The following is a 109715-nucleotide window of genomic DNA, read 5'->3' on the forward strand; positions in this document are numbered from 1 at the left end:
CCGCAATCTCGTCGAACGGGTTCATCGACATCTTGACGTTCGCCAGATCGACGCCCGTCCCATCCGCCTTCACGCGCGGCTTCACATTATAGTCAATCACCCGCTTCACGGGCACAAGGATCTTCATGGTTCCACCGTTGTTTTTGATGACAGCTATTGATGCGATCAGATGTGGATGGCGTGTCCCGCAACCTTGAGCGATGCCTCATGAAAAGCCTCGCCAAGGGTTGGATGCGCATGCACGATGCCAGCTATATCTTCGACTACCGCCCCCATTTCGATAGCTGTGGCGAAGGTCGAGGCCAGTTCGGAAATATGCGCTCCGACAGCTTGGACTCCCACGATGCGGTGATCAGACGTGCGCGCCACCACGCGGACGAAGCCCCCCTGATCACCGGCATCCATCGTCAATGACCGCCCATTGGCGGAAAAGGGGAATGTCGCGCTGACCGTATCGGGCGCGTCCGGCCCCACCCCCACGCTCACGATTTCGGGCGACGTGAAGCACACCGCAGGGATCGCAACGGGGTCGAACCGCCGTCTGGCACCGGCGATGACTTCAGCTACCAGTTCACCCTGCGCCGAAGCCTTATGCGCGAGCATCGGCTCACCCACGAGATCACCGATCGCCCACACATTGGCTGTGGAACTAGCGCAGTGATCATCCACCTTCACGAAGGGACCGGCCATTTCCAGCCCCATCTCCTCCAGACCCCAACCTTCGGTAAGTGGCTTACGCCCCACTGTCACCAATATCCGATCCGCCTCGATCAATTGTTCGCCGTCATCCACGGTCACGATCAGTCCTTCGTCGACCTCCGCCTTGGCGGCGGTGCCGAGCAGAAGGCCGATGCCCAGCTTCTCCAGCGACCGCCGGACCGGCTCGGACAGCTTGGCGTCATATTGCGGCAAGATGCGATTGGCCGCCTCGACCACAGACACGGATACGCCCAGTTTCGCAAAGGCAATGCCCAATTCAAGGCCGATATAGCCCGCACCCACTATCGCGAAACGGCGTGGCAGTTCGTCGAGCGAGAGCGCCCCGGTCGAGCTGATGACCTTGCCGCCGAAGGGCAGGAAAGGCAGCTCGACAGGCAAGGATCCGGTCGCAAGCACCACATGCTCGGCACGGATGACGGTTTCCCCTTCCTCAGTCTCCACCGTGCAGCTTTTCGCATCGGTGAAGCGAGCCCAGCCCTGCACCACTTTTACGCCCGCCCGCTTGAGCAGGGCCGCGACACCACCGTTCAGCTGATCGACGATGGAGTCCTTCCAGCCGACCATCGCCGCGAAATCGAGCGAGGGGGAGGCCGCAAGGCTGATTCCATAGCGCGACTGCTGCGCTGCGGCAGTCATCGCTGCAAACTCATCCGCCGCGTGGATAAGCGCCTTGGACGGAATGCAGCCACGCACAAGACAGGTGCCGCCCAGACGCTCGCCCTCGACCAGCACCGTATCCAGGCCTAGCTGGCCACAGCGGATCGCCGCCACATAGCCCCCCGGCCCGCCGCCGACCACGAGCACCTTGGGATTGAGAATTTCGGGCATGTTTCAGTCCATAAACAACAGAGCGGGACGTTCCAGCAGGCGCTTGAGCCGCTGCACGAACAGGGCGGCGTCATAGCCGTCGACGATGCGGTGATCGAAAGAGGAAGAGATGTTCATCATCTTGCGGATCGTGACCGCTCCGCCCTGCACCACCGCCCGCTCCACCAGCTTGTTCGGGGCGATGATCGCGACCTCCGGCTGATTGATGATCGGTGTGGTGACGATGCCCGCCAGCGGCCCCAACGATGTCAGCGTGATGGTCGATCCCGACAATTCATCCCGCTTCGCCGTGCCGTCCCGTGCAGCCGCGCTCAGGCGACCGATCTCACTGGCGCAGTTCCAAATATCTCGCGCTTCGGCATGGCGGATGACAGGCACCATCAACCCGGCGGGCGTCTGCGTCGCCATGCCGACGTGGACGGCGGCAAATTCCTTGAGAACCCCCTTTTCATCGTCGAAATGCGCGTTGATATGGGGAAAATCGGGCAAAGCCTTCGCCAGCGCCGCGATGAAGAAGGGCAGCAAGGTCAGCTTAGGCTGTCCCGGTTGGCGATGGGCATTGAGGTCGATTCGCAGCACGTCGAGTTCGGTGAGGTCACATTCCTCGACATAAGCGATGTGGGGAACGCGGCGCTTGGTGTACTGCAATTTCTGCGCGATTTTGCGGCGCAGGCCGATGATCTGGCGTTCCGCGACGCCTTCCCTGGGCGCCCTGCCCGCCGCCGGTGGTGCGGCGGCGATCGGGTTGGCGATATACACATCCAAATCGTCCGGCGTGATCCGGCCGCCCGGTCCGGTTCCGGGGACGAACTGGAGGGGAATCCCCAGCTCGTAAGCGCGACGCCGTGTGGCAGGCGCGGCAAGCGGCGCATCGCCGATCGCACGGCTGGTGAAGCCGGGCTGCTGTGCGCGCTGCGGCTGGCTCGATACTGCCGACTCGGCCCTCGCAACAGGTGCAGGCGCCGCCGCGTCAGAGGTGGCTCTGGGCTCGTAGACTAGCGCAGGAGCCGAAACGGCGCCCGCCTTTTCCGTGACGTTGCTCGCGCCTTCAACCTCGATTTCGACCAGCACCGAGCCGACAGGCTTCATCTCGCCCACCTGGCCGTGAATAGCCAGCACGACGCCATCGACGGGCGAGGTCATGTCGACTGTCGCCTTGTCCGTCATCACATCGACCAGGCTCTGGTCTTCCTTGACCTGGTCGCCTGGCTTGACATGCCAGACGACGACCTCCGCCTCGGCAACGCCTTCTCCCACATCGGGCAGATGAAAGTGATAAAGCCCCATTTTCAGTCCTCCAGGACGCGCTTGAGCGCGGCTGCCAGCCGCGCCGGGCCGGGGAAATAATCCCATTCGAACGCATGTGGATATGGCGTATCCCATCCTGCCACACGCGCGATCGGGCTTTTCAGATGATGAAAACAGCGTTCCTGGATCAGCGCCGACAATTCGCCGCCAAAGCCGCCGAAACGCGATGCTTCGTGCAGAATGACGCACCGCCCGGTCTTCTTCACGGACGCGACGATCGTTTCCACATCCAGCGGCACGATCGAGCGCAGGTCAATCAGTTCGGCATCGACGCCGCTATCCTCAATTCCCGCCTTGCCGACATGAACCATCGTACCATAGGCAAGCACGGTCGCCGCGACGCCTTCCCGCACGACGGCGGCCTTGCCCAGCGGCACGGTGTAATAGCCTTCGGGCACCTGAGCGCTCGACTCGTCGGCCCAGGTCTTGAGCGCTTGGTCATGCCGGCCGTCAAACGGCCCGTTGTAGATACGCTTGGGTTCAAGGAAGATGACGGGATCGTCATCCTCGATCGACGCCAGAAGCAGCCCCTTGGCATCATAGGGATTGGAAGGAATAACGGTCTTCAATCCGGTGATGTGGGCGAAGATCGCCTCGGGCGACTGGCTGTGCGTTTGGCCACCGAAGATGCCGCCGCCATATGGAGAGCGGACAGTGATCGGTGCCCAGAACTCGCCGTTCGACCGATAGCGTAGGCGCGCCGCTTCGCTCACCAACTGATCGAAGGCCGGCAGGATATAGTCAGCGAACTGGATTTCAGGGATGGGCCGGAGCCCATAGGCACCCATGCCAATGGCGGTCGCGATGATCCCGCCTTCGGATATGGGCGCATCAAAGCAACGGGTCAGACCGTGCTTGGCCTGCAATCCTTCCGTCACCCGAAACACGCCGCCAAAAAAACCGACATCCTCGCCGAAGACCAAGGTGTCGGGATCATTGGCGAGCGCTACGTCCAGCGCCGAATTGAGCGCCTGGATCATGGTCATCACGGCCATGTATCAAATCCCCAATTCGCGGCGCTGCTCAATGACGCGCCAGTCGGGCTGCTTGAAAACGCCCTCGAACATTTCTTTGACGCTGGGCTTGGACTTGCCGAGCGTTCCGACCGCCTCTGCCGCTTTCACCGCGCCCTTGACCTCCTGCTCCAGTTCCGCCGCCAGGGCTTCGTGGCGGGCCTCATCCCAGTCGCCGATCGCAATCAGATGCTGCTTCAGCCGGTCGACGGGGTCGCCTAGCGGCCAGTGCACCGGCTCATCGGAGGGGCGGTATTTGGTGGGATCATCACTGGTGGAATGACCCGATGCGCGATAGGTGAACAATTCGATCAACGTCGCCCCCTTGTTCGACCGCGCTCGTTCCGCAGCCCATTGCGTAGCTGCCCAGACGGCCAGGAAGTCATTGCCATCGACGCGAAGGCCTGGCAGGCCATAAGCGAGCGCCTTGGCTGCAAAGGTCGTCTCCTGCGCACCTGCAATGCCCGCAAAGCTCGATATGGCCCATTGGTTGTTGGTAACGCACAGGATGACCGGCGCATGATAGACGCTGGCGAACGTCAGCGCTTCGTGGAAATCGCCCTCGGCTGTCGTGCCTTCCCCGATATAGGCGAGCGCGATCTTGTCGTCGCCCTTGTAGGCGGACGCCATCGCCCAGCCGACCGCATGGCCGAACCGGCTGCCAACATTGCCCGAGAGAGAGTAGAAGCCATATTCCCGCGCCGAATAAAGGATGGGAAGCTGCCGCCCCTTAAGCGGATCCTCTGCATTGGAGAAGATCTGGTTGGTCAATTGCGTCAGGGGATAGTCGCGCGCCATCAGCCAGGACAGCACGCGATAGGTGGGAAAGCACATGTCCCCCGCGTCAAGCATCATCGACTGAGCAGCGCCGATCGCCTCCTCCCCCGTCGACTTCATATAGAAGCTGGTCTTGCCCTGCCGATGCGCACGGAAGAGTCGATCATCGAAGGCGCGTGTCAGCATCATGGCGCGTAGCCCCCGGATCAACACCGAAGGCGTGAGCCGCGGATTCCATGGCCCCTGTGCTTCGCCCTCATCGTCCAGCACGCGAATAAGCTCATAGGGCAAGTCGCGCATCAGATGCTCGGCCTCTCCGCTGTCGGGCCGCCGTACTGCGCCGGGCGCCGAAAGGACGAGGTTGCTGAAATCCGGTTGGTCCCCGGGACGTGACAGGGGTTCGGGAACATGCAGCCGAAGACCCTGGGAATTTTTCATGGACGCCGGTCAACCTTCAACATGGGGTTAATCTCCGGATGATGCTCCAGCAGGATCGAAATTAAAATTTCTCTCTTCGCCCGTTTCGCGATAAATAGTGCAATTTTATCCTATATATCTGAGATTTTTTAGGAGACTTTACCGTGGATCGGCTTGATCGAAAAATCCTTTCGGCTCTTCAGCAGTTCCCTGAGATGTCGGTCGTGGACATCGCTTCGCACGTCGGCCTGTCTCACACGCCGTGCTGGCGACGGATCAAGAAGCTGGAGGAAATGGGTGCGATCAGGGGCAAGGTCGTTCTTCTCGACGCGCAACTGCTTGGCCTGACGGTTGACGTCTTTGCCCAGCTAAAGTTGAAGCAGCATGACGAGGAAACTCTGAACCGCTTCGAGACGGCGGTCCGGGACCGAAGCGAGATCGTCGAATGTTTCTCGATGAGCGGTGACAGCGATTATCTGATCCGGATCGTCATCGACAGCATAGCCTCTTACGAGACATTTTTGAAAAAGGTGCTTCTGCATCTTCCCGGCGTGGGATCGATCAATTCCAATTTCGCCCTCGGATGCGTCAAGATGACGACAAACCTGCCGATCACCTCTTGACGGGGGTCGGAGAGGACTGGCCCGTCAGGACCAACGTATAAAGTTGGCTGAGTTCTTCGCGGCGCCGGGCTGCTTCACGTACTTCCATCGCATAATAGCCGACCTGATGGTAATAAGTGACCCGGGCTCTTACCAACGCTTCATCTTCGGCAAAGCCGAAGTCCTTGAACAGCTTCTGCAAGGCCTCCACGCGCCGGTTGTCCACCTCATGCACCGCCTGCTGAACCTTCACATCGGTGCGCGCCCAGTTGCGGATCGCCGTGTCGTAATCCGGGCTATATTCCTGCTCGTCAATCCACAGGCGCACCAACCGCTCGAACCGCTCGGCAGGTGATCCAGGTCCCTTCAGCGCCTCAAGGATAGGGGCGCTATTCGTGTTCTTCCAATCCTCCAGCAGGGCGTCGAGCAAGTCGCTCCGGCTCTTGAAACGCCAGTAGAAGCCGCCACGGGTTACACCGCACTCGCGGGCGAGGCGATCGATCTTGACCGAATTCACCCCTTCCTTGAGGAGCATCGCCCGCGCCACATCGATCCAGTCCTGGGTCGACAGTCCTCTTCCCTCGTCATTGGTCGTTTCGACCGGGAGCTTGCTCACCTGTATTCCCTTCGATCTGACGCCAACCGGGGCATTTTCTGCTGAAAGAAGCTATCCCGAATGCCTCGCCACCGCTCTTCGAGCAAGCGCTTTCCAAGCTGTGACAAAAGCGATATACACATATGTATGGCGCAGGAAAGCACCAGGGGAGTCGGGTGTGCTGGCTGAAACCACATCAAGGGATGTCGCCTTGCACCGGCAAGATGGACGCATTCTGGGATCATTCCATACGGATTGGTCAGATCGAGCGCCCCCCTCCATAGGCAGCATCATCGAAACGGGCGGTATGCGGACGGCAAGGATGACCGTCGACCGCGACGACGCTTCGGGCACTTGCGAATTTGTGTCGCTCGAACCCGGGCTGTTTCTGCTCACGCTCGACGTGGCGCTGCCGCAGGGCATGGCGCTCAATCTGGTGGGCGAGGATCTGATCGAATTTCATTACCGTGTTTCGGGGTCGATCTCGCTGCAGGGAAATTGGGGCGACGTGATCCAAGACCGGCCTTCGATGCTTTTGTGGCACCAGCCCCAGGGCCATGACGATGTTTGGGAGGAGCTGGGCTCCGCTGACATGAAGCGCGAAGTGTCTGCCACCCTCTATTGCAAGCCGGAATGGCTAGGACGACTGATAGGCTATGAATCGGCGCTTCTGCCCGACGACCTGCGCCGAATCCTCAACCGGCAGAGCACTCTGCCGACGCACCGGGTCCTGCCGCACCTGCCGGAAACGTCGAGCATCATCCATGCGATTTTAAACGACAAGGAATCTGGTCCGCTGCGGCTGGTGAACATGAAGGCGCGCGGCTACGAACTGCTGGCCTGCGCGCTCCGATCAGCAGCTTCTGACAGCCCTCCGTCCCGCCCCCTTTCCGATCGCGATGTCAAACGCATTGATGACGCCCGGGAAATTCTCGAGCGCGAGTTCATCCACCCCCCCACGATGCAGGCCCTCGCCCGCCGCCTCGGCCTGAACGTCAATAAGCTTTGCAACGGCCTCAAGGCACGTCACGGCGCGACCGGCCAGCATCTGATCCGAGCGGCGCGACTGAGGCGAGCCTATGAGTTGCTACAGTCATCAGACCTCCAGGTGAGCCAGGTCGCCTATGCCGTGGGCTATGCGCATCACAGCACCTTCACGGCTGCCTTCGTCGAACGGTTTGGTATTTCGCCCAAGGCCTTGGCCGCCAACCGGAACATGAGCCGAAACTGACCCGTACCCAAGCCGACCGTCCCACATCAGCCCCCACACCGTCAGAATCGAAATGCCGCGTGTCATTCGCGCGGATGTGACCGGGTCACGACATGGTCCACTCGGCCTAATTTTTTGTGGCGCGCGCCTAAATAAAGGCCGCACGGCTCTCTGGAAGATTTGATAGCAAAAGCCATTCAATAATGGCGGCCGGTGGGATGATGACCTTTCAGAGGCGATTTTGCATCCCCCGCGGCGGCCAGAGCGTGGAGCTTGGCGGTTTATGATTTCTCATTGCAAAGTAGCCGTTATCGGGGGCGGCGTCGTCGGCTGCAGCGTCCTCTATCATCTGACCAAATTGGGCTGGAAGGATGTTGTCCTGATCGAACGCAAGGAGCTGACTGCAGGATCGAGCTGGCACGCCGCCGGTGGCTTCCACGCGCTCAACAGCGACCCTGGCGTCGCTCGCCTGCAATCCTACACCATCGCGCTTTACAAGGAGATCGAGGAACTGTCCGACCAGAGCGTCGGCATGCACATGACCGGCGGACTCAACATCGCCGCGACTCAGGAGCGGTGGGATTTCTTGCGCGCCGACCAGGCACGGCATCGCGTGCTGGGCATCGACACCGAGTTGCTTGGACCTGCCGAGATCAAGGATATGTGCCCACTGATCGACGTCGCCGACGTGTACGGCGCGATCTACGATCCGCATGAGGGCCATGTCGATCCCTCGGGCGCCACTCATGCTTATGCCAAAGCAGCGCGCGCCAATGGTGCCCAGATCTATCGCCACACCCGCGTCATGGATCTGCAGCCCACTGGCAGGGGTAGCTGGCGCGTCATCACCGACCAGGGCGAGATTGAAGCCGAGCATGTCGTGAACGCCGCAGGCCTGTGGGCGCGCGAAATGGGCAACATGGTTGGCGCGCGGCTGCCGCTGGTCCCAATGGAACATCATTATCTCGTGACCGAAGACATCCCCGAGGTGTTGGCGCAGGAAAAGGAACTGCCGCTCATTCTCGATCTCGACGCCGAAATATACATGCGCCAGGAACGCGGCGGGATGCTGGTGGGCGTTTATGAAAAGGATGCGCAGCCTTGGGCGGTGTCTGGGACTCCCTGGGACTATGGCGAGACCGAACTGCTGCCCCCCGACCTGGAGCGCTTGACCGAAGAACTCATCCGCGGCTACCAGCGTTTTCCAGCCGTCGCGGAGGCAGGCATCCGGCGGATCATCAACGGCCCCTTCACCTTCACCCCAGACGGCAATCCGCTTGTTGGCCCAGTTCCGGGCATCCCCAACTACTGGTCGGCCTGCGGCGTGATGGCCGGCTTCGCGCAGGGCGGCGGCGTTGGTCTGACCCTCGCTCAATGGATCATCAATGGCGAACCGGAAGGCGACATCTACGCGATGGATGTGGCGCGTTTCGGCGACTATGCAACCCCGACCTATGTCATAGACAAAGCAAAGGAATTTTACTCCAACCGCTTCCGCTTGGCCTATCCCAACGAATATTGGCCGGCCGGTCGCGTTCATCGCACCAGCGCACTCTATGACACGCTCAAGGCACAGAATGCGGTGTTCGGCGTCAGCTACGGTCTGGAAACTCCCCTTTACTTCGCGCCCGAGGGAGAGGAGCCGGTCGAAACACCAACCCTCAAGCGCTCCAACGCCTTCCCTGCGGTCGCGCGGGAAGTGGCCGCGGTACAGCGGTCGGTGGGCATTTTCGACAGCTCCTCGTTCGGCAAATATGAAGTGACTGGCAAGGGTGCCGCCACCGCGCTGGACAAGATCCTGGCCAGCAAGTTGCCCGCCCCTGGACGTTTGCGCCTCGCCCCGCTGCTCTCGGACAGCGGGCGACTGATGGGCGACCTCACCGTCATGCGGCTGGAAAAAGAGCGCTTCATTCTCTTCGGCTCGGGTTATCTCCAGAACTGGCACGGCCGCTGGTTCGATACTCATCTGCCCAAGGATGATGTTCAGTTCCGCAACGTGACCGACCAGATACAGGGCGTTGCGCTGATGGGTCCCAATGCGCGGACGCTGCTGCAACGGATAACCGACATCGACCTGTCGAAATCCTCCTTCCCCTTCATGACGGTGCGCCCGGCGCATGTCGGTTTCGCCCCGGCATTCATCGCCCGGCTCTCGCTTACCGGGGAGCTGGGCTTCGAAATCTATGCCGACGCTGTCTATATTCGCTCGATCTACAACAGCCTTCGCAGCGCCGGAAAGGATCTTGGCCTCGTCAACTTCGGCATTCATGCCCTTAATTCCATGCGTTTGGAAAAGGGTTTCGGCATCTGGTCGCGCGAATTTAGCCGGGATTTCACCGCCGCCGCTTCGGGCCTCGACCGCTTCGTCGATATCAACAAGCCTGATTTCATCGGCAAGGCGGCAACGTTAGCCGAGCAGCAGAGTCCTCCGGAACAGTTGCTCGTAACCTTCGCTGTCGATACCGTCGATGCTGATCCGGCCGGTTACGAACCGATCTGGCATGACGGGGTCCATGTCGGCTTCGTCACCTCCGGCGGCTACGGGCATCGCATCGGCGCAGGCGTGGCAATGGGCTATATCAACCGTGATCTTATCCACGCGCAGAGCGGCTTTGAGATTTCGATATTGGGTGAGCGGCGCCCAGCCAGACTCTCGCTCGAGCCGCTTTACGATCCCACCGGGGCGCTGGCGCGCGGTTGAGGGCAGGCCAATTCCCTTGCTGCGGGCGTCAGGGAAAAGAAGGCACGGTTGCAATCAGACTGGGTTTTGTTGGAAGTGCCAACCCCATCATTGATGAACGTCGAAAGTTAACAGTGTCATGGCATCGTCAGGTTCAATGGTCGAAACACAGCGAAACCCAGGGTTGGCCGCCTTCATCGCGCTAGTGCTGGCCGTGGGCATCGGCAACGGCCTTGCCCATTTCGGAACCTCCTCGATGCCGTTCCAGGTTGGAGCGGTCATGGACGGCCGCCACCTCAGCGCCACGCAAGGCGGCATATTCGGCTTTTTCGAGGTCGGATCGCTGGCCCTGATCATGCTTGTCCTCTCCCCTGTGATTGATCAGTTCCGGCCCATGCGTATCGGTCTGGCCGGCGCGGGGCTGAGCTGCGCTGCGCATCTTCTGATGTTCGTCTTCGATCCCGGTTTCCCGGTGCTATGCACGCTCGCGGCTGCGGCAGGGGCCGGCTACGGCCTCCTCTACGCCGCGGTCATCACCGGGGCGTCCGGCTCGCACAATGCGGACCGCATATATGCTTTGGGCAGCAGTGCGACGCTGCTTGTCATCGTGTTGCTCATGATGACGCTACCTTTTGCCGGCCAAGCGTTCGGCCCGTTCGGTATTTTCCTGGGCATGAGCATCATATTGTTGTTCTCAAGCCCATTCCTGATCGGCTTCAAGGGGATCGCGCCGCACGTGAATCTTCAACAGCGGGGGTCAGTGTTGCGGCAAGGCGGGGCAAAACCCCTGCTCATCCTCTGGTCGCTATTCTCCTTCGGCACGGGTGCGCTCTGGAGCTTCGCCGAACGCATCGGCCGCCACATCGATCTTCAGCCGGAGGCCATCGGTTTCATCTTGTCCGCCAGCACCTTTTGCGGTCTCGCGGGCACCTTTGCCGCCGCGATGACGGCGGGGCGTGTCAACCGGCTGTGGGCGATAGCGATCGGCTTGGTGGGTTCCGGTGTGGGCTGCGCCATCCTGGGGGTATCGGCCTCCATCGTCGCTTACTCCTTGGGCGTGCTGCTCTACTGGATCTTCTACATGTATCTTTATGCCTATCTGCTCGGCACAGCGGCAGCACTCGATTCGGCGGGCAGGATCGGCACGGCGGGCGGCGGCTGCGAACGGCTGGCCTTTGCTCTGGGGGCTCCGGTAGGAGGGCTGGTGGTGGACTACTCGTCGTACGCGCTGCTGGGCATCATCGCGGCAGCACTGTGCATCGCCGCACTGCCTTTGTGTCTACCCAGTCTAAAAGCGGCGCTCGCGCGATCAGACGAGGACAACCGTAAATCGGCTCCCACTGGGTGATTGGTTAAGTGTCGAAACACGGGATCTGATCTCCGCGGCGAATCCACTTCGTTCGCCGGTGATATTGGGTGAAACTCTCCAGGAACAAAGCCGCTCTATTCCGAACGTTCGATGAATGAGATCTAGTCAGCAGATAGTGGAACGGAGCACAGGCAAAGTGGAATGAACACTTCTACTCCCGTCAGTCTGCCTAGCGCGACGAATGCCCGCGGTGCGATGCAATGCGATATCGTGGTAACCGGGTTGAAGGTGATGGCCGACATAGGGGCCTATGCTGCGGAGAAAGGAGTCTTGCAGCCATTGTCCATAACGGCCACGCTCTCAGTCATTCCGCCGAACGACGATGAACTTGGAGAGGCATTTGACTATGCGCAGATCTGTGAGTTTGCGACAACTCTAGCCACGCAGCGTATCAATCTGATCGAGACGTTCGCGCGCAGGCTGGCTGAGATGTGCTTGCGGCACGATCTCGTGCTCGGAGCTGTTATCGAGATTGATAAGCCACAGGCTCTACCCGGATGTGTTGCGGGCACCGTCTTTCGCCTAAGCAAGCAACTTCTGCGGCAATGAAAACCAATGAACATTTGCGCTCGCAAGCCCCATCGGGTTGGAACGATGCAGCAACTCACCCTGCATCCCCGCGCTACCCAATGCCCGACCTCACAACGCCCTTTGTCGTTTTCGACGATGTAAGAGCAGACGGCGAGGCTGTCCTCTACTCCGACCCGCATGAGATCATCGCTGCGCATACACTTGAAGAGATATTGCCAGCATTGATGCGCCTGCGTCGCGGAGTTGCCAAGGGCTCTCACGCAGCAGGCTACCTTAGCTATGAGGCGGGGTTCGCGTTTGAACAGCGGCTTCACCGCTATTCATTGAAACCATTCGGCGTTCCCCTACTCTGGTTCGGTCTCTTCGGCGCTCCCAATCCAACGCGGATATCGCCATCGAAGCCAATCAGACCACCGTCGCGCTCCGAATATTGGCAGCCACAGATCGAGCAACACCGCTACATGCGGGACGTTGGTCATATACTATCTCTAATTGATGCGGGCGATTGCTACCAGGTCAACTACAGCTTTGATGCCCATTTTTGTTACCCTGGTGATCCGATAGAACTTTATCGAGAATTGCGGCTCGCACAAGGTGCCGGATGGGGAGGCATTCTATCTACTGGACAGCATACTTTGCTCTCCTGTTCCCCAGAGTTGTTCTTCTCACTCAGTGGCGGAACCATTTGGACGAAGCCCATGAAAGGAACGGCTAGCCGAGGTACGACGCCAAAGGAGGATGCAACTCGCAAAAGAGAGCTACGTGAAAATCCCAAGGAATGTGCCGAGAATTTGATGATAGTCGATTTGCTCCGGAACGACTTGTCCCGTGCAGCGGTTCCCGGGACGGTTAAAGTCACCGATTTATTCGCGATCGAAACCTATCCCACCATACATCAGATGACGAGTTCCATCCGTGCCGATATCGCTCCGAACCTTGACACGATTGACTTGCTGATGCGTCTGTTTCCTTGCGGATCGATCACCGGCGCGCCGAAGATCCGGGCGATGGAAATTATAGCGGAACAGGAGCAACGTCAGCGTGGCGCCTATTCGGGATCCATGGGTTTCATAACGCCCGACGGCCGCTCCGCATTTAATGTTCTGATCCGCACCCTTCAGTTTAAGGTCAGCGAGCAAGTTTTGCACTTCGGGGTAGGATCCGGCATCGTCAGGGATTCCGTACCGAAAGCAGAGTGGAATGAATGCTGCTGGAAGGCTCGCTTCCTATCGGGGGTTACATGAAGGAGTGCGGAATTGTTTTCCGATCTGACGCGGCGTCCCCGGAATGATATCGGTCTCGAAGGCAGATCTCGCCGTCGCCAACGGAAGAGCGGACCATCCCAGTCCGCCCGAAAACGTTACGAAAACGAATCATTTTGGCCTGCTGGCTGCATTCGATATGAAATCCGATCGTCGCAGGCATCGAGGGAGCTTGATTGATGAAATATGCTGACTCCAATCACGCGCTTTACCCAGCGGCTTCCAGCGACGAACGCACGCCACCATTCGAGCGAACGCAGGTCTATCTCGCGGCCCAGGAGCCGATGCGCACGCATCTCGCCGACTTCATGCGATCGGATTTTTCGTCGCCTTGGGCCTGGCGGTCCTGTCATTCCGCCGCGCATCCTGGTCCAACCGTGGCCACTGCCTGAGCCTGTTTGCAGTCTTTCCGGCCATTCAAATTCCCGTCGTCCTAATCATGGCCGTGCTCCCACGGCGAGAGGTGCCCAGCCAACAGCCTGATGCCGAGCGGATCGACCTAGCCGACGTGCTTCAGGGTGTCATCGCCGGAGTGGCGATCATCGTGGCGGCCGTGCTGATCTCGGCGTTGACGGTCGGCGCCTATGGCGACGTTGAGGCGCTTCGTATCTCGCGGCGATGGAGTGTCCGGTCGCTCCCCGATCACGGCGTCCCCGCCATCAGCAGGATATAGGTGGAAGAAAACCATCCAGGCAGGGAATTTCCCGGGCGAGAGTTATGGACGGAAATTACGCCCATTCAGCTTCTGACCATCGCTCCCAGTAGCGACGATTAGCGTCGGCTTTTCCAATTCCGTTCTCAAAAGCGGACAGAGCGCAAAGTCCCCATGCCAACCGCCCATGCCGGGACCACCGAAGCGATTTCATCTTTGCGGCAACGGATCAATTTGGGCCTATTTTATGCCGTTTTGCACCAGTGACATCATCTGAATGTGGGAAAATGATGGGTAGCAAAAATTTGGAATGCCCTATGCCCCGAAAGCCGCTGCCTGACCAAATAGATCGATTGATCACCGTGAGCGATTTCGCAGAAATTGCACGCCTTTCACGCCGCCAGATCGACCGCCTGCGCACGCGCCGCCCAGGAAATTTCCCCCGAGAATATGAATTGGGCACCGGGAGCAGCAAACACCGCCGCTGCCCCCGGTTCCGACTTTCAGAGGTGCAAGCCTGGCTCGACAGCCGGGCCCTGTGGTGATCGCGCTGCACCTGAAACGGCATCGGCCCCTTCCAGTTGTTCATGCACGCCAGCCCGGCGCGCTATCGCCAGCACCTCATTTTCCCAACGCGCAAACCAGCGCCGCTTCTCCTCTTCGAGATCATAGCGGTCATAGGTCCGCTCAAGTCCAGTCTTCAGATGGTTGAGCATCGCCTCGGCGGTTTCGAAATCGACATGCAGACGCTTCGTATTGGACCGCGCCGTCCGGCGAAAATCATGGGGCGTAAACCGCTCGATTGGTCGTCCGGCCAATTTCGCCATCCGGGCGACGACACGATCCCTGGCCTCATACCAGCCCTGCGTTCGCGGCCCCTCCACCTTTTCCGCTGGGAACAGCCATTCCGAATTGGAACGGAACAGACGAAGGCCCCACGGCCCCAGCGCGATCCGATGCGCCTGTCCGTTCTTGGAACGCTCCGCCGGAATGGTCCAGATACCATCCTGAAGCTCAGCAGTTTTTGCGAAGACGACCTCGGAGAAGCGCGCCGCCGTCAATAACCAGAGGAGCATACCACGACGGAAATCCCGCCGTTCCTCAGCAAGCGCTCGAAGAAACCATGACAGTTCATCCAGGCTGAGCTTCCGCGCCCGTGGCGTTTCGGGGAAGCGCAGATCGCCCAAGCGGCGGGCCGGATCGACCTCCAGCCCGACCTCTTTTCCCCGCAGGGACGCCGTCCAGCCGAAGAACACCTTCAATTCCGCAGCGAGCCGGTTGGCGCGAACCTTTGCCGCCTTTCCCTTCTTTTCCACCAGCGCGATGAGGTCGTCCTCGGTGACGTCATAGATGATCTTTTTACCCAGCTTGGGCTCAACATCGCGGCTGAATATGGCGATCTTGTCCGCTATTGTCCGCGGTTTATTCTTGCGCTTGGACCGGGAGGCCCGCCCTTCCCGAACCGCATTCATATATAAGACATGCGCCCTGTTCACCGTCATGGTGTCGCGGCGCTCCTGCTCCTGCCAGATATCTCTTGGATCGGAACCGGCATCGATCATGGCGTTCAGTTCGTTCGCCCACTCCCGCGCGGCGGCGATGGTAAAAGCTGGATAGGTGCCAAGCGTTCGTCGCAGGAACCCCTGCTTGCCCGGAACCCAGCGCATATATTTCCAGACCTTCTTGCCGCGCGAGAGCATCTGGATTGCCAGTCCAGGGGTGAGCGGATCGTTCAGGGAACCCTTCGCCATTCCGTCGATGAGCGAAGGGGTAAGCGTGATGGTGCGATTCATAGTCCGACATCCTGGTCGGCCCCTATCCAGATAAAATCGCGATAAAAATCGCGATAAAAGAGGGGGCAAATCCGGGCCAAATGAGGCGAACCGGGTCCAACTCTCTTCCGTCGCGATTTTCCGATAAGTCACTGAATATAGGCCGAAACTAGAGGATTCGGCTGGCTGGGGCGGCAGGATTCGAACCTGCGCATGGCGGTACCAAAAACCGCTGCCTTACCGCTTGGCTACGCCCCAGCATCGGCCGGATAATGCCGGCGCGGACCGCCATATAGCGCCTGCCGCGCGAAAGGAAAGCCTAGTCATTATTTTCCGGAACCGCCAATATGCACGCCGCCCTGTCCTCTCAGCCTGGAACCGACCGGCATGCCCGCTCCCCCTTCTTCCTCCCCCGCCCCGACGTCCCAGATCGCACCCGCTTCGCCGCTGTTCCTGCGCGAGGACGAGATCCGGCGCGGCATAGAGATGCTCTATTTCGGCTATTCCGCGCTGACCCGCTCGATCGACGAGGGGCTCGCCGCGCAGGGGCTGGGCCGGGCGCATCATCGCGCGCTCTATTTCATCTCGCGCCAGCCTGACCTCACCGTCAAGGACCTGCTGCGCCTGCTGGCGATCACCAAGCAGTCGCTCGGCCGCGTGCTCAACGACCTGATCGAGCAGGGCTATATCGAAACCCGCCAGGGCGCGAATGACCGGCGGCAGAAATTGCTGCGGCTCAGCGCTGCCGGCATGGCGCTGGAGGCAGAGCTGTTCCGCGCTCTGCGGGAAAAGATGGCGGCGGCCTATGCCCAGGCGGGACAAGGCTCCGTCACCGGATTCTGGCGGGTGCTGGAGGGGCTGATCCCGGATCAGGACAGGTCCATGGTGTTCGGTTTGCGCGGCCGGTGAAGGATCGTTACGCAACCTTATCGCCGCCGGGGCGCTTATCAGGTCTTTGTTGAAGGCAAGATAAGGGTGAACCATGCGCACATCATTCCTGGCCGCCATGTCGGCACTGACCGTCCTTGGCCTCTCGGCCTGCTCGGAAAAAGCGGCCGATAATCTGGAAAATGCCGGCTCCGCGATCGGCAATGACGTCAGCAACACGATGGACCAGGCCGGCGCCCGGATCGACCGGGGCCTCGACAGGGCGGACAATGCCATAAACGAAGGGTCCGATCGCGTCGGCGCGGCCATGGACAATGCGTCGCGCGACGCCGAACGCGAAGCGCGCGAAGCAAAGCGCGACGTCGGCGCCGCCATGGAACGCGCGGGCAACGACATGCGCAAGGACTGACGGCCGGGCAAGACCCCGTGGGCGGAACAGGGCGCCACGGTCCTCCATTTCGCAGGCGGCCCTTGACCTGAACGCTCATCCGCAGCACCAGCGGCATCATGCATGGCGCCGCGACCGACCCCTCGCCTCCCCACCGGCTGATGATCGGGCGCCCGGAACTGGCGCTGATCGGCATCACGCTGCTGTGGGGCGGCACCTTCCTGATCGTGCATCAGGCCATGCGGCACAGCGGACCGCTGTTCTTCGTCGGGCTGCGCTTCGGCACCGCGGCGCTGATGGCCCTGCCCTTCGCCCTGCCCGTCCTGCGCGGCGTCACGCAGCGCGAATGGCTGGCCGGAACGATGATCGGCTCGGGCATTTTCTGCGGCTACACGCTCCAGACCTGGGGTTTGCAGACAATCCCCAGCAGCACTTCCGCCTTCATCACGGCGGCCTATGTGCCGCTGGTCCCGATATTGCAATGGGCCATCCTGCGCCGGCGGCCGCGCCTGGCAAGCTGGATCGGCGTCGCTCTGGCCTTTGTCGGGCTGCTGCTGATCGCCGCGCCGGCCGAAGGTCTGTCGCTCGGCCGGGGCGAGGCGCTGACGCTGGTCAGCACGATCGCCATTGCGCTGGAGATCATCTTCATCAGCCTGTGGGCCGGCCGCGTCGACGTGGCGCGCGTCACCTTCATCCAATTGGCGGTGACCTCCCTGCTGGCCTTCGCCTGCATGGTGCCAGCGGGAGAGGCTGCTCCGCCCTTTTCCTGGATCGTCACGCTGTCGGCTTGCGGCCTGGGGCTGATGACGGCGCTGATCCAGCTCGTGATGAACTGGGCGCAATGCAGCGTGTCGGCGACGCGGGCGACGCTGATCTATGCCGGGGAGCCGGTCTGGGCCGGCCTCATCGGCTGGATCGCCGGCGAACGCCTGCCCGGCAGCGCCCTGCTGGGCGGCGTGCTGGTGGTCGCGGCCGTGATCGTCAGTGAAATACGCTTCGGACGGCGTTAGCGGCGGAAAACTGGCGCGCGCTTTTCGAAGAAGGCCGCGAACGCCTCCTGCGCCTCGGCGGATTGAAGCGTCTCGCGGAAAAGACGCGCCTCTTCCTCGATCCGCTGGTTCAACGCCGTCAGGTCGCCCTTCATCAGCCGGCGCGTCGCGGCCAGCGCCTGGGGCGGCTTGGCCATCAGCATCGCCGCCTTCCGCCGGGCGTGGTCCAGCAGCACGTCGCCCGGCACGATCGCGGTGACAAGGCCCGCCTGATCGGCGGCCTGCGCATCCAGCGGCTCGCCCAGCAGAAGCATGGCGGCCGCCTTGGCATAGCCCAGCGCTGCCGGCGCCAGCAGGCTCGACCCCGCCTCCGGCACGATCCCCAGATTGACGAAGGGCATGACGAAGCGCGCATCGGGCGCCGCATAGACCAGGTCGCAATGGAACAGCATGGTCGTCCCCACGCCCACGGCAAGCCCCTGGACCGCCGCGACGATCGGCTTTTCGAAATTGGCGATGGCGCGGATGAAGGCAAAGGCCGCCTCGCCGCCCTGCGGGCCGGCCATGAAATCCTTCAGGTCATTACCCGCGCAGAAGGCGTCGCCCTTTCCCGCGAACAGCACGGCGCCGATTTCGGTCCGGGCGGCTGCGTCCACCAGCGCACCGGTCATCGCGCGGTACATGTCTGCGGTCAGCGCATTCTTCTTGTCGGGCCGGTCGATATGGATCTCGATAATGCCCTGATTGTCCAGGATGCCTATCCCCTCGCTCACGACCGGAATCTCCTTGCTGTTCCTGCGCCCGTTTCCGCGCTCCCTCGTCCGCCGCGACTGTTGGCTGATCGGCGCAGGCGCGTCTATCCTTTTCCGACCATCCTGCCTAAAGGCGACCCAATGCAACGCCTGCGCGAGATTCTGGACCCTTTCCTGCTGCTGCTGATCGGTACGGTGGCGCTTGCATCGCTTCTGCCAGCGCGCGGAAGCGCCGCTGCTGTGGCCGGCGCCGCTGCGGACGCCGGCATCGTCCTGCTCTTCTTCCTGCACGGCGCAAAGCTGTCGCGCGACGCGATCTGGGACGGTACCCGGGCCTGGAAACTGCATCTGGCGACGCTGGGCACGACCTTCGCGGTCTTTCCCCTGATCGGGCTTGCGACCGGACAGGCGACGGCAATCCCACCTTCGATGCGTGCGGGCTTGCTGTTCCTGACCTTGCTGCCCTCGACCGTCCAATCCTCGATCGCCTTCACCGCCATTGCGCGGGGCAATGTCGCGGCGGCGGTGGTCAGCGCATCCTTCTCCAACCTGCTGGGTATCGTGCTGACGCCCGCGCTCGTCGCGCTGACGATGGAAGAAAGCGGGACCGGCAACCTGATCTCGCTCTCCTCGATCGAGGATATCCTGCTGCAGCTATTGCTGCCCTTCATCGTCGGGCACCTTTCGCGACCATGGATCGGCGGCTTCATCAGCCGGCACAGGGCAATGATGGGTCGGGTGGATCGCGGGTCGATCCTGCTGGTGGTCTATGCCGCCTTCAGCGCGGCGGTGGTGGAAGGATTGTGGCAGAAGGTGTCGCGCGGCGAATTGCTGTTGCTGGCGGCGATCTGCATCGCCATGCTGGCCACCGTCCTGCTCTTCACTCATTTGCTGGGGCGGCTGCTCGGCCTGTCGCGGGAGGATGCGATCGTGCTGCAATTCTGCGGATCGAAGAAAAGCCTGGCGACGGGCGTCCCCATTGCCGGTGTGCTGTTCCCCGCCAACGCGGTGGGACCGATCCTGCTGCCGCTCATGCTCTTCCATCAGATCCAGTTGATGGCCTGTGCGGTGCTGGCGCGCCGCTACGGCGCGGCAGCAGACGCCAGGGCGCATCTGGCTGCGGCGACGTGACGCGATGGACCAGCCGATCCTGACGCCCATCACCATGAATGCCTTTCTCGGTCAGATCGACGCGCTGGTCCGGGCCATGACAGCGTCGCAATGGCGCCCCGATTATCTGGTGGGCATGGGCCGTGGCGGCCTCGTTCCCGCCACCTATCTCAGTCATGCTACCGGCATTGCCATGCTGTCCGTCGATCTCTCGGCGAAGCTGCCCGACTTCGGCGATGCGCTGCTCGCCAGACTGGCGGAGCGCGCCGCAGCCGGCGAAAGGCTGCTGTTCGTCGACGACATCAACGACAGCGGACGGACGATCAACGCCGTGCGCCATGCCCTGGCCGCCGCTCCGGCGGGATCAGCGCGCTTTGCCGTCCTGATGGACAATATCCGGTCCGCGGCGAGCGTGGACTATTGCGCGGACAGGATCGACCGCAGCGTCACGAAGGACTGGTTCGTATTCCCGTGGGAAGCCGTGGCCAACCGCGACAGCATATTGGCCGACTGGAGCGACGTGCCGGAAAGGACCGCATAGGACGCGTCCTCCCGCCATTGCCGTGGGCAGGCGATTATTGTACATGTGTAAAACGTGTCAGCTTGGGTGGGGCTAAGATAGTGAAATATGGCATGGAGGCGTGTTCCGACGCGGCATGGGCGCTGCATGCCATCCATTCCCGATGCGCGGAACGGACCCGTCGGCATTTCTTCTCCCGCATACCTTATGCGGGGGATGAGCGGCGGCCGCTTTCGCCCTATGCCGGGCCGTGGCTCACTTTCGACAAATATCCCGCGCAGCCAGGCGTGACGCGGCTGCAGCGCGCAGCGGCCGCGGGATGAAGCCGGCATGACCAGGGCCTATGACGCGGTCATCATCGGCGGCGGCCATAACGGCCTGGTCTGCGCCTTCTATCTGGCGCGCGCCGGGTACCGGGTGCGGATAGTCGAACGGCGCGCCATTGTCGGCGGCGCCGCCGTGACGGAGGAATTCCACCCCGGCTTCCGCAATTCCGTGGCCAGCTACACGGTCAGCCTGCTCCACCCCCGGATCATCCGCGACATGGCGCTGGCCGAACATGGCTATCGCGTGCTCGAACGGCCGATCAGCAACTTCTTCCCCCAGCCGGACGGCCGCTATCTGAAGCTGGGCGGCGGGCTGGAACGGACGCAGGCGGAGTTCGCGAAGTTCAGCAGCAGGGATGCCGCCACCCTCCCCGCTTATTATGACGCGCTGGAGGTCGTCGCCGACCTGTTGCGCGACATGACGCTGCGCACACCTCCCAATGCAGGCGACGGGCTGGCGATGATCGCCGCCGCGCTCCGGCAGGGCCGGCGGATCGGCGGACTGACGCTGGAACAGCAGCGGGACGTGCTCGAACTGTTCACCCGCTCAGCGCGCGGCTTCCTCGACGGCTGGTTCGAGAGCGAGGCGGTGAAGGCCGCCTTCGGCTTCGACGCTGTGGTGGGCAACTACGCCTCGCCCGACGCGCCGGGCAGCGCCTATGTGCTGCTGCATCATGTCTTCGGGGAGGTGAACGGGAAGAAGGGCGCCTGGGGCCACAGCGTCGGCGGCATGGGCACGATCACCCGCATCATGGCCCAGGTCGTGCGCGACCTGGGGGTGGAGATCAGCCTGGAGGCGCCGGTCGCGTCCGTGCTGGTCGACGGCGCGCGCGCCGTGGGCGTCCGGCTGGAAAGCGGCGAGGAAGTGATGGGCCGGGCGATCATCGCCAATGTCGGCCCCAAACTGCTCTATGAGCGGCTTATGGACCCGGCCGACCTGCCGCAGGATTTCCTGAAGCGTATCCGCGGGTTCAAGGCGGCATCGGGCACCTTCCGCATGAATGTCGCGCTGTCGTCCCTGCCCGACTTCACCTGCCTGCCCGGCGTGGGCGAACATCACCAGTCGGGCATCACCATCGCGCCGACGCTCGACTATATGGACCGCGCTTATATGGACGCGAAGCGCGAGGGCTGGTCGCGCCAGCCGATCGTCGAGATGCTGATCCCCTCGACCGTGGACGAAAGCCTCGCCCCGCCCGGATGCCATGTGGCCAGCCTCTTCTGCCAGCAATTCGCGCCGGTCCTGCCCGACGGCCGCAGCTGGGATGAGGAACGAGAGGCGGCGGCGGATCACATCATCGCGACGGTCGACGCGCATGCGCCCGGCTTCGCCCGATCGGTGATCGCGCGGGACATCCTCTCCCCGCTCGACCTGGAACGGAAATTCGGCCTGGTCGGCGGCGACATCATGCATGGCAACATGACCCTGGACCAGCTCTGGGCGGCTCGCCCGGTCCTGGGCCACGGCGCCTATCGCGGACCATTGAAGGGCCTCTACATGTGCGGCGCGGGCACGCATCCGGGCGGTGGGGTGACCGGCGCGCCGGGGCATAATGCGGCGCGGGAGGTGTTGAAGGACGGCACGCTGCTCGGCCGCTGGCTCGGCCGGGGCTGACCGCGCGGGGGAAGGAAAGGGGGAGCATACTTGCCCTGTCCCCCACCCTCGCCTAAAGGGTGGGCTCATGCCCGACATCACCGTTTCCTCCGCCCCGCCCGACCTGACCGGCCGGGCGTTGTTTCCGCATCGGCACCTGCTGTCCATCGCCGACCTCAAGCCCTGGGAAATCCGTTTCCTGCTAGACGAGGCGGAACATTGGGCAAGGAGCAACCGGGGCGGCGCGCGCAAGCATGACGACCGGCTGGCGGGCATGACCCAGATCAACGCCTTTTTCGAAAACAGCACGCGCACCCTGCTGTCCTTCGAAATCGCGGGCAAGCGGCTGGGCGCGGACGTCGTCAACATGCACGCCGGCCAGTCCAGCGTGAAGAAGGGCGAAACGCTGATCGACACCGCCATGACGCTCAACGCCATGGCCGCCGACGTGATCGTCATCCGCCACGCCAGTTCGGGCGCGGTCGCGCTGATCGCGGACAAGGTCGACTGCCCGGTGCTGAACGCAGGCGACGGCTGGCACCAGCACCCGACCCAGGCGCTGCTCGACGCCCTCACCATCCGGCGGCGCAAGGGCGGGTTCGAGGGGCTGGTCGTCGCGATTTGCGGCGATGTCCTGCACAGCCGGGTGGCGCGCTCGAACATGCTCTGCCTCGCCGCGCTCGGCGCGCAGGTCCGCGCCGTCGCCCCGCCGACGCTGATGCCGCCAGAGGTCGAGATGCTGGGCGCCACGCCCTGCCATCGCATGGACGAAGGGCTGGACGGCGCGGACGTCGTCATGATGCTGCGGCTCCAGAATGAGCGGATGGACGGCGCCTTCATTCCCTCCGCCCGCGAATATCACATGCTCTACGGGCTGACGCCGGAACGGCTGGCGATCGCCCGGCCCGACGCGCTGGTCATGCATCCCGGCCCGATGAACCGGGGTGTGGAGATCGCCAGCGTCGTCGCCGACCACCCGGAACGCTCCGCGATCACGGAGCAGGTGGAGATGGGCGTCGCCATCCGCATGGCCTGCCTGGACGTACTGACCCGTGGCGCGCGCGGCGTGGAGGGCTGGGCATGAAAACCCCTGTCCCGCCACTGGCGCCGACCCTGTCGAAGCCCGGCATTCCCCTTCAGGAACAGCCCCTCGGAAAGACAGAGGGATGGAGCGCAGCCCGATGACCAGAATCGCCATCATCAACGGCAAGCTGGCAGACCCTGCCGCCACGGACCTCTCGCCCGGCATCATCCTGATCGAGGATGACCGCATCGCGGCGGCGGGCGATGTCGCCGTCCCGGCCGATGCGGAAACCATCGATGCAGCCGGCCTCGTCGTCGCGCCCGGACTGATCGACCTCGGCGTCTTTGCCACCGACAAGCCCGCCTTCCACTTCGGCGGCATCACCCGCGCAGCGCTGATGCCGGATCAATCCTCGCCCCTGGACGATGCCGGCCTCATCCGCCAGGCGACGCGCGCGGGCAAGCCCGACTTCTGGGTCCACCCCATCGCGGCGGCAACGCGCGGCCTCAAGGGCGCCGAACTGGCCGAGATCGGCATGATGCAGGCGGCAGGGGCAAGGGCGGTCGGCACCGGACGCCAGTGGATCGCCGATTCAGGCGTGATGATGCGCGTGCTCTCCTATGCCTCGGGCCTTGGCCTCACCGTCATCACCCATGCGGAGGACAGCGGCCTGACGGGCAAGGCGGTGGCGACCAGCGGCGAGACGGCGACGCGGCTCGGCCTGCCCCACGCGCCCGCCTGCGCAGAGGCGATGGCCATCGCCCGCGACATCATGCTGGCGCGGGCGACGGGCGGCGCGATCCATTTCCGGCTGGTGACGACCGGCGCCGGTTTCGACCTGATCCGCGCGGCCAAGGCAGAGGGCCTCAAGGTCACCTGCGGCATCAGCCCGGCCTATCTCTTCCTCTCCGACAATGCCGTGACGGACTTCCGCACCTTCGCCCGGCTCTCTCCGCCGCTGCGGTCGGAGGATGACCGAAGGGCCACCATCGCCGCGGTCGCCGACGGCACCGTCGACGTCATCACGTCCAGCCACGATCCCCGCGGGCCGGAGGACAAGCGCCTCCCCTTCGCCGACGCCGCCCCCGGCATGGCGGGTGCCGAAACGCTGCTCGCCCTCTCGCTCAACCTGGTGCGGGACGGGCATGTGACGCTCAACCGGCTGATGATGCTGCTCAGCGCCAATCCGGCGCGGATATTGGGCGTCAATGGCGGCAGCTTCGCGGCGGGCAGCGCAGCGGACCTGATCTTCGTCGATCCGGACGCGCCCTGGATCGTGGATTCGGGAAAGATGGCTGCACAGGCCGGGAACACGCCGTTCGACCGCATGCCCGTGCAGGGACGCGTGCGGCGCATCATGAAGGGCGGCAATTTCCTCTAGGGCGATTTCCAGGCGATCGGAACATGCGCTCAGTTTCCCGCTTGCTCTCCCCGGCATGCCACGCTAAAGCGCCCTCCTTCGCTGGCCCCGGCCAGTGCAGGAGTGTAGCTCAGTTGGTAGAGCGTCGGTCTCCAAAACCGAATGCCGGGGGTTCGAGTCCCTCCACTCCTGCCAGGCGAACTGGCCGCGACCCCTTGAAATATCGGGGTTTCGCGGCTAGCTGCGCTTGACGAAGCATGGGTCGCGAAGCGCGGCCGCACCCCCGGACGCCAAACAGGGCGGGATCGGGAGGGCGGACTGTTGCTTCGCGCTTTGGTGTTTGTTCGAAGGGTTTTGAGGCAGGCGATGGCGAAGGTTTCTCCGGGCGAATTCGTCAATCAGGTGAAGACCGAAGCGTCGAAGATCGTGTGGCCCACCGGCCGCGAAACGATCATGACCGGCGTGATGGTGGTCATCATGACCTCGCTGCTGGGCCTGTTCTTCTTCGGCATCGACACCTTCTTCGGCGCGGTCGTCCAGTGGCTGCTGGCGTTCGCCGCCGGCCAGGCATAACGGCCTAAACGGGAGTTTGAGACGGTAACATGGCGCGCTGGTACATCATCCACGCCTATTCGGGCTTCGAGAACAAGGTCAAGGAATCGATCCTGTCCGAAGCCGAGCGCATGGGCCTCTCCCAGCTGGTCGAGCAGGTGGAAGTCCCCACCGAGACCGTGACGGAGGTAAAGCGCGGCAAGAAGGTGCAGGTCGAGCGCAAGTTCATGCCCGGCTATGTCCTCGCCAAGCTGGCGATGAACGACGACATCTATCACCTCGTCAAGAACACGCCGAAGGTGACGGGCTTCCTGGGGTCGAGCGGCAAGCCGCAGGCCATCAGCGAGGCGGACGCCGCCCGCTATTTCGGCGCGCAGAAGGCGGCAGAGGCCGCGCCCAAGCACAAGATCAACGTCGATTACGAGATCGGCGACAGCGTCAAGGTGCTGGACGGCCCCTTCGCCAGCTTCAACGGCACGGTCGAGGAGCTGGATTTCGAAAAGAACCGGGTCAAGGTGTCCGTGTCGATCTTCGGCCGCGCCACCCCGGTCGAACTGGACTTCGAGCAGGTCGAACTGTCCAAATGATTTCACGTCACCCCGGCGCAGGCCGGGGTTTCGTGCCTTCACGCCGTTCCCTTGCGGCCTGAGGTCCCGGCCTTCACCGGGATGATGACAAGGGTAAGTGCGGGAGGCGGATGTTAAGTCCGCTGCTTGACCGCTAAACTTGAACCGGTGGATTTGCTCGCAAATCCACCAGCAACAGAGTGAGTGAAAATGGCCAAGAAGATTACGGGCTATATCAAGCTCCAGGTGCCCGCTGGAGCCGCCAACCCCTCGCCGCCGATCGGTCCGGCGCTGGGTCAGCGCGGTGTGAACATCATGGAATTCTGCAAGGCGTTCAACGCCTCGACGGAAAAGATGGAAAAGGGCACGCCGCTGCCGACCATCATCACCGTCTATGCGGACCGTTCGTTCAGCTTCGTGACGAAGCAGCCGCCCGCCACCTACCTCATCAAGAAGGCCGTCAATCTGAAGTCGGGTTCCAAGGAACCGGGCAAGGTCGTCGCCGGCAAGATCACCCGCGCCCAGCTCGCCGAAATCGCGCAGGCCAAGATGGTTGACCTGAACGCGAACGATATCGACGCGGCGACGAAGATCATCGAAGGCTCCGCCCGCGCGATGGGCCTCGAAGTGGTGGAGGGCTGAGATCATGGCAAAGCTGACGAAAAAGGCGAAGGTCCTGGCCGCTGCCGTTGACCGCGAAAAGCTGCACGGCGTCGACGAGGCGCTGGGCCTCATCAAGACCCACGCGACCGCCAAGTTCGACGAAAGCGTCGAAATCGCGATCAACCTGGGCGTCGATCCGCGTCACGCCGACCAGATGGTCCGCGGCGTCGTGACCCTGCCCGCCGGCACCGGCAAGGACGTGCGCGTCGCCGTGTTCGCCCGTGGCGACAAGGCTGAAGCCGCGACCGCCGCTGGCGCCGATATCGTGGGTGCAGAAGACCTGCTGGACTCGATCCAGGCCGGCAATATCGACTTCCAGCGCGTGATCGCCACTCCCGACATGATGGGTCTGGTCGGTCGCCTGGGTAAGGTTCTGGGTCCCAAGGGCCTGATGCCGAACCCGAAGCTGGGCACCGTCACCCCGAACGTCGCCGAAGCGGTCAAGGCTGCCAAGGGCGGCCAGATCGAATTCCGCGTCGAAAAGGCCGGCATCATCCACGCCGGCCTCGGCAAGGCCAGCTTCTCGGCCGAGGACCTGCGCAAGAATTTCGACGCCTTCGTCGACGCGATCGTCAAGGCGAAGCCGTCGGGTTCGAAGGGCAAATATGTCCGCAAGATCGCCCTGTCGTCCTCGATGGGCCCGGGCGTGAAGGTCGACGTGGCGGAAGTCGCTTCGGTCTGATCCCTCGCGGATGAGAGAAAAAGGGGCCGCCTTCCCTCTTTGCGGGGGAAGGCGGCCTTCTTATTTGGGCTATTCTCCCCTTGCGGGGAGGACACCGTGACCTTCGGCGGAATCGCCAAGGGACGGTGTGAACTTCGGGGCGAGTGACCTTCCGCCCCGGCTTCCGCATCGGCTGAAGCGACAAACAGGTCATCATGTATCCGTCGGGAATGGCGGGTCGCTTTACCGATGGAAATAGAAATGTCTTTCGAACACCTCCCTGCCCTCCTGTCCGACGCGCTGACGCGGAAAGGCTATGAAAGCCTGACGCCCGTGCAGGCAGAGGTCACCCAGACCGAAGCCGAAGGCCGCGACCTCATCGTCTCGGCGCAGACCGGATCGGGCAAGACGGTCGCCTTCGGCCTTGCCATGGCAACCGAACTGCTGGGCGACCAGAACCGCCTGCCCGTCGCCGCCCGGCCGCTGGCGCTGGCGATCGCGCCGACCCGCGAACTGGCGCTTCAGGTCGCGCGCGAACTGGAATGGCTCTATGGCGAGGCCCGCGCCCGCATCACCACCTGCGTGGGCGGCATGGACGCCGCCAAGGAACGCCGCGCGCTTTCGCAAGGCGCGCATATCGTCGTCGGCACCCCGGGCCGCCTGCGCGATCATCTGGAACGCGGCGCGCTCGACCTGTCCGCCATCAAGACGGTGGTGCTCGACGAAGCGGACGAAATGCTCGACATGGGCTTCCGCGAGGATCTGGAGGAGATTCTCGACGGCGCGCCCGACAACCGCCGCACGCTGCTTTTCTCCGCCACCATGCCCAAGCCGATCGTGGCGCTGGCCAAGCGCTACCAGAAGGACGCACTGCGCATCTCCACGGTCAGCGATGAACGCGGCCATGGCGACATCAGCTACCAGGCGGTAACGGTCGCGCCCGCCGATATCGAAAATGCGGTGGTCAACCTGCTGCGCTATCATGAGGCGGAAACGGCGATCCTCTTCTGCGCCACCCGCGACAATGTCCGGCACCTGCACGCCAGCCTGACGGAACGCGGCTTCGCGGCGGTGGCGCTGTCGGGCGAGCACAGCCAGAATGAGCGCAACCACGCGCTCCAGGCGCTGCGCGACCGCCGGGCGCGGGTCTGCGTCGCCACCGACGTGGCCGCGCGCGGCATCGACCTCCCCAATCTCAGCCTCGTCGTCCATGTCGAAATCCCGCGCGACGCGGAAACGATGCAGCACCGCTCCGGCCGCACCGGCCGCGCCGGCAAGAAGGGCACGGCCGTGCTGATCGTCCCCTACCCCCGCCGCCGGAGGGTCGAATCCATGCTGCGCGGCGCGAAGATTCCCGTCGAATGGGGCACCCCGCCCGGCAAGGAAGCGATCCAGGAGCAGGACAATGCGCGCCTGCGCGAGAAGCTGATGGAGCGTGCCGAACTCGACGAGCAGGACTGGGCCCTGGGGGCAGAGCTGCTGGCCGAAAAATCGCCCAAGGAAATCGCCGCCATGCTGGTGAGGAGCGCCCGTGCCGCCCTCCCCGCCCCGGAGGAACTGCTGGATGCGAGCGAGGCACCCGCGCGCCGCGACGGGCCGCGTCCGGGCTTTGAGGATACGGTCTGGTTCCGCATGGACATCGGCCGCAACCAGAACGCCGATCCGCGCTGGATATTGCCGCTGATCTGCCGCCGCGGCCATGTGTCACGGCAGGAAATCGGCGCGATCCGCATCGCCGCCAATGAAACGATGTTCGAAATCCCCTCCGCCATCGCGGCGAAGTTCATCGGCGCGGTGAAACGCACCGGGCAGGCAAGCGACGAGGGGGCGGAAGTCGCGATCGAACAGATCGAGGGCAAGCCCCGCGAAATGGCGCGCGAGAACCGGCGCGACGGCGGCCCGCGCGGCAAAGGCCGCCCCAATGAAGGGCGCGGACCACAGCCCGCTTATGGCGCGCGACCCTTCAAGGGCGGCCCGCGCAAGAGCGGCCCGCGCAAGCCGAGAGGCTGAAGAGATGAAGCTCGTCCGACACCTGCCCCACAGTGTCGACGAGCTTCAGATGCCGGTCCATGGAACGATTTCCAGGCGATCGGCCTCTGGAGCGTTTCCATCATGAGTGGAAACGCTCTCGTCTTGACCCGCGTCGCTCTAGCCCGCACCGCAGAGCGACAGCATCCGCGCCGCGAGTTCCCTCTCCCCCATCACCACATGGGGTACGCCCAGCCCCTCCAGATGCTTGACCTCCGCATCGGAATGGGCGCGGGCGATGACCTGAAGGTCGGGATTGAGATGACGCGCATGTTCGTGGATCGCGCCGCCCTCAAACCCTTCAGGCACGGCGATCAGCAAGCGCCGTGCCTCGATTATGCCCGCCGCCCGTAGGTGCCGGTCCTCCAGCGCGCTGCCGCGCACGACCGTGAGGCCCGCTTCCTCCGCCTCCTCCGCCCGGTCGGCATCTGCTTCGACCACCACGAAATGCGCGCCCTTCTCGGCCAGCCGATCCGCGATCAGCTTCCCCACCCGGCCATAGCCGACCAGGATGACATGGCCGATGCGTGGGCCGATGCTTGCCTTGGCCTTAGCCCTTTCCGCCTGCGCCTCTTCCTCGACCTCCTCCTGCTTGTGCCCGCGCACGATGAGCGAGAAGATCAGCGGATTGAGAAAGATCGACACGATCGCGCCGGCAAGGATCAGGTCGCGCGCCTCGGCCGGCAACACCCCCAGCCCCGTGCCCAATGACGCCAGGATGAAGGAGAATTCCCCGATCTGCGCCAGGCTCGCCGCGATGGTGAGCGCCGTATCGCCCGGATGACCGAAGGCGCGGACGATAGCGAAGGCGGCGATCGACTTGCCGACGATGATGATCGCCACCGTGACCAACAACGGCAACGGCTGCTCGACCAGCACCGCCGGATTGAAGAGCATGCCGACCGAGACGAAGAAAAGCACCGCAAAAGCATCCCGCAGCGGCAGCGTCTCCTCGGTCGCACGGCGGCTGAGCGGCGTCTCGCCCAGGATCATGCCGGCGAAGAAGGCCCCGAGCGCAAAGGACACGTCGAAGGCGACCGCCGCGCCAAAGGCGACGCCCAGCGCGATCGCCAGGACGGCGAGGCGGAACAGCTCGCGCGATCCGCTATGGACGACCCAGTGCAGCGCCCAGGGAATGACGCGCCGGCCAACCACCAGCATCAGCGCGACGAAGCCCGCGACCTTCAGCAGCGTGCCCAGCAGCGGCGCCAGCAGGGCCGCCGCCCCGCCCGACGCATCGGCATTGTTCATGACGCCGGCAAGCGCAGGGAGCAGCACCAGCGCCAACACCATCACCAGATCCTCGACGATCAGCCATCCCACGGCGATCCGGCCCCTGCGGGTTTCCACCAGGTCCGCCCCCTGCAGGGCGCGCAGCAGGACGACCGTGCTCGCCACCGACAGCGCAAGGCCGAAGACCAGCCCGCCGAGCAGCGGCCAGCCCATGACATGCGCCAGGCCCATGCCCATCAGCGTCGCCACGGCGATCTGGCCAATCGCGCCGGGCACGGCGATGTTCTTCACCGACAGCAGGTCACGCAGGGAGAAATGCAGGCCGACGCCGAACATCAGCAGGATGACGCCGATTTCCGCCAGCTCATTGGCCAGGCTGGCATTGGCGACGAAGCCCGGCGTGAACGGCCCGACGATGATGCCGGCGACCAGATAGCCGACGAGCGGCGACAATTTCAGGCGATGGGCGATGGCGCCCATGACAAAGGCAACGACAAGGCCCGCGACGATCGTTCCGATCAGGGGCGTGTGATGGGGCATGGAGTGTCTTTCCCTGGCCGCCGACGGAGGGGCTTCCTCCATCGGCGGCATATCATATTCATTCAGCGATGGTCAGCATCGCCGCCGACAATAAGGCGCCGGCCGCGCCCAATCCCGCCATGACGGCGGGCATGAACCACCATGGCGGACGGCGGCGGGACGGCCTGGTGCCGCCGCGTCGCGATCTTCTGCGGGTCATGAAGGGGCTCCTTTTTCCTGACGGCGGCCGCAACGGCGGCCTGGAAACGATGCGTCAGGAAAGAACAGGAGGCGCCCGCGCCCGTTGGCGGGACAGCAGGCGCAAGGGCGGGAAGGAGAAGGAGGAACGCGGGAATCGGTTGCCGGCATATGGCAGGACGACAGCCAGCAGCATCGCCACGACCCCCGGCACGCCCACGGCGAACGTCGGCCACGACGCCCTTCCGTCGTCATCCGGCTCCATTGCCTGCATGGCAACGGGACTGGCATGGGCGCGGGCCTTCAACACCACGCTGGTGGTGGCCGGATTGAAGGCGGAGCCAGTGAACCGGCTGGACGGCGGCCCCAGGGGCGCGAGTGCGCTCAACAGGGCGACGCTCAGCGACAGCCACAATGTCAGGATGAACAACAACCGGCCCGCCAAGGCTTCATTCCTGTATGGCGCTGGCGTCATCCGTGATGCTATCCCTTCGCTGGCCGTCCGCTGGCCCTGCGCTGGGCGAAGATAGGGACGGACCAGGCCAAAAACCAGCCCCGAATGCCGCGCTTGCCGGTTGACATGGGCGAGTCATTCCAGTAGCGGGCCACATTCCCGCGCGGGTCCAACAGGGCATAGTCCCTCGACGATCTGCGTAAAGCAGATTTGAACGAGAAGAGAAGAGCCATGTTCGCAGTCGTGCGCACGGGCGGCAAGCAATATCGCGTCGCCGCCGGAGACAAGATCGTCGTCGAGAAGCTGGCCGGTGAGGCTGGCGACAAGGTGACGCTGGATGACGTCCTGTTCGCCGGCGAAGGCAGCGACGTGAAGGACGCAGCCAAGCTGACCGTCGCCGCCGAAATCATCGCGCAGGCGAAGGGCGAGAAGGTCATCGTTTTCAAGAAGCGCCGTCGGCACAACTACCGTCGTCGCAACGGCCATCGCCAGAATCACACGATCCTCAAGATCGTGTCGATCGCCTGAGCCGCAGCAAAGTCACGAGGAGTTTAAGTCATGGCACATAAGAAAGCTGGCGGTTCGTCGCGCAACGGTCGCGATTCGGAATCGAAGCGCCTTGGCGTGAAGAAGTTCGGCGGTCAGGAAGTGATCGGCGGCAACATCATCATTCGCCAGCGCGGCACCCGCGTCTATCCCGGCCGCAATGTCGGCATGGGCAAGGACCACACGCTGTTCGCGCTGGGTGAAGGCCGCGTGGTATTCCACACCGGCAAGCTCGGCCGCAAATATGTGTCGGTCGACGCCATGGCCGAAGCAGCCGAATAACGGACGATCGATGACGGATCGTCCCTCGCAATCGGGGCGATCCTCCTGACGGAACGGCTTTTGGCCAGACCGCCAGTGTTCGAGGGAAACAAGGGGCGCCCCTTCCGGGAGCGCCCCTTTTCGTATCAAAAGCCGTCTCCCCTGAATTTCCCTCAACTCTCTGGAACCGTGGCCTTTCTCGCGCGTCATGCGGGCGGGGCCCAGCCAGAGAAGACAGTCGTCAAGCCGTAACTTTTCACGGTCATTGGCGCGCCGGAGATTAGGAGACTTTCGATGTTCGCCCGTACCCCCCGCCTGTTGCTGCGGCCTGGCTGGATGGAAGATGCCCGCGCCCTTGCCGACGCAATCGGCGACCCAGCCGTCCTGCGCAATCTGGCCCGCGCGCCGGCCGCCTATGGCCTGGCCGATGCGGAGGCATTCCTGGCCCAGCCGCAGGACCTGCGCCTGCCCAACCTGCTCGCCTTCACCCGTACCAAGGGCGCGCCGCGCCTGGTGGGCGGCTGCGGCCTCCACAGGGCGCAGGATGGCGCGGTCGAACTGGGCTATTGGATCGCCCGCCCCTATTGGGGGCTCGGCTTCGCGACCGAGGCAGCCAGCGCCGTCATGTGCATGGCCCGCGCCTCGGGCGTCCGCGACACGCGCGCCGCCCATTTCGTGGACAATCCGGCGTCCGGCAACGTCCTGCGCAAGATCGGCTTCCACTACAGGGGAAAGACGGAAAGGCGCTTCAGCCTCGCTCGCGGCGCGGCGGCCGACTGCCTGATCTTCGAGCAGGGCGTCGCTGAGGAAGGGCGCGCAATCCCCATGATGACGGATTCGTCGATGGATCTTTACGGCGATTCGCTGCCCGCTCTGGCGGCCTGACCCCTTGCGGCCGGGAGGGCGGCTTTGCGCCGCCTTCCCCCCAGCCCGACAGTGTTTTGGAAGAAGCGGCCGCTTTTGCCGCGCCCCTGTTTAATTCCGCCGCATAAACCGCTATGGGCGCGCGATGCATTTTCTTGATCAAGCGAAGATTTACATCAAGTCCGGCTGGGGCGGTCCCGGCGCGGTCAGTTTCCGGCGCGAAAAATATGTCGAATATGGCGGTCCCGACGGCGGCAACGGCGGCAAGGGCGGCGACATCATCTTCGAGGCGGTGGCGGGACTGAACACCCTGATCGACTTCCGCTACACCCAACATTTCAAGGCGCAGCGCGGCATGCCCGGTATGGGCAAGAACCGCTATGGCGCCGGCGGCGACGACCTCGTCATCAAGGTGCCGGTCGGCACGCAAATCCTGTCCGATCCCACGCCCATAGACGGCACCGAGGATGAGGACGGCACGATGGAATATGAGCAGGCACTGCTTGCCGACTTCACCGAAGTCGGCCAGCGCATCGTGCTGCTGCGCGGCGGCGATGGCGGACGCGGCAACCTGTCCTACAAGACCAGCACCAACCGCGCCCCGCGCCAACATGGCACGGGCTGGCCGGGGCAGGAAATGTGGGTATGGCTGCGGCTGAAGCTGCTGGCCGATGTCGGGCTGGTCGGCATGCCCAATGCGGGCAAGTCCACCTTCATCAACCAGGTCACCAACACCAAGGCGAAGGTCGGCGCCTACGCCTTCACCACCACAAAGCCGCAATTGGGCGTGGTGCTGCATCGCGACCGGGAATTCGTCCTGGCCGACATTCCCGGCCTGATCGAGGGCGCGGCCGAGGGGGCCGGCATCGGCGACCGCTTCCTGGGCCATGTCGAGCGTTGCCGGGTGCTGCTGCACCTGATCGACGCGACCGGCGACGACCCCATCGAACAATTCCGCATCGTCCAGGATGAACTCGCGGCCTATGGCGGCGGCCTGGACGAAAAGCCGCAGATCGTGGCGCTCAACAAGGGCGACCTGCTGGGCCCGGACCTGATGGAGGACATTGCCGGCCAGCTCCGGGAAGAGGCCGGCGTGGAGGAGCTGTTCATCATCTCCGGCGCGACCGGCGAAGGCGTGCCGGCACTGCTGGATGCGGTATTGCCCTTGCTGGACCACCCCGGCGAAGAGGATGAGGATGAAGATAGGATGGAAGAAGACGACAAGCCGTGGTCGCCCCTCTGATTCTCCCCTCCCTCAGGCCGATGGTACCGGGCAACGGCGCTGATCACCTCTCCCCGGACCCAAGGCCCGCTTCGCTCGCGTTCACCCCAACCCTTCCCGCCTGCGGGAGGGGAGGAAGACATAGATGACCCCCTCCCTCTCCGGCTTTCCCCCTCCGCAAATCCGCCGCCTCGTCATCAAGATCGGCTCGGCGCTGCTCGTCGATCCCCAGGGCGAAGTGCGCACGGCATGGCTGCGCACGCTGGTGGCCGACATCGCGGCCCGCAAGACGGCGGGGCAGCAGATCATCATCGTCTCCTCCGGCGCGATCGCGCTTGGCGCACGACGGCTGAAGCTGCCCAGAGGCGGGCGCGGCTCGCTGGAGGACGCGCAGGCGGCGGCCGCCACTGGCCAGATCGCACTGTCGCAATGCTGGGCCAGCCTGCTCCACGAAAACGGCATCACCGCGGCGCAGATGCTGGTGACGCTGGACGATCTGGAAAACCGCCGCCGCTATCTCAATGCGTCGGCCACGCTGGAACGGCTGATGGCGCTCGACGTCGTACCGGTCGTGAACGAGAATGACAGCGTCGCCACGGCGGAGATCCGCTTTGGCGACAATGACCGGCTCGCGGCGCGCATCGGACAGGCGGCACGGGCTGACGCAGTTGTGCTGCTGTCGGACGTCGACGGGCTTTACACGGCGAACCCGCATGTCGATGCGGACGCCATGCTGATAGAGACAATCGAGCGCATCGATGCGCGCATCGCCGGGATGGCGGACGGCGGTTCGGCGTCCGGAATGGGATCGGGCGGCATGACCTCCAAGATCGAGGCGGCGCGGATAGCAACCGGGGCCGGCGCGCATCTGGCGATCATCTCAGGCAAGGTGGATTCGCCGCTATCGCACTGGACGAATGGCGGCAAGGGGTCGATCTTCCTCGCCGCGCAGGCCAGGGGCGCGCGAAAGGGCTGGCTGGCCGGGCGCCTGACGGTGCGCGGGCGGATCGTGGTCGACGCCGGGGCAGAGGCGGCCCTGGGACGCGGCAACAGCTTGCTCCCAGCCGGCGTGACTCGGTGCGAGGGCGTTTTCGCCCGTGGCGACGTGGTCGACATATTGGCGCAGGATGGACGGGTGATCGCTCGCGGCCTCATCGAATATGACAGCGAGGAAGCCTCCCGCATCGCCGGCAAGCGCAGCGAGGATATCGCCGCGCTGCTGGGGCACCTGCCCCGATCCGTGCTGGTCCATCGCGATCATATGGCGATGGTCTGATCCATGTCCCTGCGCATTGCGATGACGGGCGCGACGGGTTTCGTCGGTGCCGAGACGCTGAATCAGGCGCTGGCGGCGGGGCATCATGTCAGCGCCATCACCCGCCGCGCACAGCCGCCCCGCGCCCATCTCAAATGGGTACCCGGTGCGCTGGAGGACCGGGCGGCGCTCAACACGCTGGTCCGCGACGCCGATGTGGTCATCCACATTGCCGGCGTCGTGAACGCGCCCGACCGAGAAGGCTTCGAAATGGGCAATGCCCGCGGCACCATGGCGGTGGTCGACGCTATGCGACAGCGCGGCGTCAGGCGGCTGATCCACGTGTCCTCGCTCTCGGCGCGGGAGCCTGGGCTCTCGGACTATGGCTGGTCGAAGGAACTGGCGGAGCGGCACGTGAAGGCAAGCGGCCTCGACTGGACCATCGTCCGCCCGCCCGCCATCTACGGTCCGGGCGACCGGGAAATGCTGGAGCTGTTCCGCATGGCCCGGCGCGGGATCATGCTGCTGCCGCCGGGCGGACGCCTGTCGGTGATCGAGGTGAGCGACCTTGCACGCCTGTTCCTGACGCTGGCGGTCGAAAAGGACATGAAGAGCCTCACTCATGTCTATGAGGTCGATGACGGCACGCCCGGCGGCTGGGACCATATGGACTTCGCGCAGGCGATCGGCCGCGCAGTCGGACGGCCGGTCCGGGCCTTCGCGACGCCAGCCTGGCTGTTGGGCATGGGCGCGCGGCTTGACCGGCTGGTGCGCGGCAGGAACGCGAAGCTGACGCCCGACCGGGTCCGCTATTTCTGCCACCCCGATTGGGTGGTGAAGAAGCGCAAGCAACCTCTCAGGAAGCTGTGGGTGCCCAAGGTGCCGACCGAAGAGGGATTGAAGGCGACGGCCCAGGCCTATCGCGCGAAGGGCTGGCTCTGACGATCGGAACGGCGCCCGCTCAAGGCAGCGCGCGGACGCCGTTCCAGAGCGATTTCCAAGCGATAGGAACCGATCGCTGGTCAAGAAATCGCGGAAAACAAGGAATCCAGAGCGGCGATCTGGTTCGATCAGATCGAAACCCGTCCTAGACGGCGCTCAACCCCGCGTCCGCCAGGCCGCGCCAAAGGTGCAGCGCCTGTACGCTTTCCGCCACGTCGTGCACCCGCACCATCTGCGCGCCCAGTTCCGCGGCGCGGAACGCCAGGGCCACCGAACCGCCCAGCCGCTCGGCCGCCGGCGCCTCGTTCGACAGGGCCCCGATCAGGCGCTTGCGGCTGCCCGCGAACAGCAACGGCACGCCCAGCCCCTGAAGGGTCCCCAGGCCATTCACCAGCGCCAGATTGTCGGCAAGCGACTTGCCAAAGCCCAGTCCGGGATCGACCATGATCTTCCCGCGCGGCACCCCGGCCGCCAGACAGGCCTCCACCCGCTCCTCCAGCATGTCGAACACATCGGCCACGACATCGCCATAGCCGCCCGCATTGTCATGCGGATCATCGCCGGCCGACGGCGCATGCATCAGTATGACCGGGCATCCCGCCGCGACCACCACGTCCATGGCGCGGGGATCATGCCGCAGCGCGCTCACATCGTTGACCACCGCCGCTCCCGCGGCCAGCGCGGCCTCCATCACCGCCGCCTTGCGCGTGTCGATGGACATGGAAATGCCGGCCGCTGCCAGCCTTTCGATCACCGGCACGACGCGGGCAATCTCATCCCCCTCCCACAAGCGCGGCGCCCTGGGCCGGGTGGACTCCCCGCCCACATCGATCAGCGCGGCCCCCGCCGCCGCCATGGCGAAGCCCGCATCGGCCGCTGCCTGCGGATCATCCATATGCTTGCCGCCGTCGGAAAAGCTGTCCGGCGTGATGTTGAGGATCGCCATCACCTGCGGCGCGTCGAAACGGATGGTGCGTTCCCCCAGCATCAGGGGCTGCCGCGGCGCCGAGATATTGGCCGCCAACAGCCGCGCCCGTTCCGCCACGGGCTCGGGCAGGCCCGCCACCACATCGTCGAACGTCGCGACCGGCACCGTCGCCCGCGCCACTTTCCGCCCGCCCCTTCGCGCGGTCAGCTCATAGCCCTGGAACCAGATCAGCCCATTGCCCATCCGCGCCGCCGATCCTTCGGCCAGGCCGACAGGCGACGGCACGAACCATGTGGGACGCAGATAAAGCCGCGCATCGGCGGGAATTTGGGAAAGCATGTTCAAACCCCGCTCAGCCCGAACGGAAACATCCGATGATCCTCAGGGCTCGTTCGCCAACAAATAGGTCTGCCGCAGCGCGTCGATCGGCTTCAACACGCCCTCTATCTCGCAATGCCAGAAGGTCCAGCCGTTGCAGCTCGGCGCGCCCTGCAACGTCGCGCCCATCTTGTGGATCGACCCGGTATCCGCGCCCACGGACAGCGAACCGTCCGCCCGCACCACCGCCTGCCAGCGCCGCCGTGCGTCCACCAGCACCGCGCCGGGTTGCAGATAGCCGGTCTCGACCAGTGTGCCGAACGCCACCTTTGGCTGCTGCCGCGCGGTCTGCATGATGGTCAGCGCGCTTTCATCGAGCGGCAACGCCGCCTCGATCCGCTCCAGCGCGACCTCGATATAATCATCCTCGCGCTCGATGCCGATCCACCTGCGGCCCAGGCGCTTGGCGACCGCCCCCGTCGTCCCGGTGCCGAAAAAGGGATCAAGCACCACGTCGCCCGGCTTGGTGCAGGCCAGCATCACGCGATAGAGCAGCGCCTCGGGCTTCTGCGTCGGATGCGCCTTGGTGCCGTTGCGCTTCAGCCGCTCCTGCCCGCCGCAGATCGGCAGCACCCAGTCGGAACGCATCTGCAACTCGTCGTTCAGCGTCTTCATCGCCTTGTAGTTGAACGTATATTTGGCGTCCTCCCCCTGGCTCGCCCAGATCAGCGTCTCATGCGCGTTGGTGAAGCGGGTGCCCTTGAAATTGGGCATGGGGTTGGATTTACGCCAGATGATGTCGTTGAGGATCCAGAAGCCTTCATCCTGCAACGCGGTGCCGACGCGGAAGATATTGTGGTAGCTGCCGATCACCCAGATGGTGCCGTTGGGCTTCAATATGCGCCGCGCCTCGCGCAGCCATGCCTTGGTGAAACGGTCGTAGGAACCCAGCGTGTCGAACTTGTCCCAGTCATTGTCGACCGCGTCCACCCGGCTGCCCTCGGGCCGGAACAGGTCGCCGCCAAGCTGGAGATTATAGGGCGGATCCGCGAAGATCATGTCGATGCACGCGTCGGGCAGCTTCGCCATTTCAGCGATGCAGTCACCGCGCAGCAGCCGGTCGGCCTCGACCTCTACGGGCGCAACCGCCTTTTTCCGCCGCGGCGCGACGCGTTCCATGACACCCATTTCGTGACCCCCGTTTCCTTCTGAGGCCCAGCGATGAGTCCTCCGGAGTCAGCCGTCAAGATCAGCAACTTAGGGTTCACGCCTGACAAAATGGTTAACGCAACGGCGAACGAACCGGGTAGCCACTAGATATTGAGTCGACAGCCGCCTGAAAGACTCAAGATCGGCTAGTGTGACGCAAAAGACTCAGATGGAAAGAGGCTCGAAGTTTTTTTGGTTAACGCCATCTGGAAGGGTAAAAACGACGTTCACCTTGACCAATTCATAACCCGACGAGTATGGATTGGCCATGACGGAACATGTTTTGAGGGGCGATCGGTCGGCCTCCTGCGATGAATTATTCAAGGCCCTGTCGGACGGCACGCGACGCGCCCTGCTCGAATATCTGGTGCGCGAAGGGGAACAGAGCGTTCACGCCCTCACCGCCATCTCCGGCGTATCGCAACCCATGGTGTCCCGCCACCTCGGCAAGCTGAAACGCGCCAGCCTCGTGACGGCCCGTCGGGCCGGGCGCGAAACCTATTATACGGCCAGGGCAAAGGGCCTCGCCCCGGTGGTGCAATGGATGGCGGTCTATGGCGCGCTATGGTCCCAGCGATTCACCGCGCTGGAGGATCTGGACGGCTATTAAGGAACATCCTGCTCCTGAAGGCAGGAGCACGGCAATTCCATGTAGCAGATCTATTTAGCCGACTGGGCCAGGATCGCCTCGATCAGCAGCACATCATCCGGCTTGTCGGCATCGATGCAGGCCTCAGCCTTCTCCATCGCCACCAGCCGCGCGACCAGCCCGAACCGCCGCCCCACCCGCGCGATCCCGCCCCGCAGCGTGGAAATCCTGAACACCGCCCCCAGCAAGGCCAGCGGGCCAAAGGCGGACAATATCTTCCACCCCTTCTTCCGGTCCTGCTCGACCTCCTGCCACAAGGCGACCACTGGCCGCGCCTTGACGCTGCCGAACCAGAAGATGTTCGCCCCCGACCACCAGCCATCGCGGAATTTCAGCCATGTCCGCCGTGACCCGGGATAGCGCGCCAGCAGCGTGGCCCGCTCCACCATCGCCACGGCAATGTCCGCCCCGGACGCCTGCCCTGCCATCTGGTCGAGCATCGCCCCATCCAGCAGCACATGATCCGCCGTCGTCATCAGCAGCGGAAAGGGCAAATCCGCCCGATCCAGCAGGGCCATGATCGATGACGCGATCCCGCCCCCGCTCTTCTCGAACCGCACTTTGGGATGCTCCGCCAGCCAGGCGGTGGCGGGATCGGCGGCGAACAATTCCGGCGCCTGCGTCAGCACGACCAGCCGCCCGATCGCCGGATGCGCCAGCAGGGCACGGGCCGGGCGGTTGATCATCGGCTCCCCCGCCACGGGCACCAGCGGCTTGACTGCAACCCCGGCGGCCACCGCCAAAGGATCAGGGATCGGCCGCGACCCGGCCAGCAATATCGCGGTGATGTCGGAAGCCGCTGCGTTCATTCCCGCCCGTTAGCGGAGGGAGTACGCCACGAAAAGCTATTTCCCGGTCGCCGCCGGCCCTGCGGTCTTCTGCGCCACCTGCACCGGCAGGCCGATGCGCAGGCTCTTCAACTGCGCCAGCCGCGCCCGGAAGGCCGCCAGTTCCCTGCCCGCCAGTTGCGACGTCGTGGTGAAACGCACCGACAGCGGATTGATCGTCTGCCCGTTACGGTACAATTCATAATGCAGATGCGGTCCGGTCGACAGGCCCGACGACCCGACATAGCCGATCACCTGCCCCTGCCGCACCCGCTGCCCCGGCGATGCCGCGATGCGGCTCATATGCGCATAGCCGGTGGCAAGGCCGCCGCCATGCTCCAGCCGGACATAATTGCCATGCCCGCCATGCCGCCCGGCATAGGATACGACGCCGTCGGTCGCGGCATAGATGGGCGATCCATAGGCGGCGGCGAAGTCGATCCCCGCATGCATGCGGGTATAGCCCAATATGGGATGCCGCCGCATGCCGTAGCTGGACGACATGCGCCCCGCCACCGGCGCCGACAGCACGCCGCGCCGCTGGCCCACGCCGGATGCCTCGAACCATTGGGTCCGCCCGTCCTGCGTCCATTTCAGCATGTCGATGCCGCGCCCGCTCGCCCGATGCAGCCCGGCGAACAGCAGGTCGCCCACCTCCACATCGCCGGTGTCGGCCCGCCGATATTCGGTGACGATGTCGTATCGGTCGCCGGCGGAGATCGAACCCAGATCGACCTGCTGCGCCACGACGCGCAGGAAGCTCTGGATCGCCTTGGGCGGCGCCCCCGCCGCCCTGGCCGAGCGATAGAGGCTCTCGCCCACCACGCCCTGGATGCGCAGCGGCGTCTCGTCCACATGGATCGCCGTCCGCTGCACCTGCAACACGCCACCGACCCGCGCAATCTCGATCCCCAGGTCAAGCCGCGCCCGGAAAGCCAGCTTGTCCAGAGGCCGCGGCACGTCCTGGCTCGCCCGCCGGCCCAGCACGATGTCCAGCGGTGTCCCCGGCTTCAATCCCGCGCCGATGTCGCCCGCCATCAGGCTGGTGACCGTCGCCGTGTCGCTGCTGCTCACGCCCGCTCGCGCCAGTGCCCGTGACAGCGAATCGCTGCCGCCGATCTGCGCGCGCAATTCGATCTGCGGCCGCTCCGGCGTCTCGCGCAGCGGTTGCACCGCGTCGGTCGGTCCCATGCGCCGCCCGCTGTCCGCGCCCAGGGCCAGGGGCATGATCATCTGGCTGCGCACTTCATCGAACTGCCTGGCCGCCATCAGCGGCTGCCGTTCGCCGGGCAAGGGATGAAAGCCCGGCGACAGATAGAGCGCCGCCGCGCACAAGCCGAAACAGGTCGCAAGGCCCCGGAACCAGGTGAAACTTCCCACCCGCTGGCCAAGGTCGGGGACCAGTTCGACATCCTCGGCCCAGTCGCGCAGCTTCTCGCGCCAGTCGCGCCGGTCCGGCCCCCCGTTGCGGATCGAGTCAGTCAGCCACAGGGACGCGGAGGCGCCACCCTGCTGGGCATTGATCTGACCATCATGAAACACGGTAAAACAGGCCCCCGGGGCAAATGTCGCCCGACCCCCGCCGCGCGCTCATCCGCAATTTTGTAAAAGGGCAAGGTTAAAGTCAAATAAACGCGCCTTTTTTAACCCTTTTTCCGCGACCGGCCGTGCCGCGCAAGGGGCCGGCAGACCAATCCCCCTTGCCCTTGCCCGATCCATGCCCGACATAGCGGGGACCATGGCCCAGTTCGCCCGATCGCCCCTCACCGCCGTCCTGGGCCCCACCAATACCGGCAAGACGCATCTGGCGGTCGAACGCATGTGCGGCCATTCCTCCGGCATGATGGGCTTTCCGCTGCGCCTGCTGGCGCGGGAAGTCTATGACCGGGTGGTCGGCATGAAGGGGCCGGCGCAGGTCGCCCTTGTCACCGGCGAGGAAAAAATCGTGCCGCCGGGTGCGCGCTACTTCCTCTGCACGGCGGAATCGATGCCGATCGGCACAGGCCGGCAGGCTGGAACGGCGCAGGACGGGCTCGGCGATTATGCCTTCGTCGCCCTGGACGAGGCCCAGCTCGGCGCCGATCCGGAGCGGGGCCATGTCTTTACCGACCGCCTCCTCCGGGCAAGGGGGCGGGAGGAAACCATGATCCTGGGTTCAGCCAGCATCGGCCGCGTGGTGAAGGCGCTGGTCCCCGATGCGGAGATCATCGGCCGCCCCCGCTTCTCGACGCTCAGCTATGCCGGCGCGAAAAAGCTCTCCCGCCTGCCCAAACGCTCCGCCATCGTCGCCTTCTCCGCCGAGGAGGTCTATGCCGTGGCGGAAATGCTCCGCCGCTTCCGGGGTGGAGCGGCGGTGGTCATGGGCGCGCTCTCGCCCCGCACCCGCAATGCGCAGGTGCAGATGTTCCTGAACGGAGAAGTCGACTATCTGGTCGCCACCGACGCGATCGGCATGGGCCTCAACCTCGACGTGGCGCATGTCGCCTTCGCCTCGCTGCGCAAATATGACGGCCGCCGCACCCGCCGGCTGACGGTCGCGGAAATGGCGCAGATCGCGGGACGCGCCGGACGCCACCACCGGGACGGCACCTTCGGCAGCCTGGGCCATGAAGACGGCGACGCCGCCTTCACGCCGGAGGAGATAGAGGCGATAGAGGCCCACCGCTTCCCGCCGTTGGAACAGCTTTTCTGGCGCAACGGCACGCCCCGCACCGACAGGCTGGATCACCTCATTTCCGATCTGGAGCAGAAACCCGACCGCCCCGAACTGCGCGCCGCTCCCGAAGCGGTCGACCTCGCCGTGCTCAAACGGCTCGCCGACGATCCGCTGGTCATCGATCGGGCACGCGGCAGGAAGCAGGTCGAACGCCTCTGGGCCGCGTGCAGCCTGCCCGATTTCCAGAAGCTGGGCGCTGAACATCATGCCCGCGCCGTCGGCCGCATCTGGCGCTTCCTGTCGGACGACGGCCTGGGTGCCGGGGGCCATATTCCCCGCGACTGGTTCGCCCAGCAAATTGCCCGACTCGATTCGGTGCAGGGCGACATCGACACCCTGTCCGGCCGGATCGCCGCCGCCCGAACCTGGTCCTATATCGCCCACCGGGCCGACTGGCTCGCCCATCCGGCGGAAATGGCGGAGCGGACGCGCGCGCTGGAGGAAAAGCTGTCCGACGCCCTCCACGCCGCGCTGACGCAGCGTTTCGTGGACCGGCGCACCACGGTTCTGCTAAGGGATATTGGCCAGAGCGCGGCCAATCTGCCGGTCGAAATCGAACCGGATGGGACAGTCTGCGTCGATGGCGAGACGATCGGGCGACTTGACGGATTTCGTTTCTCGGTCGATCCCGCTACCCGGCATCAGGACAGGAAGATGCTGCTGGCGGCCGCTGAACGGCGCCTTGGAAGGATATTGCGAGTGAAGGCTGACGAATTGCTGGGCGCACCCGATACTGATTTCGCGCTCATGGACGAAGCAGGACAGACCCCCGGCATAGGCTGGAAGGGGGATCCGGTGGCCACGCTGCACGGCGGCGCCACGCTGCTGACACCGGAAATTCGGCTGGATCGCGCGCTTCTGGCGCTGGGCCAGGATGTGCAGAAGCAGGTGGCGGCCCGCCTCGCCGCGTGGATGGACGCGCAAAAGGAAAAGCATCTGCTGCCGCTCACCAAGATGGTGGCCAGCGCCTCCGACCCGGAAGTCCCCGCCGTCGTCCGCGCCGTCTTTGCCCAGCTTGCCGATGCCGGCGGCGTCATCGCGCGCACCGACCTCGATTCGGCGCTCGGCCATCTCGACAAGGACCAGCGCCATCTGCTGCGCCGCGCGGGCATCGATATCGGCGTGCTCGACATCTATCATCCCGGCCTGCTGAAGCCCGGCGCCGCACGCTGGCGCGCTGTCCTGCTGGCGGCGCGCCTGGGCAAGCCGTGCCTGCCCCTGCCCGGCCCCGGCCTCACCCTGATCCCGGCTGGCGAGAAGCCCGAACAGATGGGCGCGCGCATCGCCGGCTTCCGCGGCTTTGGCGAACAGATGCTGCGCATCGACATGGCCGAACGCATGGCCCGCACCGCGCATGAGGCCATTGCAAAGAACGAGGCCTTCACCGCGCAAAGCCCGCAGATCGTCTCGCTCGGCCTGTCGGAGGATGCCTTCCAGCAACTGATGCGCCTGGCGGGCTTCCGCGCCGTGGAGGCGCCGGCCGAGGGCGGACCCAACTGGGCCTTCCGCGGCCGGCAGAAGGCCCGCGCGCACCAACAGCACGCCAGCCGTGAAAAGCGCGGCGCACCGGCCCAGGGCAAGCCGCGCAACGACCGCGGGCCGCGCCCCGCCGCCTCGTCCGGCCCAGCCCCCACCGGCAACAACGCCTTTGCGGGCCTGGCCGAACTGCTCGGCCGCAATGGCTGACGCGGGCCTGGTTCCGGCCCACGGCCCCAGCCTGCGCATCGACAAGTTCCTCTGGTTCGCGCGCCTCGCGAAGAGCCGTTCCATCGCCCAGAAAATGGCGGAGGACGGTCACATCCGCCTCAATGGCCGCCGCATCGAACGCTCGCACGCGCCGGTGCGGGCGGGCGACCTCATCACCTTTCCCCACCCCAGCGGCGTCCGGGTGGTCCGCATCCTCCAGCTCCCCGGCCGCCGGGGCCCGGCGGCCGAAGCGCAATCCTGTTATGAGGAACTTACCGTGGGCGCCTGAGCCCCGATGATCCTTCCCGCCAAGCCCGGCTAACGCCCACCCAAAAATATCCTCATTGACCTTCGCCCCGGCCGCGCATAGCAGGCGCCGATTGTCTCAATTCCAAGAGTGTTGACCCATGACCTATGTGGTGACCGATAACTGCATCCGCTGCAAATATATGGATTGCGTCGAAGTTTGCCCCGTGGACTGTTTCTACGAGGGTGAGAACATGTTGGTCATCAATCCCAATGAGTGCATCGACTGCGGCGTGTGCGAACCGGAATGCCCGGCCGAAGCGATCCTGCCCGATACCGAGAACGGCCTGGAAAAATGGCTGGAGCTCAACACGAAATTCTCCGCCGAATGGCCGAACATCACGGTCAAGGGCGATGCGCCCGCGGACGCCGATGAAATGAAGGGCATCGAAAACAAGCTGGAGAAATTCTTCTCGGCGGAACCCGGCACCGGCAGCTGAGCGACCGTCCCCGGTCGTCCCAGGACTAGCTCTAGCGGTCAACTTGCGCGCCCACTCCCGGATTTTGTGTCCGGGGGTGGCAATTTTGTTACGAATCTGATAAATGGGAACCAACAGGTGGACATGGTCGCGTCCGCTACGGAGACAAATGCCTGATGTTATGATGGTGGCGCCGCGCTTCCCCTGGCAGGTGCGTCTTTTCGCACCTGCAACGCGAATGCCACCGTTCCCCCGAACACATGGAAAGGTTTCAAATGGCTGCCAAGGCGCTGTCCTTTGACGTAGGTGATTATGTTGTTTACCCCAAGCATGGCGTTGGCCGCGTCATAGAGCTGCAAAAGGAGCAGATCGCAGGCATGGAGCTGGAGCTGTACGTGCTCCGCTTCGAGAAGGAGCGCATGACGCTCCGCGTTCCCACGAACAAGGCCGAAGGCGTCGGCATGCGCAAGCTGTCCTCCAACAAGACGCTGGAGGAGGCGGTCGAAACGCTGAAGGGCAAGCCCAAGGTAAAGCGGACCATGTGGTCGCGCCGCGCCCAGGAATATGAAGCGAAGATCAACTCGGGCGACCTGGTGTCGATCGCGGAAGTGACGCGTGACCTGTTCCGCGCCGACGATCAGCCGGAACAGAGCTATTCCGAACGGCAGATCTTCGAGGCCGCGTCCAGCCGCCTCGCCCGCGAACTCGCGGCGATGGAGGAAACGGACGAACCCAGCGCCCTCAAGAAGATCCTGCGCATCCTCAATGAGGCCGCACCCCGGCACGTGAAGGTCGAAGGCTGAAGAATTCGGGCTGAACCGACAACGGCAGGCCTGGAAAAGGGCGCCCCCGATCGGGGGCGCCCTTTTTGCATGTCAGCCACGCGGATGAAGCCGGACGGCCGGTTCCGCCGAGGGCTTCACTCGCCCTTGGCCGCGCCTGCCGCATCCTTGGCCGCGTCGCCGACGTCGCTCGCCGCCTGACCGACCTGCGAGGCGGCGCTTTCGACCGCGTTGTCCTTCCGGCTCTGGCTGCTGATCAGGAAGAAGGCGGCAATGGCCACAACCACGACCAGCAGGAGAACCGCTATCATGGTGCCGCCGCCGCCACGTTTTTCGATGATCGTGGTCGTTGCTGGACGCTCCTGATAATCCGCCATATTGATCCTCCTCATCTTCACGCCACCCGGCGGCATAAATGCGCAAGCACACAGACGGGTTCCTGGCGGGTTCCTGGGCCGCGACGGCCGCGCCAAGGCGCCTTTCCGGATAATCCCTCAGCGGCAATAGCCCTCCCGTCCCGGCAGGACGATCAGGCAGTCCTGCCGGCCAGCCAGATCCTTGAAGCCGGTCTCCGCCCCCGTTCCCGGACGGATGGTCAGATCCTTGCCGTCGCGCATGAAGCGGATCGTCTTTCCTTCGGCCACGCCGGCATAATCCGCCTGCCGGTCCAGATTGTCCTGGTTCGCGATCGCATAATGGCCGCGCCGGCCGTCCGGCGAAGGCTGAATGTCCAGGAATAGCCCCTCCGGCCCGTTCCACCGTCCGACCCATTCGTCGGTCGGCAGGTTCGCCGACTCGTTGACGGCCGATCCGACGGCGTCCGGCTCCGCAATCGCCTCAACCTCCGGGGCCTCGGCATTATTTCCCTCGTTCCGGTCCACATTCTTCGTGCAGCCCGACGATAGCGCTCCCATTGCCATCAGCGGCAGGAGCAGGCCCAGATTGCGGCGTTTCATCCATCTTTCTCCTTGCAATTGACCCGATAAACCGCTGAACGCGAGGCTTCGATCCATTTTTCCGGAAGGGACGGAGCCGCATGTCAGCGGCTGCGGCGGGAAAATCGGATCATGGGCGGGGAAGAGAGATGGAGAACAAGGTTGAGGTGCGCCCGGAACGGGCGCGGTTCGTTCGCGAATCCGCTGATTTCCGGCGGCAGGCGCTGATAGAGGCGACGGCGCGCTGCCTTGCGGAAAAGGGCGTGGGCGGCACTTCCGTTCGTGCGATCTGCGCCTATGCCGGCGTCTCGGCGGGCTTGCTCACCCATTATTTCGATGGCGTCGACGCCTTGATCCTGGCCACCTATCGCGATGTCGGCGAAAAGGTCGCCGCCGCGATGGAACGCGCCGTGGCGGAGGCTGGACCCGATCCGCGTGACCGACTCTGGGCCTATCTGCGGTCGAACTTCCAGCCGCCCGTGCTGGACCCCAATCTGCTCGCGACCTGGATTTCCTTCTGGAGCCTCAACAAGACCAATCCGGCGATCGCCGCCACCCATGCCGAAACCTATGGCGGGGGACGCGAACGCATGGAGGTTCTGCTGCGTGAAGCAGCGCCGCAGATCCCGCGTCCCGACGCGCGCATCGCCGCGATCGGGCTGACCGCCATGATCGACGGCCTGTGGCTGGAACTGTGCCTCGACTCCTCGACCTTCACGATCGCCGAAGCGCTCGGCATGATAGAGGAAGCGATGAATTACGTGCTGGCGAAGCCCAGAAATGGCCAAGTCGATCAATGACGCGGGTAGTGATCGTTTTTATCAATCAAGCTGGCCAATAAAACCAATTTCACGCCACCCCGCGCATTCCCTACATGGGTCGGGCAACAGCAACCCCTGTAAAGGAACTGGAAAGCCCATGGCGCTTATCAATACGACCATCAAGCCGTTCACCGCCACCGCTTACAAGGAAGGCAAGTTCGTCGACGTGACCGACGCCGACGTGAAGGGCAAGTGGGCCGTCTTCTTCTTCTACCCCGCCGACTTCACCTTCGTCTGCCCGACGGAGCTGGAGGATCTGGCCGACATCTACCCGACGCTGCAAAAGCTGAATGTCGAGGTGTACTCGGTGTCGACCGACACGCATTTCAGCCACAAGGCTTGGCATGACACCTCGCCGGCCATCGGCAAGATCAATTATTACATGCTGGGCGACCAGTCGGGCCAGATCACCAATAATTTCGACGTGATGCGTCCGGGCGTCGGCCTGGCCGACCGCGCGACCTTCCTGGTCGATCCCGAAGGCGTGATCCAGTTCATGGAAATCACCTCGGAAGGCGTCGGCCGCAACGCGACCGAACTGCTTCGCAAGGTCAAGGCTGCGCAATATGTCGCCGCCAACCCCGGCGAAGTCTGCCCGGCCAAGTGGGAAGAAGGCGAAGCAACCCTCGCTCCGTCGCTCGACCTCGTCGGCAAGATCTAAGAGCCTTGAGTCTCGTCGGGCTGGGTCGAGATACGCTCTCCCCTGCCCGGCGGACCATCCTGGAACCGCGTTTTCCTGCGAAGACAGGAACACGGTCCCCTTTCGTGCCGAATTCCCGCCTTCGCAGGAAAACGGAACGTCAATACCGCCAGATCATTAGCAAGAACGCCGGGCCTTCGGGTCGCACCATCCCGGCGAAGATATAGAGCATCGTGCGCAAAAGTGGGAACCGGTTTTGCGCAAAAACGATGCGACATCAAAAGCATAGCGCGCGCTGCATGACTCGGACTTGACGCAACGCGCTCTAGCCGCGCCCCGGATAGGCGCGCCCAACCCAAGGAGACCAGAAGATGTTGGACGCAAATCTCAAGGGCCAGCTCAAGGCCTATATGGCGAACATCACCCAGCCGATCGAACTGGTCGCGTCGCTGGACGACGGCGCGAAGAGCCGTGAACTGAAGACCCTGCTGGACGAGATCGCCGAACTGTCGGACAAGGTGACCATCGCCGCCGGTCATGACAGGCGCGTGCCCAGCTTCATGATCCGCCGCACCGGCACGGACATCGGCGTCACCTTCGCCGGCCTGCCCATGGGCCATGAATTCACCTCGCTGGTGCTGGCGCTGCTCCAGGTCGGCGGCCACCCTTCCAAGGCGGCGCAGGACCTGATCCAGCAGATCAAGGATCTGGACGGCGACTTCGCCTTCGAAACCTATTTCTCCCTCTCCTGCCAGAATTGCCCCGACGTGGTGCAGGCTCTCAATCTGATGAGCGTGCTCAACCCGCGCATCAGCCACGTCGCGATCGACGGCGGGCTGTTCAAGGAAGAGGTCGACGCCCGCAAGGTCATGGCCGTCCCCACCGTCTTCCTGAACGGCGAACCCTTCGCCAGCGGCCGCATGGAGCTGGAGCAGATCGTCGCCAGGATCGACAGCGGCGCGGCAGCCCGCGCGGCCGAGAAGATCGAGGCCCAGGACCCGTTCGAGGTGCTGGTGGTCGGCGGCGGCCCCGCCGGCGCGGCCGCCGCGATCTATGCGGCGCGCAAGGGCATACGCACCGGCGTCGCGGCGGAGCGTTTCGGCGGCCAGGTGCTCGACACCATGGATATCGAAAATTTCATCTCGGTCAGCCGTACCGAGGGGCCCAAGCTGGCGTCGGCGCTGGAAGCGCACGTCAAGGATTATGAAGTCGAGATCATGAACCTTCAGAAGGCGGCAAAGCTGATCCCCGCCAGGACCGAAGGCGGCTATCATGAGGTCGTGCTGGAAAATGGCGCGTCGCTCAAGGGCCGGACCGTCATCCTCTCCACTGGCGCCCGCTGGCGGCAGATGGGCGTGCCGGGCGAAGAGGAATATCGCAACAAGGGCGTCGCCTATTGCCCGCATTGCGACGGTCCGCTGTTCAAGGGCAAGCGCGTGGCGGTGATCGGCGGCGGCAATAGCGGCGTCGAAGCCGCGATCGACCTTGCCGGCATCGTCGCCCATGTGACGCTGATCGAATTCGACAGCCAGCTTCGCGCCGACGCCGTGCTTCAGCGCAAGCTCGCCAGCCTGCCCAATGTCAGGATCATCACCTCGGCCCTGACGACCAGGGTGGACGGCAATGGGGAGAAAGTGACCGGCCTCAGCTACAAGGACCGCAACAGCGGCACGGAGCATGATGTCGAGCTGGAGGGCATCTTCGTCCAGATCGGCCTTGTCCCGAACACCGAATGGCTGAAGGACGCGATCGCCCTTTCCCCACGCGGCGAGATCGAGATCGACGCGCGCGGCGAAACCAGCCAGCCGGGCATCTTCGCCGCGGGCGACTGCACCACCGTGCCCTACAAGCAGATCGTGATCGCCATGGGTGCCGGATCGACGGCGGCGCTGTCCGCCTTCGACTATCTCATCCGCCTCCCCGCGACGGAGGAAGCCGCCGAAGCGGCCTGATCACAAGGACGGCAATCAGGAAGGCGGCGGGGTTCACAGGAGCCTCGCCGCCTTTCTCACACCCCTTCGGGCCTAACGCCGCATCAACCTCAACCGGAATATTCCCGGATCCACCTCCAGCATCGGCGCGCCCTCCACCGGATCGTCCCGCTGCGCCAGCGCGACCGGCGCCTGCGGGGTGAAGGTGGCGACGGCGCTGCCCGGATCGCCCAGCACCAGCGCGTCCACCATCAGCGTCGGGCTCAACCGCTCCGGCGTCACGCTGACCAGCGTTCCGACCTGCGTCATCCCGAACAGCTTGCGGGCGAAGGCATAGGGCAGGCGGATACAGCCATGGCTCGCCGGATAACCGGGATTGTGCCCGGCATGCAGCGCGATCCCGTCCCAGGTCAGCCGCTGCATGAAGGGCATGGGCGCGTTGGAATAGATGTTGGACCGATGCCATTCCCGCTTCTGCAGGACGGGAAACTCGCCGGTCGGCGTGCGATGCCCCTTCATCCCCGTCGACACGCTGGCGATGCCGACCAGCCGGTCACCGTCATAGACATGCACCCGCTGCCGCTCGATGCTGATGACCAGATAGAGCGGCCCGCCAAACGGCCCCTCCTCCAGCCAGCTATACCCCCCCGGCCCCAGCGATTCCTGCGCCCCCGCAGGCCGCGCAACCGCAAGGATCAGCAGCAGCAGGAAGGTCGGAAAGGTGCGCATAAACACCTTCTTAACCATAAGACCGGCCGGCACCAGCCCCCGCATGCCACTTCCCCGTATCGGAACGGGACGGGCCGCTGCAACGATCCCCTAGAGCAGGCTCAACTGCGCGACCGGCGCAAAGCTCCTGCGGTGCAGCGGCGTCGGCCCATGCTCGCGCAGCGCGGCCAGATGCCGGGCGCTGCCATAGCCCTTGTTGCTTTCCCAGCCATAATGCGGGTGCACCGCCGCCGCCTCTATCATCATCCGGTCGCGCGCCTCCTTCGCCAGGATGGAGGCGGCCGCGATCGACAGGCATTTGGCGTCGCCCTCGACCACTGCCGTCGAAGCCCATCGCCACTGCGGACAGCGATTGCCGTCGACCAGCACATGCGCGCAATCATGGGTCAGCGCCTCCACCGCCCGCGTCATCGCCAGCATGGTCGCCCACAGGATATTCAGGCTGTCGATCTCCTCGACCGACGCGACCCCCAGGCCCCAGCACAGCGCCCGCGCCTTGATCTGGCCCTCCAGCACGGCCCGCTTCGCCGCGCTGAGCTGCTTGCTGTCATTGAGCCCGTCGGGGCAATCCTCCTGCCGCAGGATCACCGCCGCCGCCACCACCGGCCCGGCCAGCGGCCCCCGCCCCGCTTCGTCCACCCCGGCGACCAGTCCGGGATGATGGCGCAGTTCATGGGCGAAATCAGGCATGGTCATGGAATCCGAAAGGCGCGCCCATCGGCCCATGTCCGCCGCCCAGCCCAGGCGCCAGCGCCAGCGCCTCCCGCACATATTTGCGCGCCCGTTCGATCGCGTCGATCATGTCCCATCCCTGGCCCAGCCCCGTCGCGATCGCGCTGGCCAGCGTGCAGCCGGTGCCATGGCTATGCCGCGTGTCGATCCGCGCATTGCTCCACGCCTTCACCACGCCGCGCGGCCCGATCAGCCGGTCGGTCAGCATCGGCCCCTCGCCATGGCCGCCCTTGGCGAGCACATGGGTGGCGAAGCGGATCGCGATCTCCTCCCCGCCCAGCGCCGCCAGTTCCGGGATATTGGGCGTCACCACCGTGGCCAGCGCCATCAGCCTCTCGAACGCCGCCACGGTCGCCTCATCGGCCAGCACCGAACCGCTGCTGGCGACCATGACCGGGTCGAAGACGATGGGCACGCCCTCCAGCATCGCCAGCCGCTCCGCCACCGCCGCGGCGGTCTGCGCCGATCCGATCATGCCGATCTTCACCGCGTCGACACCGATATCGCTGATGACGCTCTCCATCTGCCCGATCACCATGTCGGTCGGCACCGGGTGAACGCCCTGCACGCCCAGCGTGTTCTGCGCGGTGATCGCGGTGATCGCCGTCATGGCATGGCCGCCCAGCAGCGTCACGGTGCGGATATCGGCCTGGATGCCGGCCCCGCCGCCGCTGTCGGACCCGGCGATGATCAGGACGCGCGCGACGGTCATACCCTGAAACGCCGCTCCGCCGACGCCGGATGCCGCTTCAGCGCGTCGCCCGTCCGGGTCGGCCGGTCCATCAACTCCCCGCCGCAATTGGGGCAGCGGTCGTCCAGCGCCTCCGCACAGGACGCGCAGTAGGTGCATTCGAAGGAACAGATGAACGCGCCCGGCTCATCGGCGGGCAGGTCCACGCCGCAGCGCTCGCAATCGGGCCGCATCTCAAGCATGATCCGCACCCGCCGCTCGTCCGTCCTCTCTTCGCCGGCGGGAACGACCGCAACGCGACGCCATCACGCCGCCGCCCTGGCCACCGCGTCGCAGATGCGCTCCACCACATCCCTGACCTGTTCCTCCCGGTCGCCTTCCGCCATCACCCGGATCACCGGCTCCGTACCGGAAGGACGGATGACCAGCCGCCCGCTGCCCTGGAGTTCCGCCTCGGCCTGGGCGATGACGCGCTTCACATCCTCATGCTCCAGCGGCCTGCCGCCCGAAAAGCGGACATTCTTCAGCAATTGCGGCACGGGATCGAACTGGTGCAGCACCTCGCTCGCCGGCTTGCCCGATCGCACCAGCGCCGCCAGCACCTGCAGCGCCGCGACCGTGCCGTCGCCGGTCGTCGCATAGTCCGACAGGATCATATGTCCCGACTGCTCGCCCCCCACATTGAAGCCGCCCTCGCGCATCCGTTCCAGCACATAGCGGTCGCCGACCTTGGTCCGCTCCAGCGCCATGCCCTGCCCCGCCAGAAAACGCTCCAGCCCCAGGTTCGACATCACCGTCGCCACCAGCCCGCCGCCACGCAGCGTGCCCGCCTTCGCGAAATTGCCCGCGATCAGGGCCATGATCTGGTCGCCGTCGACGATCGTGCCATGCTCGTCCACCACGATCAGCCGGTCGGCGTCGCCGTCCAGCGCAATGCCGATGTCCGCGCCCGCCGACACCACGCTTTCCTGCAACAGCAGCGGCGCGGTCGATCCGCACTGGTCGTTGATGTTGATGCCGTTGGGCGTGACGCCGACCGCCACGACCTCCGCCCCCAGCTCCCACAGGGCGGAAGGCGCGACCTGATAGGCCGCGCCATTGGCGCAATCGACCACGATCTTGAGCCCGTCGAGCCGCAGTTCCGCCGGAAAGCTCGACTTCACCGCATGGATATAGCGGCCGCGCGCATCCTCCACGCGGCGGGCCCGGCCGATGTCCTGCGATGCGGCGAGCGGAATCTGCTGGTCCAGCATCGCCTCGATCTTCAGTTCATCCTCATCGGACAGCTTGTATCCGTCCGGACCGAACAGCTTGATGCCATTGTCGAAATAGGGATTATGACTGGCGGAGATCATCACGCCCAGGTCGGCGCGCATCGAATGGGCCAGTAACGCCACGGCGGGCGTCGGGATCGGCCCGAACTGCACGACGTCCATGCCGACCGCGGTGAACCCGGCGACCAGGGCATTTTCCACCATATAGCCCGACAGCCGCGTGTCCTTGCCGATCACCACGCGGTGGCGATGGGTGCCCCGCTGGAAATGCTTGCCCGCCGCCATGCCGACCTTCATCGCCAGCTCGGCCGTCATCGGCCACTGGTTCGTGCGCCCGCGAATGCCGTCCGTACCGAAATATTTCCTGCTCATCGTCCCTGCCCGCCCAGCGGTGAAGCTCTCACCCCTCCCATAGCAATCTTTGTTCGACTTTCCAGCCGGGACCGGCCATCCCCTTGCGAATGGACGGATTCAATGCAGCGGTCGACGCCCTTTCCGGCGCGGTCTTCATGAAGGTGCCGGTGCTGGGCACGCAGATCGAACTGATCGTGCTCTACCTCGCGCTGCCGATGCTGTTCTTCACTATCTGGCTCGGCTTTCCCAACCTGACGGCCGTGGGCCGGGCGCTCCGCATCCTCAAGGCGCAGCCCCATGCGGGCGAGGCGAAGGGCGACATCAGCCAATGGGGCGCGCTGTCAACGGCGCTGTCGGGCACCATCGGCCTCGGCAATATCGCCGGCGTCGCGGTCGCGCTGACGATGGGCGGGCCGGGCGCGATCCTCTGGATGTTCATCATCGGCTGGTTCGCCATGACGGTGAAGATGGCGGAAGTGACGCTGGGCCTCAAATATCGCGTCTTCGACGCGCAGGGCCATGTGCATGGCGGGCCGATGTATGTGCTGAAGGCGGTCGGCGCCGCGCGCGGCTGGCCCAGGGCCGGGCTGATCCTGGGCGGCCTCTACGCCTTTTTCGCGCTGTTCGGGGCGATCCCCATGGTTCAGGTCAACCAGAGCTTCGCGCAGGTGAAGGTAGTGACGGGCTTCGGCAATGGCTGGGCCTATGGCACGATGCTGGCGGGCGCGGTGGCGCTGGTGACGCTGGGCGGCGCGGCCTGGCTGGGCGAAGTGGCGAAACGTCTGACCCCGCTCAAGGTCGCGGTCTATCTGGTCGGCGTGGCGACCGTGCTGATCCTTCATGCCGCCGCCATTCCGGGCGCGCTGGCGGACATCTGGCACGGCGCATGGAACGGGCAGGCCGCGACCGGCGGCGCGGTCGGCGCCTTCGTCGCCGGCATGCGGCGCGCCGTGTTCGCCAGCGAGGCGGGCGTGGGATCGGCGGTGATGGCGCACAGCCTGGCGCGCGTGCGGCATCCGGTGTCGGAGGGGCTGGTCGCCCTGCTGGAACCGCTGCTCGGCACGATGATCGTCTGCGCCCTGGGCGGGCTGGCGCTGGTCGTGGCCGGCACCTGGAAGGGCGGGCTGGAGGGGATTGCCATCACCTCCGCCGCCTTCGCGCAGGTGTCGCCCTCCTTCCCCTGGCTGCTCGCGGTGGTGGTGGTGCTGTTCGCCTATTCGACGCTGGTCGCCTGGGGCTTTTACGGCCTTCAGGCCTGGGGCTATCTGTTCGGCAACGGCCCCAGGGCGCAATGGACCTGCAAGATCCTCTATATCGTCGCCCTGCCCCCCGCCGCCGCGATCGACCTCGGCCGGGTGGTCGGCATCGTCGACAGCAGCTTCTTCCTGATGGCGGTCCCCAATGTCATCGCCCTCTACCTCTGCGCCGGGGAGCTGCGACGCGATGTGCGGGACTATCTGGCAACCCCCGAAGAGGGCTGACCCTCCTTGTTTCAGCAAGCCGTGCTCCTGCGCAGGCAGGAGCCCAGTCCCGCCGCCTGAACGGCTCGCATCCCCCTGATCACCGAATGACGGCAGGGCAGGAACACCGTGCCCTTGTTGAGGCAGCCTATCGCGCCATCGCCGCCTCGACCTCCGCAATGCTGCGCGGCACGCCTTCGCTCAACCGCTGCGATCCGGTCGGCGTGATCAGGTACAGATCCTCGATCCGGATGCCGTAATTGGCGGACTGCACATACAGCCCCGGCTCCACGGTGATGACCGCGCCGGCGGGCAGCGGCTTCGACATGTCGCCCACATCATGGACGTCGAGCCCGACCAGATGCCCCAGCCCATGGGTGAAATCGTCCACCCGCCCCGCTTTCCGGAACACGTCCTTCGCCGCCTCGACCAGATCCTCATAATAGACCCCGGCCTTCAGCCCGGCGACTGCGGCGGTCTGCGCGGCGAGGACCAGTTCATAGGATGCGCGCTGTTCGTCGGTGAACCTGCCGCTGGCGGGAAAGGTGCGCGTCACGTCGCAGGCATAGCCCCCGACGGAGGCGGCCGCGTCGATCAGGATCAGGTCGCTCTCGCCGATCACGCCGCTGCCGCCCGTATAGTGCAGCGACGCCGCGTTGCGCCCGGTCGCGACGATGCTGTCATAGGCCAGCCCCTCGCCGCCTCCGGCGCGGAAGCCCTCCTCCAATATCGCCTTCAACTGCCGTTCGGTCATGCCGGGACGCACCTGCTTCATCGCGGCGATGTGACCCCGCGCCGTCGCTGCCATCGCCTTGCGCATCAACTCCAGTTCGCGCGCTTCCTTGACGATGCGCAGCGAAGGCAGAAGCGCGCTGTCATCCTTCATCGAAACGCCCGGCACGCGCTGCATCACCCTGCCATAGAGCTCCAGCGCCTTGGGCACGGGCGCCGATGCGCTGACGATCGGTCCCAGGAAATGCAGCGTCTTGGACCGCTCGGCCAGGGCGGTGACCAGGCTCCCCAGACCGCCGGTGCGCGAAACCCTGGCAAAGCCCGTGCGCCGCTCCAGTTCCGTGCCCAACGGCAGGCGCTCGACCTCCCAGCGCTCCGACTCCACATCGCGCGACGGCAGCAGCAGCCATTCCCTGATCGTGCGTTCGGCGGGCGCCATGACAAGGACGGCATCCGGCTCGTCGACAATGCCGGTCAGCCAGGCAAAATCGCCATCCTGCACGAAGGGCGGCGCCACCGCCGCGCTGCTTTCCACCGGCCCCGCGCCATGGACAACGGCGACCCCGTCCTTCAACGCCTCCATCACCCGGCGACGGCGTTCGCGGAACACCTCGGGCGCGAAGGGGACCGTTCCCGACGGCGTGGCAAAACCCTGCGGCGGCAGGACCTGCGCGCGCAATCCGGTCGCGCACAGGAGCGAAGCCGTCCCGCCCGCGATTATCGACCGTCGATCCAACATGTCCCTGAACTCCCTTGCCCACCAAGTGAAGCAGCAAGAGGTGTATGATGTCAATAATACAGTAAAAGGCCCCGCCAAAAAGGCGAGGCCATTCTATGAAACATTCATGGACTTTGATTCAGATCTTGTCGCCAAGAGCGCCCTTGACGGAACCCTTGATGTCCTGCGCCGTGCCCTTGACCTTCTGCGCCTGCCCCTCCGCAACCAGGTCAGGATCGCGCTGGTTGCGGCCGACAGCTTCCTTGATCGCGCCAGCGGCCTTGTTGCCCGCGGCCTTCACCTTGTCGGTCATCTCGCCCATCGGAAATCTCCTTGCGTTGCTGTTACCCGATGAACGGATGAGCAGAACCGAAAGTTTCCTCCAATACGCAAACGGAACGGACAGTATCGCGAAACGGGCGTCACGGCGGCGCGCGTTCAGACCGCCTAGTCCGAAGCGGATGGCTTGCGCGCCCGATGCTCCACCACGAATTCGCTGATCGCCTGACCGCTGGCATTGAGCAGCGGATATGTCCGGGCATCCGACAGCCAGTCGGGGCGTCGTGCGCCGCTGCCGTAAAAAGTGTCATAAACCAGGCTGAACGCCAGAAACACCAGCGTCGCGCCGATCAGGCCTTTGACCGCGCCGAAGCCCGCGCCCAGAACCCGATCGACAGGCCCCAGAATCGACTGCCGCGTGCGCCGGCCAATCGCGTGCGCCAGCATCTTGCCGGCGCCGAACGTGATGCCGAAGACCAGAACGAAGGCCAGCACAGCCGCCCCGCTCACACTGCCGACGAAGGGCGCCACCAGTTCCGTGGCAGAGGCATGGAAGAGCCGGATCGCAAAGATCGCCAGCACCCAGGCGATCAGCGACAGGGTTTCCTGCACGAAACCACGCATCAGCCCGAAAATGGCACAGCCGCCGATCAGCAGCAGGACGAGTATGTCGATCGCGTTCATCGCGCTGTTGGCTATCCGCGGCCGAGCATCTGGTCAACAAGTTGCGCAAGGGCGCGATAACCGCTCACGGAAATGCCCTTGACGCCGTCAGCCACGGCGGCGGGGACAAAGGCACGATTGAAGCCGAGCTTGGCCGCCTCGCGCAGTCGGAGCGGAGCATGGGCCACCGGCCGGATTTCGCCAGACAGCGCGATTTCCCCGAAGAGGACCACATCGGCGGGCACCGGACGCTCCGACAGGGCCGACATCAGCGCCGCCGCAACCGCCAGGTCGGCCGCAGGGTCCGACAGGCGATAGCCGCCCGCAACGTTCAGATAGACTTCGCAGGTCGAGAAGCTGAGGCCGCAGCGCGCCTCCAGCACGGCCAGCACCATGGCGAGCCGCCCGCTGTCCCATCCCACCACGGCGCGACGAGGCGTGGCGCCGCTGGAAAGACGGACGACCAGCGCCTGAATCTCGACCAGCACCGGGCGCGTTCCCTCCAGCGCCGGGAATACGGTCGCGCCGGTCACATTCTCGTCGCGATGGGTGAGGAACAGGGCGGAGGGATTGGCAACCTCCTCCAGCCCCTCCGCCACCATGGCGAAGACGCCGATCTCGTCCGTGCCGCCGAATCGGTTCTTGATCGCGCGCAGGATGCGATATTGATGGCTCCGCTCACCCTCGAAGCTCAACACGGTGTCGACCATATGCTCCAGCACGCGCGGACCGGCGATGCTGCCGTCCTTGGTGACATGGCCGACAAGGATCAGGGCCGTGCCGCGCTGCTTGGCAAAGCGGATCAGCTCCTGCGAGGAGGCGCGAACCTGGCTCACCGTGCCGGGCGCGCCCTCGATAAGGTCGCTGTGCATCGTCTGGATCGAATCGATGATCAGCAGCGCCGGTGGTGCACCCTCGCCCAGGGTCGTCAAAATGTCGCGCACGGAAGTGGCGCTGGCAAGCTGCACGGGCGCGTTGCCCAGCCCCAGCCGCTGCGCGCGCAGGCGCACCTGGTCCGATGCCTCCTCCCCGCTGATATAGGCGACGCTGTGCCCCGCAGATGCAATGCGGGCGGCGGCCTGCAGCAGCAGCGTCGACTTCCCGATACCGGGATCGCCGCCGATTAGGGTGGCCGAACCGGAGACGATGCCGCCTCCCAGTGCCCGGTCGAACTCCGCTATGCCGGTGGTGGTGCGCGGCGGCAGTTCCACCTTGTCGTCCAGCCCCACCAGCATCAGCGCCCTGCCCCCGCTATGCAGGTCATGACGGGCGGAAAAGACGGTTTCCGCAGCTTCCTGGACAATGCTGTTCCATTCGCCGCAATCGTCGCACTGCCCCTGCCACCGGCCCGAAACGGTGCCGCATTGCTGACAGACGAATTTGCGCTTTGCCTTGGCCATTGCGCACGCATAACAGAACATATACGGAACACAAATCCTCTTTGCATCTTCCCGTGGAAACCGGGCGCGGAGTGGCGCATTGTTTCGTCATGAAGACCGTCCGCGTCGCAAGCTACAACATCCGCAAGGCCATAGGCACCGACCGCCGCCGGGTTCCCGAACGAGTGATCGACGTTCTGAACGAACTGGATGCGGACATCATAGCCCTGCAAGAGGCCGACCGGCGCTTCGGTGTCCGGTCGGCCGCGCTGCCGCACTGGCTGGTTGAGAGCATCAGTCCCTACAAGCCCGTGCCGCTCAACGTGCAGGTCGATTCGATGGGCTGGCACGGCAATGCCATATTGGTGCGCAAGGAGGCAGAGGTGGGCGCGCACGACGTGCTGCACCTGCCCTGCCTGGAACCGCGCGGCGCCACCATGGCGGAGGTGACGCTGGGCCAGGCGTCCTTGCGCATCTTCGGCATGCATCTCGATCTGTCGGGACTATGGCGGCGCAAGCAGGCCGCCGCCGTGATCCATGCCGCGCATCTCGGCGATCCGATGCCGACGGTCCTGATGGGCGATCTCAACGAATGGAGCGCGGAGCGCGGCTGCCTCGCCGACTTCGCGCGGCATTACAGCTTCGCGCCCTGCGGTCGGTCCTTCCACGCGCGGCGCCCTGTAGCGAGGCTCGACCGGATCATGCATTGCGAGCGACTGAAGCTGGTCGACTGCGGCGTGCACGAAAGCGCTTCAGCGCGCAAGGCGTCGGACCATCTGCCGATCTGGGCGGAATTCAAACTGGGGTGACGAACCTGTTGGGCAAAGGCGCCTCTCCACCTACACCCCCTCGACAAGCCGCCCTTGCTCTGCAACTCTCGGCCCCATGAAAGAGCGGGAACTCAGGCTCGCACTGGTCTGCTATGGCGGGATCAGCCTGGCCGTCTACATGCACGGCATCACCAAGGAAATCTGGCACCTGGCCCGCGCCAGCCGAGCTTTTCATGACGGCGTCCCCTCCGGCAACAGCAGCGAGGCAGTCTATCGCCAGTTGCTGGAGGATCTGGAAAAGACCTGCGGCATCAAATTGCGGGTGATGCCCGATATCATCGCCGGGGCCAGCGCCGGCGGCATCAACGGCATCTTCCTGGCGCAGGCGATTGAGACGGGCCAGTCGCTGGACCCGCTGACCGACATGTGGCTCGACAATGCGGATGTGGAAAAGCTGCTCGATCCCGATGCCCGACCGGCGCGGCGGATCACCAAGTTCTGGGCGACGCCGCTCGTCTGGATGGCGGCGCGGCATCCGGGCGACACGGTCGAACGCACCGTCGCGCCTGACACGCGGGAGGAGGTTCGACACAAGCTGTCGCACTTCATCCGCTCCCGGTGGTTCGAGCCTCCCTTCGGCGGAGAAATCTTCACCGCCATGATCCTGGATGCCTTCGACGCGATGGAGGCGACCGGGCGCGGTCCACCCTTGTTGCCCGCCGGCCATCCTTTGGACCTGTTCGTCACTGTCACGGATTTTGAAGGTCATCCCCAGAGCCTGAACCTCAACAGCCCGCCACAGGTGGTGGAGACGGAGCATCGGCTCTCCATCGGCTTTCGCGCCCGCGGTCGGGACGGACGCAATCTTGCCGACCCGGCCGAACTGGTCTTCGCCGCCCGAGCCACTGCCAGCTTCCCCGGCGCCTTTCCGCCCTTCACCGTGCGTGAGCTGGATCGGGTGCTGAAACGCCGCCATCGCGCCTGGCCGACGCGCGACGCCTTTCTGGCGCGTGCCCTTCCCCGTCATGCGGCGCGCGGCCGTGCCGAGGACGCGGTGTTGATCGACGGCTCGGTGCTGGCCAACGCTCCCTTCGCGCAGGCCATCGGCGCGCTCAGGAACCGGCCGTCGCGTCGCGAGGTCGATCGGCGCTTCGTCTATATCGATCCCAAGCCCGGTCATCGCTCGATCCAGCTCAACCGACACGGCGAGGCGGAGGAAGCATCGGGCCAGGATGCGCCGCTGCCCGGCTTCTTCCGCACGATCTTCGGCGCCCTGAGCGATATTCCCCGCGAACAGCCGATCCGGGACAATCTGGAGGCGATCGACCGCCACAGTGCCCGTATCCGTCGCATGGTGCGCATTTTGAACGCGCTGCGACCAGGGATCGAGGCGGAGGTGGAAAGCGCCATCGGCGGTATGCTCTTCCTCGACCGGCCGACGCCGGCACGGCTTTCCGCCTGGCGCAACAAGGCGCAGCAGCGGGCGGCCAGTTCCGCCGGTTTCGCCTTTCCCGCTTATGGCCATCTCAAGCTGTCCGGCATCGTCGAGGATCTAGCCGACCTGCTGTTCCGCCTGAGCGGGGAGGAAAGCGCCCTGATGCGCGAAAGCTATCGCCAGGCCCTGTGGAGCCATGTGCGTGCCATGGGCGCTGACCAGTTGACGGAGGATGTCGGCCCCGCCTCTGCGCCGGTCGACTTCTTCCGCCTGCACGACCTGTCCTTCCGCATCCGGCGCCTGCGCTTCCTCGCCCGGCGGCTGGCCGAGACGCTGGAGGTGGAGGTGGAGGCGGCCGCCGCCGACCCCGCCATCCAGAAGATGCACGACGCCATCTATGCCGCCCTGTCGCACTATACCGAATGCGAGGGCACCGACTTCTACAATGGGGAGATCAAGGCGGCGGCCGGCCAGGTGCCGAGCGATGCTGGCGCGGCGCTGGAGGCGGTGGCGAAACTCCGCGGCCTCCGCGAACGGGACGAAGCGGCGGACATGATATTGGCCGAAGCCCTGGCCGCACTGCCCAAGGCAGCGCGGCGGACGATGCTGCTCGCCTATCTTGGCTTCCCTTTTTACGACATTGCCACCCTGCCGCTGCTGCAGGGCCATGGGATGGATGAATATGACCCGGTCAAGGTCGACCGCATTTCGCCGGAGGATTGCAGCGCGATCCGCCCTGGCGGCGCAGAAGCAACGCTCAAGGGCATAGAGTTCAATAATTTCGGCGCTTTTTTCAGCCGCACCTATCGGGAAAACGACTATCTCTGGGGACGTCTGCACGGGGTCGAGCGGCTGCTGGATATCGTGATTTCAGCATGTCCTGCGGCAAACCGTCTTTCCCGGGAAGCAGTGGATCAATATAGGCGAACCGCTTTCATGGCGATTCTCGACGAAGAGGAAGAGCGGCTGGACCATGTCGCCGATCTGATCGCCAGCTTGAGAGAGGAGATCGGGTGAACGCAGGCAAGGTGCTGTTTCCGATGATGATGCTGGCCCTGCTTGCCGGTTGTTCTCCCGACCCTGAGGGACGGGCAAACGCGAAAGCCGGACCACCATCCGCGCCAGGTCTCGCAGCCGGCCCCCTTCTCACCGGGGACAGCCCTCCACAGCGTGAACAGGATCCGGCCGCCCTGCCCGCATCGCCCGAGCTCGACCCCGCGCCTTCGCGCCATGGTGAAATGGACAGTGGACCGCGGAAGGAAATCGCGGCCGCCGGCGCATCAACCCTGCGCCCGCTGCCGATGAAGCCGTCCGTGGTCAACATCCCGCCGCCGCCCTATGTGCCCGACCTGCCGCCATCGAACGGCACGGCGGATCCCACGCCCTTTCCGGACGAGGTAACGCGATTCATGGTCGACCGCGACAGTTGCGACCATTTTCGCGGTGAGGAGGCCTATGACGCGGAACGGCTTGCCTATTTGCAGGACAATATCGCGGCGCTCTGCACCGGCACCGATGCGCGACTGTCGCTCCTGCGTCACCGCTATGCCGATGATCCGGCGGTCATGTCGGCCCTCAGCGGCTATGACGACCGGATCGAGGGCAATGCCTCCCAATAGAGTCTATAAAAGGGCATCGATCCGGGCGGCGAGGTCTATGTCCCGGCGTGACAGACCGCCCGCGTCATGGGTGGTCAGCAGGATCTCGACGCGATTGTAGACGTTCGACCATTCGGGATGGTGATCCGCCATTTCCGCCAGCAACGCCACGCGCGTCATGAAACCGAACGCCGCGGAGAAGTCCCTGAAGGTGAAAAGGCGGCGAATGCCGTCCGGATCCTGCACCGGCGTCCAATCCGGCAGGTTCCGTAGCGCCAGCGCGCGTTCCTCTCCGTCCAATTTCGCAATCATCCATTCATCCCCTGCCTCGCCGTCCCATTTTCCGGCGGCATTAACCCATTTCCCGGTGCGTCGGCGGTTTGCAGACGATTCGGAACATGCTTTATGTCTCCCTTATGGACGATGCCGGTCAACAGCCCCGATTTGCGCCGACGCGCGAGGATATTGAAAGCCTGGCGCTGGGGGCTCTCTCCCGATTGCCTGAGCCGTTCCGCTCGCACCTTTCCAATGTCCTGCTGTTCGTGGAGGAGTTTGCCGATCCCAAGCTGCTCAAGGAGATGGAGATCGATGATCCCTTCGGCCTGACCGGCCTTTATACCGGGCGCCCGGTTGGAGAAAGGGCACAGACCGGCGACCTGCCGCCGACCATCCACCTGTTCCGTCGCCCGTTGTTGGACGAATGGGTCGAAACCGGCGTGCCGCTCGACATGCTGATCACCCATGTCGTCGTGCACGAGATCGGCCATCATTTCGGCCTGTCTGACCTCGACATGCACGTGCTGGAGGACATGGTCACGCTATGAGCCCGGCGGGATTGCACCTGTCGGGCGTCGCGTGCGCGCGGGGCGGGAGGCTGCTGTTCCGCGACGTCGACCTCAGATTGGAGCCGGGCGGCAGTGCGTTGCTGAAGGGGCCGAACGGCATCGGCAAGTCCAGCCTGATGCGCATCTGCGCCGGCCTGCTGGCTGCGACCGCCGGGACAGTCGAACGCCAGGGCCGGGTAGCCCTTACAGACGAAAGGCTGGCCCTGGACACGGAGCAGCCACTTGGAACGGCGCTCCGTTTCTGGGCGCGGCTGGATGCAACAGCGCCGGAGGCCCTGGATGCAGCATTGGCGGCAATGGCGCTGGAACCTCTCAGCCAGGTGCCGGTGCGCCTGCTGTCGACGGGACAAAGGAAACGGGCGGCGCTGGCGCGCGTGATCGCGAGCGGCGCACCCATCTGGCTGCTCGACGAGCCGGGCAACGGGCTTGACGAGGCGGCGCTTGACCTGCTGGGAAAGGCGGTGACCCGGCATCTGGCCGATGGCGGGATCGTCGTGGCCGCGTCGCACCAACCCTTGCCGCTGGCCAGCCCCGCCATGGTGAAGATGCAGGACCATGTCTGGGCGATGGAGGAGGAGGCGTGACCATCCTCCTGACCCTGGCGGCGCGGGATTTGCGGCAATCCTGGCAATCCGCCGGACTGTGGCTGCCGGTCGCCTTTCTGCTGCTGGTGGCCAGCCTCTATCCCTTTGCCGTGGGTCCGGACGCGGCGTTGTTGCGGCGGAGCGGCGGCGGCATGCTGTGGATTGCGGCGTTGCTCGCCAGTCTGCTGCCAGTGGACCGGCTGGTGGCGCCGGATCGCGACGCCGGCGTGCTCGACCAGTTGGCGCTGCGCGGCATCGGGGAAGAAACGGTCGTGCTTGCCAGGCTGATTGCCCACTGGCTGGGATTTGGACCGGCGCTGATGGTCGCGACCTTGCCTGCGGCCGCGCTGTTGAAGCTCGACGGAACGACCATCGGGTTGCTCGAAGCAGGACTGCTGATCGGCACGCCCGCGCTGGCGGCATTGGGATTGCTGGTGGCGACGCTGACGGCAGGATTGCGCTCCAGCGGCGCGCTGTCGGGGCTGCTGGCCTTGCCGCTTGCTGTGCCGCTTCTGATCTTCGGCGCAGGGACGCTGGGCGATGGCAGCGGTGCGGCGCTCAAATTCCTGGGCGCCACGTCATTGCTGCTGGTAGCGATCACCCCCTTTGCCGGAGGCGCCGCCATTCGCGCGGGGCGGGAGTGAAAAAGGATCCGGCTCGGTTCCCGCCCACTCTTCATGCATAGCCGGGCGGACGGCTGAGGACCGCTCTTCCAGCCCAAAGCCGGCTGCATCCGACAAAAAAGGCGCCGCCCTCAGGCAGCGCCTTTCCGAATATAGAGGTGGGATCAAGCGCCAGCAGGCGATGGATCGCCGAAAGGCCCCTTGCGACGGCGCGTTTTCGGGATCGAAGATCCCGCCGCCGGGATCACCGACGGCTTGATCGTCGTGCCGTCGTCGCGGGTGATCTCACCCTTTTCGAGTAACGTCTTGATCTCGTCGCCCGAGAGCGTCTCATATTCCAGCATCGCATTGGCAAGCAGGTGAAGCTGATCCTCGTGTCCGCTCAGCACTTCCTGCGCCCGGGCATAGCCCTGCTCGACCAGCCCCCGAATTTCCTTGTCGATCAGCTTCGCCGTCTCGTCCGACATATGGACGCGCTGACTCTGCGAATAACCGAGGAAAGTCTCGCCCTGCTGCTCCTCATATTGAAGCGGCCCAAGCTTGTCGGACATGCCCCATTGCGTAACCATGTCGCGCGCCAATTTGGTGGCATATTGGATGTCGCCCGACGCACCCGACGACACCTTGTCATAGCCGAAGATGATCTCCTCGGCCACGCGGCCACCCATGGCGACGGCCATGTTCGCGTGCATCTTGTCGCGGTGGTAGCTATAGCTGTCCCGCTCAGGCAGGCGCATCACCATGCCCAGCGCACGGCCGCGCGGGATGATCGTCGCCTTGTGGATCGGGTCGGACGCCGGCTCATGGACCGCGACGATGGCATGGCCCGCCTCATGATAGGCGGTCATCTTCTTTTCATCGTCGGTCATGACCATGGAGCGGCGCTCGCTGCCCATCATGACCTTGTCCTTCGCCGCCTCGAACTCGTCCATGGCGACGAGGCGCTTGCCGCGACGAGCCGCCATCAGCGCGGCTTCATTGACGAGGTTGGCGAGGTCCGCGCCGGAGAAACCTGGCGTGCCCCGCGCGATAGTCCGCGGATTGACGTCCGGCGCCAGCGGCACCTTCTTCATGTGAACAGCCAGGATCTTCTCGCGGCCCTCGATGTCGGGACGGGGCACCACGACCTGCCGGTCGAAGCGGCCCGGACGAAGCAGCGCGGGGTCCAGCACGTCGGGGCGGTTCGTCGCCGCGACGATGATGATGCCCTCATTCGCCTCAAAGCCGTCCATCTCGACCAGAAGCTGGTTCAGCGTCTGCTCGCGTTCGTCATTGCCGTTGCCCAGGCCAGCGCCGCGATGGCGGCCGACCGCGTCGATTTCGTCGATGAAGACGATGCAGGGCGCATTCTTCTTTGCCTGCTCGAACATGTCGCGCACGCGGCTGGCGCCGACGCCGACGAACATCTCGACAAAGTCCGAACCCGAAATGGTGAAGAAGGGCACGCCCGCCTCACCCGCGATCGCGCGGGCCAGCAGCGTCTTGCCGGTGCCAGGCGAACCGACCAGCAGCGCGCCCTTGGGAATCTTGCCGCCCAGCCGCGCGAACTTGGTCGGGTCCTTCAGGAACTCGACGATTTCCTGAAGCTCCTCGCGCGCTTCGTCGATACCGGCGACGTCATCGAACGTCACCTTGCCGTGCTTCTCCGTCAGCAGCTTGGCCTTCGATTTGCCGAAGCCCATCGCGCCGCCCGCACCGCCGCCCTTCTGCATCTGGCGCAGCACGAAGAAGGCAATGCCCAGGATCAACAGGAATGGCAGCGACTGGTAGATGAGGATCATCCAGAAGCTCGGCTGTTCCTCCGCCTGTCCGGAATATTTGACATTATAGTCGTCCAGAAGGCCGGTAAGCCCCGGATCATTGACCGGGACCGTGCTGAATTTCTGGCCGCTGCTCAGTGTGCCGGAAATCCGGTCGGTGGCGATGGCGACGTCCTTGACCTGGCCTTCCTGCACCTTGGCGCGGAATTCGGAATAGGCGATGCCCGTGCCGGCGGTCGACGCCGTGCGGCTGTCGAACATGGAGACGAACAGCAGCAGGGCGACAATTACCCCCGCCCAAATCATCGCGCTCTTGATCCAGGGATTACCCTGCGGGTCCTTCTCGTCGTTCATTCACCACTCTCTTTCACCCGGCAAGATAGGATGCCGCAGCAAAATCGCAAGCGCGCGACCTTTCCGGTCAGCCGCCGACAAATTGCGACAAGGCAATATAGGCCAAGATCACCGCGACCCCTGCGGAAAGACCGCAGAGCATATACCCTGTGTAGAGCAACATTGGCGGATGGGGCCGTTCCATCCGGTGATTGCGCTGTGCTGCCGAAAGAATGACGCTGGCCAGCAGGCCATAGGTCACCGCTGCAAATTCAAACATGAATCGAAAAATCCCACGCTCAACTGGCCTCATTAACCAGCATAGGCGTTAAGGAAAGGTCATTTTGCGCGGACAAATCGACAGATGGTTCGCCGGACGCGCCAAGCGGTGGAACCTTTCCGTAACGATCCTCTATTGCCATCGCCGCTGCGGCGCGACGGTTAGCGTCCATCGGGATCCGCCCTTCAACACCAGGCGCCCAACACTCATTTTTCGTCCCTGGCGCGCTGCTTCGATCAGGCGATCGACGGCGTCCCCTCGAGGCGGCGAGGCGTCAGGCTGCAATCGCTTCACCATCCGCAGAAGCAATCGTCGCAGCAATTCGCGCGGCAGATCGGTGCGATCCAGCGCCAGCCCTTCTCCTTCGGCCGACAGGTGACGCGCAGCAAGATCGTCCACCATCCATTCCAATGCTTCCTCGGCCTCCGCCAGAGCCGCAGCACTGCGGCCCGCCGCCTCGGCATCTATCCATTCGACCCCCGCCAGCTCCGCTCGCAAGGCCGCCCGGTCAAAGCGCGGATCGCTGTTCGACGGATCATCGACATAAGGCAGCCCGCGCACACGCGCATAGGCCAACAATGCCGCCTTGCGCATCCCCAGCAGCGGTCGCAGAACCACACCCTGCCGCGCCCGCACGCCCGCCAACCCGCTGACGCCGGATCCCCGGTTGAGGCGCATCAGCAGTGTTTCGAGTTGGTCATCGGCGTGATGCGCGGTCAGCAGCCAGTCCAGGCCGCGTGCCACCCGCCAGCCCTCCAGCAGCGCATAACGCTGTGCCCGCGCCCAGCCCTGCACATTGCCCCGAACCGCGCCGTCAGGATGCAGCGTGGTATGGACGATCCCCGCCCGCGCGCACCAGTCCGCCACCATCGCGGCCTCGGCGGCGGATGCTTCGCGCAGACCGTGATCGACCGTCGCGGCCTCGACCCGCCCGGCAAAGGCCCTTCCCGCCATGTCGAGCAGCGCCATGCTGTCCGGACCGCCCGACACCGCCACGCCGAAGCGGGCGGCGCCGTCTTCCCCGATCAGCGAAGCAATCGCCCGGATCAGCTCGTCGACGGGATCGCCCTCACTCATCCGCGCTTCAGGCGGTACACTTGGCCCTGGTCCGGCCCTTGTCCATCATGCCGCGCAGACCGGTCGACAGGGTCGCACCATAGACCTGCTCCAGTTCCGCATAGACCTTGCATGCGTCAGCCGGTTTCTTGAGCTGGATCAGCGCTTCGCCCAGATAGGCCAGGCTGTCGGGCGCCCGGTCGCCCTTGGGACGCTTTTGATAATTTTCATAGAAGGCGACCGACGCGAGCGCCGGCTTGCCATCGTCCAGATAAGCGCGGCCCAGCAGGTTCGCCGCCTTGCTGGCGATCGGGCTGCTGCCATATTTGTCGACCGTCGCCTTCAGCTGCGCCTGCGCCTCCGGATAGAATTTCGCGTCCCATAGGCGGAAACCGTAGCTATAGGCATCGTCCGCCTCATTGCCGCTGGAAGGCCGCTCTATCGCGGCAACAGCGGTCTTGCGCTCCTCGCTTGCGCCGCTGGGGGCGGGGCGAGGCGCGGGGTGGCTGGATGCCGCAGCAGGCGCAACAGAAGCCGAGGGTGCGGAGACCGGGGGCACGACAACGGGCGCGGCGCGGCTTTCCTGCTCCGCCTTGTAGCGGTTGAACGCCTCCTCCAACTGCTTCAGCTTGAAACTGTTTTCCTCGACCTGACCGGTGACAGAGGCAAGTTGCGATTCCAGCGCGCTCACCCGCGCCGTCAGGTCGGCCACCGGCGTTGAGGAAGGCGATCCGGGCATGATGGCGGGCGTCGCCGGGCGGGTGATTTCCGCCTCCAGCGGCGCGCCGGCGGGAAACACCTTGCGCTGCACGGCGCGCATTTCCTTCTCCAGCCGGTCAACCCGCACATCGACGCTGACATTCTGGGCCGCGACGGGCGCGGCGAACGCGGCCAGCACCAGTGCAGAGGTCGCGAAAAAGGCGTTACGCATGATGATCCCCGACTTGAACTTCTTCAATGCAATACGGCGCATCCCGGCCGCTCTCCATCCGTAACCATAAGGCGTTATCCCGCTCGGTAAAGCGAGACTTTGCCTAAAGCCGTTGGCGTAAAGTCGACGCCTTAATCCTCAGGAGCGGTCTGGGCGGGAGCAGTCTCGACTGGAGCCATGCCGGGCGATGCCGATGCGGCTGGCGCCGCCGGAGCCGTGGGCGACGCAGCGGGAACCGCATGCCCGGCGCCCGTCCGGGTGGAAGGCGCCGGTGCCAGTGCCGGCGTCGTCGCCCCGCCAGTCGGCGCCGCGCGCGCGAGCAGCGCCTCGGCATTGACCGGCACGTCGGCAATGGTCCGGTCCGGCGGCCCCAGCGGCGCGATCCGCTTCCCTCCGACCGTCACGGTGAGCGCCTGCGGCCGGCCGGTCAATATCATTGGATTGCGCGCATTGGCCGGCAGCGTGAAGGTCTCGCCCTTCTTCATAAGGCCGTCCTTCAGCCGCTCGCCAGCCTCGTCATAGATGCGCAGCCACACATCGTCATTGGCAGTGAACAGCACGGTCTGCGATACCGGCGCAGCCTGGGGCGCGCCAGCGGCAGGATGGGCGGCGTTCGGTGCCGGCGCCTGCTGCGCCGCGATTTCCTCGCCCGTCGGCGGGGTCATGACCTGCATGCGCCACACCGCAAAGCCCGCCACCAGGATCACGACGATGGCGGCAGCCGTCCAGGCCAGCGCGCGGGACGGAACACGCGCCGGATCAGCCGGCTCGAACGCTTCGTAACGGACGCTGCCCATATCCGAATTATGCACGGCGCTGCGCACGTCGGCGGCAATCGCGACCTCATCCACGTCGATGGCGCGGGCATAGGCGCGGGCGAAGCCGACCGCATAGGGTATGCCGGGCAAGGCGGCATAATCGTCCCGCTCGATCGCCTCCAGTTGCCGTTGCGCTATGCGGGTGCGGGTGGCGACGTCCTGGATCGACAGCCCTTGCGCCTCTCGCGCCGCGCGCAGTCGCGCCCCCGGGGTGCCTAGCCGTTCCGGCGTCGCGACGCCGGCTTCCTGTTCAGCTTCTTCTGACATGCTGCTCCGCGATCCTTGAAGGCCGGCCTTGTCTCATTGCGGGACGGGGATTGTCAACGCCGCACCAGCCCGATGTGCCGCCACAATCCTCTCAATTCAATTCAATAGCATGTTCCCCGGCCCAGTCGACCAGCGCCGAGCGAACATCCGTCACACCCTCGTCGAGCAACTTGCGCATCACCGTCCGCAGCTTCGCCGCGTCGAGGGAACGGATCATCGCCTTGACCGGACCGACCGAGGCCGGCGTGATCGACAGGCGCCGCACGCCCAGCCCGACCAGCGCCATCGCCTCCAGCGTGCGCCCACCCATTTCACCACAGACGCCTACCGGCACCTCTTGCGCCTCGCAGGCACGAACCACCCTGTCGAGAAACCGCAAGATCGCTATGCTGAGCCAGTCATAGCGCTCCGCCAGGCGCGGATGCGCACGGTCGGCGGCAAAGAGGAACTGGGTGAGGTCGTTCGTGCCGATGGAGAGGAAGTCGACCCGGGGCAGGAGCAGGTCCAGCACCTCTGCCAGCGCGGGCACCTCCAGCATGGCGCCATAGCGCACCGATACCGGCAGCTTCTTCTTCTGGGCCATCAGCCATTCGCGCTGATGCTCGACCAGCGCGCGAGCCTGCTCATATTCCCAGGGTTCCGACACCATCGGGAACATGACGTGCAATGTCTTGCCTGCCGCCGCCTCCAGCAACGCGCGGGCCTGCGCCTTCATCAGCCCGTCCCGGTCCAGCGCCAGCCGCAGCGCGCGCCAGCCCATGGCCGGATTGTCCTCCAGTTCCTCCTCGCCGTCCCGCGCCATGTAGGGCAGCGCCTTGTCGCCGCCGATGTCGACGGTGCGGAAGATGACGGGACGATCCCCCGCCGCGTCCAGCACGTCGCGATAAAGGCGCTGCTGCTTTTCGCGCTGGGGCAGGGTCGCGGAAACCAGGAACTGGAATTCCGTGCGGAAAAGGCCGATGCCGTCCGCACCCACAATATCCAGCGCCTGCGCATCCTCCCGCAACCCGGCATTGACCATCAGCTCGATGCGCTGTCCGTCCGCCGTGACCGAGGGCAGGTCGCGCATCGCGGCAAATTCCGCCCGCCGCTTCTGCGTCACGTGCAGCTTGTTCTCGAACGCCTCCTCCATGTCGGGCGTCGGCCGGATCAGCAGGTTGTTGTCCGCGACGTCCATCAGGATCAGGTCACCCTCATTGACCTGATGGCGGATGTCACGCACGCGGCCCAGCACCGGCACGCCCATGGCGCGCGCGACGATGGTGACATGGGCGGTGAGCGATCCTTCCTCCAGGATGACGCCCTTCAGCCGCCGCCGGTCATATTCCAGCAGTTCCGCCGGCCCCAGGTTGCGCGCGATGAGGATGGCATCCTGCCTGAGGCCCAGCTGCGCCGCAGTCCCCAATTGCCCCGAAACGATGCGCAGCAACCGGTTCGCCATGTCCTCCAGATCGTGCATCCGGTCCTGCAACAGCGGATCGTCGATCTGGCGCATGCGCATGCGCGTGCGTTGCTGCACTCTCTCGATCGCGGCTTCGGCGGTCAGGCCGCTGTCGATCGCTTCGTTGATCCGCCTGATCCACCCCTCGTCATAGGCGAACATCTTGTAGGTTTCGAGCACCTCCTGATGCTCGCCCTCCGTACCGAACTCGGCCGTGCCGGTCATCCGGTCGATCTGCTCGCGCATTTTGGTGAAGGCGGAAATGACGCGCTGCCGCTCCGCCTCCGTATCTTCGGCGACGGTATGTTCGATATGCACGCGCGGCTGATGAAACACCGCATGGCCGCGCGCCATGCCCATCACCAGCTGCAACCCGTGCAGCACGGACGGACCCGTGTCCTGAACCCTGCTGTCCAGTGGCCCGTCATCGGCCAGTTCCGCATTGGCGATCAGCTCCGACAGCACCATGGCCACCGTCTGCAGCGCCTCTATCTCGATTTCCTCATAGCGGCGCGGCTCGACATGCTGGACGCAAAGCACGCCGATGGCGCGCTCCCGCCGCACGATCGGCACGCCGGCGAAACTGTGGAACAGTTCCTCCCCCGTTTCCGGCCGATAGCTGTAATCGGGGTGCGAGGCCGCCTCGTCCAGGTTCAGCGTCTCGACATTGGTGGCGATCATGCCGACCAGCCCCTCGCCCATCGCCATGCGGGTGACGTGGACGGCCTCCTGCTTGAGACCCCGGGTCGCGAACAGCTCCAGCAGCCCCTCGCGCACCAGATAGATGGAGCAGACCTCGCTCGACAGCGATTCCCCGATGATCTCCACCACCTTGTTCAGCTTCGCCTGCGCACTGGTGCGCGCGGCCATGACTTCCTGTAGGCGGACGAGGATCTGGCGGGCGGCGGCGGCGGGCGTGCTGAGCATATACCAAGCGCTAACAGATCGTACGTCCGCTTTCCAAGGCGAATATGCGCGGTTCCATCCAATTTCCTTCCCCGCCCATGGCGGAAAGAGGAAGCGAATTCGTTTACGGTCGTAAAATCTTGGTTGGTCAGCGAGTCAGGGAGACGAGCATATGGCAGAAATCGACACGAAGGCGTTCGAACAGGATCTGATCGACCGCGGCTATTCCCGCCGCCAGATGGGCAAGGTCGCCGCCCTGCTGAGTGCAGGCGCGGCAGCCCTGCGCGTCACCGGTGCCATGGCGCAACAGGCCGCAAAGCCGGTCGAGGGTGCCGTGCGCATCGGCGCCAATGAATGCTGGACCGGCCCCTTCCCTGTCGCCGCCGAAGCCGCGTTCAAGCTGGTACGGGAAGGCAATCGATACGAACCGGATGATGAGCATGCCAAGCTGTTCGCCGCGGTCGCCACCGTGGAGGGCATCCCCGCAGAGCATATCACCGCCTGGCCGGGCTCCAGCGATCCGTTGAGCCGCGTCGCCGTCGCCTATGCCTCCCCCACCCGCGGCATCGTCACCGGCAACCCTGCCTATGAAGCCATCTGGCGCACTGGCGACTGGCTGGGCGCAAAGGTGACGAAGGTGCCGCTTACCAAGGACTATGCCCATGACGTGAAGGCGATGCTGGCCGCCGATCCCAATGCGGGCGTCTATTATATCTGTTCGCCCAATAATCCCACGGGCACGATGACGCCCTTGGCGGACATCCAGTGGCTGGCCGACAACAAGCCCAAGGACGCGATCCTCGTCGTCGACGAAGCCTATATCCACTGGTTCGACGGTCCCAATGCCGCCAAACTGGCCGCAACCCGCGACGATGTGCTGATCCTGCGGACCTTTTCCAAGCTGTTCGGCATGGCGGGCATGCGCCTTGGCCTGACCTTCGCCAGCCCGGCGATCATGCAAAAGATGATGCGCTATGATGGCGGGCAGGTGACGGCGATGCTGCCGATGACGGCCGTCGCCTGCGGCACGGTGTCGGTGGCGCAGGCCGACCTTATCAAGGCCCGCCGCGCCGAAATGGTCGCCAACCGGGAAATGGCCATCGCGCATCTGAAAAAGAAGGGGATCAAGGTCATTCCGGGCAGCCAGGCCAATATGTTCATGGTCGACTGGGGCAAGCCGGCGAAGGAAATGCAGGCCGCGATCCTTGCGCAAAAGGTGCAGATCGGGCGCAACTGGCCGATCTGGCCAAACGTGTCGCGCGTCTCGGTCGGCTCGACCGAGGAGATGAAGGCCTTTTGCGACGCCGTCGACAAGGTCTGGAAAGCCTGATCAAGCACAGCGGCTCATTATTTCCCCGAAAACGGAGGCGGCGCATTGCGGAAATGCGCCGCCTCCTTCGTTTCCCCCGGTTGAATATACGCAGTCGTGCAAAACTAGGGGACAGACATGACCATGATGTTGGAAAAGGACGCCCGCGAAGACCTGCTCGAACGGGGCTATTCCCGTCGCACCATTGGCAAGATTTCCGCTTTGATGGCTGCCGGCGCGGCTGCCGGCAACCTGTTGGTCCAGCCCGCCTTCGCGCAGCAGCAGGCCGCGCGCGGAGTGAAGGGCGCGGTGCGCATCGGCGCCAACGAATGCTGGACCGGCCCGTTCGAACCGGGCGTGCAGGCCGCCGCCAGGGCCGCGGCCGTCGGCAACTGGTACGATCCGGATAACTACAAGGGCGACCTGATCGCTACCGTCGCCAAGGTGGAAGGCATTCCGGAATCACACATCATGCTGTGGCCCGGCTCCGGTGGCCCGCTGGTCAGCACCGTCGCGGCTTTCTGCTCCCCCACCAGGGGCCTTGTCACCGCCGATCCGACCTTCGAATCCGCCTGGCGCACGGCCGATTACCTGAAGGCCCCCATTGCCAAGGCGCCCCAGGCAGTCGGCAAGGGCCATGACGTGAAGGCGATGCTGGCCGCCAATCCCAATGCCGGGCTCTATTATATCTGCTCGCCCAACAACCCGACCGGCACCGTGACCCCGCTGGCCGACATCGAATGGCTGCTCGCCAACAAGCCCAAGGATTCGATCCTGCTGGTCGACGAAGCCTATATCCACTTCTCCGAAGCGCCCAGCGCGGTGAAGCTGGTGGCGGGCCGCAAGGACCTGATCGTCATGCGGACCTTTTCCAAGCTGTTCGGCATGGCGGGCGTGCGCCTGGGACTGACCTTCGCGGACCCGGAAATCCAGAAGCGCATCAGCCTCTTCGGCCCCACGGCCGGCGGCCTGTCGATCACCGCCATGGCCTGCGGCAATGCGGTCTACCCCGAAGCTGGCCTCATCAAGGCGCGGCGTCAGGAAATGATCGCGAACCGGGAGGAAACCATCGCCTGGCTCACCAGCAACGGCATAGAGGTGCAGCCTGGCAGCCAGGCCAACATGTTCATGGTGGACTGGAAGACCAAGCCGGCCAAGGACATGCAGGCCGCACTGATCGCCACACCGGAAAAGGTCCAGATCGGGCGCAACTGGGCGATCTGGCCCACCGTCTCACGCGTCACCGTCGGTTCGGCAGACGACATGGCGAAGTTCCGCGCAGCAGTGGGCAAGGTTTACAAGGCCTGACCCTTAAAAAGCCGAAGAAGGGCGCCCGGTGCGGTCCGGGCGCCCTTTTCTGTGCATCGACAGGTTGGCTGCGCATTTCGACCAAAACTCGCCGCCCGCTCGGCTTGAATTGCAACGCTAAAGCGGACATAAATTGCCCATGCTGAAAGTGCACAGCTTGATAGGCCGTTTTCCAAAAGTGGCCTTTATTGGTGGACTCCTTTTGTTCGTTGGTAGCTGCGTCGCCGCTTTCTATTCTATCTTGGCGGTAGGGGTGAGCGACGGTCCGGGCCTGATCACGGCACGCCTGATGCTCGGAGGCTGCATAGTTTTTCTCAGCAGTGCTCTGTATCTATTGTGGCGATCGACTACGACGCTGCTTCACCGCATTTAGCGCATGGCTGAGATCGACCATTTGTGGACGCTCAATGCCCATCGACGTGATCTCCGTTGCAGACATTGGCGGGATCGCGGATAATTGGAATATGACAGATCCAACCTCCTCGCCGCCGTCGCGGAATTGGTTCAGATTAAGCTGGTTGATTTATCTGGCCCTGCTAATTCCGGCCTCGCTTCTAGCTTATATAGGCTTCCTATGGGTCGATGCTTCTGCGCGAGGTTGGCAGACCCAAATCGCTGCCGCCGCATTGATCGCCGCATGGTTCCCCGTGGCACTGGGAGCATTTCACACACGACCCAGTTCCGTAGAAGTCGGGCCGAGCCGTCTATCAACAGCAGGCTATTTTTTCGCCGCCCTCTTTTTCTATGCCGTTGCTTTTTCATGGGGCGGACGGATGCTGATATAGTCGGCTAACGACCATTTGCAGTCATCCATAGTTACCAAGGCCAAGCCCGATAGCGGACCTCGCAAAGGTCGGCTAAGAATGCGGCATGGAGAAAACCAACTATTCGGGAATGACGTTGAACGAACGCTTGTTTGCAGCGGGCACTCTTGATGATTTCGATGCAGCAATCGACGAAAAAAATAGGGAAAGGGTCGTTGAACTACTCGGCGCGGTCGAGGTCGACAATCCTTACGGAATAGCCAACAGCCTACTTGGTCTGGGCTATGAATGTTGGTTTTGTGGCGCAGGTATTGAGCAGAATGGTCGTAAGGCGTTAGCGATTGGTCTTAGCGATCTCTGGTCCGATCAATGTGACGAACCGCCGACACAAATGATCTACGCCCATTTCGACTGCGCGCAAAAGCGCATGGAGGGATCGTCGATGGCTTTGGAGCAAGACGTTTTGTTTCCGTCGGTTCCCGACATCTGACAGTCCGCTAACCACCCATCTAAGCCATTCCCGCCGAAGTCTCGCACAAGGCCTTGAACTGCTCGGCCATCTGGTCCCAGCCCGGGTGGAAGCCCATCTGCTCGTGCTTCGTCATCGTCTCGGCATCCCAATGACGCGCAGTGGCGGTGAAGCGTGTGCCCTCGCCCTCGTCGGCGAAGCTCCAGATCGCCGTCATGAAGGGCGTCTGCGGTATCCAGCCGGATGCATAGGCGTCGGTCGTCACCACCTTCTCCTGCGGCACCACCTCCAGCACGATGCCCTCCATCGGCCCGGTATCCTCGCCATTGGGACCGAACATGCGCACCGCGCTCCGCCCGCCAGGCCGCAGATCCTCCTCAATCACTTCGGCACGCCAGGGTTTCGGGCAGAACCATTGGTCCTTGAGGTCCGTCCATACCTTCCATGCAATTTCACGCGGGGCGGCGACATGGCAGGTCACGGACAATTCGAACTCCGCCGCGCTCATGCCGATTTCCCTTCGAAAGCCGCCTTCATCCGGCCGGTATCCAGTTTCTGCATGGTCATCATCTCCGCCATCATTCGCTGGATGCCCGGTCCGTCGCCGGTTTTGTAAAGGTCCATGATCTCCTGCGTCACCAACTGCCAGGACAGGCCATATTTGTCCTTCAGCCAGCCGCATGGTCCGGGCGAACCGCCGTCGGCGGTCAAGGCTTCGAAGTAGCGGTCGATCTCCGCCTGGTCCTTGCAGGCGACGGATAGCGACACCGCCTCGGTGAAGCCGAATTCCGGCCCACCGTTCAGCGCCTGATAGCTGTCGCCGAACAGGGTGAATTCGACCAGCAGGACGTCCCCGCCCTTGAACGGACTGGGGCTGGGATTATCGTCGGGATAGCGGCTGATGAAATCGACCGTTCCCCCGAACAGCGACACATAAAAGCGCGCAGCCTCCTCTGCCTGCCCGTTATACCACAGGCAGGGTGAAATCTTCGACATGGTTCCTCTCCCTTATGCCGCGCCGGAGCGCATGCCCACCAGCGCGAACATCGCGCCCTGGGGATCGGCGGCCTGGATGATCCAGGCGCCGCCCGGCACCTCCATCGGTCCGTTCAGCACGGTCCCGCCGCCAGCCTTCACCTTCTCGAGCGCCATATCGATGTCGGGCACGGCGAAGTAGAACAGCCATAGCGGCACCGGCACTTGCGGGGGACGCGGCATGATGCCGCCGGTCATGCCCTGAAAATCAGCGCTGCCGGACTGAGAGACGAGCTGATAGCTGCCCATCTCCCCCATATCCATGGCATCGCCCTTCGCCCAGCCGAACTGCCCCGTGTAGAAGGCCAGATCGGCAGCGAAATCGCCGCTGTAGAGCTCATGCCAACCGACATGGCCGTTCGCCATCATCGGTGCCGGCTTCATCCCGTCCGGGCTGGAACCCCTGAGCAGCATGAACACCGCGCCGCCCGGATCGCTCATCACCGCAAAGCGCCCGACGCCCGGAATGTCCTCCGGCGGACGCTTCACGCTGCCGCCGGCCTCGGCCAGCCGCCTTGCGTCCGCGTCCACATCGGCCGAACCGATATAACCGCCCCACCAGGGCGACATGCCACAATCCTTCGCCTCCGCCGGAATGGACATGATCCCGCCCATCGGCCCCGCGCTGCCCGACAGGACATGATAGGGATCGTCGGTCCGTTCCCCGCCAAAGGGCTGCGCGGTCCAGCCTACGACATCGCCATAGAAGGCGATCGCCGCCTGCGGATCGCTGGTCATCAATTCATACCAGAAGAATTTGCCGTTCAGATCAGTCATCGCAGCCTCCATCAAGCCTTGGCGTCGATCAGCACTTCGAACCCGCCATAGATCAGCCGCGCGCCGACGAAAGGCATGTCTTCCCCTTCCTTCGGCTGCATTCGCGGATCCTTCATGACCTTCTCCGCACCCGTGTCGCGCGTTTCCTTGTCGGGCCATTCGATCCAGGAAAAGACGACCTCCTCACCCTCCTCGGCGATGACGGCGGTGCGGAAGTCGTTGACCTTGCCCGGCTTGATGTCGCTCGCCCAACATTCCACGACCCTCAGCGCGCCATGTTCGATGAAGATCGGCGCGGCATAAGCCGCAACCTCCCTGTACTTTTCCTTGTTACCCCTGGGTACGGGGATCACGAAACCATCCATGTAGCTCATTGTCTCTCTCCTCAGGACAAGGCAGAGTTCAGGCGGCGGCTTCCTTGTTCATCGCCAGCGCCGCTTCCACATCCATCCAGGTCACTTCCCAGATATGACCGTCCAGGTCGGCAAAGCTGCGGCCATACATGAAGCCATGATCCTGCCGGGGATTGGGCTCCGTCCCGCCTGCGGCCAGCGCCTTGTCGGTCGTCCCGTCGACGTCCGCCCGGCTCGCCTCGCTGAGCGCGAGCAGCACCTGCGCCGTCTCATGGGCATTGGGAATGCTGCGCGGCGTAAAGCCGGAGAAACGCTCATGCGTCAGCAGCATGACGTGGATATTTTCGGAAAAGCTCATCATCTGCGCGCTGTCGTCGGCAAAATCATTGTTCCGGACCGCGCCGACCGCTTCGTAAAATGCGATTGAGGCAGCCAGGTCCTTTACCGGCAGGTTGACGAAAATCATCTTTGGAGCGGGGGTGTTAGGCATCACACTTCTCCTTGGGGGTCGTTTTGCCTGATGGCCGCGCCGACTCATCAGCTTGAACTTTATGAACTTCTATATTATATTTCACAACTATCAAGTTATAAAAAATAACCAATGGATTGCACTGTGAAGAAACGGGCTTATCAGGACGGGTGTGCGACAGCCCATGCACTGGATCTGATCGGTGATCGCTGGGCCATGCTGATAATGCGGGAATTGATACTTGGCCCCAAGCGCTTCACTGATTTGCGCGGCAGCCTGCCCGGAATCAGCGCCAACGTGCTGACGCAAAGGCTCGAAGAACTGGAAGCCGCCAGCATTCTTGTTCGCCGCCGCCTGCCGCCGCCAGCCGCCAGCCAGATCTATGAGCTGACGGAATGGGGTCGCGAGTCGGAGATATTGTTCCAGGTGCTTGGCCGCTGGGCGTGCCGATCCCCCACGATGCAGCCGGGCATGCCGATGAGCAATGCATCGGTGATCCTGTCGATGCGCACAATGATCGACCGCAGCCGCATTGGGGACATGAACGCCACGATCGGCCTGCGTCTGGGGGACGAAGAGTTCCGCCTGATCATCAAAGGGGGTGATTTCACCGCCGACCGGGGCGAAGCAGCCGGCGCCGACGTCATCTTTTCGGGCGACCCGAATGCGTTGGCCGGCCTGATCTATGGTGGCCTGGCGTTTGAGGATGTCGCCGCTGCGCTTCAGGTGGACGGGAACAGGTCCCTGGCAGAACGCTTTGTCCGTCTCTTCCCCCTGCCACCCAAAGCACCCTCAACGGCAACGCCCTCTTCGGGGTGAGCCAAGGCAGGCAGACTCGCCTCCCCCTCACATGAGGGGGAGGACTTGACCTCTTTCCTCAGTGCGCGCCGTTCAGCATCGCGAACACCTGGCCGAACGCGCCGCGCTGCTCCGCCTCGCGCAGCATCTTCACGCCCTCCACGCAGATCTCCTCCAACGCCGGCTCCTGCCCCAGCAATGCCATGACCTCCGCGATGAATTGGTCGAGCGGCATCATCTGCGGATTTTCGGCATGGCCGGGCATCAGGTCGGTCTGCACGCCCGGCGGCACCAGTTCGATCAGTTCGACACTCGTGCCCTTGAGCTGTTCGCGCATCGACTGCGACCAGCTATGCATCGCCGCCTTGGTCGCGCAATAGGTCGGCGTCGCGGCCAGCGGGACGAAGGCAAGGCCCGACGTCACCGTCATCAGCGTCGCGGCCTTCTGCGCCAGCAGGTGCGGCAACAGCGCATGGGTCAGCCGGATCGGCCCCAGCAGGTTGGTCGCCACCGTCGCCTCCGCTATGGCAATGTCGACCTGCTCCTCTGCCACCATGATTCCGGCATTATGGATCACGACGTTGAGTGCCGGAAATTCCGTGACCAGCTTCGCCGCAAAGGTCGCAATTGCTGCGGGATCCTCCATGTCGATGGTCAGTGAGGCCATGCCGGGATGGTTCGACACCACGGCGTCCAGCGCCGCCTGCCGCCGTCCCGCGATGATGACCTGATTGCCCGCGGCATGGAATTCGTGCGCCAGCGCCGCGCCAATGCCCGAACCGCCGCCGGTGATCAGGACAGTGTTTCCGCTTTTCTGCATAGGTCGTTCCCCTTTCGAAGGATGATGTGATGGGCCATCTAGAGCATCGTGCGGAAATGTAGGAACCGCTTTTCCGATTGAAACAATGCAATGGTAATAAGCTGGAGCGTGACCTCCGCCTGGCCTTACGCCGCGCTCCCCAAAGGCAGTTTCGATCGGGATGAACCAGATCGGCGCTCGGCATCCGTGCCTCCCCTGTTTCCTGGCAAGGGATCGGCCCCGGTCACCTGGAAGCCGTTCTATTGCATGGGGATGTAGGTTTCCCGCATCGGCGTCAGCGGAAATGTCGGCACCTCCACCCGCACCGGGGCGCCGGGCACCCTGGTCGATGGCGGGATCGAGGATTGGGCCACGAAGCCGGCCGTGACCTCCTTGGGTGGGGTGGGCGGCGGCGGCAGCGGCGTGGGCGATACGACCACGCTCACCGTCCCGCCAAAGCGCGACTGCCATTCGGCCAGCCGCCGCAGATAATCGGCATAGGCGGCGTAAAATTCCTGGAACGGCTTTTCCAACTGGGTGAGCGCTTCGGGCGCATAGGCGAGAAGCTGGTTGGACGGCATCGCCAGGATCTTCGCGCCCACCTCTATCGCGACGGGGCAGAAGCTCTTCGTCACCGGCGGCAGGGCGAAGAAATTGTAGACCACCGTATTGAGCAGCTCGCGCGCCCTAAGGCCGCCCGTGCCGTAAGCGGCAAGATAATTGCGGTCGACCGCGGCATTCGCCTCTCTCAACACCCGCTCATGCACATGCAAAATCTGGTTATACTGGATGCGCGCCGGTTCGTTGACGCCATAGCAGGAAAGCGCCGCGACATTGAGCGCCATGCGCACATGCCAAAGAGCGGTGTTGGCCGTCACACCACGATTGGGCGTGAGATATTTTCCGTCATCCCCGACTTCGGGAATGCTCATTTCCTCTACCGCACCCATTGGCGGCAGCGGCTTTATGGTCGGCACCACCGGCGGTGGCGGCGTGGGCGGCGCTTTCTCGGGCGTGGAACATCCCGCCACCCAGGCAAGGGCGGCAAGAGAGCTTAGCTGGCAGAAACGGCGAAAAGCGGCACGGGGCGGCACCTGTCATCCCTTAGAACATGATCCGGACAGCACAACTCATCGCAAAGCCAAGCGTTCCTGACGACAGGTCAACGCTCAGTCCATCGGGCGATAGATTCGCTTCGTCCGGTTTCAGGCCCGCCGCTCGAGCGCCACCGCCGCTTCGTCCAGCAACTGGGCGATGATCTCGGCCACCGGCTCCTCCTTCGACACCATGCCGACCGACTGGCCCGCCATCAGCGAGCCACCCTCGACATCGCCGTCGATCACCGCGCGGCGCAAGGCGCCGGCCCAATAATGTTCGATCTGGAGCTGCGCCTCCCCCATATCGACCGCGCCGCTGTCCAGCAGATTGGCGACTTCCCTCTGCTTGGCCGTGAAGGCCTCGGTCCCGGCATTTTTGAGGGCGCGCACGGGAATGACCGGCAGGCGCGGGTCGATCTGCACGCTGGCGATCGCATCACGGGCGGATGCGCGAAAGAAGGCCTTCTTGAAGCTCGGATGGGCGATGCTCTCGGTCGCGCAGGCGAAGCGGGTGCCAAGCTGCACGCCCGCCGCACCCATTTCCAGATAACCGGCGATCAACTCGCCCCGGCCGATGCCGCCCGCGACGAAGACCGGAAGCTGCGACGCCATTTCCGGCAGGATTTCCTGCGCCAGCACGCTGGTGGACACGGGCCCGATATGGCCACCCGCCTCCATGCCCTCTATCACCAGCGCATCAACGCCGGAACGCGCCAGCTTCTTGGCCAGCGCCAGCGCCGGGGCGAAGCAGATCAGCTTCGCGCCTTTCTCCTTGATCGCCTCAATGCTCCCCTTGGGCGGCAGCCCGCCGGCCAGCACGACATGGCCGACATGGTGCTTCGCGCAGACGTCGATCAGCTCGAAAAGCTGCGGATGCATGGTGATCAGGTTGACGCCGAACGGCCTGGAGGTCAGCGCCTTGGTCGCCGCAATCTCCTTGTCGAGCAATTCGGGTGTCATCGCCCCGCAGGCGATCACGCCGAAGCCCCCCGCATTGGAGATCGCGGCGACCAGATTGCGCTCCGACACCCAGCTCATCGCCCCGCAGAGAATCGCGACCTCGCAGCCGAGAAAATCAGCGCCGCGAGCCATCAGGGAAGCGAGTTTGGCGTTGGTCATAATAACTCCGTCATCCCCTGAAGGCGGGGATTCATCTCCCATCCCATCCCCAGACGAAAGGCCGGGAAATGGAGTCCCGCCTTTGCGGGAATGGCGACTTTAGTAAAGAGCTTAGCTCAGGCGACCGGCGCGTCGAGGCCGTAGGCCGTATGCAGCACGCGCACGGCCAGTTCGGTTTCATCCTCGTCGATCAGCACCGACACCTTGATCTCGCTGGTGGAGATGGCAAGGATGTTGATCCCGCGATCGGCCAGCGACTTGAACATGGTGGACGCCACGCCCGCATGGCTCTTCATGCCGACGCCGACGACCGACACCTTCGCCACCTTCGTATCCGGGATCACCCGATTGAAGCCGATCACGTCCTTCTGGCTCTCCAGCACGTCCAGCGCGCGGGCCAGGTCAGCGCCCGGCACGGTGAAGGTGACGTCCGTCTCGCCCTTGTCGCGGCCGACATTCTGGATGATCATGTCCACATTGATCGCGCTGTCCGCCAGCGGGCCAAAGATGTGCGCCACCGCGCCCGGACGATCCGGCACGCGGGTCAGGGTGATCTTCGCCTCATTCTTGTCATGGGCGATGCCGGTGATGAGCTGACGTTCCATCTTGTCTTCCTTGAGCTTGGCTTCCAGTTCCTCCTCGCTGACGATCAGCGTGCCGGGGAGGTCGTCCTGGTTGGGATCATCGAAGGAGGAAAGCACCTGCACGACCACGCCTTCCTTCATGGCGAGGCCGACCGAGCGGGTCTGGAGCACCTTGGCGCCGACCGAAGCCAGTTCCAGCATCTCCTCATAGGTGACGAGGTCCAGCTTGCGCGCCCGCGCGACGATGCGGGGATCGGTGGTGTAGACGCCATCGACGTCGGTATAGATGTCGCAGCGGTCGGCCTTGAGCGCGGCGGCCACGGCCACCGCCGATGTATCGGACCCGCCGCGACCGAGGGTGGAGATGCGGCCATCCTCCATCATGCCCTGGAAGCCGGGGATGACCGCCACCGTACCCGACCGCATCGACGCCAGCAGGTCGATCGTGTCGATGTCCCCGATGCGCGCCTTGGCATGAGCTTCGTTGGTGCGGATCGGAAGCTGCCAGCCGAGCCAGCTCCGCGCGTCCACGCCCATCGCCTTCAGGGTCATGGCCAGCAGGCCGCTCGTCACCTGTTCGCCCGAAGCAACGACGACGTCATATTCCGCCGGGTCGTAGAGCGGCGAGGCTTCCTTGCAGAAACCCACCAGCCGATCGGTCTCGCCCGCCATGGCGGACACGACGACGGCGACCTCATGCCCCTGTTCGACGACATGTTTGACTCGTGCGGCCACGTTGCGAATTCGCTCCATCCCCGCCATGGAGGTGCCGCCGAATTTCATCACGATGCGCGCCATTTGCCTGTCGAACCCGCCTGCTGAAAAGAAATGAAATATCCCCGAAGGGCGCAAAAACGGCGCTCCTATTAGCAGCAGCGGCGAATATGGCAAGCAAAGCGATACCATTGCCCGGACGCAGCGGGGAACCGGCAGCCTGTCGTTCATTGGCTGTTCGGGGCCAGGCAACGGAGGATGCGATGAAAAGCAGCTTATGGGCGATGGTGACGATCGGCGGACCGATCCTGCCCGGCGTCGTGCTGATCTTCGTGATGCTCAGCAACTGCGAGACAGGACGAAAAACAGCCATAGCCTGCAATCCCCGACGCTGGTAGCAGGATGCCATGGAGAACATAGCGTCCAGCACCATCGATCCACGCGAGGCCGCCCATTTCGGCACCATGGCCGCCGACTGGTGGGATCCCAACGGCAGCAGCGCCATGCTGCACAAGCTTAATCCTGTCCGGCTGCGTTATATTCGTGATGCGGTCGACCGGCATTGGCCGGAACAGGGTGATGGCTTCCGCCCTCTCGCCGGCCGCCGCGCCCTGGACGTGGGTTGTGGAGCCGGGCTGCTGGCCGAACCGCTGGCGCGCCTGGGGGCAAGCCTGACTGCCCTCGATGCAGCGGAAGAGAATATCGCCGTGGCGCGCAACCATGCCGCCGGCCAGGGACTCGCCATCGACTATCGCGCTACCCCTGTGGAACGGCTGGAGGAAGGCGACTTTGACCTCATCACCTGCATGGAGGTGATCGAACATGTCGCGGACCCCGCCGCCTTCGTCGGCGCGCTGACCGACAGGCTGGCGCCCAAGGGCCTGCTGATCCTCTCGACGCCCAACCGCACGCCCCTCTCCCGCCTCGCCATGATCACCATCGGCGAAAGCATCGGCGGCATTCCCAAGGGCACGCATGACTGGCGCAAATTCCTCAATCCGGAAGAACTTGCGAGGCTGCTCGACAATGCGGGCCTGGAAGTGATCGACAGCAGCGGGCTCAGCTTCTCACCTGCCAGAGGCTTCATCCTCTCGCCCAACAAGGCGATCAACTATCTGTTGACCGCGCGCCACCGGCGCAGCTGATCCATGCCGGTCGATCCCCGCATCGACGCCTATATCGCGCGACAGGCCGACTTCGCCCGACCGATCCTCAGCCATTTGCGCGACCTCATCCACGCGACCTCTCCCGACATTGACGAGGCAGTCAAATGGGGCATGCCTTTCTTTACCTATCGGGACCGCAATCTCTGCCACATCGCAGGGTTCAAGCGGCATGTCGCCTTCGGCTTCTGGCATGACAAGGTTGCGTCTGGCGAAGCGCGGAGCGAAGCCATGGGGCAATTCGGACGGATTGAAAGCCGGGACGATCTGCCCAACGACGCGGAAATCGCGGTTTTGCTGAAGAAGGCCGTGGCGCTGATCGACGCCGGCGACGAAGCGCGCAGGGGCGCGAAGACGCCGCGTGCTCCGCTGCCGCTGCACCCCGCCTTCGCGGCCGCTCTCGACGCCAATCCTGCCGCCGCCGCGAATTGGGCTGATTTCCCGCCTGGCAAGGTTCGCGACTATTGCGAGTGGATCAACGATGCCCGAACCGACGCAACCCGCGACAGGCGTATCGCACAAGCCGTCGAATGGATCGCGGCAGGCAAGGGCCGCAACTGGAAATATGAAAAGCGCTGAAGGGCTACGAGACCGATAGCGAAACAGGCGGAACGCAGCGGGGCTCTGAAAAAAGCGTTCCGGGGCTCGCATTCCCCCAGCCGCGCTCCCCAAGGCGCGGCACCCATGGCACTCTCAACTGACCGGCTTGGCAACGGCCACCAACTGCGGCTGGGCGGCCGGAGCGGCATCCTTGGCTCCAGCATCCTTGACCCCCACATCGGCAGGCGGAGCCTTGAGGCTAGCCGCAGCCGATTGCAGCGCGACAGCGGCTGCCTCCAGCGCAGCCGCCGCGGATTGGGGCGTAACTGCAGGCGGTGCCGCTTCCGCCACGGCAACCGGCGCCGCCGCATCCCCCGCCAGCGCCACGGGCGGAGGCGCGGCTGCGACCGCCGTCACGTCACACAGGTCGCCCACCCCGGCCGGCTTTTCCGAAAAATTCCGCGCCAGCGTCGGCAATTCATTCTGACCGGCATTCATCGCCAACGTCAGCAACGTATCAGCCATCTCGCAGAAACCCGCCGACTGCACGCCATCGGTATGACTGTTCGCCATTTTCGTGATGAAATCGTCATAGGCGCGCTGTCCACCGGCAATGCCGTTCTCGCGCATGAACCGCAGCTTCAACGCATTGTTGTAATTGTCCGCACTTCCCATTTTTTCACGAAATTTGTCATATTTCGCCGTGATTTCACTGTTTGTTGAACGACATTTCAGTGATCCCAGCATCAATATGATCTGCAAATCCCTGACGCGCGCCGCCTCGATTTCATAAGGCTGCCAACATCGCGCCGCCTCGGCGGACGCAACCCCGCCGAAAAAGAGCGCAACGATACCACTGGCGGCACAGGCCGCCATCCTCAACCTGGACATGATGGACCTCGCAGAATCTCAGACCCCGCAAATTAAATCCTACCATTTTGCCGTAAAAATGCCATTAATTTATTTGACAGTGACATTTATGACGCATCCGGAAACATCCCGGATTTACGCGATTTCTTCGTTCACACGAGCCAGGCGGCCAGATTGCCCATGCCAAATAGTGTCAATCTTTGGGCGGAACTATGACACTATGGCATCCGCCCGCGCGATCAGCGCCTTCGCTTCCTCGACATGCATGCTCTCTATCATGCGTCCCTCGAACCGCTCGGCGCCGCCCGTCGCCGCTTCGATCAGCCGCCGCGCATCGGCGACCGACTGCGGATCCGGGCCGAACACCTGGTTGGCGACGGGGACCTGACTGGGATGGATCAGCGTCTTGCCGTCAAAACCCAGCGCATGGCCCGCCGCACACTCGCCCTCAAACCCGGCCTCATCGTCCAGCCGGTTGAACACGCCATCGAACACGGCGATCCGCGCCGCCCGCGCCGCGAGTATGACGGACTGCATGGAGAGGGTCAGACCCTCCCGTCCGGCCAAGGGCGGTATCCCGAGGTCCTGCCTCAGATCGTTATTCCCCATGAACAGCCCCGCGCACCCCTCCGCCGCGGCAATCGCCTGCGCCATGAGCACGCCGGCCGCACTCTCTATCATCGCGATCACGGGCTTCTGGCAAACGCTGAACACATCCTTCACCTGACGAGGATTTTCCACTTTGGGGATAACCACATAATCAGCGGCTGACGTCTTGAGCGTCACCATCTCCCGCCCGTGGGAGGGCGTGCCTTCCACATTGATGCGCACCGCGGAGAGACGGCTGCCAAAACCCTCCGCAACCGCTGCGACCGCATTGGCCAATGCCTCTTCCTTGCGATCGGGCGGTACTGCATCCTCCAGGTCCAGTATGACCATGTCGCAGGACAGCGTCCGCGCCTTGACGATGGCGCGCGTGTTGGACGCGGGCAGGAACAGCAGCGATCGGGCATGACGCAACAACATGGGGAACCTCCTGTCACTTTGTCTTCCCCCATTCATGATTTCGCGCCATAGTCCAAGCAGATTTCAGGGGGGAGCAGGCATGTTGACGACATTCGCGCTGACGGTGACCTTGCTGGTGCTGTTTTACCTGGCGGTCAGCGTCAAGGTCGTGCGCCAGGGCTATCAATATACCATCGAACGCTTCGGCCGTTTTACGGAGGTCGCGCGCCCCGGCCTCAACTTCTACCCTGCCTTCTTCTATGCCGTCGGGCGGAAGATCAACATGATGGAACAGGTGGTCGACATCCCTGGGCAGGAGATCATCACCAAGGACAATGCCATGGTGTCGGTCGACGGCGTGGTCTTCTTCCAGGTGCTGGACGCGGCCAAGGCTGCCTATGAGGTGTCGGAACTCTATGTCGCGATCATGCAGCTTGCGACCACCAACCTGCGCACGGTGATGGGATCGATGGACCTGGACGAAACCCTGTCCAAGCGCGATGAGATCAACGCCCGCCTGCTTTCGGTGGTCGACCATGCGACCAATGCCTGGGGGATCAAGATCACCCGCGTCGAACTGAAGGACATCCGCCCGCCTGCCGACATCGTCAACGCCATGGGCCGCCAGATGAAGGCGGAACGCGAGAAGCGCGCCCTGATCCTGGAATCGGAAGGCCTGCGCGCTTCGGAAATCCTGAAGGCGGAGGGACAGAAGCAGAGCCAGATATTGGAGGCCGAGGGTCGCCGCGAAGCCGCCTTTCGCGATGCCGAAGCGCGCGAACGCGAGGCGGAGGCCGAAGCAAAGGCGACACAGATGGTGTCCGAGGCCATTGCCAGCGGCAATGCGCAGGCGATCAACTATTTCATCGCCCAGAAATATGTGGAAGCGGTGAGCCAGTTCGCCACCTCTCCCAACGCCAAGACCATCCTCTTCCCGGTCGAGGCGACACAGTTGATCGGCACTTTGGGCGGCATAGGCGCGCTGGCGAAGGAAGCACTGGGTGAGCCGACAGCGCCGCCACCCCCTGCCCCGCCCCGCCGCGGGCCGTTTGGACAGGGGCCGGCATGACCGGCTGGCTCGCCATGCTGGACGATCATTGGGGCTGGCTCGTCTTCGCCGCGCTGCTCGGCATGGGCGAGGTAGCGATACCGGGGATATTCCTGATCTGGGTCGCACTGGCCGCTGCGGCGACGGGCCTCGTCGCCCTCGTGCTGCCGATCTCGGTGCCTTTGCAATTGCTGCTGTTTGCGGGGCTGTGCCTGCTGTCGGTCTGGGGCGGACGGCGCTGGTACACCGCCAATCCCGTGGACTCGCAGGATCCGCTTCTCAACGACCGAACCGCCCGCCTGGTGGGAGAGGTCGTCACCGTGGTCGAAGCGATCAACAATGGCCACGGCCGGGTCAAGGTGGGGGACAGCGTCTGGTCCTGCAGCGGGCCGGATGCGCCGGCCGGCGCCATCGTAAGGGTGACAGGCGCCAGAGCGTCGGTGCTGACGGTCGAACCGGCGTACGGGACTGCTCGGTAGATCGGGACGGGGGAGCAGTGCCCCGGCATCTGGCGACCCTGCTCCCACAGGTAATGGATGATCAAGCCGTCAGCGACCTCGGCGACGCCACAAGACGATACGGCATCTGGGCTGTGAGGAACCCCTGTTAAATGCCATTATACCATGACCAGCCGTTCTGGATCGTCCCAGCGCGACCCAGATCGTCGAACTTGTCGGTGACGACGATCCGTCGCAGGAACTTCAGGCTCTTGAAGCCCATCTGCCGTTCAATCCTCAGGCGCAGCGGTGCGCCATGGCCGATCGGCAGTTCTCGCCCGTTCATCCCATAGGCAAGGATCGTTTGCGGGTGAAGCGCATCGACCATGTCGATCCCGTCCGCCATCAGGTCAAAAGTGTAGAACTGGACGAAGCGCGCAGAGGGGCGGACACCCGCCGCCGCGAGCACCGAACGCAGCGGCACGCCGGTCCATTCTGCTATCGCCGTCCAGCCTTGTTCGCATGTATGCCGCGTGATCTGCGTCCGCGATTGCATTTTCTTGAGTTCGGCAAGTGAAAAACTTCTGGGATTGTTCACGCTGCCTTCGACCTTGAGCCGCCAGTCGGCGAAATCGCCATGTCGAAGCGCAGCATAGACTTCGCCGCCTTTTGGATCATGCAGCCCCACATCAGGGCGCGCAGGATCGATCGTACCGATCGCCGGCATCGAACTGATCTGCGACCGGTCATATTCGGTCACCAGCGCGCTCCGCGACAGCAGGAGGCGCTGGGCGTTATAGGTCAGATTGTCTCCCATCCTCAAAATATTGCCATAGGTCGGCGGCTGCTGGTCACTGCAACCGGAGAGCAGCAGACCGCCGCTGGAGGCGATGCCTCCAATAAGTGCGCGGCGCGAGAGTTGGAGGGGCCTGTCGGTCATGTCACTTTCCCAAAATCATTCCGCGCACTTGCCGCAGCGGTCCGGTCAGGAGGATCATCACGAGGTGGATGAGCAGGAAGATCGCAAGGAATGCGAAGGTGAAGAAATGGATTGTGCGAGCCGATTGCGCACCGCCGAAAATAGCGAGCAAGATCGGATAGTTCGCCGTTATGGCGGGAGACATGGTGATTCCGGTCAGGAACATCAGCGGCAGGGCGACCAGCACCACCGCCGTATAAGCCAACTTCTGCAGGATGGCGTAGGGTGGACCCGGTTCGGCTGCGGGCATCGGCAGACGCAAGTGCGCCCGGACATCCCGCCACAGGTTCTGCCGCCCAAGTTCATCCCGGCGCGGCCACAAGACGCGACGGACATGGCCGGTGATAAAGGCAAGGCAGAGATAGGCGAACAGCCCTGCCAAAAAGCACCACGCGGCCAGGAAATGCAGGCTGCGCGCCCAGGAATTCTGGTTCCACGGCGCCATTAGCAGGTCGGCAGTCACCGGCCCGTCGGGCGAGGCGAAAAAGGGCGTCGCGGCAGAGTAGCGGATATTGTGATAATTGGGGCCGAGCGGCACCTCGAACAGCGGCTGGATGAGATCATTGCCGACATCGCCCCAATAGAAGCGCGGATGCGCCATCAAAATGGTGACCCCGGAATAGATCAGCGTCAGAACCGCAGCAGCGATCAGCCAATGTGTCAGCCGCACCCACAATCGGTGGCCACGCGACCCGGCATTCGCTGCGGCTTCGCTTCCCCCTGTCATCCAACCTCCTGAGGCGAAAAAGCTATCGAGAATTGTCCATATCGCTGGACTTCCTTCATATCCTGCGCGCTGACATGACGCAGGTCGCTGCTGGCAGCATTCCCCCTCCTTGTCGTCCACGGATACCGACGGGCCGGGCTGTCATAGTTGTTATCGGGCTGTAACTGCCACCGCAAGATAAATCGATATATCATCCATATCGCGACGATCAGCGATATTTTGTCATGAATGTCGTTTCGAACGAAATTTGATCAAGCCGCCGGGGCGCAAATCCGGGACCGGCGATGCCGCGGTCACCGCTGCGGAATTTGTCCACGCCGCCCAGCCACAGCTTTCAATATTCAACAAATTGATTTTCGTTCGCCGCGCTGATCGGGTTTCATCCTGGGCTTTCGAAAACGCGACCGGCAGGATCAGCAAGAATCAATGCGCCAGTCCTGATGTTTCTCGGGGGGCTCGACGAGATCACACCGGCTGAACAGCGCAGAGCCTTTGAAGACGAAATGAACGCTGCTGGTGTCGATTGGCGTTCCATGATTTTTGGCCGGGCAGGACATAGCTTCACCAATCCGGAAGCGGATGCTCTGAATATCCCTCACGTTAATTATGACGCGACCGCCGATAGTAATTCATGGCAAGTCGCACTGTCCTTTCTGCGTGAGATGGGCGTCCTTCAGGACGGTGAATGAGAACGGGCCAGGGCCCAGTTCCGCCTCCATGTCGAATTGCCCGGACTTCGCGCCTGATGCGCCATGGCATCGCGGACACCTCGTCATCAAGGAATCTGCCTCTGGATTTTGACGGGCGTCAATTTGCCGGCATCGAAGCGAGTCTATCGTCTCTGCAAAGGAGACGCGCAATGGATCATTTAATCAGCCAATATTTCCCGCATATGGTCGCTACCCTGATGCTCATGTTCATGCTGGTGCTGGGCGGGCTCAGCCTCCAGGACGCGCTGCGCGGTCGGGGCAATTGAGTACCGGACAGCCGCCCTTTCTTGCGGTTGGCGGGCGTGACGGCGTTCATGGCATCGTCGACCGCTTCTATGATCTGATGGACAGCAGCCCCGCCTACAGCGATCTGCGCGCGATGCACGCCCAGGATCTTGCGCCCATGCGAACCTCGCTCAGCGGCTTCCTTTGCGGATGGCTGGGCGGAGACACGGATTGGTTCGCGGCCAATCCCGGCAAATGCATGATGTCGCTGCACTCGCGCTTTCCGATCAATGCCGCTGTCGCCGATCAATGGACGTCGGCCATGCGGCAGGCGATGGAAGATTGCGGCGTCGAAGTACAAACGGCATCGCGCATCAACACGGCGCTGGGCGCAATGGCCTCCGCCATGGTTCGCGCATGACATATCCGCCGCGCTGGTGGGCCCAACCGATTTGACCCGTCCGATTTCCCATCGAGCGCTTCCCTATTCCTCGTCGATCAATATCCGCGCCGCGGCGCCTTCGCTGTCATCGAACTGCCCATCCCGCAGCGCCCAGAAAAAGGCGGCGAGGCCGAGCAGCCCGAGGAATAATGCGATCGGGATCAACAGCCCAAGACCCGTCATTTCGCGGCTCCCTTCAAACGCAGCGCATTGGCGATCACGATCAGCGAGGATGTCGACATGGCGATCGCGGCGACCAGCGGCGTGACCTTGCCCGCCACGGCCAGCGGCACCGCCAGCACATTATAGCCGATCGCCAGCGCGAAATTCTGCTTCACCACGGCAATCGTCCGGCGCGCCGCCCGAACCGTCACAGCCACGGGCGCCAGCCTGTCGCCCAGGAACACGGCATCGGCCGTCAACTGGCTCGCATCGCTGGCAGAGGCCGGAGCCATGCTGGCATGGCCCGCCGCCAGCGCCGGACCATCATTCAGTCCGTCACCCACCATCAACACCTTTTCGCCTCGCGCCTGTAATCGCCCGACCAGCGCCAGCTTATCCGCCGGCCGCAGATGGCCGACCGCAGTCGTGCCCGTTGCGCGGGCGATCTCTTCGAGCGCTTCGGGACGATCCCCGCTGGCGATCAGCGTCTTGAGGCCAATGGAGCGCAGCTCTCTCAGCGTTTCGACCGCATCCGGGCGCAGGGCGTCGGTGAAGTGCAGCAGCACCGCACGTTCCCCGGACCGATATTCGCTAGCAAGGCCGAACAGGCTGACGACGCTGCGTGGCCGGGTCAGCGACACCGCCACGCCATCATGATCGGCGAAGACGCCCTCACCCGGAATTTCGCGAATCCGGTCGAGGGATGCCGGAGCGACTTGCCGAGCCTCCAGCGCCTGCCGCAGGGCGTCGCTCAATGGATGACGAGAGACCCTTGCCAGCGCCAGCAGTATCGACTGATCCTCACGCTCCAGGCGGTCGAGCCCTTGCGGAACCGGACGGCCAAGCGTCAACGTTCCGGTCTTGTCGAACAGCGCTTCACTCACCTCCGCCAGCCGCTCCAGCGCCGAGCCGTCCTTCACCAGTACGCCGCGCCGCATCAGCGCGCCGCATGCGACGATCTGCGCCGCCGGCACGGCAAGGCCCAGCGCGCAGGGACAGGTGATCAGCAGCACGGCCACCGCGATCAGCAGCGCCTGATGCGCGCCCGCACCCGCAATCATCCACCCCGCAAAGGACAGCGCGGCAAGCAGATGGACGCAGGGCGCATAATAGCGCGCGGCCCGGTCTGCGATCTGGACATGGCGGGATTTCCCCTGCCCCGCTTCCTCCATCAGGCGCGCGATGTCGGCGATCACCGTGTCGGCCCCGGCCGCCGTCACCTCCACCGTGATCGGCCCTTCTACATTCATCGCCCCCGCCTGCACAACGTCGCCGGCGCGCACGCGGACGGGCGCGCTTTCGCCGGTCAGGAAAGCGAGGTCGATGCCGCTTTCTCCCTCGGCCACGCGCCCATCCGCAGCCAGCCTCTCGCCCGCCGCGACGATCATGCGCATGCCTGGACGCAGCGCACTCGCCGCCGTCCACCCGCTGCGGCCGCCTGCGTCCAGCACCAGCGCCCCCGGCGCCGTCTGCTTCAGCAGCGCCGCCACGCCAGCGCGTGCGCGCGCCCGTATCATGCTGTCGAGGCAGCGCCCCGCCAACAGGAAGAAGAGCAGCATCACCGCTCCGTCGAACCAGGCATGTTCGCCGCCCCTTAGGGTTTCGAACAGGCTCATGGCTGTCGTCAGCAGCACGCCGATGCTGATTGGCACGTCCATGTTCGTCCGCCCCTGCCGCAATGCCGCCCAAGCCGAACGGAAGAAGGGCCGGCCCGCATAAGCAACGGCCGGCAATGCGATCAGCGCCGAAAGCCAATGGAACATCGTCCGCGTGGCCCCTTCGGCCCCGGACCAGATGGACACCGACAGCAGCATGATGTTCATCGCCGCGAAGCCCGCCACGGCGAGCGCGCGGACGAGCACCCTGCCCTCTGCGGCCGCGACGTCCTGGCCCGGATCGACAAGCGGCTCCGCATCGAAACCCAGCGCGACGATGGCTGCCTTCAGTTCCGGCGGAGTCAGCGCGGGATCGTGGCTGATCGCGACCCGCTTTGCGCTCATGTTCACGCGCGCGGAGCGGATGCCGGGGGTCTGCGACAAGCCATTCTCGATCTTCGAGATGCACCCGGCGCAGTGAATGCCGGGCACCGCGAACAGGCTTTCCTTCGCTTCAACCGGAGGGGCCTCGACAAGAGCAGGCTGGCTTGCCATCAGTCGATCTCCCGCAGCAGATGTTCTTCCCCGCCGCCGTGGCGAATGTCGAAGCGCAACTGCCACCGCCCGGCGGGCAAGGCGTGGTCGCTCACATAAAGTCCCGGCGCGGCCTCACGCAGGCTCAACATGATGTCCGGCGCGCGTCCCAGCGGATGTTGCGCCACCGCCTGCATCTGCGCACCGCGCACGTTCAGCTCCATCCGCACATGGCGCGCGGCGTCCAGCTCCACCCGGTCACGCCAACCCAGCTTCTCCTGCGCGCGCGCCTGCGCCAGCCAGCCATTGAACTTCTGGCTGGCGACATAGCTGTTCTCCACCACCACGCCACCGAAGGACCGCACCGCGATCGTCGCCATCAGCATGTTCACGGCGATGACGACGGAAAAGCTGGCGACGAGTATCGCGGTCATGTGCCAGCCGGTGAATGGACGGGCGTGTTTCATGTTCATGGCCTTTCGAAACGAGCATCTTCGCTGTCGCCGCCGCCTTCACGGTCGAGAGCGCGTACGGTGAAACGGAAATCCTGCCGCACCGGACCTGCGGCAGGCAGGGTCAGGAAGAGGCGCAGCTTCGTCACGCTGTCGGCAGCGACGGCCGCACGCACGGCGTCGCTCGCCTTCTCCCGCGATCCGGCGTCCGTCCAGATCTTTGCGCCGGGCAGATCGGCTACGCGCACTTCCACGTCGCGCCGGCGCGTTTCCATATTGCGCAGCTTCACCGTATAGGCGTTGCGGATCGCGCCGTCCGACAGGCGCACGAAAATCGGGTTGCGATCCTGCTGCGCGCTGATGTCCAGCCGCGTGCGCGCACCCAGCGCGAACAGCATCGCCGCGCCAATGCTCGCCCAGATCGCGAAATAGGCGATGGTGCGCGGGCGGAACAGGGTCCTCAGCACCGACCGGGGCGGCTCACCCTTCTTCTCCGCCTCCGCATCCTCTTCCGTGCAATAATCGATCAGGCCGCGCGGGCGGTCGACCTGCGTCATCACCTTGTCGCACGCATCGATGCACAGGGCACAGGTGATACAGCCGATCTGCGGCCCTTCGCGAATGTCGATGCCGGTGGGGCAGACCGCGACGCACTGGTTGCAATCGATGCAGTCGCCAAATTCGCCGGGATGCGCCTGCGCCTTCTTCAGGCTGCCGCGCTGCTCGCCGCGCCACGCCTTGTAGGTGACGACCAGCGATTTTTCATCGAGCATCGCCGTCTGGATACGCGGCCATGGGCACATATAGATGCACACCTGCTCGCGCATGAAGCCGCCCAGGATGAAGGTGGTGGCGGTCAGCACCGCTACTGTCCCATAGGCGACCGGCGCTGCCGTGCCGCTCCAGAACTGCTGCTGCAAAGTCGGCGCATCGGCGAAGTAGAAAATCCATGCACCACCGGTAATGAATGCAATCGCCAGCCACACGGACCATTTGGCAAGCCGCCGGGCTAGCTTGGCCAGTGCCCACGGCGCCTTTGCCAGCTTCAACTGCGCATTGCGGTCGCCATCGATGAAGCGTTCGACATGCTGGTACAGATCGGTCCACACTGTCTGCGGGCAGGCATAGCCGCACCAGGCGCGGCCCACGGCGGAGGTGACGAGAAACAGGCCGATCCCCGCCATGATGAGCAACCCTGCCACATAATAAAATTCATGAGGCCAGATCTCGATCGAGAACATGTAGAAACGCCGATGGGCGAGGTCGACCAGCACCGCCTGATCAGGTGCATAGGGGCCACGATCCCACCGCAGCCACGGCGTCACCCAGTAAATGCCGAGCGTCACCGCCATGATCGCCCACTTAAGACGGCGGTAAAACCCATCCACGGCCTTGGGATAGACGCCCTGGCGCTTTTCGTAGAGCGACGGCGAGCCGGACGTCAGCATGACCGCCTCCCGGCCGCCGTCCCAGGCTTGGTCCCGGATCCCGCTTCTCCTTCGCACCCATCGTCAAAGGCAGCGGAACCCCGCATCAAGTCCGGGGGGCGCCTGCTATCGTCCGGCATCGCCCTGCACCTTATCCGCAGCAACCTTCGCCGGTGCGGTCTCGCCGCCACCCAGGCTGTGCACATAGACCGCCAGCATCCGGATCGTCGCCTTGTCCAGCTTGTCGTCCCAGCGCGGCATCACGCCATGGCGGCTGTTCCACACGGTTTCATGGATGGTGTCCACGTCACCACCATAGAGCCAGATCGCGTCCGTCAGGTTCGGCGCACCAACCTCACGATTCCCCTTCCCCGCCGGACCATGGCACACCGCGCAATTGTCGGCGAAGACCTTGGCCCCACGCTGTGACGCCGGGCTGCGGCGGTCCTGCCCGCTGATTACTCGCACATGCGCAACCACGTCATCGACCTGCGCCGCCGTCAGCAACTGGTCCTTGCCGAAGGCTGGCATCAGCGACTGGCGGGTCGTGGCATGGTCGGGATTGCGGACGCCATCCGTAATGGTCTTCTCGATCATGGGAAGATCACCACCCCACAACCAGTCGTCGTCATTCAGGTTGGGATAGCCCTTCGACCCCGCCGCGCCCGATCCGTGGCATTGCACGCAATGCACGCGAAAGGCCGCGCGCCCGCCTTCCACTGCCGCCTGCATCAGCTGCGGCCGTGTCGGCAGCACCTCTATGGACGTGTCGGCGATCGCCTGCCGCACCGGCGCGATCTGCGCTTCCCGCGCCGCCAGTTCCTTGTCCAGTGCGCCCCGGCTGGACCAGCCCAGAACGCCGGCGGTCGCCCGATGCAGCATCGGCAACGCCGGATAGGCGATCACATAGCCAATCGCGAACAGGATCGTTGCATAGAATGTCCACAGCCACCATCGCGGCAGGGGCGTGTCCAGTTCCTGGATGCCGTCCCATTCATGATGCTTTATTTCCGTGCCGGTGGCGGCGTCGATCCGCTTGTCATCAGCCATGATCGGCCTCCGCATGATCAGTCTCGAAAATGGCGAGCGCGGCTTCCCTGCTATGCTCGCGTCCCTTGGGCCGGAAATGCCAGCCGATCAGCACGGCATAGCTCGCCCCCATGAAGACCAGTCCCCAGCTGTCGGCGAAATGCCGCAAGGCGTCGTAGCTCATCGTTCGACCTCCTGCGGCCTGGCGCTTTCCACATCGACCAGCGTGCCCAGCATCTGGAGATAGGCGACCAGTGCATCCATCTCCGTCACCTTGCCGGGATCACCATCGAAATCCCGCGCCTGCGCCTTGGGATAGCGCTTGATCATGTCCTTGGCGTCGGCGTCGGGATCGGCCTGCGCCTTCAGGTCGTCATTGGCCTTGACGATGTCATCCTTGCTGTAGGGCACGCCGACGTCGGTCAGCGCGGTCAGGTCCTTGCGCATGTCCGCTGGCTTCAATTCCCGCTCGGCCAGGAATGCATAGCCCGGCATGATCGACTCCGGCACCACCGCGCGCGGGTCCTTCAGATGCTGGACATGCCACTCATCGGAATATTTGCCGCCCACGCGGGCCAGGTCCGGCCCGGTGCGCTTGGAACCCCATTGGAAGGGATGGTCGTACATGCTCTCGGCCGCCAGGCTGTAATGGCCATAGCGTTCCGTCTCATCCCGGAAGGGACGGACCATCTGGCTGTGACAATTATAGCAGCCTTCGCGGATGTAGATGTTCCGCCCTGTCAATTCCAATGGCGTATAAGGGCGCATCCCGTCTACCTTCTCGATGGTGTTGTCGATCCAGAATAGCGGCGCGATCTCTACAATTCCGCCGATGGCGACTACGATCAGAGACGCGATGCCCAGCAAAGAGACATTGCGCTCCAGTCTGCCATGATCCCAGAACTTGCTCTTGGTCTTGCTCGTCATGTCTTTTGGTCCTTAAGCCGGCTGGGCAACAAGCGGCCGATCCACCGCCGGATCATAAGCCACGTCACTCATCGGCTTCTCCGCGCGCAGTGGGCTGCCCGCGATGGTCTTGCCGATATTCCAGGCCATGATGATCGCCCCGGCGAGGTACATGAGGCCTCCCGCCGCGCGGATCAGATACATCGGGAACATGGCGCTCACGACTTCGGAAAAGGCATAGACGAGGTAGCCGTCGCTGCCATATTCGCGCCACATCAGCCCCTGCATGATGCCCGCCACCCACATTGACGAAGCGTAGAGGACGATGCCCAGCGTCGCGAGCCAGAAGTGCCAGTTGACGAGGCGCAGGCTGTAAAGCCGGTCCCGCTTCCACAGACGCGGCGTCAGATAATAGAGGCAGGCGAAGGTGATGAGGCCGTTCCACCCCAGCGCGCCCGAATGGACATGGCCGATCGTCCAGTCGGTATAGTGCGACAGGCTGTTCACGGCCTTCACCGACATCATGGGCCCTTCGAAGGTGCTCATCCCGTAGAAGGCCAGCGCCATCACCATCATGCGGATGATCGGATCGGTGCGGATGCGGTCCCACGCGCCATTCAGCGTCATCAGGCCGTTGATCATCCCGCCCCAGCTCGGCATCCACAGCATGACCGAAAACACCATGCCCAGGGTCTGCGCCCAATCGGGCAGGGCCGTGTAATGAAGATGGTGCGGACCTGCCCAAATATAGAGGAAGATCAGCGACCAGAAGTGGATGATAGACAGCCGATAGCTGTAGACCGGCCGTTCCGCCTGCTTGGGCACGAAATAATACATCATGGCCAGGAAACCGGCGGTCAGGAAGAAACCGACCGCATTATGCCCGTACCACCATTGCGTCAGCGCATCCTGTACCCCCGCGAAAGCACTGTAGCTCTTGGAACCAAGCAGGCTGACCGGCATCGACAGGTTGTTGACGATGTGCAGCATTGCGATCGTCAGGATGAAACTCAAGTAAAACCAGTTCGCCACATAGATGTGCGGCTCGCTGCGGCGCAGGATCGTGCCGCCAAAGACGATCAGGTAAGCGACCCAGACGATCGTCAGCCAGATATCGACATACCATTCCGGCTCGGCATATTCGCGTCCTTCGGTAATGCCCATGACATAGCCGGTGGCGGCCAGCACGATGAACAATTGATATCCCCAGAACACGAACCGCGCGAGCGAGGGGAAGGCAAGCCGCGCCCGACAGGTGCGCTGCACCACATAGAAGCTGGTCGCGATCAGCGCGTTGCCGCCAAAGGCAAAGATCACGGCTGAAGTATGCAGCGGCCGCAATCGCCCGAAGCTCGTATATTCGATGCCAAGGTTCAGGGCGGGAAAGGCGAGCTGCAAGGCGATGTAGAGCCCCGCGAGAAACCCCGCCAATCCCCAGAATACGGTCGCGATCACGCCCCAGCGGATCGGATCGTCATCATATTTCCCCTGATCGGTGGGCATCTTCACCAGACCACGCGCGATGCTTGCGTAATCGGCGCCGCCGATCGTCACCACCGCCATCAGCAGCGCCGCCGCGCAGGCAATGCCCATATGGACGGCAAATCCGTTGTCCACGGCCATCAGCGACGCCAGAAAGGCGATGACGGCCAGCGCGAACCAGCCGCCCGATTTCAATAATAGTTGATCCATCGGATCCCCCCGCGAAAACTTGTCTGCGGCGCCCTTCCGCAGGGGCCGTCTTCGTGAACCAACCTCTGTCAAAGGCGGGGCGGCAGGTATGTAGGGGAATGTCCGTAGACGGACTGTCGCCACCCCTTCCCCCAGGGCTTGGGTCCACCCGCCCTGGAGCAAGCCGGCACGCTTGAGAAACGCTGACAGGGCTAACCGTTTCTCGCCCTTGCTCGAAGCGGACGGAAGACGGCAGAACGGTTTGACGCCACAGGCGCTCTAAAACCGGGGTTCACTCCCCCTCGGCCATGCTCTCCAGCCGATCGGCAGCACAGATCCGGACGCCCCGCCGCCCGGCGAGCGCGATCACGCCCAGCCGCTTCATGTCGCTGAACTGGCGCGAGACCGTCTCTATCGTCAGCCCCAGAATATCCGCGATCTGCTGGCGCGACAAAAGCAGGTCGATCGCGCCGCTCGGGTCCGCGCGCAGCCGCCGGCTCATGTCCAGCAGGAAGGATGCAACCTTCTCCCGCGCATTCTTGCGCCCGAGCAACAGCATCCAGCCGCGTGTCCGGTCAAGATCGTCCAAGGTCCGCTGCAGCAGCCGATGCTCCAATTGCGGGTGCCGGCGCGCAAAGCCATCGAAAGCGCCGCGTGGGTAAAGGCACAGCCGCGCATCGGTCAGCGCCGTGACGCTATGCGGCGTCCGCGCGCCAAAGGGTCGCCCGATGAAATCCGACGCATAGACCACGCCGACGATCTGCTCGCGTCCGTCGCCTGTCGATGTCGCGAGCTTCAACGTGCCTTCGATCACATTGGCGACGACCATGCTGTCGTCGCCCTCCCACATCACCGTCTGCCCGGCCTGCACCGTCACGCGCCGGCCGATCCGGTTGAGCGCCGCCCGCTCCTCCGGATCAAGGTCGGCGCAGATCGCCTGATCGCGCACCTCGCACCGATCGCAATAACCAGCCGCGCAGCCTCCGGAGACCGGAGTCATCATCGCCGCCATCTCGGGCCCGCCAGACGCCTTTTGCGCCAGATCAAATTGCATATCCATGCCCGCTGCATGCCGCCGTGCGGGTTCCGGACCTATCCGTAATTGTCCCTAGGGCCCTATCCGTCAGCACATTGAACCGCGCCGGCCACCACGGTCCGGAATAGTCCTTATATTCTTGCGAGCAGAAAGATCCGATCTGGATGGCATGACATGGACGACCATACGCCTCGAACTTGCCCGGACCGCCGATTTCCCCAATGGATCGGCGGCGCGCAGCTATGTGATGCGCCTGCCGCTTGGCGGTGACGGGCTGATCGATGAGCAGGAATATCGCCACCATCCCGAATTGGCGACGGTACGCCGCTTCTGGCCCAATGAACCCGACCGGCATGGATGCCTGCTGCGAACGGCCGACGGTTGGGCGCTGTCCTACCAGCCGGGGGAAGAGGATGACGAAATCCTCTTTCGTCTCGACGCGCACAGCATCAAGCCCGGCAGCTATCTGACCCTGACGGAGCCAGATGGCGAGCGCCTGCCCTTCATCGTGAAGGCGCTCGCCGCGGCCTGAAGTTCAGAGCTTCATGCCGATGCCGACGCCGAACACCAGCGGGTCAAGGTGCACGCGCACCGTCTGCACACCCGCCGCCGTGGTGGACAGCCGCGCCGTCGTATCCATGTCGATATATTTGACGTCGAGGTTGAGGAAGATCTTGTCCGTCAGGTCCAGGTCGACCCCGGCCTGCGCCGCCCAGCCGAAGCTATCCGACATATGAACCCTGGTCGGGCCCACCGCGCCTTTCAACGCATCGGATGCCTTTTCATTGTAGAACAGCGTATAGTTGACGCCCGCGCCGACATAGGGCCGGACCTTGCCATCGGGCAGGAAATGATATTGCGCCGTCAGCGTCGGCGGCAGCACCCAGGTCGAAGCGAGACGGCCGATCGCGCCCGTCGTGCCGCTACGCCCGCTGGCGCTATGCTTGGTGGTCGCGGCGATCAGTTCAAACCCGATATGGTCGCTCGCCATATAGGTCAGGTCGACCTCCGGCATCACGCTGTTGTCGACCTTGACCTTCTCGCCAGGGAAGCCGGGCAGCACGCTTCCACTGCGTTCGTTGGGCGCGACCATGATGCCGCGCACCCGCACCAGCACATCGCCCTGCGCGGCCTGAACTGGTGCCGAAATCGCAGCGCCAACGGCGGCCGCGCCCAGCAGGATAGTCTTGATGGTCATCAGATTGTCTCCGTCCCTGTTGTCGGTGGCCCTGCTCTGCCCCGGCGGACGGCATGCGGCATTGATCCTGCGCAACCAGCAATTTGACCTGCCTCAATGTGTCAGGGGGCAGTCCATGCGATCCGCTCTGCCATGTGGACCTATCACCCCGACCTGCTGGCCCAGCCGGTGCCGCGCTACACCAGCTATCCGACTGCCGCTCAGTTCACGACTGAAGTGGGCGCGGCGGATCTTGCCGCCCGGCTCGATGGGGTCGATGCGAACGCTCCCCTCTCCCTCTATGTCCACATCCCCTATTGCCACGACATATGCTGGTATTGCGGCTGCAACACCGGCGCGGCGAACCGCGCGCACCGCCTGACCGCTTATGTCGAGGCCCTGGAGCGGGAGATCGCCCTTGTCGCGGCACATCTGCGCGGACGTGGCCGGGTGGCGCGCATCGCATTTGGCGGCGGCAGTCCCAATTCGCTGCCACTCGTCGATTTCGTCCGCCTGCTCCAACAGCTGCTTCTCTGTTTTGATGCGCATCAGCCGGAGATTTCCGTCGAACTCGACCCGCGGCGCCTCGATATACAATGGATCGCCACCATGGCGGCGATGGGGATCGGCCGCGTCAACCTTGGCGTGCAGACCTTCACCCCGCATGTTCAGTCCGCCATCGGCCGCATCCAGCCGCTGGACATGGTGGAAAGGACCGCAGATCAGCTTCGGTCGGCCGGAATCGCGACCGGCTTCGACCTCATGTACGGCCTGCCGGGCCAGAGCCTCGATGATCTTGCGGCGACGCTGGAGGCCAGCATCACGATGCGGCCCGCCCGCATAGCCCTGTTCGGCTACGCCCATATGCCCCAGCTCTTGCCGCGCCAGCGCCGCATAGACGGCCGTGCCCTGCCCGATCTCGCCACCCGCTTCGAGATGGCGGCGCAGGGTCATCGCCTTCTCACCGAAGCTGGCTATGATGCGATCGGCTTCGATCATTTCGCCTTGCCGGACGACAGCATCGCCCGCGCTGCCCGCGAGGGCCGTCTTCGCCGCAATTTCCAGGGCTTCACCGATGATCCCGCCGAAATCCTCCTGGGTCTTGGCGCCAGCGCGATCAGCCAGTTCCCGGACCTCATCGTCCAGAATGAAAAGCAGGCGGGGCCCTGGCGCGAACGCGTGGAACGTGGCTCGCTGACCGCCACGCGTGGCACGCTGTGTACCGCCGATGATCGCCGTCGCGGCCGGATCATAGAGGCGATCCTCTGCCGCGGCGAAGCGCATGTGGACGCAATCACGCCAATGCCAGACCTGAAGCGCTTCGAACGGTTGGGCCTTGTCAGGGTAGATGGAGCCGATGTGCGACTGACGCCCGACGCCCTCCCCTATGCCCGCAGCATCGCCGCCACCTTCGACAGCTATCTACGGCCGGCGGAAATGCGGTTCAGCCATGCGGTATAGCGCGGCTGCGCTCGCCGCCCTCGCCTTCGCCAATCTCTCGGTCGGGCAAGTGCCCCATTATGCAGCGCGCTCATTCTATTTCTGCGGCATTGCTCCCCTCGGCTGGACGCCGCCGGGGCAGCACAGGCGACAGGACCAGGATAGAAACATCAGCGCCTGTCACGCGTTGATCGGCGGACGCAGTCGTCCCTTAGGGAAGCGGGCGAAACGGCTGGCCGACTGATAAGGGAGTTGTTCTACCGGCGCAGGCAGAGGAGCCAAAATGAGGCCGTGCGCAGATCGGATCAGCGGCGCCGATGCCTCCCGCCATCCGCATCCTTTCAGCCGTTCAGGGCGTGTTCGTAATCGCTTCGAAGGTCTGGGCGTAGTGATGCTGGAGCAGGGTGATCGCGCGATCGGCGTCGCGATTGATGCATGCATCGACCAGATCGCGATGTTCCTGCAGCTCATTGCGCTCCAGGACCTGCTCCAGCGCGAGAAGGCGATAGCGTTCCGCGGCGTCGAACAACTGGCCGCTGATCCGCTTGATCCACCGGCTGCCGCACCCGCCGATGAGAGCAAGGTGGAAGTCCTTGTGCCGGCTTTCCCATTCGGAACTTTCGCCCTGGCCCGTCTCCCCGCGATGGGTTCGCGACAGATGATGGAGCGCGAGTATGAGATTCTCCTCCCATGCCAGGTCGAACCGATCGATCGATTCACGAATGGCCAGGCCATCGATCCAGCAGCGCGTCTTGACGAGTTCCTTCAGCTCCTCGGCGCTCACCGGCGCGACACGAAAGCCCTTCTGCTCCTCGAGCGCGACGAAGCCTTCTGAAAGGAGCCGGTTGAGCGCTTCCCGAACGGGGCTGCTGGCCGTGTTGAACCGCTTGCGCAGGGCCCAGCGGCCCACTGTGGAAAGCCAAATCGGGCGAAAACCTGACAGAACTACTCGGCGAAGGATTTAAAATCCGCTCCGAGGCGCTCAAAGCCGCATATGCAAAGCGACGGGTCATTTATCAGCAGGCTTATGAAGATCACCTCAACTGGGAATTCACGGAAGCCGAACTCGCCGAAATTGTCGGATTTCTGAGCAAGCCGGTAGGTCGGCATTATCTCGATGGGCGGTGGAGGACGGAGGCCTACACCAATACGAATACAGAAGACTTGGAGGCGGAAATCGTTAGCGAGGCCGCCTCGACGCTGAGTAAATAGGTCAGTCCGCTTTCGCGCGATCCTATCCAAAAGCCGCGGCCCCGCTCTCCACCCATCCCGGCGATTTGGCCGGGTCAAAGGCGTGGCGGGTCGCGCCAGTGCTGCCGGTCCGGTTTGTATCCGCATGCAATCCAACGCCAGAACGGCGCTAATGGGTGGTTTTCCGACAGTCGGGTTTCAGGCTCGACTTTGAGGATAGCTGACCTTTCCAGCCATGCTATCTGGTCCAAACAATGGAGTCAGGTCGGGTATGAACATCCGTGAGTTTCGAGCCTTAACAGACGTGGCTTTTCGCGCTCAGGGTTTTGTCGAGCGGAGGCTAGTAGGCCAGAAGGTTTGGTCGTTGCCTGATGCGGAGGTGATCCGGTTCTTCCAACCCCTCGCATATAGGCGACCTTGGGGTTTTCTCCTCTCGGGTATCCTCGGGATTGAAATCCCGGAGCTTCGGACGTGGCTTGAGCAGCACAAGCCCAACCAAGAAAGCGGCATTTTCCAAGGTTGCTTCGTTGGCTACAATATCGCCAACGATAGCGTGCTTGGCGAGTTCAGATCGCTAATCGACACTCCCGTGCCCGCCGATTTGTGGGCCGGGTTAGTAATGGATCAGCTAGACCAGCTTCCTTCGCGGCTGGATGACCTCATTGACCAATATCGCCGCAACCGCGAACCTCTCGGTTGGCTTGCCCATCCTCATGACCGGTTCACATGGGACTTTCTGCTGCGCTGGCGACAAGACCCCGATCCTACCCTTCACGTCCCAAGAATGTCTCCGACCGGACAGATTGTCTGATAACCGCTTAGAGCGAGCGTACAGCCAACCTTGGATGACCGAGAATGGTCGCGTGCCGCCGGCCGCTTCCCCAAAGCGAACCGGACCGACAGGTTAGCGGTGACGCGAGGCGATTCGCAGGGCTGGAATGACGATGCGGGTGGACAGCGGACTGGCCGATTTCCATATGTGGCACCGTAATAGCTGCCTGTTGTCTTGGCTCCTCAATGTTGTCAGCGTGGGATTTATGCGGATTGAAGCTACCGAATATGAATGCATGCGATCTTGGTTGGGCCATATGGTGCCGAAGGTTTTCGCTGCTGAACTGCTAAATCCTGAAATCCACCCAATCGCCGTGCTTGATCTGATGGCGGCAAAGTCCCCTGCCAAGGCAAGAAGTGGCCTCGGCATGGCAATAGGGGATATTGTGGAATACACGGATGATTGGGCTGCTCCCGATGTGGCGAAGTGCAACAGCGAGCTTTCGGAGAAGGGCTTACCAACGCTGACCGAGGTGAGAGCGCGCTTTTCGAAGGTCGTGCAGCGGGTGGTTCGCCGGGGCCGGATAAAGACCGATGACGAATTTTATGCTCTTCGAAATGCGGTCGAACAACAGGGTATAAACGCAGAGATTTTGTGGCCGCTGCTTGAGGCATATGAAATACAAAGCATGAGCAACTGACCGCTTTCGGGGCGCGCGAACAGGACACTAATGACGGAAATTGGTCGGCGGCCGACCGGCAGCTTTTCCGCTGTCAGATCGACTGCTCATCCCTGGAGGAATGACCGCTTCCTGGAAATGAGAATGAGCCTCCGAACGGCGAAAAGTGGCCCATCGCTGCCACCTTCGACCCTTTTTTGCCATTCAGCTGCCCTTTTTTTTATTTCTAGGGCCGGACTGTCCGGTTTTTCCATTCTACGTGCCAGATCTTATCGACTGCGGAAGAGGGTGCTCGCCGCTGCGGCGACCCGCACTATTTTTGGCCATGCACTCGCTCCAACCAAGTTATTCTTTTCTCAGCCATCCGACAGATGCCCAATGAGCAGAACTTCTCCACTATTTTGAGCTTCATACGTTCTTCAAAAAGTGCCGCTGCGTTTCCTCTCGATGCTTCCGTAGATATGCCATGAATGGCGTGCCTCCAGTCCCCACCGCGCTACTGTTGCCCAAGGCGTCTTTCGCCTGCCGGTGGATATAGTTTGCTGCATATTCGAGGTGGCGGGTACGGAAACGGCCGAGACCGGCAACGCAGCGGTTATAGGCTTCGCGCAGATCGGGCCGCTCTGACGCGGCGACAAAATCACGCAGCCCACTCGCCTTTCGCACACGATCGATGAAGGCGCGGTGCAGCGGCGGGCGATAGGCGTGCAATTCGTCCAGGAAAGAGCGGAGCGGATCCTGCGCATGCTGAATGCCGAGCAGGGCGTCCATGGCAGGCACGATCGAACTTTGGGCTCCCGTCTGGCCGCGAAACAGCTGCGGCACGCCGCCAGCTTCGGCAACGCCCTCATAGATCAGGCCGCCGCCAAGGGCCGGATTGTCTTGCCAGCCGTGAATATAGGGCCGGACACGATGGAAGTAGATGTATGGATCGCACCGCTCCGGCATGCGATCGAATATCCTGTTGATATCATCCCAGCCTGCACTGATCATTGTCAGGCCGCGCTCAGCCGCTCCTGCATCGCCCTGGGCCGCCGCTTCCATGAGAGTGGGGATTTCTGCAAGCATCGCGCCTGCACGCGCCTCGATCGCGACATGAACCATCACGAACCACGCTTCGTCCTGGCCGCCAAGAAAATGCTGGACCATATAAAGATTGCCCAACGCGATGGGGCCTGATCGGTCCAGCCGGTCCCAATTGTCCAACACATAGGCCGAATAAGTGAGCAGTGGCTTCTGTTCGAGCCGCCGGGCGAGCGCCCATATGGGCACCGCCAGCGACGCGGGAAGCGAGGCGGGGGCCACCTCTTCGCCCCACACATAAGCCTGAACCAGAAAGGCATAGCGCACGAAGGCGGTGCGGATCTGATGTTCCGGCGCGTCCGCGCAGAAGGACGTCAGTTCCAGCAGGGGAAGTTGCTCAAGATGAGACCGGATGCGGCCGGTGGGCAACAGGCGTGGCAGATCATGCGCCGCTTCGGCAATCGGAGCCAGATCGCCTGACAGCGAAACGTCAGCCATATCATAGGCACACAAGAAGCCGCGCTGTCTGCTGATGGCGTGATCGGCGATGTCGAGGCTCGGCGTCATAGACTGCCTCCCTCCGTTCGGCGGCCCACACCCTATCTGGGCACGAAATGGGACAAGACAAGGGCCATGGCGGGCAGCAGCACCGCCGTCCGCCTCCGCCTCACCGATCGATCCCGCTGCTTTCGCCGCGGGTTCGTGCTATAAGGAAAACCTGCCGTCTCGCCAGGCATCAAGCCATTGGCGAAGGGATGGTAAGGTGGAATGCCCGTGAGGCATTGGACGATCCTCTTCCGGTGCGGCATCAGCCGCCTTCTTGCCCAATTGGGCAGCGTCATCCTGCTGTGCCTTTGCGTCACGCAATCCGGGCCATCGGACGCCGCTGCGCCTGCGCCTGCGCCTGTCATCATCCTCAATCTCGACGGCGTGGTGGGCCCGGCGACGGCCGATTATGTCCGCAAGGGTCTCCGGACCGCTGCCGCGCGCAAGGCGCCGCTTGTCATCCTGAGAATGGATACGCCCGGCGGCCTTGACACATCCATGCGCCTCATCATCCGGGCGATTCTCGCCTCGCCCGTTCCCGTCGCTTCCTACGTCTCCCCTAGCGGAGCGAGGGCAGCGAGCGCCGGGACGTTCATCCTCTATGCCAGCCATGTTGCGGCGATGGCGCCCGGCACCAACATGGGTGCCGCCACCCCCGTTCATATCGGCGGCATTGCGCCGGCACGGGACAACGATCAAAAGAACAACCCTCCCAATCCCATGGAAACAAAGGCGGTCAACGACGCCGCTGCCTTCATCAGGTCCCTGGCGGAGCTTCGCGGCCGTAATGCCAGCTGGGCGGAAAAGGCCGTCCGCGAAGCCGCCAGCCTTCCGGCTTCGACCGCCTTGAGCACGCAT

The 109715-nt window shown here is 64.0% G+C and carries 117 protein-coding genes, 2 tRNA genes and 1 pseudogene (1 of these 120 running past the window's edge); 61 read left to right on the top strand and 59 right to left on the bottom strand.

What is annotated here, in order from left to right:
* From MRBLMA1_RS05105 to MRBLMA1_RS05125, 5 genes and pseudogenes are all read right to left on the bottom strand, one after another.
* A pseudogene (locus MRBLMA1_RS05105) lies at window positions 1-127 on the bottom strand (electron transfer flavoprotein subunit beta/FixA family protein); the annotation flags it as partial.
* Window positions 128-165: 38 nt separating this feature from the next.
* A complete protein-coding gene (lpdA, locus tag MRBLMA1_RS05110; protein WP_363735432.1) occupies window positions 166-1548 on the bottom strand; it encodes a dihydrolipoyl dehydrogenase in 1383 nt (460 codons plus the stop codon).
* Window positions 1549-1551: 3 nt separating this feature from the next.
* Window positions 1552-2835: a dihydrolipoamide acetyltransferase family protein gene (locus MRBLMA1_RS05115; RefSeq protein WP_363735433.1), complete on the bottom strand. Its 1284-nt coding sequence runs from the start codon at window positions 2833-2835 to the stop codon at window positions 1552-1554.
* A 2-nt stretch (window positions 2836-2837) separates the two neighbouring features.
* A complete protein-coding gene (locus MRBLMA1_RS05120; RefSeq protein WP_363735434.1) occupies window positions 2838-3851 on the bottom strand; it encodes an alpha-ketoacid dehydrogenase subunit beta in 1014 nt (337 codons plus the stop codon).
* A gap of 3 nt (window positions 3852-3854) precedes the next feature.
* The gene (locus MRBLMA1_RS05125; RefSeq protein WP_363735435.1) at window positions 3855-5084 is read right to left on the bottom strand and encodes a thiamine pyrophosphate-dependent enzyme; all 1230 of its coding nucleotides are present in this window, start codon (window positions 5082-5084) and stop codon (window positions 3855-3857) included.
* Window positions 5085-5227: 143 nt separating this feature from the next.
* Here MRBLMA1_RS05125 and MRBLMA1_RS05130 point away from each other — a divergent pair, with 143 nt between their 5' ends.
* Window positions 5228-5686, top strand: a complete 459-nt coding sequence (locus MRBLMA1_RS05130; protein WP_363735436.1) for an Lrp/AsnC family transcriptional regulator — start codon at window positions 5228-5230, stop codon at window positions 5684-5686.
* On the opposite strand, the gene MRBLMA1_RS05135 is transcribed toward MRBLMA1_RS05130, so the two are convergent.
* A complete protein-coding gene (locus MRBLMA1_RS05135; protein WP_363735437.1) occupies window positions 5676-6281 on the bottom strand; it encodes a TetR/AcrR family transcriptional regulator in 606 nt (201 codons plus the stop codon). The two genes, MRBLMA1_RS05130 and MRBLMA1_RS05135, sit on opposite strands and share 11 nt — an antisense overlap.
* Window positions 6282-6582: 301 nt before the next feature.
* On the opposite strand from MRBLMA1_RS05135, the gene MRBLMA1_RS05140 reads away from it, so the two are divergent.
* The 6 genes from MRBLMA1_RS05140 to MRBLMA1_RS05165 all read left to right on the top strand — a co-directional run bounded on the left by MRBLMA1_RS05140 (window position 6583) and on the right by MRBLMA1_RS05165 (window position 13985).
* Entirely contained in the window at window positions 6583-7491 is a 909-nt protein-coding gene (locus tag MRBLMA1_RS05140) for a helix-turn-helix transcriptional regulator (RefSeq protein ID WP_363735438.1), read from the top strand.
* Between the two features lie 262 nt (window positions 7492-7753).
* Window positions 7754-10171, top strand: a complete 2418-nt coding sequence (locus MRBLMA1_RS05145; RefSeq protein ID WP_363735439.1) for a GcvT family protein — start codon at window positions 7754-7756, stop codon at window positions 10169-10171.
* Between the two features lie 136 nt (window positions 10172-10307).
* On the top strand, window positions 10308-11498 hold the full coding sequence (locus MRBLMA1_RS05150) for an MFS transporter (protein WP_363735441.1): 1191 nt from the start codon (window positions 10308-10310) through the stop codon (window positions 11496-11498).
* Between the two features lie 162 nt (window positions 11499-11660).
* Entirely contained in the window at window positions 11661-12068 is a 408-nt protein-coding gene (locus MRBLMA1_RS05155) for a dihydroneopterin aldolase (RefSeq protein WP_363735443.1), read from the top strand.
* Window positions 12065-13294 (top strand): aminodeoxychorismate synthase component I, encoded by a 1230-nt coding sequence (gene pabB / locus MRBLMA1_RS05160; protein ID WP_363735445.1) that lies wholly within the window; start codon window positions 12065-12067, stop codon window positions 13292-13294. The genes MRBLMA1_RS05155 and pabB overlap by 4 nt, the downstream gene beginning before the upstream one ends.
* Before the next feature lie 481 nt (window positions 13295-13775).
* Window positions 13776-13985, top strand: coding sequence for a hypothetical protein (locus MRBLMA1_RS05165; RefSeq protein WP_363735446.1), 210 nt, complete (start codon window positions 13776-13778; stop codon window positions 13983-13985).
* A 482-nt stretch (window positions 13986-14467) separates the two neighbouring features.
* On the opposite strand, the gene MRBLMA1_RS05170 is transcribed toward MRBLMA1_RS05165, so the two are convergent.
* Entirely contained in the window at window positions 14468-15757 is a 1290-nt protein-coding gene (locus MRBLMA1_RS05170; RefSeq protein WP_363735447.1) for a tyrosine-type recombinase/integrase, read from the bottom strand.
* 162 nt (window positions 15758-15919) lie between these two features.
* Window positions 15920-15994 (bottom strand) — tRNA-Gln (locus MRBLMA1_RS05175).
* Between the two features lie 129 nt (window positions 15995-16123).
* Between MRBLMA1_RS05175 and MRBLMA1_RS05180 the strand changes: the two genes are divergently transcribed.
* From MRBLMA1_RS05180 to MRBLMA1_RS05190, 3 genes are all read left to right on the top strand, one after another.
* Complete coding sequence (locus MRBLMA1_RS05180) at window positions 16124-16645, top strand: MarR family winged helix-turn-helix transcriptional regulator (protein WP_133654621.1); 522 nt, start codon at window positions 16124-16126, stop codon at window positions 16643-16645.
* Window positions 16646-16718: 73 nt separating this feature from the next.
* Window positions 16719-17033 carry a hypothetical protein gene (locus MRBLMA1_RS05185; protein WP_133654620.1) on the top strand — a complete coding sequence of 105 codons (315 nt, stop codon included), beginning with the start codon at window positions 16719-16721 and terminating at the stop codon, window positions 17031-17033.
* A 95-nt stretch (window positions 17034-17128) separates the two neighbouring features.
* Window positions 17129-18022, top strand: a complete 894-nt coding sequence (locus MRBLMA1_RS05190) for a DMT family transporter (RefSeq protein ID WP_363735587.1) — start codon at window positions 17129-17131, stop codon at window positions 18020-18022.
* On the opposite strand, the gene MRBLMA1_RS05195 is transcribed toward MRBLMA1_RS05190, so the two are convergent.
* A complete protein-coding gene (locus MRBLMA1_RS05195) occupies window positions 18019-18774 on the bottom strand; it encodes an enoyl-CoA hydratase-related protein (RefSeq protein WP_363735448.1) in 756 nt (251 codons plus the stop codon). The two genes, MRBLMA1_RS05190 and MRBLMA1_RS05195, sit on opposite strands and share 4 nt — an antisense overlap.
* 120 nt (window positions 18775-18894) lie before the next feature.
* Between MRBLMA1_RS05195 and MRBLMA1_RS05200 the strand changes: the two genes are divergently transcribed.
* The 12 genes from MRBLMA1_RS05200 (at window position 18895) to MRBLMA1_RS05255 (ending at window position 29139) form a co-directional block, all read left to right on the top strand.
* Entirely contained in the window at window positions 18895-19884 is a 990-nt protein-coding gene (locus MRBLMA1_RS05200) for a bile acid:sodium symporter family protein (protein WP_363735449.1), read from the top strand.
* 4 nt (window positions 19885-19888) lie between these two features.
* The gene (locus tag MRBLMA1_RS05205) at window positions 19889-20404 is read left to right on the top strand and encodes a phosphoribosyltransferase (protein ID WP_363735451.1); all 516 of its coding nucleotides are present in this window, start codon (window positions 19889-19891) and stop codon (window positions 20402-20404) included.
* 92 nt (window positions 20405-20496) lie between these two features.
* Window positions 20497-20706, top strand: coding sequence for a hypothetical protein (locus tag MRBLMA1_RS05210; RefSeq protein ID WP_363735452.1), 210 nt, complete (start codon window positions 20497-20499; stop codon window positions 20704-20706).
* Window positions 20707-20713: 7 nt separating this feature from the next.
* Window positions 20714-22324 carry a phytoene desaturase family protein gene (locus tag MRBLMA1_RS05215; RefSeq protein ID WP_363735454.1) on the top strand — a complete coding sequence of 537 codons (1611 nt, stop codon included), beginning with the start codon at window positions 20714-20716 and terminating at the stop codon, window positions 22322-22324.
* 67 nt (window positions 22325-22391) lie between these two features.
* Window positions 22392-23387: an aspartate carbamoyltransferase catalytic subunit gene (locus MRBLMA1_RS05220; RefSeq protein WP_133654613.1), complete on the top strand. Its 996-nt coding sequence runs from the start codon at window positions 22392-22394 to the stop codon at window positions 23385-23387.
* A 97-nt stretch (window positions 23388-23484) separates the two neighbouring features.
* Window positions 23485-24708, top strand: coding sequence for a dihydroorotase (locus MRBLMA1_RS05225; protein ID WP_363735456.1), 1224 nt, complete (start codon window positions 23485-23487; stop codon window positions 24706-24708).
* Between the two features lie 98 nt (window positions 24709-24806).
* Window positions 24807-24882 (top strand) — tRNA-Trp (locus tag MRBLMA1_RS05230).
* Window positions 24883-25053: 171 nt separating this feature from the next.
* Window positions 25054-25260: a preprotein translocase subunit SecE gene (gene secE / locus MRBLMA1_RS05235; RefSeq protein WP_133654611.1), complete on the top strand. Its 207-nt coding sequence runs from the start codon at window positions 25054-25056 to the stop codon at window positions 25258-25260.
* A 29-nt stretch (window positions 25261-25289) separates the two neighbouring features.
* Window positions 25290-25826 (top strand): transcription termination/antitermination protein NusG, encoded by a 537-nt coding sequence (nusG, locus tag MRBLMA1_RS05240; RefSeq protein ID WP_133654610.1) that lies wholly within the window; start codon window positions 25290-25292, stop codon window positions 25824-25826.
* A 189-nt stretch (window positions 25827-26015) separates the two neighbouring features.
* Window positions 26016-26447 carry a 50S ribosomal protein L11 gene (rplK, locus tag MRBLMA1_RS05245; protein WP_007709087.1) on the top strand — a complete coding sequence of 144 codons (432 nt, stop codon included), beginning with the start codon at window positions 26016-26018 and terminating at the stop codon, window positions 26445-26447.
* 4 nt (window positions 26448-26451) lie between these two features.
* Entirely contained in the window at window positions 26452-27150 is a 699-nt protein-coding gene (gene rplA, locus MRBLMA1_RS05250; protein ID WP_363735459.1) for a 50S ribosomal protein L1, read from the top strand.
* Between the two features lie 240 nt (window positions 27151-27390).
* Window positions 27391-29139 (top strand): DEAD/DEAH box helicase, encoded by a 1749-nt coding sequence (locus MRBLMA1_RS05255; protein ID WP_363735461.1) that lies wholly within the window; start codon window positions 27391-27393, stop codon window positions 29137-29139.
* 138 nt (window positions 29140-29277) lie between these two features.
* Here MRBLMA1_RS05255 and ybaL read toward each other — a convergent pair whose 3' ends face one another.
* The 3 genes from ybaL to MRBLMA1_RS05270 are packed head-to-tail and all read right to left on the bottom strand — an operon-like array spanning window position 29278 to window position 31582.
* Window positions 29278-30930, bottom strand: coding sequence for a YbaL family putative K(+) efflux transporter (gene ybaL, locus MRBLMA1_RS05260; protein WP_363735463.1), 1653 nt, complete (start codon window positions 30928-30930; stop codon window positions 29278-29280).
* Between the two features lie 58 nt (window positions 30931-30988).
* On the bottom strand, window positions 30989-31129 hold the full coding sequence (locus MRBLMA1_RS05265; RefSeq protein WP_363735465.1) for a hypothetical protein: 141 nt from the start codon (window positions 31127-31129) through the stop codon (window positions 30989-30991).
* Window positions 31130-31183: 54 nt separating this feature from the next.
* Window positions 31184-31582 (bottom strand): hypothetical protein, encoded by a 399-nt coding sequence (locus tag MRBLMA1_RS05270; protein WP_363735467.1) that lies wholly within the window; start codon window positions 31580-31582, stop codon window positions 31184-31186.
* A gap of 210 nt (window positions 31583-31792) precedes the next feature.
* Here MRBLMA1_RS05270 and rplU point away from each other — a divergent pair, with 210 nt between their 5' ends.
* The 6 genes from rplU to MRBLMA1_RS05300 all read left to right on the top strand — a co-directional run bounded on the left by rplU (window position 31793) and on the right by MRBLMA1_RS05300 (window position 36651).
* Window positions 31793-32089, top strand: a complete 297-nt coding sequence (gene rplU, locus MRBLMA1_RS05275) for a 50S ribosomal protein L21 (RefSeq protein WP_133654605.1) — start codon at window positions 31793-31795, stop codon at window positions 32087-32089.
* 30 nt (window positions 32090-32119) lie between these two features.
* On the top strand, window positions 32120-32389 hold the full coding sequence (gene rpmA, locus MRBLMA1_RS05280) for a 50S ribosomal protein L27 (RefSeq protein ID WP_007683600.1): 270 nt from the start codon (window positions 32120-32122) through the stop codon (window positions 32387-32389).
* Window positions 32390-32662: 273 nt separating this feature from the next.
* Window positions 32663-33253: a GNAT family N-acetyltransferase gene (locus MRBLMA1_RS05285; protein WP_363735470.1), complete on the top strand. Its 591-nt coding sequence runs from the start codon at window positions 32663-32665 to the stop codon at window positions 33251-33253.
* Between the two features lie 124 nt (window positions 33254-33377).
* A complete protein-coding gene (gene obgE / locus MRBLMA1_RS05290; RefSeq protein ID WP_363735471.1) occupies window positions 33378-34475 on the top strand; it encodes a GTPase ObgE in 1098 nt (365 codons plus the stop codon).
* Between the two features lie 124 nt (window positions 34476-34599).
* On the top strand, window positions 34600-35730 hold the full coding sequence (gene proB / locus MRBLMA1_RS05295) for a glutamate 5-kinase (RefSeq protein ID WP_363735472.1): 1131 nt from the start codon (window positions 34600-34602) through the stop codon (window positions 35728-35730).
* A gap of 3 nt (window positions 35731-35733) precedes the next feature.
* A complete protein-coding gene (locus MRBLMA1_RS05300) occupies window positions 35734-36651 on the top strand; it encodes an NAD-dependent epimerase/dehydratase family protein (RefSeq protein WP_363735474.1) in 918 nt (305 codons plus the stop codon).
* A 145-nt stretch (window positions 36652-36796) separates the two neighbouring features.
* Here MRBLMA1_RS05300 and folP read toward each other — a convergent pair whose 3' ends face one another.
* Both folP and MRBLMA1_RS05310 read right to left on the bottom strand, forming a co-directional pair.
* Window positions 36797-37918, bottom strand: a complete 1122-nt coding sequence (gene folP / locus MRBLMA1_RS05305) for a dihydropteroate synthase (RefSeq protein WP_363735476.1) — start codon at window positions 37916-37918, stop codon at window positions 36797-36799.
* 42 nt (window positions 37919-37960) lie between these two features.
* Window positions 37961-39085 carry a site-specific DNA-methyltransferase gene (locus MRBLMA1_RS05310; protein ID WP_133654600.1) on the bottom strand — a complete coding sequence of 375 codons (1125 nt, stop codon included), beginning with the start codon at window positions 39083-39085 and terminating at the stop codon, window positions 37961-37963.
* 289 nt (window positions 39086-39374) lie between these two features.
* Between MRBLMA1_RS05310 and MRBLMA1_RS05315 the strand changes: the two genes are divergently transcribed.
* Window positions 39375-39716: an ArsR/SmtB family transcription factor gene (locus MRBLMA1_RS05315; RefSeq protein ID WP_363735478.1), complete on the top strand. Its 342-nt coding sequence runs from the start codon at window positions 39375-39377 to the stop codon at window positions 39714-39716.
* A 50-nt stretch (window positions 39717-39766) separates the two neighbouring features.
* Here the strand turns inward: MRBLMA1_RS05315 and MRBLMA1_RS05320 are convergent, their stop codons facing one another.
* Both MRBLMA1_RS05320 and MRBLMA1_RS05325 read right to left on the bottom strand, forming a co-directional pair.
* Window positions 39767-40564: a nucleotidyltransferase family protein gene (locus tag MRBLMA1_RS05320; RefSeq protein ID WP_363735479.1), complete on the bottom strand. Its 798-nt coding sequence runs from the start codon at window positions 40562-40564 to the stop codon at window positions 39767-39769.
* Between the two features lie 36 nt (window positions 40565-40600).
* On the bottom strand, window positions 40601-42124 hold the full coding sequence (locus MRBLMA1_RS05325; protein WP_363735481.1) for a M23 family metallopeptidase: 1524 nt from the start codon (window positions 42122-42124) through the stop codon (window positions 40601-40603).
* Between the two features lie 196 nt (window positions 42125-42320).
* Here MRBLMA1_RS05325 and MRBLMA1_RS05330 point away from each other — a divergent pair, with 196 nt between their 5' ends.
* From MRBLMA1_RS05330 to MRBLMA1_RS05345, 4 genes are all read left to right on the top strand, one after another.
* Window positions 42321-44984 (top strand): DEAD/DEAH box helicase, encoded by a 2664-nt coding sequence (locus MRBLMA1_RS05330; RefSeq protein ID WP_363735483.1) that lies wholly within the window; start codon window positions 42321-42323, stop codon window positions 44982-44984.
* Entirely contained in the window at window positions 44977-45273 is a 297-nt protein-coding gene (locus tag MRBLMA1_RS05335; RefSeq protein ID WP_363735485.1) for an RNA-binding S4 domain-containing protein, read from the top strand. Before MRBLMA1_RS05330 ends, MRBLMA1_RS05335 begins: the two co-directional genes overlap by 8 nt.
* A gap of 118 nt (window positions 45274-45391) precedes the next feature.
* Window positions 45392-45730: a ferredoxin FdxA gene (gene fdxA / locus MRBLMA1_RS05340; RefSeq protein ID WP_363735486.1), complete on the top strand. Its 339-nt coding sequence runs from the start codon at window positions 45392-45394 to the stop codon at window positions 45728-45730.
* Between the two features lie 254 nt (window positions 45731-45984).
* On the top strand, window positions 45985-46512 hold the full coding sequence (locus MRBLMA1_RS05345) for a CarD family transcriptional regulator (protein ID WP_133654593.1): 528 nt from the start codon (window positions 45985-45987) through the stop codon (window positions 46510-46512).
* 116 nt (window positions 46513-46628) lie between these two features.
* On the opposite strand, the gene MRBLMA1_RS05350 is transcribed toward MRBLMA1_RS05345, so the two are convergent.
* Entirely contained in the window at window positions 46629-46868 is a 240-nt protein-coding gene (locus MRBLMA1_RS05350) for a hypothetical protein (RefSeq protein WP_363735488.1), read from the bottom strand.
* Between the two features lie 117 nt (window positions 46869-46985).
* Window positions 46986-47447, bottom strand: coding sequence for a hypothetical protein (locus MRBLMA1_RS05355; RefSeq protein WP_363735490.1), 462 nt, complete (start codon window positions 47445-47447; stop codon window positions 46986-46988).
* A gap of 128 nt (window positions 47448-47575) precedes the next feature.
* Between MRBLMA1_RS05355 and MRBLMA1_RS05360 the strand changes: the two genes are divergently transcribed.
* The 3 genes from MRBLMA1_RS05360 (at window position 47576) to ahpF (ending at window position 50839) form a co-directional block, all read left to right on the top strand.
* The gene (locus MRBLMA1_RS05360; RefSeq protein WP_133654590.1) at window positions 47576-48226 is read left to right on the top strand and encodes a TetR family transcriptional regulator C-terminal domain-containing protein; all 651 of its coding nucleotides are present in this window, start codon (window positions 47576-47578) and stop codon (window positions 48224-48226) included.
* Window positions 48227-48344: 118 nt separating this feature from the next.
* Window positions 48345-48908, top strand: a complete 564-nt coding sequence (ahpC, locus tag MRBLMA1_RS05365; RefSeq protein ID WP_133654589.1) for an alkyl hydroperoxide reductase subunit C — start codon at window positions 48345-48347, stop codon at window positions 48906-48908.
* Between the two features lie 350 nt (window positions 48909-49258).
* The gene (gene ahpF, locus MRBLMA1_RS05370; RefSeq protein WP_363735491.1) at window positions 49259-50839 is read left to right on the top strand and encodes an alkyl hydroperoxide reductase subunit F; all 1581 of its coding nucleotides are present in this window, start codon (window positions 49259-49261) and stop codon (window positions 50837-50839) included.
* A 72-nt stretch (window positions 50840-50911) separates the two neighbouring features.
* Here the strand turns inward: ahpF and MRBLMA1_RS05375 are convergent, their stop codons facing one another.
* The 5 genes from MRBLMA1_RS05375 to glmM all read right to left on the bottom strand — a co-directional run bounded on the left by MRBLMA1_RS05375 (window position 50912) and on the right by glmM (window position 54616).
* Window positions 50912-51547 carry a L,D-transpeptidase family protein gene (locus MRBLMA1_RS05375; RefSeq protein ID WP_363735492.1) on the bottom strand — a complete coding sequence of 212 codons (636 nt, stop codon included), beginning with the start codon at window positions 51545-51547 and terminating at the stop codon, window positions 50912-50914.
* 90 nt (window positions 51548-51637) lie between these two features.
* Entirely contained in the window at window positions 51638-52237 is a 600-nt protein-coding gene (locus tag MRBLMA1_RS05380; RefSeq protein ID WP_363735589.1) for a ribonuclease HII, read from the bottom strand.
* Window positions 52230-52991, bottom strand: coding sequence for a bifunctional hydroxymethylpyrimidine kinase/phosphomethylpyrimidine kinase (gene thiD / locus MRBLMA1_RS05385; protein WP_363735493.1), 762 nt, complete (start codon window positions 52989-52991; stop codon window positions 52230-52232). The genes MRBLMA1_RS05380 and thiD overlap by 8 nt, the downstream gene beginning before the upstream one ends.
* Complete coding sequence (locus tag MRBLMA1_RS05390) at window positions 52988-53212, bottom strand: DUF1272 domain-containing protein (RefSeq protein WP_363735590.1); 225 nt, start codon at window positions 53210-53212, stop codon at window positions 52988-52990. The genes thiD and MRBLMA1_RS05390 overlap by 4 nt, the downstream gene beginning before the upstream one ends.
* 63 nt (window positions 53213-53275) lie before the next feature.
* Complete coding sequence (gene glmM, locus MRBLMA1_RS05395) at window positions 53276-54616, bottom strand: phosphoglucosamine mutase (protein WP_363735494.1); 1341 nt, start codon at window positions 54614-54616, stop codon at window positions 53276-53278.
* A gap of 89 nt (window positions 54617-54705) precedes the next feature.
* Here glmM and MRBLMA1_RS05400 point away from each other — a divergent pair, with 89 nt between their 5' ends.
* Window positions 54706-56079 carry an alanine/glycine:cation symporter family protein gene (locus tag MRBLMA1_RS05400; protein WP_363735495.1) on the top strand — a complete coding sequence of 458 codons (1374 nt, stop codon included), beginning with the start codon at window positions 54706-54708 and terminating at the stop codon, window positions 56077-56079.
* A 127-nt stretch (window positions 56080-56206) separates the two neighbouring features.
* On the opposite strand, the gene MRBLMA1_RS05405 is transcribed toward MRBLMA1_RS05400, so the two are convergent.
* The 4 genes from MRBLMA1_RS05405 to radA all read right to left on the bottom strand — a co-directional run bounded on the left by MRBLMA1_RS05405 (window position 56207) and on the right by radA (window position 59850).
* On the bottom strand, window positions 56207-57529 hold the full coding sequence (locus MRBLMA1_RS05405; protein WP_363735497.1) for an aminopeptidase P family protein: 1323 nt from the start codon (window positions 57527-57529) through the stop codon (window positions 56207-56209).
* A 118-nt stretch (window positions 57530-57647) separates the two neighbouring features.
* Window positions 57648-57830, bottom strand: coding sequence for a CsbD family protein (locus MRBLMA1_RS05410; protein ID WP_363735498.1), 183 nt, complete (start codon window positions 57828-57830; stop codon window positions 57648-57650).
* A gap of 125 nt (window positions 57831-57955) precedes the next feature.
* Window positions 57956-58471: a CvpA family protein gene (locus tag MRBLMA1_RS05415; RefSeq protein ID WP_363735499.1), complete on the bottom strand. Its 516-nt coding sequence runs from the start codon at window positions 58469-58471 to the stop codon at window positions 57956-57958.
* A gap of 11 nt (window positions 58472-58482) precedes the next feature.
* The gene (gene radA, locus MRBLMA1_RS05420; protein WP_363735501.1) at window positions 58483-59850 is read right to left on the bottom strand and encodes a DNA repair protein RadA; all 1368 of its coding nucleotides are present in this window, start codon (window positions 59848-59850) and stop codon (window positions 58483-58485) included.
* Window positions 59851-59939: 89 nt separating this feature from the next.
* On the opposite strand from radA, the gene MRBLMA1_RS05425 reads away from it, so the two are divergent.
* The 3 genes from MRBLMA1_RS05425 (at window position 59940) to MRBLMA1_RS05435 (ending at window position 63653) form a co-directional block, all read left to right on the top strand.
* Complete coding sequence (locus MRBLMA1_RS05425) at window positions 59940-60638, top strand: endonuclease/exonuclease/phosphatase family protein (RefSeq protein ID WP_363735502.1); 699 nt, start codon at window positions 59940-59942, stop codon at window positions 60636-60638.
* A gap of 76 nt (window positions 60639-60714) precedes the next feature.
* The gene (locus MRBLMA1_RS05430; protein ID WP_363735503.1) at window positions 60715-63051 is read left to right on the top strand and encodes a patatin-like protein; all 2337 of its coding nucleotides are present in this window, start codon (window positions 60715-60717) and stop codon (window positions 63049-63051) included.
* The gene (locus MRBLMA1_RS05435; RefSeq protein ID WP_363735504.1) at window positions 63048-63653 is read left to right on the top strand and encodes a hypothetical protein; all 606 of its coding nucleotides are present in this window, start codon (window positions 63048-63050) and stop codon (window positions 63651-63653) included. The genes MRBLMA1_RS05430 and MRBLMA1_RS05435 overlap by 4 nt, the downstream gene beginning before the upstream one ends.
* A gap of 3 nt (window positions 63654-63656) precedes the next feature.
* Here the strand turns inward: MRBLMA1_RS05435 and MRBLMA1_RS05440 are convergent, their stop codons facing one another.
* Window positions 63657-63944 carry a 4a-hydroxytetrahydrobiopterin dehydratase gene (locus tag MRBLMA1_RS05440; protein ID WP_363735505.1) on the bottom strand — a complete coding sequence of 96 codons (288 nt, stop codon included), beginning with the start codon at window positions 63942-63944 and terminating at the stop codon, window positions 63657-63659.
* A gap of 86 nt (window positions 63945-64030) precedes the next feature.
* On the opposite strand from MRBLMA1_RS05440, the gene MRBLMA1_RS05445 reads away from it, so the two are divergent.
* The 3 genes from MRBLMA1_RS05445 to MRBLMA1_RS05455 are packed head-to-tail and all read left to right on the top strand — an operon-like array spanning window position 64031 to window position 65705.
* The gene (locus MRBLMA1_RS05445; RefSeq protein ID WP_133654575.1) at window positions 64031-64456 is read left to right on the top strand and encodes a metallopeptidase family protein; all 426 of its coding nucleotides are present in this window, start codon (window positions 64031-64033) and stop codon (window positions 64454-64456) included.
* Window positions 64453-65061 carry a heme ABC exporter ATP-binding protein CcmA gene (gene ccmA, locus MRBLMA1_RS05450; protein ID WP_363735506.1) on the top strand — a complete coding sequence of 203 codons (609 nt, stop codon included), beginning with the start codon at window positions 64453-64455 and terminating at the stop codon, window positions 65059-65061. The genes MRBLMA1_RS05445 and ccmA overlap by 4 nt, the downstream gene beginning before the upstream one ends.
* Entirely contained in the window at window positions 65058-65705 is a 648-nt protein-coding gene (locus MRBLMA1_RS05455) for a heme exporter protein CcmB (protein ID WP_133654573.1), read from the top strand. The genes ccmA and MRBLMA1_RS05455 overlap by 4 nt, the downstream gene beginning before the upstream one ends.
* Window positions 65706-65848: 143 nt before the next feature.
* Here MRBLMA1_RS05455 and ftsH read toward each other — a convergent pair whose 3' ends face one another.
* The 6 genes from ftsH to ptsP all read right to left on the bottom strand — a co-directional run bounded on the left by ftsH (window position 65849) and on the right by ptsP (window position 73497).
* Complete coding sequence (ftsH, locus tag MRBLMA1_RS05460) at window positions 65849-67798, bottom strand: ATP-dependent zinc metalloprotease FtsH (RefSeq protein ID WP_363735509.1); 1950 nt, start codon at window positions 67796-67798, stop codon at window positions 65849-65851.
* A gap of 67 nt (window positions 67799-67865) precedes the next feature.
* Window positions 67866-68057: a hypothetical protein gene (locus MRBLMA1_RS05465; protein WP_066555398.1), complete on the bottom strand. Its 192-nt coding sequence runs from the start codon at window positions 68055-68057 to the stop codon at window positions 67866-67868.
* 132 nt (window positions 68058-68189) lie between these two features.
* Window positions 68190-69134 (bottom strand): tRNA lysidine(34) synthetase TilS, encoded by a 945-nt coding sequence (tilS, locus tag MRBLMA1_RS05470; protein WP_363735511.1) that lies wholly within the window; start codon window positions 69132-69134, stop codon window positions 68190-68192.
* Between the two features lie 7 nt (window positions 69135-69141).
* On the bottom strand, window positions 69142-70044 hold the full coding sequence (locus MRBLMA1_RS05475; RefSeq protein WP_363735591.1) for a tetratricopeptide repeat protein: 903 nt from the start codon (window positions 70042-70044) through the stop codon (window positions 69142-69144).
* A gap of 131 nt (window positions 70045-70175) precedes the next feature.
* Entirely contained in the window at window positions 70176-71129 is a 954-nt protein-coding gene (locus tag MRBLMA1_RS05480) for a helix-turn-helix domain-containing protein (protein ID WP_363735512.1), read from the bottom strand.
* Window positions 71130-71220: 91 nt separating this feature from the next.
* Complete coding sequence (gene ptsP, locus MRBLMA1_RS05485; RefSeq protein WP_363735513.1) at window positions 71221-73497, bottom strand: phosphoenolpyruvate--protein phosphotransferase; 2277 nt, start codon at window positions 73495-73497, stop codon at window positions 71221-71223.
* 151 nt (window positions 73498-73648) lie between these two features.
* Between ptsP and MRBLMA1_RS05490 the strand changes: the two genes are divergently transcribed.
* The 4 genes from MRBLMA1_RS05490 to MRBLMA1_RS05505 all read left to right on the top strand — a co-directional run bounded on the left by MRBLMA1_RS05490 (window position 73649) and on the right by MRBLMA1_RS05505 (window position 77347).
* Entirely contained in the window at window positions 73649-74806 is a 1158-nt protein-coding gene (locus tag MRBLMA1_RS05490) for a pyridoxal phosphate-dependent aminotransferase (protein WP_363735515.1), read from the top strand.
* Between the two features lie 117 nt (window positions 74807-74923).
* Window positions 74924-76093 carry a pyridoxal phosphate-dependent aminotransferase gene (locus MRBLMA1_RS05495; protein WP_363735516.1) on the top strand — a complete coding sequence of 390 codons (1170 nt, stop codon included), beginning with the start codon at window positions 74924-74926 and terminating at the stop codon, window positions 76091-76093.
* A 407-nt stretch (window positions 76094-76500) separates the two neighbouring features.
* Complete coding sequence (locus MRBLMA1_RS05500; RefSeq protein WP_363735517.1) at window positions 76501-76878, top strand: hypothetical protein; 378 nt, start codon at window positions 76501-76503, stop codon at window positions 76876-76878.
* Between the two features lie 85 nt (window positions 76879-76963).
* Window positions 76964-77347 (top strand): hypothetical protein, encoded by a 384-nt coding sequence (locus tag MRBLMA1_RS05505; protein WP_363735518.1) that lies wholly within the window; start codon window positions 76964-76966, stop codon window positions 77345-77347.
* Between the two features lie 19 nt (window positions 77348-77366).
* Here MRBLMA1_RS05505 and MRBLMA1_RS05510 read toward each other — a convergent pair whose 3' ends face one another.
* From MRBLMA1_RS05510 to MRBLMA1_RS05530, 5 genes are read right to left on the bottom strand one after another with little or no spacing between them, the layout of a single operon-like run.
* Window positions 77367-77834, bottom strand: a complete 468-nt coding sequence (locus tag MRBLMA1_RS05510) for an SRPBCC domain-containing protein (RefSeq protein WP_133654565.1) — start codon at window positions 77832-77834, stop codon at window positions 77367-77369.
* The gene (locus MRBLMA1_RS05515; RefSeq protein ID WP_363735520.1) at window positions 77831-78322 is read right to left on the bottom strand and encodes a VOC family protein; all 492 of its coding nucleotides are present in this window, start codon (window positions 78320-78322) and stop codon (window positions 77831-77833) included. Before MRBLMA1_RS05515 ends, MRBLMA1_RS05510 begins: the two co-directional genes overlap by 4 nt.
* Before the next feature lie 12 nt (window positions 78323-78334).
* Entirely contained in the window at window positions 78335-79138 is an 804-nt protein-coding gene (locus MRBLMA1_RS05520; protein WP_363735522.1) for a VOC family protein, read from the bottom strand.
* A gap of 11 nt (window positions 79139-79149) precedes the next feature.
* Window positions 79150-79512: a DUF1428 domain-containing protein gene (locus MRBLMA1_RS05525; RefSeq protein WP_133654562.1), complete on the bottom strand. Its 363-nt coding sequence runs from the start codon at window positions 79510-79512 to the stop codon at window positions 79150-79152.
* A gap of 28 nt (window positions 79513-79540) precedes the next feature.
* Complete coding sequence (locus MRBLMA1_RS05530; protein WP_363735523.1) at window positions 79541-79981, bottom strand: VOC family protein; 441 nt, start codon at window positions 79979-79981, stop codon at window positions 79541-79543.
* A gap of 123 nt (window positions 79982-80104) precedes the next feature.
* Between MRBLMA1_RS05530 and MRBLMA1_RS05535 the strand changes: the two genes are divergently transcribed.
* A complete protein-coding gene (locus MRBLMA1_RS05535) occupies window positions 80105-80779 on the top strand; it encodes a winged helix-turn-helix transcriptional regulator (protein WP_363735524.1) in 675 nt (224 codons plus the stop codon).
* A gap of 58 nt (window positions 80780-80837) precedes the next feature.
* On the opposite strand, the gene MRBLMA1_RS05540 is transcribed toward MRBLMA1_RS05535, so the two are convergent.
* The 4 genes from MRBLMA1_RS05540 to MRBLMA1_RS05555 all read right to left on the bottom strand — a co-directional run bounded on the left by MRBLMA1_RS05540 (window position 80838) and on the right by MRBLMA1_RS05555 (window position 85155).
* A complete protein-coding gene (locus MRBLMA1_RS05540) occupies window positions 80838-81578 on the bottom strand; it encodes an SDR family oxidoreductase (RefSeq protein ID WP_363735525.1) in 741 nt (246 codons plus the stop codon).
* A gap of 239 nt (window positions 81579-81817) precedes the next feature.
* Window positions 81818-82651 carry a hypothetical protein gene (locus MRBLMA1_RS05545; protein WP_363735526.1) on the bottom strand — a complete coding sequence of 278 codons (834 nt, stop codon included), beginning with the start codon at window positions 82649-82651 and terminating at the stop codon, window positions 81818-81820.
* Window positions 82652-82762: 111 nt separating this feature from the next.
* On the bottom strand, window positions 82763-83773 hold the full coding sequence (locus MRBLMA1_RS05550; RefSeq protein ID WP_133654557.1) for an NAD(P)H-dependent flavin oxidoreductase: 1011 nt from the start codon (window positions 83771-83773) through the stop codon (window positions 82763-82765).
* Window positions 83774-83889: 116 nt separating this feature from the next.
* Complete coding sequence (locus MRBLMA1_RS05555) at window positions 83890-85155, bottom strand: aspartate kinase (RefSeq protein WP_363735528.1); 1266 nt, start codon at window positions 85153-85155, stop codon at window positions 83890-83892.
* A 179-nt stretch (window positions 85156-85334) separates the two neighbouring features.
* Here MRBLMA1_RS05555 and MRBLMA1_RS05560 point away from each other — a divergent pair, with 179 nt between their 5' ends.
* From MRBLMA1_RS05560 to MRBLMA1_RS05570, 3 genes are read left to right on the top strand one after another with little or no spacing between them, the layout of a single operon-like run.
* Window positions 85335-85469: a hypothetical protein gene (locus MRBLMA1_RS05560; protein WP_363735530.1), complete on the top strand. Its 135-nt coding sequence runs from the start codon at window positions 85335-85337 to the stop codon at window positions 85467-85469.
* 9 nt (window positions 85470-85478) lie between these two features.
* Window positions 85479-86216: a bifunctional 2-polyprenyl-6-hydroxyphenol methylase/3-demethylubiquinol 3-O-methyltransferase UbiG gene (ubiG, locus tag MRBLMA1_RS05565; protein ID WP_363735532.1), complete on the top strand. Its 738-nt coding sequence runs from the start codon at window positions 85479-85481 to the stop codon at window positions 86214-86216.
* 3 nt (window positions 86217-86219) lie between these two features.
* The gene (locus MRBLMA1_RS05570) at window positions 86220-86813 is read left to right on the top strand and encodes a YdeI/OmpD-associated family protein (protein ID WP_363735533.1); all 594 of its coding nucleotides are present in this window, start codon (window positions 86220-86222) and stop codon (window positions 86811-86813) included.
* A gap of 114 nt (window positions 86814-86927) precedes the next feature.
* Here MRBLMA1_RS05570 and MRBLMA1_RS05575 read toward each other — a convergent pair whose 3' ends face one another.
* Both MRBLMA1_RS05575 and MRBLMA1_RS05580 read right to left on the bottom strand, forming a co-directional pair.
* Window positions 86928-87665, bottom strand: coding sequence for a hypothetical protein (locus MRBLMA1_RS05575; RefSeq protein ID WP_363735535.1), 738 nt, complete (start codon window positions 87663-87665; stop codon window positions 86928-86930).
* A 189-nt stretch (window positions 87666-87854) separates the two neighbouring features.
* On the bottom strand, window positions 87855-88670 hold the full coding sequence (locus tag MRBLMA1_RS05580; protein WP_363735537.1) for an HpcH/HpaI aldolase/citrate lyase family protein: 816 nt from the start codon (window positions 88668-88670) through the stop codon (window positions 87855-87857).
* A 79-nt stretch (window positions 88671-88749) separates the two neighbouring features.
* On the opposite strand from MRBLMA1_RS05580, the gene MRBLMA1_RS05585 reads away from it, so the two are divergent.
* Window positions 88750-89718: an SPFH domain-containing protein gene (locus tag MRBLMA1_RS05585; RefSeq protein WP_133654551.1), complete on the top strand. Its 969-nt coding sequence runs from the start codon at window positions 88750-88752 to the stop codon at window positions 89716-89718.
* The gene (locus MRBLMA1_RS05590) at window positions 89715-90176 is read left to right on the top strand and encodes an NfeD family protein (RefSeq protein WP_363735538.1); all 462 of its coding nucleotides are present in this window, start codon (window positions 89715-89717) and stop codon (window positions 90174-90176) included. Before MRBLMA1_RS05585 ends, MRBLMA1_RS05590 begins: the two co-directional genes overlap by 4 nt.
* A 127-nt stretch (window positions 90177-90303) precedes the next feature.
* Here the strand turns inward: MRBLMA1_RS05590 and MRBLMA1_RS05595 are convergent, their stop codons facing one another.
* Together MRBLMA1_RS05595 and MRBLMA1_RS05600 are read right to left on the bottom strand one after the other, a co-directional pair.
* Window positions 90304-91074 carry a molybdopterin-dependent oxidoreductase gene (locus MRBLMA1_RS05595; protein WP_363735539.1) on the bottom strand — a complete coding sequence of 257 codons (771 nt, stop codon included), beginning with the start codon at window positions 91072-91074 and terminating at the stop codon, window positions 90304-90306.
* Window position 91075: 1 nt separating this feature from the next.
* Window positions 91076-91840, bottom strand: coding sequence for a cytochrome b/b6 domain-containing protein (locus tag MRBLMA1_RS05600; RefSeq protein ID WP_363735540.1), 765 nt, complete (start codon window positions 91838-91840; stop codon window positions 91076-91078).
* A gap of 371 nt (window positions 91841-92211) precedes the next feature.
* On the opposite strand from MRBLMA1_RS05600, the gene MRBLMA1_RS05605 reads away from it, so the two are divergent.
* Both MRBLMA1_RS05605 and MRBLMA1_RS05610 read left to right on the top strand, forming a co-directional pair.
* Window positions 92212-92529, top strand: coding sequence for a dienelactone hydrolase family protein (locus MRBLMA1_RS05605; RefSeq protein ID WP_363735592.1), 318 nt, complete (start codon window positions 92212-92214; stop codon window positions 92527-92529).
* A 283-nt stretch (window positions 92530-92812) separates the two neighbouring features.
* Window positions 92813-93196 (top strand): group II truncated hemoglobin, encoded by a 384-nt coding sequence (locus MRBLMA1_RS05610; protein ID WP_363735541.1) that lies wholly within the window; start codon window positions 92813-92815, stop codon window positions 93194-93196.
* A gap of 63 nt (window positions 93197-93259) precedes the next feature.
* On the opposite strand, the gene ccoS is transcribed toward MRBLMA1_RS05610, so the two are convergent.
* The 9 genes from ccoS to MRBLMA1_RS05655 form a co-directional block, all read right to left on the bottom strand.
* Window positions 93260-93400: a cbb3-type cytochrome oxidase assembly protein CcoS gene (ccoS, locus tag MRBLMA1_RS05615; RefSeq protein ID WP_133654545.1), complete on the bottom strand. Its 141-nt coding sequence runs from the start codon at window positions 93398-93400 to the stop codon at window positions 93260-93262.
* Window positions 93397-95529: a heavy metal translocating P-type ATPase gene (locus MRBLMA1_RS05620; protein ID WP_363735542.1), complete on the bottom strand. Its 2133-nt coding sequence runs from the start codon at window positions 95527-95529 to the stop codon at window positions 93397-93399. Before MRBLMA1_RS05620 ends, ccoS begins: the two co-directional genes overlap by 4 nt.
* On the bottom strand, window positions 95529-95975 hold the full coding sequence (locus tag MRBLMA1_RS05625) for a FixH family protein (RefSeq protein ID WP_363735543.1): 447 nt from the start codon (window positions 95973-95975) through the stop codon (window positions 95529-95531). Before MRBLMA1_RS05625 ends, MRBLMA1_RS05620 begins: the two co-directional genes overlap by 1 nt.
* 2 nt (window positions 95976-95977) lie before the next feature.
* Window positions 95978-97408, bottom strand: coding sequence for a cytochrome c oxidase accessory protein CcoG (gene ccoG / locus MRBLMA1_RS05630; RefSeq protein WP_363735545.1), 1431 nt, complete (start codon window positions 97406-97408; stop codon window positions 95978-95980).
* Window positions 97409-97513: 105 nt separating this feature from the next.
* Window positions 97514-98437, bottom strand: a complete 924-nt coding sequence (ccoP, locus tag MRBLMA1_RS05635) for a cytochrome-c oxidase, cbb3-type subunit III (RefSeq protein WP_363735546.1) — start codon at window positions 98435-98437, stop codon at window positions 97514-97516.
* Window positions 98430-98600, bottom strand: a complete 171-nt coding sequence (locus tag MRBLMA1_RS05640; RefSeq protein ID WP_363735548.1) for a cbb3-type cytochrome c oxidase subunit 3 — start codon at window positions 98598-98600, stop codon at window positions 98430-98432. Before MRBLMA1_RS05640 ends, ccoP begins: the two co-directional genes overlap by 8 nt.
* Window positions 98597-99343: a cytochrome-c oxidase, cbb3-type subunit II gene (gene ccoO / locus MRBLMA1_RS05645; RefSeq protein WP_363735549.1), complete on the bottom strand. Its 747-nt coding sequence runs from the start codon at window positions 99341-99343 to the stop codon at window positions 98597-98599. Before ccoO ends, MRBLMA1_RS05640 begins: the two co-directional genes overlap by 4 nt.
* A gap of 12 nt (window positions 99344-99355) precedes the next feature.
* On the bottom strand, window positions 99356-101014 hold the full coding sequence (gene ccoN / locus MRBLMA1_RS05650; RefSeq protein ID WP_363735550.1) for a cytochrome-c oxidase, cbb3-type subunit I: 1659 nt from the start codon (window positions 101012-101014) through the stop codon (window positions 99356-99358).
* A gap of 271 nt (window positions 101015-101285) precedes the next feature.
* Window positions 101286-102053 carry a Crp/Fnr family transcriptional regulator gene (locus MRBLMA1_RS05655; protein ID WP_363735552.1) on the bottom strand — a complete coding sequence of 256 codons (768 nt, stop codon included), beginning with the start codon at window positions 102051-102053 and terminating at the stop codon, window positions 101286-101288.
* A 145-nt stretch (window positions 102054-102198) separates the two neighbouring features.
* Here MRBLMA1_RS05655 and MRBLMA1_RS05660 point away from each other — a divergent pair, with 145 nt between their 5' ends.
* Window positions 102199-102561, top strand: coding sequence for a hypothetical protein (locus MRBLMA1_RS05660; protein ID WP_363735553.1), 363 nt, complete (start codon window positions 102199-102201; stop codon window positions 102559-102561).
* A 3-nt stretch (window positions 102562-102564) separates the two neighbouring features.
* On the opposite strand, the gene MRBLMA1_RS05665 is transcribed toward MRBLMA1_RS05660, so the two are convergent.
* Window positions 102565-103227, bottom strand: coding sequence for an OmpW/AlkL family protein (locus tag MRBLMA1_RS05665; protein ID WP_363735554.1), 663 nt, complete (start codon window positions 103225-103227; stop codon window positions 102565-102567).
* A 132-nt stretch (window positions 103228-103359) separates the two neighbouring features.
* Here MRBLMA1_RS05665 and hemN point away from each other — a divergent pair, with 132 nt between their 5' ends.
* Entirely contained in the window at window positions 103360-104667 is a 1308-nt protein-coding gene (gene hemN / locus MRBLMA1_RS05670; RefSeq protein WP_363735593.1) for an oxygen-independent coproporphyrinogen III oxidase, read from the top strand.
* Window positions 104657-104890, top strand: a complete 234-nt coding sequence (locus tag MRBLMA1_RS05675; RefSeq protein WP_363735556.1) for a hypothetical protein — start codon at window positions 104657-104659, stop codon at window positions 104888-104890. Before hemN ends, MRBLMA1_RS05675 begins: the two co-directional genes overlap by 11 nt.
* A gap of 105 nt (window positions 104891-104995) precedes the next feature.
* Here MRBLMA1_RS05675 and MRBLMA1_RS05680 read toward each other — a convergent pair whose 3' ends face one another.
* A complete protein-coding gene (locus MRBLMA1_RS05680) occupies window positions 104996-105556 on the bottom strand; it encodes an FCD domain-containing protein (protein WP_363735557.1) in 561 nt (186 codons plus the stop codon).
* A 552-nt stretch (window positions 105557-106108) separates the two neighbouring features.
* Between MRBLMA1_RS05680 and MRBLMA1_RS05685 the strand changes: the two genes are divergently transcribed.
* Both MRBLMA1_RS05685 and MRBLMA1_RS05690 read left to right on the top strand, forming a co-directional pair.
* On the top strand, window positions 106109-106648 hold the full coding sequence (locus tag MRBLMA1_RS05685; RefSeq protein WP_363735559.1) for a hypothetical protein: 540 nt from the start codon (window positions 106109-106111) through the stop codon (window positions 106646-106648).
* A 133-nt stretch (window positions 106649-106781) separates the two neighbouring features.
* The gene (locus MRBLMA1_RS05690) at window positions 106782-107309 is read left to right on the top strand and encodes a hypothetical protein (RefSeq protein WP_363735561.1); all 528 of its coding nucleotides are present in this window, start codon (window positions 106782-106784) and stop codon (window positions 107307-107309) included.
* Between the two features lie 387 nt (window positions 107310-107696).
* On the opposite strand, the gene MRBLMA1_RS05695 is transcribed toward MRBLMA1_RS05690, so the two are convergent.
* Window positions 107697-108878, bottom strand: a complete 1182-nt coding sequence (locus MRBLMA1_RS05695; RefSeq protein WP_363735563.1) for an indoleamine 2,3-dioxygenase — start codon at window positions 108876-108878, stop codon at window positions 107697-107699.
* A 201-nt stretch (window positions 108879-109079) separates the two neighbouring features.
* Between MRBLMA1_RS05695 and MRBLMA1_RS05700 the strand changes: the two genes are divergently transcribed.
* On the top strand, window positions 109080-109715 hold the 5' end (the start) of the coding sequence (locus tag MRBLMA1_RS05700; protein WP_363735565.1) for an NfeD family protein. The gene runs 750 nt beyond the window's last position; 636 of the gene's 1386 nt are visible here — the first part of the coding sequence; it begins with the start codon at window positions 109080-109082; the stop codon falls past the right edge of the window.

It is taken from the genome of Sphingobium sp. LMA1-1-1.1, from assembly GCF_040676365.1.
Lineage (GTDB): Bacteria > Pseudomonadota > Alphaproteobacteria > Sphingomonadales > Sphingomonadaceae > Sphingobium.

Bases quoted from the DNA above. Each gene is read 5' to 3' on its own strand.
- lpdA (WP_363735432.1), bottom strand. From the start codon at position 1,548: ATGCCCGAAATTCTCAATCCCAAGGTGCTCGTGGTCGGCGGCGGGCCG.
- MRBLMA1_RS05115 (WP_363735433.1), bottom strand. From the start codon at position 2,835: ATGGGGCTTTATCACTTTCATCTGCCCGATGTGGGAGAAGGCGTTGCC.
- MRBLMA1_RS05120 (WP_363735434.1), bottom strand. From the start codon at position 3,851: ATGGCCGTGATGACCATGATCCAGGCGCTCAATTCGGCGCTGGACGTA.
- MRBLMA1_RS05125 (WP_363735435.1), bottom strand. From the start codon at position 5,084: ATGAAAAATTCCCAGGGTCTTCGGCTGCATGTTCCCGAACCCCTGTCA.
- MRBLMA1_RS05140 (WP_363735438.1), top strand. From the start codon at position 6,583: ATGACCGTCGACCGCGACGACGCTTCGGGCACTTGCGAATTTGTGTCG.
- MRBLMA1_RS05145 (WP_363735439.1), top strand. From the start codon at position 7,754: ATGATTTCTCATTGCAAAGTAGCCGTTATCGGGGGCGGCGTCGTCGGC.
- MRBLMA1_RS05150 (WP_363735441.1), top strand. From the start codon at position 10,308: ATGGTCGAAACACAGCGAAACCCAGGGTTGGCCGCCTTCATCGCGCTA.
- MRBLMA1_RS05155 (WP_363735443.1), top strand. From the start codon at position 11,661: ATGAACACTTCTACTCCCGTCAGTCTGCCTAGCGCGACGAATGCCCGC.
- pabB (WP_363735445.1), top strand. From the start codon at position 12,065: ATGAAAACCAATGAACATTTGCGCTCGCAAGCCCCATCGGGTTGGAAC.
- MRBLMA1_RS05170 (WP_363735447.1), bottom strand. From the start codon at position 15,757: ATGAATCGCACCATCACGCTTACCCCTTCGCTCATCGACGGAATGGCG.
- MRBLMA1_RS05180 (WP_133654621.1), top strand. From the start codon at position 16,124: ATGCCCGCTCCCCCTTCTTCCTCCCCCGCCCCGACGTCCCAGATCGCA.
- MRBLMA1_RS05185 (WP_133654620.1), top strand. From the start codon at position 16,719: ATGCGCACATCATTCCTGGCCGCCATGTCGGCACTGACCGTCCTTGGC.
- MRBLMA1_RS05200 (WP_363735449.1), top strand. From the start codon at position 18,895: ATGCAACGCCTGCGCGAGATTCTGGACCCTTTCCTGCTGCTGCTGATC.
- MRBLMA1_RS05205 (WP_363735451.1), top strand. From the start codon at position 19,889: ATGGACCAGCCGATCCTGACGCCCATCACCATGAATGCCTTTCTCGGT.
- MRBLMA1_RS05210 (WP_363735452.1), top strand. From the start codon at position 20,497: ATGGAGGCGTGTTCCGACGCGGCATGGGCGCTGCATGCCATCCATTCC.
- MRBLMA1_RS05215 (WP_363735454.1), top strand. From the start codon at position 20,714: ATGACCAGGGCCTATGACGCGGTCATCATCGGCGGCGGCCATAACGGC.
- MRBLMA1_RS05220 (WP_133654613.1), top strand. From the start codon at position 22,392: ATGCCCGACATCACCGTTTCCTCCGCCCCGCCCGACCTGACCGGCCGG.
- MRBLMA1_RS05225 (WP_363735456.1), top strand. From the start codon at position 23,485: ATGACCAGAATCGCCATCATCAACGGCAAGCTGGCAGACCCTGCCGCC.
- secE (WP_133654611.1), top strand. From the start codon at position 25,054: ATGGCGAAGGTTTCTCCGGGCGAATTCGTCAATCAGGTGAAGACCGAA.
- nusG (WP_133654610.1), top strand. From the start codon at position 25,290: ATGGCGCGCTGGTACATCATCCACGCCTATTCGGGCTTCGAGAACAAG.
- rplK (WP_007709087.1), top strand. From the start codon at position 26,016: ATGGCCAAGAAGATTACGGGCTATATCAAGCTCCAGGTGCCCGCTGGA.
- rplA (WP_363735459.1), top strand. From the start codon at position 26,452: ATGGCAAAGCTGACGAAAAAGGCGAAGGTCCTGGCCGCTGCCGTTGAC.
- MRBLMA1_RS05255 (WP_363735461.1), top strand. From the start codon at position 27,391: ATGTCTTTCGAACACCTCCCTGCCCTCCTGTCCGACGCGCTGACGCGG.
- ybaL (WP_363735463.1), bottom strand. From the start codon at position 30,930: ATGCCCCATCACACGCCCCTGATCGGAACGATCGTCGCGGGCCTTGTC.
- MRBLMA1_RS05265 (WP_363735465.1), bottom strand. From the start codon at position 31,129: ATGACCCGCAGAAGATCGCGACGCGGCGGCACCAGGCCGTCCCGCCGC.
- MRBLMA1_RS05270 (WP_363735467.1), bottom strand. From the start codon at position 31,582: ATGACGCCAGCGCCATACAGGAATGAAGCCTTGGCGGGCCGGTTGTTG.
- rplU (WP_133654605.1), top strand. From the start codon at position 31,793: ATGTTCGCAGTCGTGCGCACGGGCGGCAAGCAATATCGCGTCGCCGCC.
- rpmA (WP_007683600.1), top strand. From the start codon at position 32,120: ATGGCACATAAGAAAGCTGGCGGTTCGTCGCGCAACGGTCGCGATTCG.
- MRBLMA1_RS05285 (WP_363735470.1), top strand. From the start codon at position 32,663: ATGTTCGCCCGTACCCCCCGCCTGTTGCTGCGGCCTGGCTGGATGGAA.
- obgE (WP_363735471.1), top strand. From the start codon at position 33,378: ATGCATTTTCTTGATCAAGCGAAGATTTACATCAAGTCCGGCTGGGGC.
- proB (WP_363735472.1), top strand. From the start codon at position 34,600: ATGACCCCCTCCCTCTCCGGCTTTCCCCCTCCGCAAATCCGCCGCCTC.
- MRBLMA1_RS05300 (WP_363735474.1), top strand. From the start codon at position 35,734: ATGTCCCTGCGCATTGCGATGACGGGCGCGACGGGTTTCGTCGGTGCC.
- folP (WP_363735476.1), bottom strand. From the start codon at position 37,918: ATGCTTTCCCAAATTCCCGCCGATGCGCGGCTTTATCTGCGTCCCACA.
- MRBLMA1_RS05310 (WP_133654600.1), bottom strand. From the start codon at position 39,085: ATGGGTGTCATGGAACGCGTCGCGCCGCGGCGGAAAAAGGCGGTTGCG.
- MRBLMA1_RS05315 (WP_363735478.1), top strand. From the start codon at position 39,375: ATGACGGAACATGTTTTGAGGGGCGATCGGTCGGCCTCCTGCGATGAA.
- MRBLMA1_RS05320 (WP_363735479.1), bottom strand. From the start codon at position 40,564: ATGAACGCAGCGGCTTCCGACATCACCGCGATATTGCTGGCCGGGTCG.
- MRBLMA1_RS05330 (WP_363735483.1), top strand. From the start codon at position 42,321: ATGGCCCAGTTCGCCCGATCGCCCCTCACCGCCGTCCTGGGCCCCACC.
- MRBLMA1_RS05335 (WP_363735485.1), top strand. From the start codon at position 44,977: ATGGCTGACGCGGGCCTGGTTCCGGCCCACGGCCCCAGCCTGCGCATC.
- fdxA (WP_363735486.1), top strand. From the start codon at position 45,392: ATGACCTATGTGGTGACCGATAACTGCATCCGCTGCAAATATATGGAT.
- MRBLMA1_RS05345 (WP_133654593.1), top strand. From the start codon at position 45,985: ATGGCTGCCAAGGCGCTGTCCTTTGACGTAGGTGATTATGTTGTTTAC.
- MRBLMA1_RS05350 (WP_363735488.1), bottom strand. From the start codon at position 46,868: ATGGCGGATTATCAGGAGCGTCCAGCAACGACCACGATCATCGAAAAA.
- MRBLMA1_RS05355 (WP_363735490.1), bottom strand. From the start codon at position 47,447: ATGAAACGCCGCAATCTGGGCCTGCTCCTGCCGCTGATGGCAATGGGA.
- MRBLMA1_RS05360 (WP_133654590.1), top strand. From the start codon at position 47,576: ATGGAGAACAAGGTTGAGGTGCGCCCGGAACGGGCGCGGTTCGTTCGC.
- ahpC (WP_133654589.1), top strand. From the start codon at position 48,345: ATGGCGCTTATCAATACGACCATCAAGCCGTTCACCGCCACCGCTTAC.
- ahpF (WP_363735491.1), top strand. From the start codon at position 49,259: ATGTTGGACGCAAATCTCAAGGGCCAGCTCAAGGCCTATATGGCGAAC.
- MRBLMA1_RS05375 (WP_363735492.1), bottom strand. From the start codon at position 51,547: ATGCGCACCTTTCCGACCTTCCTGCTGCTGCTGATCCTTGCGGTTGCG.
- MRBLMA1_RS05380 (WP_363735589.1), bottom strand. From the start codon at position 52,237: ATGCCTGATTTCGCCCATGAACTGCGCCATCATCCCGGACTGGTCGCC.
- thiD (WP_363735493.1), bottom strand. From the start codon at position 52,991: ATGACCGTCGCGCGCGTCCTGATCATCGCCGGGTCCGACAGCGGCGGC.
- MRBLMA1_RS05390 (WP_363735590.1), bottom strand. From the start codon at position 53,212: ATGCTTGAGATGCGGCCCGATTGCGAGCGCTGCGGCGTGGACCTGCCC.
- glmM (WP_363735494.1), bottom strand. From the start codon at position 54,616: ATGAGCAGGAAATATTTCGGTACGGACGGCATTCGCGGGCGCACGAAC.
- MRBLMA1_RS05400 (WP_363735495.1), top strand. From the start codon at position 54,706: ATGGACGGATTCAATGCAGCGGTCGACGCCCTTTCCGGCGCGGTCTTC.
- MRBLMA1_RS05405 (WP_363735497.1), bottom strand. From the start codon at position 57,529: ATGTTGGATCGACGGTCGATAATCGCGGGCGGGACGGCTTCGCTCCTG.
- MRBLMA1_RS05410 (WP_363735498.1), bottom strand. From the start codon at position 57,830: ATGGGCGAGATGACCGACAAGGTGAAGGCCGCGGGCAACAAGGCCGCT.
- MRBLMA1_RS05415 (WP_363735499.1), bottom strand. From the start codon at position 58,471: ATGAACGCGATCGACATACTCGTCCTGCTGCTGATCGGCGGCTGTGCC.
- radA (WP_363735501.1), bottom strand. From the start codon at position 59,850: ATGGCCAAGGCAAAGCGCAAATTCGTCTGTCAGCAATGCGGCACCGTT.
- MRBLMA1_RS05425 (WP_363735502.1), top strand. From the start codon at position 59,940: ATGAAGACCGTCCGCGTCGCAAGCTACAACATCCGCAAGGCCATAGGC.
- MRBLMA1_RS05430 (WP_363735503.1), top strand. From the start codon at position 60,715: ATGAAAGAGCGGGAACTCAGGCTCGCACTGGTCTGCTATGGCGGGATC.
- MRBLMA1_RS05440 (WP_363735505.1), bottom strand. From the start codon at position 63,944: ATGATTGCGAAATTGGACGGAGAGGAACGCGCGCTGGCGCTACGGAAC.
- MRBLMA1_RS05445 (WP_133654575.1), top strand. From the start codon at position 64,031: ATGCTTTATGTCTCCCTTATGGACGATGCCGGTCAACAGCCCCGATTT.
- ccmA (WP_363735506.1), top strand. From the start codon at position 64,453: ATGAGCCCGGCGGGATTGCACCTGTCGGGCGTCGCGTGCGCGCGGGGC.
- ftsH (WP_363735509.1), bottom strand. From the start codon at position 67,798: ATGAACGACGAGAAGGACCCGCAGGGTAATCCCTGGATCAAGAGCGCG.
- MRBLMA1_RS05465 (WP_066555398.1), bottom strand. From the start codon at position 68,057: ATGTTTGAATTTGCAGCGGTGACCTATGGCCTGCTGGCCAGCGTCATT.
- tilS (WP_363735511.1), bottom strand. From the start codon at position 69,134: ATGAGTGAGGGCGATCCCGTCGACGAGCTGATCCGGGCGATTGCTTCG.
- MRBLMA1_RS05475 (WP_363735591.1), bottom strand. From the start codon at position 70,044: ATGCGTAACGCCTTTTTCGCGACCTCTGCACTGGTGCTGGCCGCGTTC.
- MRBLMA1_RS05480 (WP_363735512.1), bottom strand. From the start codon at position 71,129: ATGTCAGAAGAAGCTGAACAGGAAGCCGGCGTCGCGACGCCGGAACGG.
- ptsP (WP_363735513.1), bottom strand. From the start codon at position 73,497: ATGCTCAGCACGCCCGCCGCCGCCGCCCGCCAGATCCTCGTCCGCCTA.
- MRBLMA1_RS05490 (WP_363735515.1), top strand. From the start codon at position 73,649: ATGGCAGAAATCGACACGAAGGCGTTCGAACAGGATCTGATCGACCGC.
- MRBLMA1_RS05495 (WP_363735516.1), top strand. From the start codon at position 74,924: ATGACCATGATGTTGGAAAAGGACGCCCGCGAAGACCTGCTCGAACGG.
- MRBLMA1_RS05500 (WP_363735517.1), top strand. From the start codon at position 76,501: ATGCCCATCGACGTGATCTCCGTTGCAGACATTGGCGGGATCGCGGAT.
- MRBLMA1_RS05505 (WP_363735518.1), top strand. From the start codon at position 76,964: ATGGAGAAAACCAACTATTCGGGAATGACGTTGAACGAACGCTTGTTT.
- MRBLMA1_RS05510 (WP_133654565.1), bottom strand. From the start codon at position 77,834: ATGAGCGCGGCGGAGTTCGAATTGTCCGTGACCTGCCATGTCGCCGCC.
- MRBLMA1_RS05515 (WP_363735520.1), bottom strand. From the start codon at position 78,322: ATGTCGAAGATTTCACCCTGCCTGTGGTATAACGGGCAGGCAGAGGAG.
- MRBLMA1_RS05520 (WP_363735522.1), bottom strand. From the start codon at position 79,138: ATGACTGATCTGAACGGCAAATTCTTCTGGTATGAATTGATGACCAGC.
- MRBLMA1_RS05525 (WP_133654562.1), bottom strand. From the start codon at position 79,512: ATGAGCTACATGGATGGTTTCGTGATCCCCGTACCCAGGGGTAACAAG.
- MRBLMA1_RS05530 (WP_363735523.1), bottom strand. From the start codon at position 79,981: ATGCCTAACACCCCCGCTCCAAAGATGATTTTCGTCAACCTGCCGGTA.
- MRBLMA1_RS05540 (WP_363735525.1), bottom strand. From the start codon at position 81,578: ATGCAGAAAAGCGGAAACACTGTCCTGATCACCGGCGGCGGTTCGGGC.
- MRBLMA1_RS05550 (WP_133654557.1), bottom strand. From the start codon at position 83,773: ATGACCAACGCCAAACTCGCTTCCCTGATGGCTCGCGGCGCTGATTTT.
- MRBLMA1_RS05555 (WP_363735528.1), bottom strand. From the start codon at position 85,155: ATGGCGCGCATCGTGATGAAATTCGGCGGCACCTCCATGGCGGGGATG.
- MRBLMA1_RS05560 (WP_363735530.1), top strand. From the start codon at position 85,335: ATGAAAAGCAGCTTATGGGCGATGGTGACGATCGGCGGACCGATCCTG.
- ubiG (WP_363735532.1), top strand. From the start codon at position 85,479: ATGGAGAACATAGCGTCCAGCACCATCGATCCACGCGAGGCCGCCCAT.
- MRBLMA1_RS05570 (WP_363735533.1), top strand. From the start codon at position 86,220: ATGCCGGTCGATCCCCGCATCGACGCCTATATCGCGCGACAGGCCGAC.
- MRBLMA1_RS05575 (WP_363735535.1), bottom strand. From the start codon at position 87,665: ATGTCCAGGTTGAGGATGGCGGCCTGTGCCGCCAGTGGTATCGTTGCG.
- MRBLMA1_RS05580 (WP_363735537.1), bottom strand. From the start codon at position 88,670: ATGTTGTTGCGTCATGCCCGATCGCTGCTGTTCCTGCCCGCGTCCAAC.
- MRBLMA1_RS05585 (WP_133654551.1), top strand. From the start codon at position 88,750: ATGTTGACGACATTCGCGCTGACGGTGACCTTGCTGGTGCTGTTTTAC.
- MRBLMA1_RS05590 (WP_363735538.1), top strand. From the start codon at position 89,715: ATGACCGGCTGGCTCGCCATGCTGGACGATCATTGGGGCTGGCTCGTC.
- MRBLMA1_RS05595 (WP_363735539.1), bottom strand. From the start codon at position 91,074: ATGACCGACAGGCCCCTCCAACTCTCGCGCCGCGCACTTATTGGAGGC.
- MRBLMA1_RS05600 (WP_363735540.1), bottom strand. From the start codon at position 91,840: ATGACAGGGGGAAGCGAAGCCGCAGCGAATGCCGGGTCGCGTGGCCAC.
- ccoS (WP_133654545.1), bottom strand. From the start codon at position 93,400: ATGACGGGTCTTGGGCTGTTGATCCCGATCGCATTATTCCTCGGGCTG.
- MRBLMA1_RS05620 (WP_363735542.1), bottom strand. From the start codon at position 95,529: ATGGCAAGCCAGCCTGCTCTTGTCGAGGCCCCTCCGGTTGAAGCGAAG.
- MRBLMA1_RS05625 (WP_363735543.1), bottom strand. From the start codon at position 95,975: ATGAAACACGCCCGTCCATTCACCGGCTGGCACATGACCGCGATACTC.
- ccoG (WP_363735545.1), bottom strand. From the start codon at position 97,408: ATGCTGACGTCCGGCTCGCCGTCGCTCTACGAAAAGCGCCAGGGCGTC.
- ccoP (WP_363735546.1), bottom strand. From the start codon at position 98,437: ATGGCTGATGACAAGCGGATCGACGCCGCCACCGGCACGGAAATAAAG.
- MRBLMA1_RS05640 (WP_363735548.1), bottom strand. From the start codon at position 98,600: ATGAGCTACGACGCCTTGCGGCATTTCGCCGACAGCTGGGGACTGGTC.
- ccoO (WP_363735549.1), bottom strand. From the start codon at position 99,343: ATGACGAGCAAGACCAAGAGCAAGTTCTGGGATCATGGCAGACTGGAG.
- ccoN (WP_363735550.1), bottom strand. From the start codon at position 101,014: ATGGATCAACTATTATTGAAATCGGGCGGCTGGTTCGCGCTGGCCGTC.
- MRBLMA1_RS05655 (WP_363735552.1), bottom strand. From the start codon at position 102,053: ATGGATATGCAATTTGATCTGGCGCAAAAGGCGTCTGGCGGGCCCGAG.
- MRBLMA1_RS05660 (WP_363735553.1), top strand. From the start codon at position 102,199: ATGACATGGACGACCATACGCCTCGAACTTGCCCGGACCGCCGATTTC.
- MRBLMA1_RS05665 (WP_363735554.1), bottom strand. From the start codon at position 103,227: ATGACCATCAAGACTATCCTGCTGGGCGCGGCCGCCGTTGGCGCTGCG.
- hemN (WP_363735593.1), top strand. From the start codon at position 103,360: ATGTGGACCTATCACCCCGACCTGCTGGCCCAGCCGGTGCCGCGCTAC.
- MRBLMA1_RS05675 (WP_363735556.1), top strand. From the start codon at position 104,657: ATGCGGTATAGCGCGGCTGCGCTCGCCGCCCTCGCCTTCGCCAATCTC.
- MRBLMA1_RS05685 (WP_363735559.1), top strand. From the start codon at position 106,109: ATGAACATCCGTGAGTTTCGAGCCTTAACAGACGTGGCTTTTCGCGCT.
- MRBLMA1_RS05690 (WP_363735561.1), top strand. From the start codon at position 106,782: ATGCGGGTGGACAGCGGACTGGCCGATTTCCATATGTGGCACCGTAAT.
- MRBLMA1_RS05695 (WP_363735563.1), bottom strand. From the start codon at position 108,878: ATGACGCCGAGCCTCGACATCGCCGATCACGCCATCAGCAGACAGCGC.